The sequence below is a fragment of the Pseudomonas sp. R15(2017) genome, assembly GCF_002112685.1.
Classification (GTDB): Bacteria; Pseudomonadota; Gammaproteobacteria; order Pseudomonadales; family Pseudomonadaceae; genus Aquipseudomonas; species Aquipseudomonas glycinae.
On sequence record NZ_NEII01000004.1, the window covers coordinates 1 to 115,343 of the forward strand.

Sequence of the window (115,343 nt, forward strand, 5' to 3'; positions counted from 1 at the left end):
ACCAGGAGCGCCCGCACCTGTCCTTAAAATACAAAACGCCCGATGCGGTGCATCGGGCGTTAGGGTGAAACAGGTGTAAACCTATTTCAGGACTAGACATGGGGTTTTCGTGATTGCGCCTGACCCTGAAGAGCCCCCTCACCCTAGCCCTCCCGAAACGTCGGACCGCCCGTAGGGAGAGGGAACCGATCCGGGAATATTGAAGAGCTGCAGCGACTTGAACGCCCAGCTTTGAATCCATAATCGCCAAGATCTTTCAGGTCGATGTATGACGCCAGACATCTCGGTCAGTCCCCTCTCCCTACGGGCGGTCCGACGTTTCGGGAGGGTTAGGGTGAGGGGCTTTTTCCAGCCGGGCACCAAAGCATGGATCCACCAACGTCCAGACACAACAAAGCCCGCACAGGGCGGGCTCTGTTCTGACTCGATCCAGTCCTAGAAGCGAAACACTTCCATATCCGTACGAATCGGCGAAGCCATCGGTATTTTCGGCTGCTTCTCGGCTTCCGCCGCCGGTGCTGCCGGCTTCGGTGCCGGTTTGCGCGGCGCCTCGGCCACCGGTGGCTGATTGGCCAACGGCTTGAGCGCTACCGACAGCTGCTCCGCCAGGCGCTGCAACAGTACGCCCTGTGCCTGCACCTGCGCGGCGGTGGTGCCGGCATGCTGTTCCTGCAGATGCACGATGCGGTTGTCCCGCACCTGACCACGACGGTCGATCAGGCGCCACTGCGCGTCCAGAATCGCCGGTTGCTTGGCACCGGAATCCAGACGCGTAATGGTCAATAGCACCTGCACGTCCGGAGTGAAGCCCACGGTGGCCGGCGCCAGCACGACGCGCTGACTGTCCAGATGACCGGCAACCTGACGCAACAGCAACTGATCGATGTCCGACGAAAGGCTTCCGGCCCAGCGACCATCGGTCGAAGCTTGCAGGCTGCCGTCCGGTTGACGCTGCAACAGGGTTTCCCGTTGCAGGTAATCGGCTACGATCACAGGGCCCAGCAAAACTGCCATGCCCGCGCTTTGCGCAGGCTGGGCCGGACTTCCGCTGTCCAGCTGATACAGCGACACCGGCTGGTGAACGCTGCAACCCGCCAGGCCAAGAACGCCGGCGAGCAGGAAAATAAGGGGGCGCAGAGAAGTCATCATCCCGTCCAGGTGGCCGCCACAAGGCTGACCACAGTGAAAATACTCAATAAATATGAAGAACGCTCGGCCACGCCGGCGCTTGGAAAGGCCATATCATCCGTGAATATGCGTTCCGACTCCAGCGCCAAAGCGCCGATCTACGGGTTAAATCGTAGATCGGAGCGTCTGGGACGCCTAATTGAGGTTTTCGACGAGCAGCGCATCCACCCGCTGGAAGCCACGTGGCAGTTTGTTACCACGGCGACCACGTTCACCTTTGTAGTGTTCGAGGTCGTCGGCTTTCAGCGACAAGGTGCGTTTTCCGGCCTGCAGCACCAAGGTGGCGCCTTCCGGTAGAACGGCGATGTCCGTGACATATTCTTCGCGACTGGCCACACGCTCACCGGAAATACCGATGATCTTGTTGCCTTTGCCCTTCCCTAATTGTGGCAGATCGCTGATCTTGAAGATCAGCAGGCGACCCTCGGTCGTCACCGAGGCCAGCCAGTTGTGTTCGCGATCGGCCACCGGACGCGGCGCGATCACCTTGGCGTTGTTCGGCAGGCTCAACAGCGCCTTGCCGGCCTTGTTCTTGGCCTGCAGGTCTTCGCCTTTCACCACGAAACCGTAGCCGGCGTCGGAGGCGATGACGTACAGCGAATCCTCCTCAGGCATCAGCACACACTCGAACGTTGCGCCCGGCGGTGGCGTCAGACGGCCGGTCAACGGCTCGCCCTGACCCCGTGCCGATGGCAGGGTGTGAGTGGCCAGCGAGTAACTGCGGCCCGTGGAGTCGATGACCACGGCCGACTGGTTCGAACGCCCCGCCGCCGAAGTCTTGAAGCCGTCCCCGGCCTTGTACGACAGGCCGGTGGCGTCGATATCGTGGCCCTTGGCCGAACGGATCCAGCCTTTTTCCGACAGCACGACGGTGACTTTCTCGTTCGGCAGCAGATCGTGCTCGGTCAGCGCCTTGGCTTCGGCACGTTCAACGATTGGCGACCGACGGTCATCGCCGTAAGTTTCGGCATCTTTCAACAGTTCGCTGCGCACAAGTTTCTTCAACTTGGCTTCGCTGCTCAGCAGGGCTTGCAGCTTGGCCTGTTCCTTGAGCAGTTCGTCCTGCTCGTCGCGCAGCTTCATCTCTTCCAGTCGCGCCAACTGACGCAGACGGGTGTCGAGGATGTAGTCGGCCTGGATTTCGCTGAGGGCGAAACGCTCGATCAGCTTGGCTTTCGGGTGTTCCTCGGTACGGATGATGTGGATCACTTCATCCAGGTTGAGGTAGGCGATCAGCAAACCGTCCAACAGGTGCAGCCGGCGCTCGACCTTGTCGAGGCGAAATTGCAGGCGGCGACGCACGGTCAGCACGCGGAACTCCAGCCACTCCACCAGCAACGCACGGAGGTTTTTCAGCTGCGGCTTGCCGTCCAGACCGATGATGTTGACGTTGACCCGGTAGGTCGACTCCAGCTCGGTGCTGGCGAACAGGTGCTGCATCAGTGCTTCGTGATCGACACGGCTGTTGACCGGGATGATCACGATGCGGCATGGGTTTTCGTGGTCGGATTCGTCGCGAAGATCGGCGATCTGCGGCGCTTTCGACGGTTTGGCCTGCATCAGCGCAGCAATCTGTTCCAGCACCTTGGCCCCGGAGACCTGATGCGGCAGCGCGGTGACGATGATGTCACCGTCCTCGACGTGGTACACGGCGCGCATGCGCACCGAGCCCTTGCCGGTTTCGTACATTTTCAGCAGGTCGGCGCGTGGGGTGATGATTTCCGCTTCGGTCGGATAGTCCGGGCCCTGAATGTGCTCGCAGAGCTGTTCGACCGTAGCTTTCGGCTCATCGAGCAGGCGCACGCACGCGGTGGCGACTTCGCGCAGGTTGTGCGGCGGTACGTCGGTGGCCATACCCACGGCGATGCCGGTGGTGCCGTTGAGCAGGATGTTCGGCAAACGTGCCGGCAACACCAGAGGTTCCTGCAGGGTGCCGTCGAAGTTCGGGCCCCAGTCTGCGGTGCCCTGGCCCAGTTCGCTGAGCAGCACTTCGGAATAACGCGACAGCCGCGCTTCGGTGTAACGCATGGCGGCGAAGGACTTCGGATCGTCCGGCGCACCCCAGTTACCCTGGCCGTCCACCAGCGTGTAGCGATAGCTGAACGGCTGGGCCATCAGCACCATCGCTTCGTAACACGCCGAGTCGCCGTGCGGGTGGAACTTGCCGAGCACGTCGCCGACGGTACGCGCCGACTTCTTGTGCTTGGAATCGGCATCCAGCCCCAGCTCGCTCATGGCGTAGACGATACGCCGCTGTACCGGTTTCAGACCGTCGCCGATATGCGGCAGGGCACGGTCCATGATCACGTACATGGAGTAGTTGAGGTAGGCATTTTCGGTGAAGTCAGCCAGCGAGCGGCGTTCTACACCGTCCAGGCTGAGATCAAGGGAGTCGCTCATGCGGGCCTCATCGGTTCGTTGTCTGGCGCAGCAGCATGGTGCCACCGCGCTGGGTAAATTCAAGTTTGTTCAGGGCGCTCATGCCGAGCAGCACCTGATCGCCATGCAGGCCGGGCGCCACCAGTGCGCGGACGTCCCGCAACACGATGTCGCCCAACTGCAGGCGGTCGATACGGGTGCGATAGCCCTGGCTCAGGCCATTGGCCGTGCTCAGGGTCACACCGAAACCTTCTTCCAGCCGGAGGTTTTTCGCCACCTCGGCCGGGATTGCCACGTCGGTCGCGCCGGTGTCGAGCATGAACTCCACCGGCCGGCCGTTGATCAGGCCGCTGGCGACAAAATGTCCTTGGGCGTTGCCGATCAATTTCACTTCAATAAAACCGTTACCCTGCTGCGAAGCCACTTCCACATTGGGATTACGCTGGCGTTCTTCCCACTGGCCGAAAAACCGCGTGGCCAGAAACAGCGCCGCGCACCACGCCAGAATCATCAGCACCCGACCGGCGCGCTTGCCCGGCGGCTGGCTCACGGCTTGGCGCTCCAACCACCCTCAGGCGCAGCGAAACGCCAGATGATCGGGCGAACCTCGCCATCGGCGCGCGGGCCGAAATTGTTGTCGACGCCGATCCAAGCACCCTGAGCATCGACCACCAGCGCCTCTTCCAGCCCGAAGTTCTGCGAATAACGCCGATTGGCCTGCAACAGCTCGGCGGCATACGACCAGCAGAGCTCGACCTTGGCCGTCTGCGCATCACGGCGACATATCTGGTAGGCGTTGCGTTCCAGGGTAAACAGTTTGCCGTCGAACAATGACACGTCGGAAAAATCCCGATTGACCGGTCGGGCTTTGGGAAACTGCGGTGGTTGCATTTCCATCCCGCCTTCACTGAGCAGCACACAGCGACCGTCACAATCCCACACCGTCTGCTGGCGTTTGATCAGCAACAAACCGCGGCTTTGTCGCTCGGCAGCCAGCCACATCTGATCGCCCGCCGGATTGATCGCCAGGCCTTCGAAGATCGCATTGAATTGCAGTAGCAGGCCACTGGCCCGCGCTTCGCGCACCATCATCGGCGAGATTTTCAGCCATGACGACGGCCCCTGCGGCGGCACTTGCAGTACGGCGGCATGGCCTTCGCTGACAATGTAGCGATTGCCGGCGCTGTCGCAGGTGATCCCTTCGAAATCCAGATCACCGCCGCGAACAAACGACGCCGCCCAGGTCCGCGACTTGATGCCCCACGGCAAACCGCTGTCGGGTACTGGCGGCGGGTCGATGCGCACGGCAGTCGCCTGCCAGACGGGATCGCGAGTATCGAGACGATAAATCTGGTCATCGTCGCGATCCGAAACGGTCCACAGGTCATTGCCGCACAAGGCCAGCCCCGACAGGTTGCCGCCGCGCATGCCTTCGACCGGGTGTTCGGCGAGCACGCGCAGCTCTTGCGCAGGCTCTGCCGACACCGTCATCGAACCCAGCAGCAACGCACCCGCCAAGGTCCAGCCAAACCGCATCAGGCCAGAACCTCGGCAAGGTTGCCCTTGGATTCAAGCCAGGTCTTGCGGTCGCCGGCACGTTTCTTCGCCAGCAGCATGTCCATCATTTCCGAGGTCTCGGCGAAGTCGTCCCCGAGGGTCAACTGCACCAGGCGCCGGGTGTTCGGGTCCATGGTGGTTTCGCGCAGTTGCGGCGGGTTCATTTCACCCAGGCCTTTGAATCGGGTGACCTGCGGCTTGCCGCGTTTCTTCTCGGCGACCAGACGGTCGAGGATCCCGTCGCGCTCGGCTTCGTCGAGGGCGTAGTAGATCTCTTTGCCCAGGTCGATGCGGTACAACGGCGGCATCGCGACATAGACGTGACCGGCATCCACCAGCGGGCGGAAATGCTGGACGAACAAGGCACAGAGCAGGGTCGCGATGTGCAGGCCGTCGGAGTCGGCGTCGGCGAGGATGCAAATCTTGCCGTAGCGCAGTTGACTCATGTCCTCGGCGCCCGGATCGACACCGATAGCCACCGCGATGTTGTGCACTTCCTGGCTGGCGAGGACTTCGCTGCCGTCGACTTCCCAGGTGTTGAGGATCTTGCCGCGCAACGGCAGGATCGCCTGGTATTCCTTGTCCCGTGCCTGCTTGGCCGAGCCGCCGGCGGAATCACCTTCCACCAGGAACAGTTCGGAACGCATCGGATCCTGCCCGGCGCAATCGGCCAGTTTGCCCGGCAATGCCGGCCCTTGGGTGATGCGCTTGCGTTCGACTTTCTTGCTGGCCTTCAGGCGACGACCAGCGTTGCTGATCGCCAGCTCTGCCAGGGCCAGACCGGTTTCCGGGTTGGCGTTGAGCCACAGGCTGAACGCGTCCTTGACCACACCGGAAACGAAAGCCGCCGCTTCACGGGACGACAGGCGCTCTTTGGTCTGGCCGGAGAATTGCGGCTCCTGCATCTTCATCGACAGGACGAAAGCAATGCGCTCCCAGACGTCTTCCGGCGCCAACTTCACGCCGCGCGGCAGCAAGCTGCGGAATTCGCAGAATTCGCGCATCGCATCGAGCAGGCCCTGACGCAGACCGTTGACGTGGGTACCGCCCTGCTCCGTCGGGATCAGGTTGACATAGCTTTCAGTGACCGAAGTGCCGCCTTCCGGCAGCCACAGCAGGGCCCACTCGACCGCTTCCTTGGTGCCCGCCAGGTTGCCGCAGAACGGCGCGTCCGGCAGGCGCTCGAATTCGCTGACCGCATCCACCAGATAGGAGCGCAGGCCGTCTTCGTAGTGCCACTCGACCTTCTCGCCAGTGCCTTTGTCTTCGAAGCTGATCAGCAGCCCCGGGCACAGAACGGCCTTGGCCTTGAGCACATGCTTGAGACGGCTGATGGAGAATTTCGGCGAATCGAAGTATTTCGGGTCCGGCGCGAAGTACACGCTGGTCCCGGTATTGCGCTTGCCGACGGTGCCGATCACTTGCAGATCGGTGGCCTTGAAGCCGTCGGCGAAGGTCATTTCGTATTCGTTGCCGTCACGCTTGACCCGCACCCGCACCTGGGTCGACAAGGCGTTGACCACGGAAATACCCACCCCGTGCAGACCGCCGGAGAACTGGTAGTTCTTGTTGGAAAACTTGCCGCCCGCATGGAGCTTGGTGAGGATCAGCTCAACGCCAGACACACCCTCTTCCGGGTGGATGTCGACCGGCATGCCACGGCCGTCGTCGCAGACTTCCAGCGAGTGATCGGCATGGAGGATGACCTGGATCGATTTGGCGTGGCCGGCCAGGGCTTCGTCGACGCTGTTGTCGATGACTTCCTGGGCAAGGTGGTTCGGCCGACTGGTGTCGGTATACATGCCGGGGCGTTTGCGCACCGGGTCGAGGCCCGAGAGGACTTCGATGGCGTCGGCGTTATAGGAGCTAGCGCTGGGAGTGGCCATAGGGTCTCGTCGTCAGTGATTCAATGAAAATGGGGCAAGACTTCACAGTGCGGTGAAATCGATTGCCTGATAGGTATCGGCGCCAATCCCGGCAAAGCTGAGCAATGCCGGCAATTGTGTAACAAATCCCTGGAAACTGTGGTCGCCGCCGGCCTGAATGCGCAAGGCACAGGCCCGGTAATACTGCTGGGCGAGGCGATAATCCAGCGTTTCATCTCCGGTCTGCAACCATACCTGATATCGCTGCGGATCCTGCGGCGCCGGTACTTCCAGCTCGGCCAGGGCCGTCACGTGGTCGTGGGTGAGCTCCCAGGTTTCGTCGGTGTACAGGTTTTTCTGGGTGCCCAGGTATCCGTCGAACATCCGGTGTGGACTGACGGCCGGGTTGACCAGCAAGGCTTTCAGGCCATGGCGCTCGGCCAGGTGAGTCGCATAGTAGCCGCCGAGCGAGCTTCCCACCAGCAATGGCCGGCCGAGTTCGGCGATTGCCTGCTCCAGCTGACCGATGGCTTCGCGCGGGTGGTGATGCAGCGCCGGGACACGCAGTTGATCGCTCAAACCCAGCCGCTCCATCACCTCGACCAGCTGACAGGCCTTCTTCGAGGCCGGCGCGCTGTTGAAACCATGGATATAGAGAATCGAACCGGACATTTGAGCTCCCTGGGCGTCGGCTGAAGAAAGCGGAGTTTACAGGGAGTCAGGGGATGTTGGGCCAGCACCCGAGGAAATCAGCGCTGCCCCCGTCAATCAGTAACCGTTGGAGCCGTAATCCACCTGAAAATCAAAACCGGAGACACGCTCCACGCCGGTCTCCAGCCGCCCATCCGGCAACAAGCGCAACCAGCGATACCCCGGTGCCTGCTCGCCGACCTTGAAGTCTTCACTGCCCGGCTCGAACTGGATGCAGGTCGATGGCGAGGCGATCAGCCGTACACCGTTGCGCTCGCGGTCGATTTCCTGATGCACATGCCCCCACAGCACGGCGCGGGCCTGCGGGAAACGATCGAGCACCTCGAAAAAGGCTTCCGGATTGCGCAAGCCGATCGGCTCCATCCAGGCGCAACCGATCGACACCGGATGGTGATGGAAGCACACCAGATGATGGCGATCCGGCGCTTCGCTCAGGGAACGGGCGAGCAATTGCAGTTGGTCATCCTGCAAATACCCCGGCACCGAACCGGGCACTGCCGAATCGAGCAGGGTCACGCGCCAGTTGCCGACATCCACCACAGACTCCAGCAGTGCACTCTTCACCGTCGCCTGCGCCATGATCTGCGGTTCGTCGTGATTGCCGGGAATCCAGCGGGCCGGCGCATCGATCTGCGCCGTCATTTGGCGAAACAGCTGATAGGACTCCAGCGTACCGTCCTGGGACAGGTCGCCGCTGGCAACGATCAGGTCGATCCGCGGTTGCTGTTCGAGCACCAGATCGATGACTTTTTGCAGGCTCTCGCGGGTATTCATGCCCAGCAGCGTTCCATCCGCTTCGGCGAACAGGTGACTGTCAGAGAGTTGCACCAGCAACGCCGTGTCGGCGGTGGTCAAAGTCGATACGCTCGGCAAGGCGTTCTCCCCCGGGATCGCGGGACTGGATAGGTGCGGCAATTATGCGGGGGGACAGCACAAAGAGAAACCGGCGAACCGGACGCAGTTCACAACTTGCGCTGGTTATCGGACTGCCGCGTATTCGTGTCCGCACGCCAGACAATGACTCAGCCACTCACCCAGGAACAGATTGAGCTGGGACTTTTCATCCGGCTGATGCATGGCCGCATTCGGGTAAGGATAGACGCCGCGAAAGCGTCGCGCATGCTCGGCACTGATCACCTCGGCCATGCGCGCGTCGTGATACACCTGCACTTCCAGTTGCGGCACCGGCAGCCACGGCAGGCTGTGTTCCTGGCGCACCTGCAAGGTCGTGGTGTACGGACAGGTCTGCAGCACCTCCAGCGCCAGCACGCCGAGCATCTGGTCGCCCTGGGTCACGGCGATGCGCCGCGCTTCGGGGTCGCTGCGCATGTCCGGCAGCAGTCGCATCAGGCGCGCGTAGTTCGCCTCGCAGGCGGCTTGCAGCCCCGCGAGGTCGACACGGTAGCGATCGCGCAACTTGTTTACGACCATAGCCCCCTCACTTCGGCGCGATTGAGCGCCAGCCACTGCAAGGCGATGATGCTCGCCGCATTGGCAATCCGTCCGTCGCGTACGGCCTGCAGAGCATCTTCAAAGGCCCAGACCGTGACGCGAATATCTTCGGCTTCTTCTTCCAGCCCATGCAGGCCGCCTGCGCCTTCGGTGCTGCAACGCCCCAGATACAAATGCACGAATTCGTTGCTGCCGCCCGGCGACGGAAAGTATTTGGTCATCGGCCACAGAGCCTTGATGTCCAGCCCAGCTTCCTCCTGTGCCTCGCGGTGAGCAACTTCTTCCGGCTGTTCGTCCTTATCGATCAGGCCGGCGACCAGCTCCACCAGCCACGGGTTGTCCGTCTTGCCCAGAGCACCGACGCGAAACTGCTCGATCAGCACCACTTCATCGCGCTGCGGATCGTAGGGCAGCATGCACACGGCATCGTGGCGCACGAACACTTCACGATTGATTTCGCGGCTCATGCCACCGGCGAACAGTTCGTGGCGCAAGTGCAGACGGTCGAGCTTGTAGAAGCCCTTGTAGCACTGCTCGCGTCGCACGATATCGACGGCGCTCGGAATGGCTTTGGCAAAATCGGTCATGAGCATCCTCTTTACTGCAAATCCAACACGAGGCGCCTTCTTGCGACCTCGACTTCGCGCCATCCTAACGCGCCCGTGACGTTTGATGCAGCCCCTTTACTGTCAGCGGGATGGACGGTGGAGGCGAAACCCACTCTAATTAGCTTAGTGGCGAACTGACCGCTCCGTTGAGAGTCGAAGCGGTAACTTTTTGCCTTCCCCTGCTTCAGAAAGGACGCCCATGTCGCTTTTCAAAATCGCCTCCGTGGCCGCCATCGCCCTGACCCTGGGCGCTTGCGCCAGCCTGTTCCAGCCCAACTACCGCACGCCGCTGGAAACCACCCGCGACGCCTCGGAAACGCTGAAACCGGGTTGTTCCAACCAGGACTGCCCACTGGTCAACATCGATACGTTGCGCTTCCCGGCAGAACCGGCGTTGGACGGCATCATCGAAAAACGTCTGCTGCAAATGACCCGCACCACACCGAACGCCCCGGTGGCGCCGACGCTGGCAGCGTATCGCGAGCAGTTCCTGGCCAACGCCGGCCCGCGCAACAGCAGCTATTTGCAGGCGAAAGTACGCGAGCAGCATGACGGTCTGGTGATCATCGAAACGTCGAGCTACCTGGACACCGGCGGAGCCCACGGTACGCCGGGACGCGGTTTCATCAACTATTCGCGTCAGCAGCACAAAGTGCTGACTCTGGCGGACATGTTGCTGCCGGGTCAGGAAGAGGCGTTCTGGAAAGCGGCGCAAGTGGCGCACAACAGCTGGCTGATCAGCACCAAGCTCGATCAGGAACCGGAATTCGTGAAGAGCTGGCCGTTCGTCAAAACCCCGAACGTGGCGCTGACCTACGGCGGTGTGATCCTCAAGTACGACGTGACCACGATCGCGCCTTATGCGCTGGGCCACGTCGAACTGAAGATCCCTTACCCGCGCCTGAACGGCATTCTCAAGCCCGAGCTGTTTCCCGGCCGTAACTGAAAGCCCGGCCGAGCACCAGTTGCAGCAGCCCTGCCAGCACCAGCGCCGGCAGGGTCGCGCCGACATCCGGATACAGATTGGCCAGCAAGTGATAGGTGCTGATGCCACCCAGCCAGGCCAATAGTGCCGGCCAGCGCAACGCGGCCGACGCCACTTGGGCACTGCGTTTGCGCAGGATGAAGTGATCCACCAGCACCACGCCGAACAGCGGTGCAAACACCGAACCGATCAGCAGCAGGAAGTTCTGGTATTGCGCCAATGGCGCGAGCAAGGCGATCAAGGTGCAGATAACACCAATGACCAACGCCAGATGCTCGACTTTCAGACGCAACAGAATCCCGCTGGAAACCGCTGCCGAGTGAATGTCGGCGAAAGCGTTTTCCGACTCGTCCAGCAGAATCAGCAACAGCGGAATCCCAAGACCGGCGCCGGCCAGCGCCAACAGCAGCGCGTTGACTTCACCGCTCGGCGCGAATGCCAGGGTGTAGGCGACGCCCAGGCTCATCAGCCAGAAGTTGCCGATGAAGAAACCGATCGCCGTACCGCCGAATACGTTCTTGGCCCGCTTGCCGAAACGCGAGTAGTCGGCGATCAGCGGCAGCCATGACAGCGGCATCGCAATCGCAATGTCGAAGCCCACGGCGAGCGGCATCGAGCCATCCCCGGCCTGTGCCCACAAGGCGGCGAGGTCAGCCTTGGCAAACAGGTTCCAGGTCAGCCAGATGCACGCGGCCAGAATCAGCCAGATGCCCCATTTGCGCAGGATCTTGCGCACGAACGTCAACGGTCCGCTGACCGCGAGCAAGGTCGCCAATGCACCGAAACACAGCGTCCACAACATCGGACTGGCCCACAGCGAACCTTCGCTGAACGCACGAGTGCCGAGCAGACTGGCCGCATCACGCATGACGATGATTTCGAACGAACCCCAACCGATCAGTTGCAGCAGGTTGAGCAGCGCCGGCAGGCTCGCGCCTTTGCTGCCGAGGCTGAGTTTCAGCGCGGCCATCGACGACAGGCCGGTGTCGCTGCCGATCACGCCGACGGCGGCCAGCAACAGGACGCCGACCAGGGTGCCGAGGAAAATCGCCAGCAGCGATCCCGACAGACCCAGCCCCGGCGCCAGCAGCGCACCGGTCTGCAACACCATCAGGCCGATGCCGAGGGAGAACCATAGGGAAAACAGGTCGCGACCGCCGAATACTCGCTGATTGGCGGGCACGGCGAGGTCGGGAGAATAAGTACCGGGTTGAATGCTCAAGGGTGTTATCTCAGAGGGACATTTGTTGTTGTGCTGACCCGTTGATCGTTCCCACGCTCTGCGTGGGAACGATCGGTGCGGACGGTCCGACGCCTAGACGTGGGAACGATCAGTGCGGGATCAAACTTTCTTGTACAGCTGACTGCCTTCTTTCCTGAACCGCTCGGCCTGTTCCGCCAGGCCCTGGGCGACGTCCACGTCGACCGCGTCGATCCGCTGGTTGGCCGCGTATTCGCGGACTTCCTGAGTGATCTTCATCGAGCAGAATTTCGGCCCGCACATCGAACAGAAATGCGCGACCTTCGCCGAGTCCTTCGGCAGGGTTTCATCGTGGTACGAGCGAGCGGTGTCCGGGTCAAGGCCCAGGTTGAACTGGTCTTCCCAACGGAATTCGAAACGCGCCTTGCTCAAGGCGTTGTCGCGGATCTGCGCGCCCGGGTGCCCTTTGGCCAAATCCGCCGCATGAGCGGCAATCTTGTAGGTGATGATCCCGGTCTTCACGTCATCCTTGTTCGGCAGACCCAGGTGTTCCTTCGGCGTCACGTAGCAGAGCATGGCGCAACCGAACCAGCCGATCATCGCCGCACCGATACCGGAAGTGATGTGGTCGTAACCCGGTGCGATGTCGGTGGTCAGCGGGCCGAGGGTGTAGAACGGCGCCTCGTCGCAGCACTCCAACTGCTTGTCCATGTTCTCTTTGATCAGCTGCATCGGCACGTGGCCCGGGCCTTCGATCATGCATTGCACGTCGTGCTTCCAGGCGATCTTGGTCAGCTCGCCGAGGGTTTCCAGTTCGCCGAATTGCGCTTCGTCGTTGGCGTCGGCAATCGAGCCCGGACGCAGGCCGTCGCCCAGCGAGAAGCTGACGTCGTAGGCCTTCATGATTTCGCAGATTTCGTCGAAGTGGGTGTAGAGGAAGTTCTCTTTGTGGTGCGCCAGGCACCACTTGGCCATGATCGAACCGCCACGGGAAACGATGCCGGTCACGCGCTTGGCGGTCAGCGGCACGTAGCGCAGCAACACGCCGGCGTGGATGGTGAAGTAGTCGACGCCCTGCTCTGCCTGCTCGATCAGCGTGTCGCGGAACAGCTCCCAGGTCAGGTCCTCGGCGACGCCATTCACTTTTTCCAGCGCCTGATAAATCGGCACCGTACCGATCGGCACTGGCGAGTTACGGATGATCCACTCGCGGGTTTCGTGAATGTGCTTGCCGGTGGACAAGTCCATCACCGTGTCCGAGCCCCAGCGAATGCCCCAGGTCAGTTTCGCCACTTCTTCTTCGATGGACGAACCCAGCGCGCTGTTGCCGATGTTGCCGTTGATCTTCACCAGGAAGTTGCGACCGATGATCATCGGTTCCAGTTCGACGTGGTTGATGTTGGCCGGGATGATCGCGCGGCCGCGGGCGATTTCTTCGCGCACGAATTCAGGGGTGATTTCTTTCGGAATGCTCGCGCCGAAGCTGTGGCCGGCGTGTTGCTGGTTCAACAGGCCAGCGGCGCGGGCCTCTTGCAGCTTCATGTTTTCGCGGATGGCGACGTATTCCATCTCGGCGGTGATGATGCCTTTGCGCGCGTAGTGCATCTGGCTGACGTTGGCCCCGGCCTTGGCGCGGCGCGGGTTGTTGACGTGGGCGAAACGCAGCTTGGTCAGCTCCGCGTCGGCGAGGCGTTCCTGACCGAAATTCGAGCTCAGGCCTGGCAGACGCTCGGTGTCGCCACGGTCGTCGATCCACGCCGAACGCACGTCGCCCAGACCTTTGCGCACGTCGATCACCACGTTCGGATCGGTGTACGGGCCCGACGTGTCGTAGACGGTGACCGGCGCATTGATTTCGCCGCCAAAGTCGGTCGGGGTCACATCGAGGGTGATTTCGCGCATCGGCACGCGGATGTCCGGGCGGGAGCCCTGAACGTAGACTTTTTGCGAACGGGTGAACGGTTGGACCGACTGCTCGTCGACCTTGGCCGAGTCACTCAGGTTGATCGCGTTTTTAGATTTTGTAGTCATCACGGGCTCTCCAGACAGCATCCAGGCAGTGGATTGTCGGAGCAGAACCTGAAAGGCACGGACGCACCCAGAACGGGTGCTGTGCATCGTCGTCGAGCGTTCGATTGTCGAACAATTTCCCGGACGAAGCACAAGAGGACTCGCCGGGTGACGAGAAATCTTGTTCCCTACGCAGGCGCTAACCTGATCAGGTTCAACGGGATCCGAAATTATTCGATCTCAGCCTCATAGCAAGGCACCCCGACAAGAACCCGGCCAGTCTAGACACAACCGGCAAAGAACGCCAACACCGCGGCAAACACCATGATGAATGGCGCAATTGGCAGATTGTTGCCTGCTGCTGGCGCAACTACACTCGCTACGCCATGCTGCGCCTTGACGCTGCATGGGCCGCGCCTTACCTTTGGCGCCCGGATTATTTCCATAATATTCATGCTAGGGATCGCCTCATGCTGCGCAAACTCTCACTGGCTGTTGCCGTGTCTTGTGCGTCCACCACAACGGTCTGGGCAGCAGAAGCGCCTTTATCGACCAAGACTGATCTGGTCAGCGTCTATCAGGAAGCGGTCGACAACAACGCCGACCTGGCCGCCGCCCGCGCCCAGTACGGTGCGCAGAAAGAAGTCGTGCCCCAGGCCCGCGCCGGGTTGCTGCCGAACCTGTCCGGCGGCGCTGAAGTCGCCAACGTGCGCACGTCGATCGACCAGCCCTCGGCCATCGCCAACCGCAGCGCGCACTCCTATCAGGCGACCCTGGCGCAGCCGCTGTTCCGCGCCGACCGCTGGTTCCAGTACCAGGCCGCCAAGGACGTCAACGAGCAGGCCGCGCTGCAACTCTCGGCCACCGAGCAGAACCTGATCCTGCAAACCGCCGAAAGCTACTTCAACGTGCTGCGCAGCCAGGACAACCTGGCCTCGACCAAAGCCGAGGAAGCCGCGTTCAAGCGCCAGCTCGATCAGTCCAACGAGCGCTTCGATGTGGGCCTGTCGGACAAGACCGACGTGCTGCAATCGCAAGCCAGTTACGACACCGCACGCGCCAACCGGATCGTCGCCCAGCGTCAGGTCGATGATGCGTTCGAAGCGCTGATCACCCTGACCAACCGCCAGTACAACTCGATCCAGGGCATCGTCCACACGTTGCCGATCCTGCCGCCGGCGCCCAACGACGCCAAGGCCTGGGTCGATACCGCCGCGAAACAGAACCTCAATCTGCTGGCCAGCAACTATGCGGTCAGCTCCGCCGAACAGACCCTGAAACAGCGCAAGGCCGGCCACCTGCCGACCCTCGACGCCGTGGCCAAATACGAAAAGGGCGACAACGACGCCCTGGGTTTCTCCAACCCGAATGCGTTCGGTACGCCGTACAGTGGCAATGTCGAGCAGAGCACCGTGGGCCTGCAACTGAACATTCCGATCTACAGTGGCGGATTGACCAGCTCCCAGGTGCGCGAGTCCTACTCACGGCTGGACCAGACCGAACAGCAGCGTGAAGGCCTGCGTCGGCAAGTGGTGGAGAACACCCGCAACCTGCACCGCGCGGTGAACACCGACGTCGAGCAGGTGCAGGCGCGTCGCCAGTCGATCATCTCCAACCAGAGCGCGGTGGAAGCCACGGAAATCGGTTACCAGGTGGGGACGCGCAACATCGTCGACGTGCTCGACGCCCAGCGTCAGCTCTACACTTCGGTGCGCAACTACAACAACACCCGCTACGACTACATCCTCGACAACCTGCGCCTGAAGCAGGCAGCGGGGACGTTGAACCCGGGTGACTTGCAGGATCTGACGCGTTATCTGAAAGCCGACTACAACCCGGACAAGGATTTCCTGCCGCCGGATCTGGCCAAGGCAGCGGAAGCCCAGCTCAAGGCCCGGCCTTAAACAAAAAACGCAGCCCTGAGGCTGCGTTTTTTTATGGGCGGTCGATCAACCTTCCCAGGCCATCGAGCAAGCGCTGCAACGCGCCCTGATTGCGGCGCATCACGCTCAGCCCGGCGTCGGCCATGCGCTGTGCGTCGCGCGGCAGTTCGAACAGACGCTGCACTTCTGTCGCCAGACCTTCGGCGTCGTCAACCTCGGCCAAGGCTCCTGCGCTGCGCAGTTGCGCGGCGATGTCGAGGAAGTTGAACAGGTGCGGGCCGCTGATCACCGGTTTCGCCAGCGCTGCCGGCTCCAGCAGGTTATGCCCGCCGTTGGCTACCAGACTGCCGCCAACAAACGCGCTGTCGGCCAGGGCGTAGAGAAACAGCAACTCGCCCATGGTGTCGCCGAGCAGCACCGAAGTCTGCGCATCGACGCTCGCGCCAGTGGAACGACGCACCGTGGCAAAGCCTTCACGCTGGCACAATTCGAACACCGAATTGAAACGCTCCGGATGGCGTGGCACCAGAATCAGCAGCGCATCGGGATGGTTGGCCAGCAAACGGCGGTGGGCGTTCAGCACCACCTCGTCTTCGCCTTCATGGGTGCTGGCGGCGATCCACACCGGACGCTCCAGCGCCTGCCATTGGCCGCGCAATTCATGGGCACGTTGCAGCAGTTGCGGGTCGATGGTCAGGTCGAACTTGATCGAGCCGGTGACTTCGACTGTCTCCGGGCGCGCACCGAGATCGCGGAAGCGCTGGGCTTCGGCCTCGGTCTGCACGGCGAACAGGCTCATCTCGGCGAGCATCGGCGCGGTCAGTTTGCTGAACCGGCCATAGCCCTTGGCCGAACGCTCGGACAGCCGTCCGTTGGCCAACGCCACCGGAATCCCGCGCTTGGCGCACTGGTGGATGTGGTTCGGCCAGAGTTCGGTTTCCATGATCACCGCCAGTTTCGGCTGCACGCGATCCAGAAAACGCGCCGCCGCGCAGGGCAAATCGTAAGGCAGGTAGCAATGCTGGATGCGCGGCTCGTTGGCGAACATCGCCAGGATGCGTTCCGAACCGGTCGGCGTCATGCAAGTCACGGTGATCGGCAGCTGTGGATAACGTTGCAGCAGCGCGCGGATCATCGGCGCGGCGGCGATGCTTTCGCCCACCGACACGGCGTGAACCCAGATGCCGCCCGGTTGCAGGGCCGGCATGCCACAGGAGAAACGTTCGCCAATCCGCTTGGCATACGCCGGCGCCTTGCGCGAACGCAGCCACAGCCGAATCGCCACCAATGGCAGCCCCAGGTAAAACAGCGCGGTGTAGAGAGTTCTATTCATGGCGGCGGAGTTTATCGGCTTTTGCCGCCGATCGCCCGCAGGTGTATGGCAAATCGCTCCGCCAGCCAGCGAGCGGCCGGGCCAAGCGGTTCGTCGCGGCGCCAGACCAGTTCCACCACCAGCGCCGGCGGCGTCCATTCGCTGTCGAGTTCCACCATCAGGCCCTGATACGCCGAGTACTGCACCACGTGACGCGGCAGCCAGGCCCAGCCCAGGTCGCGCACCAGCCATTCGGCCATCACATAGAAGCTGTCAGCGCGCCACACCTGCGGACTGGCCGGTTCATTGCCGGGATAAATGCTGGTCTGGGTCGACATCAACAACTGCCGATGCTGAGCCAATTGCTGGCAGGTGACGTAAGCCTGCGATGCCAAGGGATGGTTGACGCCGCAGACCGTGACCATTTCCACACTGCCCAGCACCCGGCGCTCCAGCGCTTCAGGGATTTCATCGTGATAGAACAACAGCCCGAGATCGGCCCGGCGCTCCACCAGTTTGCGCGAGACTTCGCCCTGAGCGGCGCTGGTCAACTGGACTTCAAGACTGGGAAACTGCTCGGCCAGGGCGCCGAAACTTTCCACCAGCGCCTGATAGGGCATCGCCTCGTCCTGGGCAACCCGCAATTGCGCTTCCTGCCCGCGCATTATGGCCACGGCCCGGCCGTTCAGGCGCTCGCACTGGCGCAACACTTCCCGCGCCTCTTCCAGCAACGCCTCCCCCGCTTCGGTAAGACTCGGCTGGCGGCCGCTGCTACGCTCGAACAGACTCACGCCGAGATCGTCCTCGAGCATGGCAATCGCGCTGCTGATCGCCGACTGCGCCTTGCGCTGCTGACGTGCCACGGCGGAAAACGAGCGCTGCTCGGCAACGCCGACGAACACCCGCAACTGCTCCAGATTCCATTGCATGCTCATCAGGCCAACCCATCTTTTAAACAGATAGGTAATGACTTTACCCCATCTGGGGAGTCACTAGAATGCCGCCTCAGCAAGCAACGCTACACACGAGGACTTGAACATGAACGCCTACGTCTATCTGGCCATCGCCATCTGCGCCGAAGTGATCGCGACCGTTTCGATGAAAGCCGTCAAAGGCTTCAGCACGCCTTTGCCGCTGCTGCTGGTCATCGTCGGTTATGGCATCGCGTTCTGGATGCTGACCCTGGTGGTGCGCAGCGTGCCGGTGGGCGTGGCCTACGCGGTGTGGGCCGGCATGGGCATCGTGATGGTCAGTGTCGCGGCGCTTTTCATCTACGGGCAGAAGCTGGATATCCCGGCGATGCTCGGGATGGCGCTGATCGTGCTCGGCGTGGTGGTGATCCAGCTGTTCTCGAAAACCGCCGGCCATTGATCCTGACCTAGGCCCTTGCAGGCAATCGCGCCGGCAAGGGCTGCCCTCCCTCCATTGATCATCGACAAATTCCCTTTTCCCCGAGTCTGTATACTGCGTCCTCGTCTTGAACACTGAGGTCGTTGCATGCCATCTCCAATTTCCACCGACGTGCTGATTGTCGGCGCGGGTGTCGCCGGTCTCTGGCTGAACGCGCGCCTGCGTCGCCAGGGTTTCTCGACCGTGCTGGTGGAAAGCGCCAGCCTCGGCGGCGGGCAGAGTGTGAAGTCCCAGGGCATCATTCACGGCGGCGCCAAGTACGCGCTGCACGGTGCGTTGACCGGCGCCTCGGAAGCCATCGCCGACATGCCGCGCCGCTGGCGTGAGGCCCTGGCCGGCAACGGCGAACTGGACCTGAGCGGCGTGCGCCTGCTGTCCGAAGCCCATTACCTGTGGTCGCCGGGCACCCTCGCCGGCAACCTCACCAGTTTCTTCGCCAGCAAAGCGGTGCGTGGCCGGGTCGATCAGGTCAAGGGCGATCAACTGCCGCTGGCTTTGCAGGACAAACGCTTCAAGGGCAAGGTCTACCGCCTCGCCGAACTGGTGATCGATGTACCGAGCCTGATCCAGCGTCTGGCCGACCTGTCGGGTGACGGCCTGCTCGCCGGTCAGAACATCGAGCCGTTGCTGGAAAGCGGCGTGCTGGTTGGCCTGAAAGTCGATGGCCGTGAGATCCGTGCCCAGCGCATCGTGCTCAGCGCCGGCGCCGGCACTGCCGATCTGCTGACCGCTTTGGGCCTGACTCATCCGGCCATGCAACGCCGGCCGCTGCACATGATCATCGCCAAGGGTCCGGGCCTGAAGCCGCTGTACGCGCACTGCCTCGGTGGCGGCACCAAGCCGCGCATCACCGTGACCACCCACCCGGCTGCCGATGGTCAGTGGGTCTGGTATCTGGGTGGTGACATCGCCGAATCCGAAGGCGTGGCCCGTGAGCCGGCCGAACAGATCGCCACCGCCCAGAAAGAACTTGGCCAGTTGTTGCCATGGATCGACCTGAGCACCGTGCAATGGGCGACCCTGCGCGTCGATCGCGCCGAACCGCTGCAAACCGGCCTGACCCGCCCGGACAACGCCTTCCTCGCCGAAGACGGTCGCCTGCTGGTGGGTTGGCCAACCAAGCTCGCCCTGGCGCCGGACTTCGCTGACCGGGTGATTGCCTCCCTGGAACGCGACGGTATCCAGCCGAGCCATCCTGCTCCGCTGCCCGAGCTGCCAAAACCACCGATGGGCGTTCCCGCCTGGGAGCAATTGCTGCCATGAGCCTGCCGACCCTGCACGATCTGCATCGCCCACTGGGCAGCACCGGCCTGCTGGTTTCGCCGCTGGGCCTGGGCACCGTAAAACTCGGCCGCGACCAGGGCGTGAAATACCCCAACGGCTTCCAGATCCCCGACGATGACGCTGCGCGCATGCTGCTCAAGCAGGCGCGGGAGCTGGGCATCAACCTGATCGACACCGCCCCGGCCTATGGCCGCAGCGAAGAACGCCTCGGCCCACTGCTGCGCGGTCAGCGTCAGGACTGGGTAATCGTCAGCAAGGTCGGCGAAGAATTCGTCGACGGCCAGTCGAGCCACGACTTCAGCGCCGCTCACACCCGGATGTCGGTGGAGCGCAGTCTGCAACGTCTTGAAACCGATTTTATCGACCTGGTGCTGGTGCACTCCGATGGCAACGATCTGGTGATCCTCAACGACAGCGAAGTCTACGCAACCCTCGCGGCGCTGAAGGCCGAGGGCAAGATTCGCGGCTTCGGTTTTTCCGGCAAAACCGTCGACGGTGGCCTCAAAGCACTGGAGCAAGGCGACTGCGCGATGGTCACCTACAATCTGAACGAACAAAACGAGAAGGCGGTCATTGACTATGCTGCTGCCCACGGCAAAGCCATTCTGGTGAAGAAGGCGCTGGCCAGTGGTCATGTGTGCCTGAGTCCCGGCGTGGATCCGGTGCGCGCCAGCTTCGAGTTGCTGTTCACCCAGCCCGGCGTGGCCAGTGCCATCGTCGGGACGATCAATCCGCTGCACCTCGCCCACAACGTTGCGACCGTTGCCCAGGTCCTTCGTGGTCACTGACGCCGCCTCGCGGCCTTAAGCAGGAGCCGACATGCCGCGTACGCTCATCAGAAAGAACCCGAGCAACTTCAAGACACTGCCGCTGTTCGTCGAAGCCACGCCGGAAGGCCTGACCTACCAGAGCGTCGGCATGCCGCTGAATTTCGCCCAGACCCTGCAACGACGCAAACCGGTCAGCGTGGCCGACGCCGAGCGCTTTGCGCTGGAGCTGGCCAACCTCGGCGTCTCGGTGCGCCTGACCCTTCACTGGCAGAATCGCGATTACTGGGTGCTGGTGCGCCAGCGCCGCCAGGATCGCGGCGACGTCGTGCTCAAGCTGATTTCCGGCTACGTTCCAGCCCATGAGCTGAATATCCCGCTGCACACAGCGATTCAGGAAATCGCCGAGGAATGTCTGCTGGAAACCCCGGAAGGCTGGCTCGGCGGGCGCTTCAACGACACCTGGCTGCCGGCGCCGTACTCATCGGCGCTGCATTATCGCGAGGCCCTGCCCTTTCGCCTGACGCCGCTGTCCGGCTCGGCGCGGCCGGTGCGCTGCGCCAATCTGCAATTGCTCGAACGGCCACGGGCCTACGTGCATTTGCCGACCGCGTCACTGCAGTTGATCTACGACCTGCGGCTGGACGTACCCAAGGAGGCAAAATCCCTGAGCCTGTTCCACGTCGATGAGCGTCTGGAGGGCGATCAACTGGTGGCTCGGCTGGACCGCAAGCGCCCCGATCTCTACCTGATGCCGCTCAAGGACGGCGCGCCCTTGGCCGAGTTGTATACCCTCAAGCGCGACAAGCTCCTGCCGGCCAGCACCCGCGGACTTTATCTGGCCGAAAGCTTTGCGGCCCAGACGGGCTGGGTCGTGCGTGAAGAGCGGATTCGCTGGAAAGACTGGGTCGTGCAACAGGGCCTGCAACCGGCGAAGCCCCCTCGCGCGGGACTCAAGCAATTGAGTCTGAAGGCGCTGCGTCTGGTTGGCATCGGCAAGAAACGCGCGAGCAAATAGCCGACTAGCGCCGACGATCCATCCAGGTGCGCAAGGTCGCGAAGAAATGGAAATAACGGTTTTCACGCTTGCCCATGCCGCGCTTGGGCGAAAACGACTCTTCGGCAAAAGCGCCGGTGATTCGTACCCGAGAGGCTTGGGTCGGTAGCGTGCAGACTTTGGCGCCGGCCTGCTGTAGCGCGTACTTGAGCAAGCGCTCGGAATGCAGCTTTCTTCCCGTCGCTTTGCAGAATTGGAAAATGCGCTCGATCCGCTTGCCATAGGCGACATAGGTATCGCGCCCGCAAATGGCAAAGCGGTCGTTCAACCCGCCCCACCACTGCCAGTCCGGAATGTAGGCAGAGTGCCTCCGAGCCTCTGGATGATTGAAGACATAGGCGGGCAGCGGGTTGTGGAAGAAAATGTCCGGGCGCACGAACACGACGAAATCCGGATTGAAGGTTTCGATCATGCTGGTCACGGTGTGCAGTGAATTGAGCTGATAGATCAGGTTGCGCAGCGACGCATAGTCATCGGCCCAGGTATCGCCCTGCGCTTTGACCTGCTCGAAATCCCAACGCTCCAGCACCCCGTCAGTCGAAGTCAGGGCCCCGATCATCGATTCGAACGGCTGATAGTTGTCAGCCGCCAACTCACCTTTTTCGCCTGAGCGGAAGTTCTGTACTTCATCGATTTTGTACAAATGATAGAAGCACTGTACGTCGCTGCCCGCCGGAAACTGCGCCAGAACGTTCTGTTCAATGGAAGGGAAACAAATCTGCGAATTTCTCGGGATCCCGAAAAAAGCGACGGCAATTTTCAACACTCAACAGCACCTTTTATTTTTGGCGAAAGAGCTTTTGCCACCAGCGACGGGGTTGCAAAGGCACCACAATGACGTCCGACTGCTGCAGCCAGTCGCGCTCGTAATCCCAGGCATGCCCACCCCACAGTTTCCCCGACTCGTTGGAAAACCCCAGGGTCATGAGCTGATAGGAATAACCGGCGTGACCGCGTAACCAGTCCAATACCACCAGCGTATTGAAACCGGTAGAAGGCCCAACGTAGCGTTTGCCGCCCGGACGATCGACCGGATAGTTCCACAGGGGCGGCAGCGGGATGCGATCCCAATACATGGCCACCCGTGGCAATGGACACATCGGTGCGGCGCAGCCGACCAGCATGGTGAAACAACGCTCGCCCGCATGCTCGAACAACCGTCGCACGTCCGGGCCGTAAGGCAGACCAAAAAAATAGGCGTCCGGCGCGTTATAGCCATGCACGAAGACGTTCCAGCTTTGCTCGTTGAGCAGCGGCGCCTTGATGCAGGTGTTGAAACTGACGACGACGTCATTGGCGCTGATATTCAGCGCCTGAAAATCCGCCGCCGTGATGGCCGGGTTATTCGCGATCAGGACGACCCGGTGCGCGCGGCTCAGGCATTCGCGCAATGGCTCGGGCAACGCGCCCAGCACCGACTGGTTACCGCCGGGGAGCGCATCCAGCGCCATGTGTTCATCCTTCATTCAGACCGGCACCTTCATGCCGAAACGCAGTTTCACCCAGAACCGCGTGAATGCTGACGGCGGCTGCCATGGGCGCATCTCGCGCTGTATTTCAGTGGCGAGGGCCTGGCCGACACGGGCGAAGGAATAGCGACTTTCTGCAAAGGCCTGACCATTGCTGGCGATACGCTGCGACAGCTCCGGATCGCCCTGCAACAGTTTGATCTTTTCCACCGCCTCGTCTTCGCTGCGATAGAACACGGTGTTGTGCATGTCTTCGAAACCGAGCAACTTGTCTTCTTCGCCCTGACTCCAGGCAAGCAGCACACAACCGCAGGCCATGGCTTCGTAGTTCTTGATCATGAACTCGTTCATGCCGATGTCGGCGCTGACGAAAATCTTGATCCGATTGAGCGTTTCCAGGTACTCGGAGCCGGAGCGGGTGCGGGTCACCAGCATACCGGTACGCTGCGCCAGCGATTCGAGCAGAGCCTTGCGCTGGGCGTACTCGGTGCTCTTCAGGCTGCCGAGAAAACCGATGGGAATGTCGCGCTCGGACCCGGTGTTGCGCAGCATCTGCTCGTCATAACCCTTGGAGACGAACACCGTGTCGATGCCTTCAGCAAGCATCTTGCGTGCGACCACCGCCCCGGATACCAGCGCCCGGCAACTCGGCAGGCGCCTGTAGAGACGCGAATAAACGCCACGATATTTACTGGCGGGCATGTAGTTCTGGTAGGCGTCGTGTTCGAGAAAGACCAGCCCGGGAATGCACTTGAGCACCCGCAACTGCGGGACCAGGCGCTTGACTCTGGAGAAGATCACGACACGATCAAAGGTCTGGTAATCAACCGAGGCCAAAAAAGGCCCCAGGTTCATCTGTTGCTGTTTGCTGAGCCGATAGACGATGCATTCATCACAGTTCTGCTGCACGATGTCGTAGAGCCGGTCGAGAATGACCCGCTGTTCGTTCATCACCAGGAGCATGACTTTCATAGGTTAAATGACCACACGACGTAAGCAGGCAAGCGCAGCGGATTCAAACCTGCCAACATCAACGGAAACGGTTAGATCCCCAAGGCAAAATCCGTTCACACGCAGTACAAAACGATAAAGATCCATCTGATCAACGACTGCGGATTTTTTCGACAATCGCGGTCGTCGAACTGTTTTCCACCAGTCCCAGCACTTTCACGGTGCCGCCATAAGCCGTCACGATGTCGGCGCCGACCACCTGGTCAATCCCATAATCCCCGCCCTTGACCAGCACGTCCGGCTTGACCTCACGCAGCAGGTTTTCTGGCGTGCCTTCAGGGAAACTGATGACCCAGTCCACCGCCCCAAGCCCCGCCAGCACAGCCATGCGCCGGTCGACGCTGTTGATCGGACGGCCAGGCCCCTTGAGGCGGCTGACCGAAGCATCATCGTTGACCGCGACGATCAAACGATCGCCTTGAGCCCGCGCCTGCTCCAGGTAGGTCACATGACCGGCATGCAGGATGTCGAAGCAGCCATTGGTGAAAACGATTTTTTCGTTGTGTGCACGAGCATCGGCCACCGCGAGCAGCAACTGCTCCAGGCCCAATACACCGCGCTCGGAACCTTCTTCACGCTGAATGGCGCGACGCAGTTCCGGGGCGCTGATGGCCGCCGTACCCAACTTGCCGACCACGATGCCCGCCGCCAGGTTGGCCAGCGCTACCGCGTGCGGCAGTTCTTCGCCAGCGGCAATCGCAGCCGCCAGGGTGGAAATCACCGTGTCGCCGGCACCGGTCACGTCGAACACTTCACGGGCCCGCGCTGGCAAATGCAGCGCCGGATGATCCGGACGCAACAGGGTCATGCCGTGTTCGCCACGGGTGACCAGCAGTGCGCCGAGTTCCAGGTCATGCATCAGCGTCGCGCCCTTGGCCACCAGCTCGTGCTCATCGGCGCAACCGCCGACGATGGCTTCGAATTCGCTGAGGTTCGGGGTGATCAGGCTCGCGCCACGGTAGATCGAGAAATCCTTGCCCTTCGGGTCGGCCAGCACTGGAATGCCTTTGGCACGCGCAGCCTGGATCAGCGCCTGATGGTTTTTCAGGGCACCTTTGCCGTAGTCGGACAGCACCAGCACTTTGATGCCTTCCAGCAGGTCGTCGACCTGCGCGCCTAGGGCCAGTGCGTCGGTGGCGAACGGTTCTTCGAAGTCGATACGCAGCAATTGCTGGTGCCGGCTCATGACCCGCAGCTTGACGATGGTCGGCTGGTGCGCGATGCGCTGGAACAAGGCTCGCACGCCCGCACCCTTGAGGCTGTTGCTCAGGCTGTCGGCGGCTTCGTCGTCACCGGTCACACCGACCAGCGACGCCGGCGCGCCCAGCGCGGCAATGTTCAAGGCAACGTTGGCGGCACCGCCCGGGCGGTCTTCGATTTGCTCGACTTTAACGACAGGAACCGGCGCCTCAGGGGAAATCCGTGAGGTACCACCATGCCAGTAACGGTCGAGCATGACATCGCCGACCACCAAGACAGGGGCTTGATCGAATCGCGGCATGGACAACTTCATGGAGCAACCCACATACAAAATGAACAGGGGCGCGATATTAACACAGGGTTGGCGAAGGCTTGTGCGGCGGCTGCAACAGGATTGAAGCACTGGCCTTTTTGTGCATTTTTCAAGCAAGGAGGTCCTCAACCGACGACAGACCGCTGCAGCGAGAAAAAACGCCGGACGCATATTGCGCGCCCGGCGTTATCGAGGCCGGATCAGGCGATGTCTTCGGCCGGGGCGTCCAGACCCATGGCGTTGAGACGCGCGTAGTAGCCGTTCTGTGCCAGCAGGTCGTCGTGGGTGCCACGCTCGACGATCCGGCCTTGATCCATGACCAGAATCAGGTCGGCCTTCTCGATGGTCGACAGACGGTGAGCGATCACCAGCGTGGTGCGGCCTTTCATCACTTGATCCAGCGCCGCCTGAATGTGCCGCTCCGATTCCGTGTCGAGTGCCGAGGTCGCCTCGTCGAGAATCAGCAACGGCGCGTTCTTGAGCAAGGCACGGGCAATCGCCAGACGTTGGCGCTGACCGCCGGAAAGCAGCACGCCGTTTTCGCCGACCTGGGTGTCCAGGCCTTGGGGCAGCTGTGCAATGAAGTCCATGGCGTAGGCATCACGCGCGGCTTTCTCGATGTCTTCGCGCGGCGCCCCGGCCAGATCGCCATAGGCGATATTGTTGGCCACGGTGTCGCTGAACAGCGTGACGTGCTGGGTAACCTGGGCAATATGACGCCGCAGATTGAGCAGCTTGTATTGCTCCACTTCCACGCCATCGATCAGGATTTCGCCCTTGTCGTGGTGATAGAAGCGCGGAATCAGGTTGGCCAGGGTCGACTTGCCGCTGCCCGAACGTCCCACCAGCGCCACCATTTGTCCCGGCTCGACCGAGAAGCTGATGTCATCGAGCACCTGACGCTCGGTGCCCGGATAAGTGAAGCTCAGGTTGCGTACATCGAGGCGACCGCTGACCGAGTCGCGCTCGATCGTGCCGGTATCGACTTCAGGCTCGACGTCCAGTTGCTCGAAAATGCTTTCGGCACCGGCCACGCCCTTCTGGATGGTCGAACTGACTTCGGACAACTGGCGGATCGGCTTGGGCAGCAGGCCCGCCAGCGTGATGTAGGCCACCATGTCACCGGCCGAAGCGTCGCCGCGAAGGTACAGCACAAGGAACATCAGGATCGCCATGGCGCTGTAGATCACCAGTTGCAGCATGGGCGTGTAGATGGCCCCGGTGCGGGTCATGCGCAGCTGCTTGTCGGTATTGCCCTGACTGGCATTGAGGAAACGTTTCTCTTCGTAGGCTTCGCCGCCAAAGCTGCGCACCACTCGATAGCCCTGGATGGTTTCCGACGCCACGTGGGTCACGTCGCCCATGGCCAGCTGGATTTTCTTGCTCTGCTTGCGGAATTTCTTGCTCGCGGTGCGCACCATGACGGCAATCAGCGGCAGGATCGCGACCATCACCAGCGTCAGCTTCCAGTTCATGAACAGCAGGGAGGCGAACAGGAAGATTACTGTCATGCCCTCACGGATTACGACCTTGATCGCATCTGTTGCCGCCCCAGTGACCATCGTCACGTTGAAGGTGATACGCGAAATCAGGTGACCGGAGTTATGCTTGTCGAAATAACGGTTGGGCAGGACCAGCAAGTTGTTGAACAACTGCACCCGCAGGTCATGCACCAGGCCGAGGGAAACCTTGGCCAGAAAATAGTTGCCCAGATAGGATCCCAGGCCCTGCCACGCGGCGATCAGGATGATCAGCAGCGGTACGGCCTGCAACAGCTGCAGATCGCGCAGGTAAGGCACGCTGGGAAACAGCACTGCCTCGGGATTGGACAGGCCGTCCACAAAGTACTTGAGGATGTAGCCGAGCATCGGCTGGGTCGAGGCAAAAATCAGAAAACCGACGATGCTGATCAGGAACAGACTGATGTACGGCCGGACATAGCCGAGCAGGCGGAAGTAGATTTTCAAGCTCGAAGGGCTTGCGGCGGGACTGGAGTCGGTCATATCACGCGAAAGTCGATAAAAAGGACGCTGACTTTAGCACAGCTTCTTCAGGGTTCTGGCAATCGGCCAAAGGCTGTTATTGTTAGGCGTCTTTTTCTGCGTCAAATAGCCATCATCGAAATGGCCGATCAACTTCAGGATTGAATCTCTCAGCATGCAACTTCGCGGCTTCAGCAGTACGTCCAATCGAATTTTCGACTTCATCAGCCTGTGGATACTTCCCGCCGGCTACTTCCTGCTCTTGTGCGCGCTGTTTTTCCTGCCGGGTCGCAGTGTTCTTCACAAGCTGTTTTACGGCTTGTTCAGCATTCCGACGCTGATTGCACTGTGCCTGCGCCCGCGGGAACTCAAGGAAATGCTGCGTGAGCCGGTGATCATTGCGCTGCTGCTGTTTGCCGCCTGGGCACTGCTGAGCCTTTGCTGGGGTCCGCAGGAAGAACCGATAAGCGGTATGTTCAAGCCCCCGCTGCATACCTTGATGCTGTTCGCCGGATGTGTCCTGCTGGTTCGCTACCGCAGCGACATTCTTTCGCCATTGTTGTTCGGCGCCGCGCTGGTGGCCCTGGTCGCAACGATCAGTTTCCTGATTCCATTCGTGCTCCACTCTGATCCCGGCGAGCGCCTGATCGGTGGTGGCGCGTTCGACAACCCTTTGCTCAGCTCCCATCTGTTCGGATTTTTCTGCGCCTATTGGCTCAGCCTGAGCATGACCTGCAAGAATCGCCGGCTGTACTGGCTCAGCATTCCCGCGATGCTGATCATGTTCATGGCCGTGATCGGAACCGGCTCGCGCACCCCGCTGATGGCGCTGACCATGGCGGCATTGTGGCTGAGCCTGATTTGCTGGAACCGTCGCTCGCTGGTGCTGCTGGGGGCATTGGTGTTCGGCGGCGCAACCACGTCGGTGCTGTTCTCGAAGATGATCATCGAACGCGGTGACTCCTACCGTTTCGAAATCTGGCAGCAAGCCCTGGAAAAAATCGCCGAACACCCATGGATCGGCCACGGCTACAACGCCACACTGGCGATTGATCCGGGTGTCGGTTACAGCTTCCAGGAACCCCACAGCTTTGCGCTGGGCGTGCTTTATTACGTCGGGATCCTCGGCATGCTGCCGTGGCTGTTTTTTCAGGCCTGGGGCTTGCTGAGCAGTTGGCGCCAGCGCGTGCAGCCGCTGCTGATCATCGCCTCGACCTGGCTGGTGTTCGGCATCGGTGCCGGGCTGACCGAGGGTGGCGGGATCATTTCGCGCCCCAAGGAGCACTGGTTCCTGCTGTGGATTCCTTTGGCGCTGATTGCAGCCCTGAGCATCAATCAACGGGCCCGACGCCTTTTGACAATGCCGGTACAGAAGCTTTCGGCATCCGCTCTGCAACAGCTCGGCAACGGCGCCCAGGTCATCGAGGAAGACGGACTCGGTCCGAAGGTCCTGCGTCTGGCCGATGGCAGCTTTCTCAAGCTGTTTCGCCGCCGTCGCTGGTACACCTCGGGCAGTTTCAACCCGTATTCCGAGCGGTTTGCCGTCAACAGCGAACAGTTGCGCCGGATGGGCATTCCCACGCCCCAGGTGCTGAACCTGTATCGCCTCGACGACGGCAGCAGCGCCGTGCATTACACGCCGCTGCCGGGCCACACTCTGCGCCAGGTCTTGCAGGGCATCACCGCGCCGGCAGTGCGACAGGCGCTGGTGGAACGTTTTGGCAAATTCATGGCCGGCCTGCATGAGCAGGGCGTGTATTTCCGCTCGCTGCATCTGGGCAATGTGCTGGTGCTGGAGGATGGCGAGTTCGGGCTGATCGATCTGGCCGACCTGCGGATCTACCCTTCGCCCCTCAGCCTGTCACTGCGTCAGCGTAATCTGCGCCACATGCAACGCTACACCGTCGACCGGCGCTGGCTGTTCGAGGATCACCTCGAGGCACTGCTCCAGGGGTATGCCGTAACGGCGTCGAAATCCGCCGTAGAGAATCTGCACAGGCAAGTGCTGGCCGGCAACGCGCCGGCTCGGGTTCATTGATGATTCAGACCAGTGCGTTCAGTGCGAGCGACAACGACCTCAGTCTTTCTCCAGCGGCAAAAACAGTAACCGGCCCAGCCCGCGCCAGGTCTTCTTGTTCCAGGCCTTGAAAGGAATCTGCGCCAGCAGCTCCCGCGCCAGTTTGCGGTCGCGGCTGGCGGTCTTCAGAAACATCGAATTGAGCGACTTGTAGCGCACTTCGTCGTACAGCGGATGATCGCTGAACCGCGCGTAGGTGCGCAGGATGTTTTCGATCATGAAACGGTGGTTCTTGTAGGAGTTGGTGGCGTGCTTGCGATAGCGCGCCATGACCACGTTCAACCCATCGATGAAGTACCCGGCGCGGGTCACTTTCAGTTCGATGTACAGATCCTCCAGACGAATCGTCGGATCGAACCCGCCCACCTTGTCCAGTGCTTCGCGGCGAATCATCAGGGTCGGCGCCGGCGGGTAGGGCTTGCGCTCCAGAAACATGTCATCGAAATCCAGGCGCCGGAACGGTACGTCCCGGCGCTGACGCTTCTCCGGATAGAGATTGCCGTCGGCATCCATCAACTCGATGTTGCCGGCGCAGATGCCCACTTCCGGCTTGCCGTCCATGTAGGCGACCTGTGTCGCGATCCGGTCCGGGTACATGATGTCGTCGGAACCGAACGGCACGATCAGACTGCCCTTGGCCCGCGCGATCGCGCCATTGAGCGTATTGGTCAGGCCCTGATTCTGCTGCACCCGGAAATCGAAGCCGTGCTTTTCCTGCAAGGCCTGGATGCGCTCGACGCTATCGTCCTTCGAACCGTCATCGATCACCAGCAGCTCGATGTTCCGGTAGGTCTGATTGATGACACTGAGGATGCTTTCTTCGATGTACGGCCCGTGGTTGTAGGACGCGATGATGACGGTGACGAGGGGCTGGACACCGCTCATGGCACTTGTATCGCTCATGGCTGTTCCTTGCGGGCCTGCTCCAGGCCGGAGTCGATCAAATTCAGGTATTCCTGGCGGAAAACCTCGATGTCGTGCTGTTCCTGCAAGTAGCGGTAAGCCTGCTCGCCCTTGGCCTTGAGCTCGTCATCCGACAGCGCGAGGTAGCTGTCCAGCGCCGCGACCAGGCTCGGTACGTCCTTGGGTGTGATTGACAAGCCACCGGCACCTTCGATCAGCGGCAACATGGCCGGCACGTTCGAGGCAATCACCGGCAGGTGCCCGCTCATGCCTTCCAGCAAGGCCAGACCGAGGCCTTCGGCCAGCGACGGCATGGTCCAGATATCGAACGCGCGCACGTATTGCAGAGCATTTTCCTTGAAGCCCAGCAGGTGCGCGCGACCGCTCAGGCCCAACTGTTCGATCTCGGCCGCCAGCGGCGCCTGCAGGCGTCCGGCACCGATGATTGCCAGCTGGGTGTTCGGGTATTTGTCTTTGAGTTGGGCGAAAGCCTGTAACAGATAAGTGTGGCCCTTGACCGACACCAACCGCCCCAGTGCCCCGATCAGGAGCACATTCGGGTCGATGCCGAGCAATTCACGGGCACGCTCGCGGCTGTGCTGCAAACCCTCGGCCTGTTCGATGTCGATGGCGTTGGTGATGGCGTACGTGTTCTGGTCAGTGAAACCGCAATTGCAATCCAGCAGGTACTGCTTGACCGCTGGCGACACCCCGACGAACCGCCAGTGCCGATCGATCAGGCGCTGAGTCTGGCGACGACGGTAAAAGCGGTCGTACTCGCCGAAACCGTGGGAAATGCCGATGCACAGCGGCACCTTCAACCAGCGGTTGAGCGTCAGCATCATGTTCACCGGCTTGAAGCGGTTGCAGATCACCACGTCGAATTTCTCCCGAAGGCAGAACTTGTACAGCTGCCACATCGCCCGCAGGCGCATGCCCTTGAGGGACTTGTCGGAAAACTCGAAATACACCGAACGGTCGGCACGGCTGACCGCCTCGCCCGGTCCGGGTTTGCCGCGCAGGAAGGCGGCGGTCACTTCGTAACGGTCGGTCGGCAGCGCCTTGACGATCTGTTCGGCGAGGTCGGCGAAATCATGGGATTTGACGTTGTAATCGGGCTGCAGCTGCAGCACCTTTGCGCGTTGACTCATACCTCTCCCCGGTGCGATGCCGTCGCCCCTGTTTCGCTCTGCTTCAGTACCCAGAACAACTCCTGGCGTCTGATTGCTTTGCGGAAAAATTCGTTCTCGCCATAAACCGACGGACGCCGACCGGCCAGCAGTCGCTGAAACAACCGGCGCAGGCGACGCTTGAACGGGGCCGGTGGCTGCAGGTCATGCATCATGCCCAGCGCCATGGCCTTGTCCCGTTGCAATTGGATCGACAGCGGCAGGCACAGCGGCTGCATCGCGAGGGTCGCATCGAACGTCGGCGGCAAGGCGATGCCCTGCCCGCTGTCGCCCATCGGCCAACGGTCGTTGTCGTGCAAGTGGTTGGCGTAACCGAGCAGCGTCGGCTGCCATTCGAGGCCGCGCAAGGCTTCCAGCACCGCCTCTTGGGCGCAGATGTGATCGGGATGCGGATCCAGCGTCGGGTGCGGCATCACGATCACATCCGGACGCGCACGGGACAGCACGTCACGCAGGTCGGCCAGCAGGTTGTTCCAGGTCGGCGCGCCGTCGGCATCGCCGGGCAGGACAAACGGATTCAGCTGACGGAACATCCGCGTGTCGCTCAGATCGGCTTCGCGCGAGCCAATGGGTTGATTCGGTGCAGCCTGCATCGCCGCCAGTTGCAGGCAGAAATACCCGAGCTGCACGCAGTGTTCCTCCGGCACGCCGGCCCAGCGCGGTACGGCCAGACTGTCCCAGGCGCGCAGACGCCCCTTGAGCCGCGCCGCCTCGACCTTGTTCAGGCCCATCCGTTGATAATGTTCGGCTTCGATCTCGCCGGCGGTCAGGGTCACGATCCAGGCTTCTTTGGCCTGGCTGTACAAACCGTAGGCAGCCAGTTCGGCATCGTCGGCGTGAGGCGCGATGACCATCACCCGCTGCTGGCGGTAGTCCGGTTGTTCCAGCGCCCACAGCACCGGCTCGCCGGACACCCGGCAAAAGCGCCCGCGCAAACGCAACTGGCCTTGCGACAGGGCCTGCGCCTGGCCACTGAGGTTCAGATAACGCAGGCCGTTGACGCCGCGCTCGAACGTCTGCACATCGGGATTTGTGCCACCGGCCAGCTCGACCCGAGGATCGAAGAAGCGTCCCAGCCAGCTGCTTTTGACCTTCACGGCGAGGATCAGCGTGGCGTCGTCCACCAGCATCACACCTTCGTCGAGGCGCAACTGTTCGCCGTTCAGATGCACCTTTGGCTGCGGAGTGAACGGCGGAAAGCTGTATTGGTAATCGTCTTTCGGCGAATAGAACAGGTGATCGGCGAACCACGCCTCATGGGCAATCCAGCCAATGACCGCCAGCACCAGCGGCAGCCACCAGGCCACCAGCAAGCCAAGGGCGATCAACACGATCAGTGCGATCAGCAGGCCGATTCGTTTATTGCGCCGGTGACGCTTGAGCAGTTGCTGTTTGCGGCTCATGAGTTGACTCATACGGTGAAGACCGGCACAGGATTGCACCAGCGATCCTTGTATTCACGGTCGGCGCGACCGAAGGAAAAGCGCAGCGGCTTGTTCAGGGCACGGGCATGTTCCCAGGCAGATTGCGTATTGAGGAAACTCAGGACGCTGCCGGGGCTGAATTCGCGGGTTTCAGGGTCGACGCCGCCGTTGATGTACTCGACGCTGATCCACTCCGGGGCTTCGACGCGGTACACCAGTTGGATGGCGATCGGCGCGTCGTTGAGGAAGATCACCGAACCGATCAACAACTCGCGCAGCAGTTCGATGACTTCGGCCATGCGCCCCGCACCTGTGGCCGGGAAACCCCAGCGGCGCTGGAACAGGTCGCAGTAGACCGCCGCCAGCTCCGCACTGGAGAAGTCGCTGACCGGCCGCACCACGCCGCCCGCCTCTTCCAGCAGGCGCAGTTCACGGCGCTGGTTGTAGCGAAACTTCTTCGACAGTTCTTCGGGGGTACGAGCCATGGCCAGTTGTTCGGTCTGCAACTTGAGGCCGCTGAAGCGGTTTTCGTTGAGCGCCGACAGGTAGCGCCCGCGATGGCGCAGCGGGGCCTGGGCATCGGCGGCGGCCGGCAGGATCAGCTCGGCGTTGCCAAGATCGAACAGGCCTTTCTTGCCGTTGCGCTTGAGCACGTCCTTGGACAAGGCCAGGTCGCGGCCCCAGGTCGGGATTGCGGCTTTGATTTCGCCCTGCTGCTCCCACGCCAGATAGCGCACCGGGATGCCGGCCAGATTCGCCAGCCGCTCGACCACCATGGGATGAGTCGCGACGCTGCCGCCAAAACGCTGCCAGGCCTGTGCATAAGTTGAGGCGTCAACGGGCGACCAGCCACGTTCGCGCCAGCCTTGAAATCGGTTGAGCATCAGCCCCTCGGTGCCAGATCGGTAACTTGCGGCAAATGCCAGAACGTGTCGCGTACGGCTCGATCGGAGAAGCGCTCACGCAGGCGGTCGAACATCATCTCGGCGCACTGACGACGCTGCTGCTCGTCCATGCCGGCCAGATGTTTCAGGCCTTGGGCCAGATGCTCGGCGTCACCCAGCGGAAACAGGATCCCGACGCCTTCGACCACTTCCTTCGCCCCGCCGCACGCCGTGGCCAGCAACGGCACGCCGGCGGCCATGGCCTCCAGCAGCACCATGCCAAACGGCTCATTGTCGGAACTCAGGGCAAACACATCGAACGCCCGGAAGTAATTGCGCGCGTCCGGCACCTGGCCGAGAAACAGCACCCGATCCCCGACGCCCAGCTCACGGGCAAGTGTCTTGAGTTCATCCTCAAGCCGCCCCTCGCCGAGAATCACCAGTTGGCTATTGGCCGGCAGACCGGGCAGCGCTGCGGCAAAACCGTGCAGCAGCGTGGCCTGATCCTTGTCCGGGTGCAGACGACCGACATTGCCGACAATGAAGGCATCCGCCGACAGACCAAGGGTTTCGCGGGCTTCACGGGCGGACACCTGACTCATCTGCAACGCGGAGATATCGATGCGGTTGTAGAGGGTCTGGATGCGCGCTGCCGGCCATTTCGGCAGGCAACGGCGCATGTCGTCCCGCACCGCATCGGACACGCCGAGCAGGCTCAGACGCTTGCGGAAAATGTGCGCAAAGAGTTTGCGCGTGCCGCGTTGGTAATCGCCAAACGCGTGATGCACGCCAATCACCGGCAGCGAAGTACCGAGCAAGGCGATGTAGATCGGCTTGAAACGATGGGCGATGCAGAAACTGAAATTGCGGGAAGCGGCGATCTTGCGCAGATCGCCGATGGCGCCCAGCTTCAGGCCACGAATGGCCTTGGAGCTGTATTCCATGAACAACACTTCATCGGAGGCGCAGGCTGCGGCCACCTCGCTATCGGCGGCCCCGGTCAGAAAGACCGTGGTCACCCGATAACCGGTACCCGCGAACAGGCTGGCGTACTGCCGCGCGCAGTCCAGGAACGGCCCGTCATAGCCGTGGGAGAACTGCAGCACATGGCGTTCAGCCGAGCGTGTCATAAGCGTTTGCGCCTTCTTTGACCACCAGGATGTCTTCCATGATCAGGTATTGCAGATCCGAGCCGAAAAACATGTTCAGTGCGTCGGTCGGCGAGCAGATCATCGGTTCGCCACGGCGGTTGAGCGAGGTGTTCAGGGACACGCCGTTGCCGGTCAGCACTTCCAGCGCCTTCATCATGTCATAGTAGCGCGGGTTGTATTCGCGCTTGAGCACCTGGGCCCGGGACGTGCCGTCTTCGTGGACGACTTCCGGCACGCGGGTCTTCCACTCTTCCGCCACTTCGAAGGTGAAGGTCATGAACGGCGCCGGGTGATCGATCTTGATCATCTGTGGCGCAACGGTGTCGAGCATCGACGGGCAGAAAGGCCTCCAGCGCTCGCGGAACTTGATCTGGTGGTTGATGCGGTCAGCCACGCCAGCCACGCTCGGGCAACCGATGATCGAACGACCGCCCAGCGCGCGCGGACCGAACTCCATGCGGCCCTGGAACCAGGCCACCGGGTTGCCATCGACCATGATTTTGGCGATCTGCTCCGGCATGTTGTCAAGCTTGCGCCAGGTCGGCTTGTTCTCGTGACGGGCACATGCGGCGATCACGTCTTCGTTGCTGTACGACGGGCCGAGGTAGACGTGCTCCATCTTCTCGACCGGCACGCCACGGGCGTTGGACACATAGGCCGCTGCGCCGACTGCGGTGCCGGCATCGCCGGAGGCAGGCTGCACGAACAGTTCCTTGACGTCGTCGCGGGCGATGATTTTCTGGTTGAGCTTGACGTTCAACGCACAGCCACCGGCATAGGCCAGTTTGCCGGTTTCCTTGAGCACGTCGCCCAGGTAGTAGTCGATCATCTGCAGCGCGATTTTTTCGAACAGCGCCTGAATGCTGGCAGCGTAGTGGATGTAAGGCTCGTCGGCGATGTCGCCTTCGCGCTTCGGGCCCAGCCACTCAATCAGCTTCGGCGAGAAGTAGTAACCCTTGCCCTTCTCTTTATAGCGACGCAGGCCGATCACGTTGGCGTAGTCGGTGTTGATCACCAGCTCGCCGTTTTCGAACGAAGCCAGGCGCGAGAAATCGTATTTGCTGGCGTCGCCGTACGGCGCCATGCCCATGACCTTGAACTCGCCGTCGAGCATGTCGAAACCGAGGAACTCGGTGATCGCGCCGTAGAGGCCGCCGAGGGAGTCCGGATCGAAGAATTCCTTGATCTTGTGGATCTTGCCGTTCTCGCCATAACCGAAGAAGGTCGTGGCGTATTCGCCCTTGCCGTCGATGCCGAGGATCGCGGTTTTCTCTTTGAAACCCGAGCAGTGGTAGGCACTGGAAGCGTGGGCCAGGTGGTGTTCAACCGGCTCGATCTTGATTTTCTTCGGATCGAAACCCAGTTGCTCCAGGCACCAGACGATCTTGTTGCGATAGCGCTTGTAGCGACGGTTGCCCATCAGGATCGCGTCGAGCGCACGGTCCGGGGCGTACCAGTAACGCTTGGCGTACTGCCAGCGGGCCTTGCCGAAAATGCTGATCGGAGCGAACGGAATCGCGACCACGTCAACGTCGGACGGCTTGATGCCTGCCTGCTCCAGGCAGAACTTCGCCGATTCGTAGGGCATGCGGTTCTTTGCATGTTTATCGCGTACGAAGCGCTCTTCCTCAGCCGCCGCGACCAGCTTGCCGTCGATGTACAAGGCTGCTGAAGGATCATGGCTAAGGGCGCCGGACAGGCCAAGAATCGTCAATGCCACAGGGGTCTAGCCTCTTTAGTCTGCATTCAGGCGCGATGCGCCTTGAAAAATGATGTGCCCTCGCACCGGGCGAGAGACAGCTAAAGGGCGGGATTATAGCTTAAAAGCGCCGACAAACCTCTAGCGGAACTGGCCGGCCGGTGCGTTGACGCAACAGAGGCTTCAACTTAGACTCCCCTGCAAACGGACTGGGAGATCCCGGTCGGCGTTGATGCCTCGGTGAGATCACCGGGGCTTTTCGCTTTCTGGAAGCCGCAAAAGTTTTAAAAGCCTCATCCACGGCCTGGTCGCCAATAAACACTGATATTCCCGTCCACCGCCTGGCGATAGATCGTATACGGCAGAAAAGCCGTGTCGAACACACCGGACAGGGTCAGGTCGAGCAGGACGACCGGTACCAGAATACCGGTAGGATCAGGCGGCGCGTGCAGCAGGCAGAAATCATGGGCGAGTCCGCTGTAGATGCGCGGGATCGACTGACAGTAGGTCTTCTGTTTGCGCAGGCCGCGCGTGGCGCCGTCGTCGTCCTGCAACACCGTGACGGCGGTGCCGCAGCCGGCCAGTGCCAGGGAAAATGCGCCGATAGTGATAGCCGTTTTGATGGTCAAGATTTGCCCTCCGGGAACGTCGGGGCAAACTAACATCGGGATTTTGCGGGGGGCAGTTCATGGGTTCCGGGAAGGTCGTAGGACAAGTCACAAGGATTTGTCACTACAACCCTCACCCGGATTCAACTGCAGAAATGTCTTACACGCTGGCGAAAATAATCACTCAGTGCCCGCTAGATCCTTGGGCAAACGCTGATCAATCACCTGATACAGCGCACTGCTCTCAGGCCAGTTGCGCATGAACCGCGCACGATCCCGGGCATAGGCCGGCGCGAAGCTGCCCAGCGAGCCGTGCTGGCACATCGAATCCAGATCGATCAACGCCCAGCGGTCTTCCTGCCAGAACAGGTTATGCCCCTTGAAATCGCCATGGCTGATGCGTTCGGCGATCAGCCGTGCAAACAGTTGATCAAGCGCCTGCAACTCGCCTTCCGGCGCCTCGCCGCTTTCAACGTACGGCGCAAAGCGTTCGATGATGTCCGGCCCGGCCAGGTGTTCGGTGATCAGATAGGCCTTGCTGCGCAGCCAGAGAAATCGGGTTTCCAGCACCGCCAGCGGTTTGGGCGTGGCAATGCCGAGGAACGCCAGGCGATTGCCTTCGCGCCAGGAATGCCAGGCGCGGCTCGGGCGCCAGAAGCGTTTGAGCCAATGGGCAAAATTCTTGATGTTGTAGCGTTTGATCACCAGCGCACGCCCGGCGAACTCGACCTTGCCGACACTGGCCGCGCCGCCGGTCTTGTACAGGTGACCCTGATCGAGCAAGGCATCGGCCTGCTCCAGCACCGGCAGCATCGCGGACTCTTCCTCGCGGCGAATCGAGCGCAGAGCAAATGCACCACGCTTGACGCTGAACAGCGTGCATTCACGACCGACCTTGATCAGGTAATCCTTCAAGCGCCAGGCGCGCACCTTGTCGATCTGCTTTTGCAGGGCTTCCAGCGGCAGCGCGTGCTCGCTGTTGCTCAGCAGGTAATACACCAGCAATTCTTCGGTGAACGGCTCGAGCGACTTGGGCAACTGGGCGAAAAACACCCCGAGGTTTTCCAGCACTTTCTGCCGTGACAACGGCTGGCCGGCAGTTTCCACACGGATACCGGCGCCGTCGATCAGATAAAGTTGGCCGCCGTGGCGCAGCAGGTTGTCCAGATGCAGGTCTTCCTGCCACAGGCCTTTGCCGTGCAATTGACCGATGGCGCCAAGCGCTTCGGCCAGCACCGCCGATTGTTCGTCGGCCAGCACCGGCAGGGATTCGACCTTGCTCCAGGCATCGCCCAGACTCTCGGCGCCTTCAAGGAACTCGAACAGCAACCAGCCGCCTTCGCCATCCTTCAGACCATCAGCCAGCAGCAACGGCGTGGTCATGCCCTGGGCGGCGAGCAGCTTCACCCCTTCCAGCTCACGCTGAAAATGTCGCGCGGCCTTGTTGCCGACCAGTAACTTGGCCAGCACCGGACGCCCGCGCCACACACCGGCACCGACGTAACGCTGCCCCGGCAACACGCGCAACAGACTCAGCAATTGCAAGTCCGCTGGACCGGCCGCATCGGCGAGGGCTACCGACAGTGGCAGTTGCGGGGTTCGCCCGACACCGGTCAGCTCGGACAGCTGCATCAGCGGGTCTCCTTGTGGCTACGTCGTGCGGTCAGCCGGGCGAGCCAGCTGTCGAGCAGCGAGCTGTCGGCGGGCTGATCGAGGTAAGCCGCCAGCAACTCACGCAATTGCGCGTCGCTCCACTCCGGTGCGCGGCGTTGCAGCGGCTCCAGGTCCTTGATCCGGTCACGCATGCCGAACAATAACGGTCGGGTTTTTTCCAGGTCGATCAGTTGCGCCTGGTACTCGTCACCGTTGGCCCGCAGAAAAATGTGCTTGGGATAGAAACAGCCATGCACCTGGCGTACGCCGTGCAGATACCGAGCCAGCAGCCCGCAGGCCTTGAGGATCGCCGTTTGTTGCGTTGCACCGAGTTGCGACCAGCGCGCCAGCAGCGACTCAAGGTCGCTCCAGCCATCCAGCGCGCGAGTCAGCAGGATCGCGCGGATTTCGCCGTCGACTTTGCGCTCACCGAAAAAAGCCGCTTGCAGCGCAGGAATGCCGAGTTTGCGATATCGGCTGATATTGCGAAATTCGCGGGCAAAACTGGGTTCGCCGAACGGCGCATGCAAGGTGCGGGTCAGGTAATTGCTCTGGCGCTTGAGGTAGTAACCCTGGCCTTCCAGTTCCAGACGAAACACGCTGCTCCAGCCGCCACGGGCGGTGTTGGGTTCATCTACAGCCTCAAGCTGCTTGGCCCACAGGGCGTCAAAAGTGCCTAGACCGTGGCGCTCAAGCAGTGCACGGTCTTCTTCGGCGAGAAAATCAGTCATTCGCGTCCCTCGAAAAATCTCACCACGTGGCGAATCCGTTGCTTGTCGGCGGCATTCAGCCGGTCACGCTGGCGGTATTGCAGGTAGAAGCGCAGGCGCTGGGTGTTCGACAGGTGATACTTGGCCACCTTGTCGAGGCAGGCCAGATCCTTGGTGATCCGGTACTTGAGCCAGAAACCGCGCCAAAAATCGCCGTTCGGGCAGTCGATCAGATACAACTGCGCCTGATCGTCGATCAGCAGGTTGCGCCACTTCAGATCGTTATGGGTAAAGCGATGGTCGTGCATGACCCGGGTGTAACCAGCCAGTTGCCGGCTGACGCCATCGACCCAGGCGCGATCCTTGAGCTTGGGATCGTTGCGTTCGGCCAGTGCCGACAGGTCTTCGGTGCGCGGCAGTTCACGGGTAATCATCGCCCCGCGATCGTAGGCCATGCCGTTGCGCTCCAGGCCCCACGCCACCACCTCGGCAGTGGGAATGCCCCACTTGGCAAAGCGCTTGAGGTTCTGCCATTCCATCTTCACCCGGGGCTTGCCCAGATAACGCCGCAAGCCTTTGCCGGCGCCGACGTAGCGCTTGACGTAATAATTGACGCCATTGAGCTGCACGCGAATGACTTCGGACAAAGGATCGCGGGTCAGGCGCTCGCCCTGCAGGGCGAATACCGCTTCGAGGCTACCGAAGTGTTGTGCAAGATCACTGTATTCAGGCTCCAGATTCCAACCCGCCATCAGAGCGCATCCCCGTAACGCTGCTTGCGCGCGTAGAGCTTGTTGGCCTTGCCTTCAAGCCAGCTCAGCAACGGCGCTTCTTCGGCCAGGATCTGGCGCAGCGGTTGCTGAAAATAGCCTTTGAGAAAACGCAGCTTGTCGCGACGGGTCAGGCCGATGTCCAGCGCGGAAAAGTACAGCGCCGCCAGATCCTTGTTGCGCCAGCGCTGGGTGATCGCCGGACGGGTCTGGGCACGGTGCAGGTCGATCACCGAAAGTTTGAAATCTTCGGGAGTGACCGGTTTGTCGGTGTGCAGCAGAAAGTGGCAGATGTAGCAGTCGCGGTGGTTGACCCCGGCGCGGTGCATCATGCCGGTCATGCGCGCGACCTCGGCGATCAGCGCCCGCTTGAGTCTTGGCTGCGGCGGTTGCTTGACCCAGTCGATGCTGAAGTCTTCCAGACTGATGGTCGGTGCCAGCTCTTCGGTGACGATGAACGAATGCTGATCCGCCGGGTTGCTGCCCTTCTCGCCGTACGCAACGGCGGTCATGGTCGGCACGCCGACTTCCTGCAAGCGCTGGATGGCTTTCCATTCCTGGCCCGCGCCGAGCACCGGCAGCTTGGCGGTCAGCAGGTTCTTGAAGATCTCGCCCCAACCGATGCCCCGGTGGATCTTGACGAAAAAGCCATTGCCGTCGACTTCCGTGCGCAACGTCCGGCGGGCTTCCAGCTCGCGGTACACCTCGCCCTGCAAGCCCTCGACCTCGGCGAACGGATCGCGTCCGGCCCACAGGCTCTTGAACGGTTCAGCCAGCATCAACTTCATTTAAGCGTGCTCCGCCAGAATCACATCGGCCGCGTGCTGCGGCATGCTGTAGAGGTCGGCCGTCTCGGCGAAGGCCAGACCGTTGCGGCTCCAGGCCGCCCGTGCAGCGTCGTCGTTCAACATGTCAGTCAGGTATTGCGCCAGTTGCGCCTGATCGAACGGCTCGTCCAGCACCCGCCCGGCGTCGGCCTCGGCGATGTAATGGGCGTAACCGCAGACCGCGCTGACCAGCACCGGCAACCCGGCGACCAGCGCTTCAAGCAGCACCGTACCGGTGTTTTCGTTGTACGCCGGGTGGATCAACAGATCGGCGCCGAGCAGGAAACGCGGGATATCGCTGCGCCCCTTGAGGAACGTCACGTTGTCGCCCAGGCCCAGCGTCGCACTCTGCATCTGGAACAATTTGGGGTCATCCTGGCCGATTACAAACAGCCGGGTGCGTTTCTTCAGATCGGCAGGCAAGGCGGCCAGCGCTTTCAGGCTGCGATCGACACCCTTGGTCTTGAACCCGGAACCGATCTGCACCAGCAGCAGTTCGTCGTCCTTCAGATTGAATTCGGCGCGGAAACCGGCGCGAATCCGGTCGGCATCCGCAGGGCGTCGACGGTCCTGGGCGATGCCCGGCGGCAGCTGGTGGAAGCGTTCCAGCGGCGTGTCGTAATACTTGATGAACAACGGCTGCTGCACTTCGGAAATCATCAGCACTTCGGTCTTCGCGTCTTTGGCGAACACTGCACGCTCGTATTCGGCGAAGTGGCGGTAGCGGCCCCAGCGGCGATACAGCGAATGGCGCAGGTTCTGCGCCTTGTCTTCGAAGCAGCCGTCGGCGGCGTAGTAGACGTCCAGCCCCGGCATTTTGTTGAAGCCGATCAGGCGATCCACCGGACGCTTGGCCAGGTCCGCCTCCATCCACGCGCTGAGTTTTTCATTGCGCCGATGATTGAAGAACGCCTTGACCGGCGCCACCAGCACTTCGAAACCGGGCGGCACGTCGCCTTCCCAGATCAGGGTGTAGACGCGAATTTGATGGCCGCGCTTCTGGCATTCGAGGGCGATGCGCATGAAGTCGCGCTGCAAACCGCCGAACGGGAAATATTTGTACAGGACAAAAGCCAATTGCATCAGCGCAGCTCCTCAGCCATCAACAACGTGCTCAGTCGGCTGGCAACACGCTCGGGATTCAGACGCGTGAAGCACAGAGGCCACTCGCGTTTCAGGTCAAACTGACGGGCATCCTGCGCGGTCGGTTGATACGTACATTTCTTTTGCAGGCACGGCGCGCACGGGAAATCGCTGCCGAGGTGAATCTGCAGCTTGCCGTAGGCGCCGGTCAGGCCCGGATTGGTCGGGCCGAACAGGGAAATCGTCGGCACGTCCAGTGCTGCAGCGAGATGGCCGAGACCGGTGTCCACCGCGACGCAGGCCTGGGCACCAGCGAGCACCTTGCCGACCCCGGCCAGGTTCAGCTTCGGCAGTACTTCGGCATGTTTGAAACCGGCGGCGATGCGCTCGGCCCGGGCCTTCTCCAGCGGGTTGCCCCACGGCAACTTGATCCCGACGCCGAGGTAACCGACCCGTTCGGTCAGCTCGCGCCAGTAGGCTTCCGGCCAGTGTTTGGTGTCCCAGGTGGTGCCGTGGAGGAACACCACATAAGCATTCTTGCGCGGCAGTTCGACCAGACGCTCGACGTTGAGGCCGTAATCGCCCAGGCCTTTGGGCAAGTCATAACCCAAAGCAATCGCGAACAACTGGCGCACACGCTCGACAGCATGCTGCCCACGGGCCACCGCCAGCTTGCGGTCATAAAAGCGCGCGGCGATCGGTTCGCGGGCCGAGCCCTTGTCGAGACCGGCCACCGGGGCTTTGACGTAGCGGGTCAGCCAGGCGCTTTTCAGCAGGCCCTGAGCGTCGATCACCAGGTCATATTTGTTCGCCCGAACGGACTGCTTGAAGCGCTTCCATTCGCCGCTGGTGATGGTTTTCCAGATATTTTTGCGCCAGCGGCGGATCGCCACCGGAATCACTTTGCCTACGGCCGGGTGCCAGGTCGGAATCTCGGCGAAACCTTCTTCCACCACCCAGTCGAACTTGATCCCGGGAATCGCCCGGGCGGCGTCGGTCAGCGCCGGCAATGCGTGAATCACGTCGCCCAGCGATGAAGTCTTGATCAGCAATACCCGCAAGTTAATGAACCTCGACCACAGAGCCCTGCAAACGCTGCAAGGCATCGTTGACCGCGTCCGGCATCAGCTGGCGCAGGCAGTTGTAATGGCCGAAACGGCAGGTGCGGTCGAAGCAAGGGCTGCAATCGAGGCCCAGACGGACGATTTCCACGTGTTCGGCCAGCGGCGGGGTGAAACCCGGCGAGGTCGAACCGTAGACCGCCACCAACGGGCGATTCAATGCTGCGGCCACGTGCATCAGGCCGGAATCGTTGGAGACCACCGAATCGGCGCAGGACATCAGGTCGATGGCCTCGGCCAGCGAAGTGCCGCCGCTCAGATTCACGGACTCTTCGCGCAAGCCCGGAATCAGCCGCGCGCGGATGTCTTCGCCGACCGCGTGATCGTTCTTCGAACCGAACAGCCAGACCTGCCAGCCTTCGCGAATCCGCGCTTCGGCGACCTTGGCGTAATGCTCGGACGGCCAGCGCTTGGCTTCACCGAATTCGGCGCCGGGGCACAACACCAGCACCGGACGGTCGAGGGTCAGGCCGAACTTGGCCAATGCGGCCTCGCGGGTCACCGGGTCGATTTGCAGGCTCGGGCGCGGATAGGGTTTCGGCAGCTCGGCGTTCGGTTCAAAGGCCAGCGCCATGAAACGCTCGATCATCAGCGGATAACGTTCTTTATCCAGCGTGCGCACGTCATTGAGCAGGCCGTAGCGGAATTCGCCGCGCCAGCCGGTGCGTTTCGGGATGCCGGCGAAGAACGGCACCAGCGCCGACTTCAAGGAGTTCGGCAACAGGATCGCCTGGTCGTACTGGCCGGCCAGGGATTTGCCGATCCGCCGACGGGTCGCCAGCTCCAGTGCGCCGTGGCCGAGCGGGAAGCTCAAGGCCTTGCGCACTTCGGGCATGCGTTCGAGGATCGGCCGGCTCCACTCCGGGGCCAGCACGTCGATTTCGCACTGCGGGTGGCGCTGCTTGAGACACTGAAACAGTGTCTGCGCCATCACCATGTCACCGACCCAACTGGGCCCAACGATCAGAATATTCATGTGGTTTCCATAAACGAACCGGGGAGGCTTTACGCCTCCCCGCCTCGAGAATCAGCTTAGCCCCAGCTCACGCCAGATCCGCATCACCTGCCGCCGTTCGTCCGCGAACTGATCGCCCGGTATCACCCCGGCGTCCTTCTGCAAGGCCTGCCGGTGGGCGGCGGAACGATAGGCCTTATAGGCCTCGCGCAACAGGCTGGCGTCTTCGGCCGGCATCAGCCCTTCGTGTTCCAGCTCTTCGAGAATGCGGATATTGTCCGTCCAGCGCAGCAACGGCGGGTGGGTCTGCGACCACGCCAGGGCCGCGTATTGCACCATAAATTCAATATCGACGATACCTCCGGCGTCCTGCTTGAGGTCGAACGGCGCCGTGGCCTCGAAGGCATTCGCCCCGGTACCGGCGGCGGTGCTCTTGCTGCCGAGGTTGTCGCGCATCTTGGCGCGCATCTCGCTCACTTCCTGTTGCAGTTTTGCCAGATCCCGCGCCTTGCCCAGCACCTGGGCCCGGACATTCTCGAAGGCCTGGCCGACATCCTTGCTACCCACCAGCACCCGCGCCCGCACCAGCGCCTGATGTTCCCAGGTCCAGGCTTCATTTTCCTGATAGCGCGCAAACGCGCCGAGCGAACTGACCAGCAGGCCGGACGCCCCGGACGGACGCAGGCGCATGTCCACTTCGTACAGCTGGCCGGAGTTGGTCTGCGCCGTCAGCAAGTGAATGATCCGCTGGCCGAGCCGGGTGAAGAATTGGGTGCCATCGATCGGTTTCGGGCCATCGGTTTCGGCCTGCTGGTCACCATCATGGATGAACACCAGATCCAGATCCGAACCATGCCCCAACTCGATCCCGCCGACTTTCCCATAACCGACAATGATGAAGCCGGGATCGCACAGCGTGCCGTCAGTGCGCAGCGGCGTGCCGTACTTGGCCACGGTCTGACGCCAGGCCAGCGCCAGCACCTGCTCCAGAATCGCCTCGGCCAGCCAGGTCAGGTAATCGCTGACTTTCATCAACGGCAGGCTGCCGGCGATTTCCGACGCGGCGACGCGCAAGCGGTGCGCCAGTTTGAAATGACGCAGGGCTTCCATCTGTTGTTCGAGGTCGTCTTCCGGGATCCGGGTCAGGCGCTCGCGCAGCTCGGCAGCCAGCTCCGGTGCCAGCGGTGGCTTGAACAGCCGGCCTTCGTTGAGCAATTCATCGAGCAGCAGCGGAAAACGGGTGATCTGCTCGGCGATCCACGGGCTGGCGGCGCATAGCGTCAGCAACCGCCGCAGCGCGCCGGGGTTTTCCGTCAGCAGCACCAGATAAGCCGAACGCCGGGCCACCGCCTCGACCAGCGGCAGGACGCGCTCCAGCACCAGATCGGGATTTTCGTGTTCCACCGCCTGAGCCAGAAGGCGCGGAATAAAGGCGTCGAGACGTTCGCGCCCCAGACGCTGCATCGCCCGCAACTGCGGGCTGGCACGCAGGCTCGCCAATGCCTTCAAGGCCTTGGTCGCGTCAGCGAAACCGCCCTCCTCCAACTGGCGACAGGCGGCCTCTTCGTCCTGAGCTTCTTCCCACAGCGGCAGCCATTCACCGCCGACCACCACTTCACTCTCGGCGCCTTCGTCCTCATCGGGATCGGCGATCACTTGCGCGAAGTGCCAGGCCACCCGGCCGCGCCAGAACATCAGCTTCTCGTGGAACGCTTCCCAGTCGGCGAAACCGAGCATGAACGCAATGCGCGCCTGATCCTGAGCGCTGTCCGGGAGCATCTGGGTCTGACGGTCGGCAATCGCCTGGATCGCGTGTTCGGTGTAACGCAGGAATTCGTAACCTTCGCGCAGCTCGCTGATGACGGCAGGCGGCAGATAGCCCTGCCCTTCAAGCGTGCTCAACACCTTTAATAGAGGGCGCTGTTGCAGACTCAGGTCGCGTCCGCCGTGAATCAGTTGAAAGGCCTGGGCGATGAACTCGACTTCGCGGATACCGCCGGAGCCCAGCTTGATGTTGTCGGCCATGCCCTTGCGCCGCACTTCCTGCTGGATCAGTTGCTTCATGGTGCGCAGCGCTTCGATCGCCGAGAAGTCCAGATAACGCCGGTAAACGAACGGCCGCAGCATTTCCTGCAACTGCTCGCCTGCCACCTGATCGCCGGCCACCACCCGAGATTTGATCATCGCGTAGCGTTCCCAGTCCCGGCCCTGATCCTGGTAATACTGCTCCAGCGCATTGAAGCTCAGCACCAGCGCACCGGATGAGCCGTACGGGCGCAGGCGCATGTCGACGCGGAACACGAAACCGTCGACGGTGATCGGGTCGAGGGCCTTGATCAGGCGCTGGCCGAGACGGATGAAGAATTCCTGGTTATCCAGCGGGCGCTTCACGCCGACGGTTTCGCCGCCCTCGGGGTAGGCGAAGATCAGATCGATGTCCGAGGACAGGTTCAGCTCGACCGCGCCAAGCTTGCCCATGCCGAGGATGACCATCTGCTGCGGTTCGCCGCTGCGCCGACCGGTCGGCGTGCCGAACTGCTCGCAATGGCGGCGGTACAACCATTGATAGGCCTGATCGATGCTGGCGTCGGCCATGTCCGAAAGGTCGCGGCAGGTCTGCACCAGATCGGCCTGACGGTTAAGGTCGCGCCAGATGATCCGCACCTGATGCCGGGTGCGCTGGCGACGCAGGACGCGGCCCAGCTCATCTTCGGTCTGCGCGGTGCTCACCGCCTCTGCAATCTGCCCGCACAACTCGCCGCGGGCGAACGGCCGGTCCAGTTCGCCGGACTGTACCAGCGACAACAACATCAAAGGGTCACGAACGCTCTGTTCAATGACGAAATCGCTGGCGGCGCTGACGCGGGCGAACTGCGCCCAGCGTTCCGGCGTCCAGGACGAGAAGCCGTGATCGTCTTCCAGTTGCGCGACGGCCGCACGGAACGACTGCTCCGATCGGCTGACCAACGGCAGGAGAATGGCGGGCAGTTCGGCAAGCGCGGGCAGGGTCATGGTCTATCCTTGTTCGGCGTGTAAATGGCCGCTTGTAGTGATGATTGAAAAACCGCTACGCGAAGGACTGTCGAACAAAAGTGAGAAATAGCTGAAATTTCTTTTTCTTTGGCAGCCAGCATCAAACTTTCACCTTTTCCGGATGGCCAAAGACCAACCTTAACGATTATTCTCACAACGCAGTCGGAGGCCACAAGCCTTTCATCTGTAGTTTTACTACTCGTCTATACATTCGAAAGGCTGAAATGCCGGATGATTTGTAGTAAAACTACACGCCGCCGGAACAACCTGTCGGCAATCCAAGAATTTTAAATCGTCTGCCCACAAGGCCAGTCGCAAACTCAGGCAACCGATTCTGGAAGCCTTTCCGCCCTGGAGCAAGCCATGCAAGACCTCGATCCCGTCGAAACCCAGGAATGGCTGGACGCCCTGGAATCGGTTCTCGACAAAGAAGGCGAAGACCGTGCTCACTATCTGATGACCCGTATGGGTGAACTGGCAACCCGCAGCGGTTCGCAGCTCCCTTACGCCATCACCACGCCTTACCGCAACACGATCCCCGTTACCCACGAAGCACGCATGCCTGGCGACCTGTTCATGGAACGCCGCATTCGCTCGCTGGTACGCTGGAACGCGATGGCCATGGTAATGCGTACGAACCTGAAAGATTCTGACCTGGGTGGTCACATCTCCAGCTTCGCTTCCAGTGCGACCCTGTACGACATCGGCTTCAACTACTTCTTCCAGGCCCCGACCGACGAACACGGCGGCGACCTGATCTACTTCCAGGGCCACACCTCGCCAGGCGTATACGCCCGTGCATTCATGGAAGGCCGCATCACCGAAGACCAGATGAACAACTTCCGCCAGGAAGTCGACGGTCAGGGCCTGTCGTCCTACCCGCACCCTTGGCTGATGCCTGACTTCTGGCAGTTCCCGACCGTTTCGATGGGTCTGGGCCCGATCCAGGCGATCTACCAGGCTCGCTTCATGAAGTACCTGGAACACCGCGGCTTCATCCAGCCGGGCAAACAGAAAGTCTGGTGCTTCCTGGGCGACGGCGAGTGCGACGAGCCGGAATCCCTGGGCGCCATCTCCCTGGCCGGCCGCGAGAAGCTGGACAACCTGATCTTTGTCATCAACTGCAACCTGCAGCGCCTCGACGGCCCGGTTCGCGGCAACGGCAAGATCATCCAGGAACTCGAAGGCGTGTTCCGCGGTGCTCAGTGGAACGTGACCAAAGTCATCTGGGGCCGTTTCTGGGACCCACTGCTGGCCAAAGACGTCGACGGCATCCTGCAACGTCGCATGGACGAAGTCATCGACGGCGAGTACCAGAACTACAAAGCCAAAGACGGCGCGTTCGTTCGCGAACACTTCTTCAACACGCCTGAACTCAAGGCGATGGTTGCAGACCTGTCCGACGACGAGATCTGGAAACTCAACCGTGGCGGCCACGACCCGTACAAGGTCTACGCGGCGTACCACGAAGCGGTCAACCACAAAGAACAACCGACCGTCATCCTGGCCAAGACCATCAAGGGTTACGGTACCGGTGCGGGCGAAGCGAAGAACACCGCGCACAACACCAAGAAAGTCGACGTCGACAGCCTGAAGCTGTTCCGCGACCGCTTCGACATCCCGGTGAAAGACGAAGAGCTGGAAAACCTGCCGTTCTTCAAGCCAGAGCCAAACAGCGCCGAAGCCCGTTACCTGGCCGAGCGTCGCGCCGCACTGGGCGGTTTCGTGCCTCAGCGTCGCGCCCAGAGCTTCAGCGTACCGACTCCGGATCTGGACACCCTCAAGGCGATCCTCGACGGTTCCGGCGACCGTGAAATTTCCACCACCATGGCGTTCGTGCGGATCCTCGCGCAACTGGTCAAGGACAAGGAAATCGGCCCGCGCATCGTTCCGATCATCCCGGACGAAGCCCGTACCTTCGGCATGGAAGGCATGTTCCGTCAGCTGGGCATCTACTCGTCCGTCGGCCAGCTCTACGAGCCAGTCGATAAAGACCAGGTGATGTTCTACAAGGAAGACCAGAAAGGTCAGATCCTTGAAGAAGGCATCAACGAAGCGGGCGCCATGAGTTCCTTCATCGCCGCCGGTACTTCGTACTCCAGCCACAACCAGCCGATGCTGCCGTTCTACATCTTCTACTCGATGTTCGGCTTCCAGCGTATCGGCGATCTGGCCTGGGCTGCCGGCGACAGCCGCACCCGTGGCTTCCTGATCGGCGGCACCGCCGGCCGTACCACCCTGAACGGCGAAGGCCTGCAGCACGAAGACGGTCACAGCCACCTGCTGGCTGCCACCATCCCGAACTGCCGCACCTACGATCCGACCTACGGCTACGAGCTGGCGGTGATCATTCAGGACGGCATGAAGAAGATGACCGAAGAGCAACAGGACATCTTCTATTACATCACCGTGATGAACGAGTCCTACCAGCAGCCAGCCATGCCGGCCGGTGCCGAAGAAGGCATCAAGAAAGGCATGTACCTGCTCGAAGAAGACACCCGCGATGCGGCGCATCACGTACAGCTGATGGGCTCCGGCACCATCCTGCGTGAAGTCCGTGAAGCGGCGAAGATCCTGCGTGAAGAGTTCAACATCGGCGCCGATGTGTGGAGCGTCACCAGCTTCAACGAACTGCGTCGCGACGGCCTGGCCGTAGAGCGCAGCAACCGTCTGAAACCAGGCCAGAAGCCTAAGCGCAGCTACGTCGAAGAGTGCCTGAGCGGCCGTAAGGGTCCGGTCATCGCCTCTACCGACTACATGAAACTGTTCGCCGAGCAGATCCGTCAGTGGGTACCGTCCAAGGAATTCAAAGTCCTGGGCACCGACGGTTTCGGCCGCAGCGACAGCCGCAAGAAACTGCGTCATTTCTTCGAAGTCGACCGTCATTTCGTGGTGTTGGCAGCCCTGGAAGCACTGGCTGACCGTGGCGATATCGAACCTAAAGTCGTGGCCGAGGCCATCACCAAGTTCGGCATCGACCCGGAAAAACGCAACCCACTGGACTGCTGAGGAGAAACTCTGTGAGCGAACTCATTCGCGTACCTGACATCGGCAGCGGTGAAGGTGAAGTAATCGAACTGTTTGTGAAGGTCGGCGACCGTATCGAAGCCGACCAGAGCATCCTGACCCTGGAGTCGGACAAGGCCAGCATGGAAGTGCCGGCCCCGAAGGCCGGCGTCATCAAGAGCCTGAAAGTGAAGCTGGGCGATCGCCTGAAGGAAGGCGACGAACTGCTGGAACTGGAAGTCGAGGGCGCCGCGCAAGCGGCCCCTGCTCCGGCTGCTGCGCCTGCCGCCAAGGCCGAAGCTGCACCGGCCGCCGCGCCTGCACCGGCTGCGCCAGCCGCTGCCCCTGCTGCCGCTTCGGTTCAGCAAGTGCACGTGCCGGACATCGGTTCGTCGGGCAAGGCCCAGATCATCGAGATCCAGGTCAAGGTCGGCGACAAGGTCGAGGCTGATCAGTCGCTGATCACCCTGGAATCCGACAAGGCGAGCATGGAAATCCCGTCGCCTGCCGCTGGCGTGGTCAAGGCCATCAGCGTCAAGTTGAACGACGAAGTCGGCACCGGCGACCTGATCCTGGATCTGGAAGTGGCGGGTGCTGCGGCCCCTGCTGCTGCCGCTCCGGCCCAGGCTGCTGCGCCAGCCGCTGCCGCTGCTCCGGCGCCGGCCGCTGCACCTGCCGCACCGGTTGCCGACAGCGTTCAGGACATCCACGTTCCGGACATCGGTTCGGCCGGCAAGGCCAAGATCATCGAAGTGCTGGTCAAGGCTGGCGACAGCGTTGAAGCCGACCAGTCGCTGATCACCCTGGAGTCCGACAAGGCGAGCATGGAAATACCGTCGCCTGCCGCTGGCGTGGTGGAAAGCATTTCCATCAAGCTGGACGACGAAGTCGGCACTGGCGACCTGATCCTCAAGCTGAAAGTCAAAGGCGCCGCTCCGGCTGCTGCCCCGGCTCCAGCTGCCGCTGCTGCACCGAGCGCTCCGGCGCCAGCTGCTGCTCCGGCTGCCGCTGCACCCGCTGCCGCCGCTCCGGTTGCTGCTCCAGCCAAGCCTGGTGCGAAAGTTCACGCCGGCCCTGCCGTGCGTCAACTGGCTCGCGAATTCGGCGTCGAGCTGAGCGCTGTCGGCGCCAGCGGTCCGCACGGTCGCATCCTGAAAGAAGACGTACAGACTTACGTCAAAGCCATGATGCAGAAGGCCAAGGAAGCACCGGCCGCTGCTGCTGGCGCAACCGGTGGCGCGGGCATCCCGCCGATTCCGGTCGTCGACTTCAGCCGTTTCGGCGAAATCGAAGAAGTGCCGATGACCCGCCTGATGCAGGTCGGCGCCGCCAACCTGCACCGCAGCTGGCTGAACGTGCCGCACGTGACGCAATTCGACTCGGCGGATATCACCGAGCTGGAAGCGTTCCGCACCGCACAGAAAGCTGTCGCAGAGAAGGCCGGCGTCAAGCTGACCATCCTGCCGCTGCTGCTCAAGTCCTGCGCACACCTGCTCAAGGAACTGCCGGACTTCAACAGCTCGCTGGCACCAAGCGGCAAGGCGATCATCCGCAAGAAATACGTGAACATCGGCTTCGCCGTCGACACCCCGGATGGCCTGCTGGTACCAGTCATCAAGAACGTCGACCAGAAGAGCCTGCTGCAACTGGCCGCCGAGGCCGCTTCCCTGGCTGAAAAAGCCCGGACCAAGAAGCTCTCGTCGGACGAGATGCAAGGCGCCTGCTTCACCATTTCCAGCCTCGGCCACATTGGCGGCACCGGCTTCACGCCGATCGTCAACGCGCCGGAAGTGGCGATCCTCGGTGTTTCCAAGGCAACCATCCAGCCAGTCTGGGACGGCAAAGCCTTCCAGCCGAAACTGATGCTGCCACTGTCGCTGTCCTATGATCACCGTGTGATCAACGGCGCCGCTGCTGCACGCTTCACCAAGCGTCTGAGCGACCTGCTGGCGGACATCCGCACCATCCTGCTGTAAAGCGCTCGGCCCTCCGGCAACGGAGGGCCGAATGCGTTCCACGTTTTCGAGCGCCACACGCTCGTACCTCAACCCCGTCAGTTTGGCGGGGCTTTTTTTTGCTTGGAATAACTGTCGCCTGCACTTTTCCCACAACTTGCGCTGATATAAGCCACGACTTCAGTCCACTTCAAATTGATATTTTTCAGCGACAGGCAACTAACCTTGGCGCATCAAAGTTGCACCGACAAACGAGACAACTTTATTACCCACCAACACTTATTCGAATGGATTCGAACATGCTGAAACCTACTGTCGGCCCGATCGTTGGCCATACAACAACTAATCAGGCGCGGATCTTTATTCGCGGCGGACTGCAACAAAACACTGCCGTATTTGCCGGAATTCGTTACCGACCATTGGACTCGAAACAATGGCAGACGGGGCAGTTTGTAAAACTTGATTCAACTCGCGACATGACTGAAGTGCTGGTGCTCGATCATTTGCAAGCCGACACGGACTACGAATACCAGACCGGCTGGTTCAGCCCGATGAGTCCTGTCCATACCATCCACAGCGTGGCGGAGTTGCCGCTGCAATGGCCACGGGAAACCTATCGCCTGCGCACCCGCAGCAGCCAGCCCTTGCAGCCGCGCGCCTACATCCTCGGCTCCTGCCGTTACCTGCGCATGACCGCCGGCATCCCGGTGCTGCCGCATCCGGGCGACCGGATCTTCGCGTCCATCAGCCAGTTGATCGAGGGGGCACAACCGGCAATCAGCGCAATCATGATGTGTGGTGATCAGATCTACGCGGACGATTTGAACCTGTTGGCCCCGGATCGCGACTATGACGAGATCATTGCAAAGTATCGTGCGGCGTTTTCCCTGCCCAATATCCGCCGACTGATGTCCGGCACTTCGACTTACATGATTCTTGATGATCATGAAATAGAGGACAACTGGCCAATGAACGCCAACGAGTCCGACATAGCGCTATATCGCAATGCAATGGCGGCTTACGATATCTATCAAGCGAGTCATAGCCCGATCTGCTCAACAACAACTAATGGAACAGTTGATCCCACATCACTTGAGCACTACTGGTATCAATTCAGCGATGGCGATATCGAATGGTTCATAACGGACAGTCGAACGCGCCGCAACTTGTCGGCCGAGAACCGTCGCATCCTCGACGAAGAACAGGAACAGGCCTTGTGCAAGTGGTTGGTCGAAAGCCCGGCGCGGGTCAAGTTCGTGGTCACCAGTGTCATGTTTTACCCCGACCGCAAAATGAACGGCGATGATGCCTGGGCGGGTTTCCCCGAACAGCGCCTGCGTCTGCTGGAAATCATCCGCCTGCATCGGATCAGGAACGTCGTGTTCATTTCAGGCGACGTGCACGGCTCGTTGACCAGTCGCCTGAGCCACAGCGAAGACCCTGACTTCGAAGTGCACACCGTCGTGTCTTCACCGCTGAGCAACAGCAAACTGCTGCCCTACGCCAGCGCCGCCATCTTCATTCTCGATCAGCCATTGACGCAGACCGAGGCAGGCGAATACCGGCACGCGCTGACCAGCCAGGTCGTCAGCCAGGACAACTTCGCGCACATGGTGGTCGAGACCGGGCGGATCCAGGTCAACTATCACGACCGGGATGGCAGGCACCTGCAATCCATCGATATACCGTTGCGATGAAATCCAGCGGCACGACCGTTCCGGATGCCGGAAGGCTCTGGAACGGCACTCTCCACGCCTAATAGCATTAGTTTCCGGCTACCGCTGGAGAAATGTTCACTGCAGCCGACATATTCTTATAGCACTTGGCCTTCATGTCTCTTGTCAGTCGGTGCCGCAATGATGCAACCTTGCCGCAGGCAACAGTAAAGAGGGCGCGAGCCCGGCGCGTTCAGCAAATTTCCAAGCGAGTTCCCTTCATGAAGAGCCAACCCGATGCCGCCAGCCGTATGGTGGCCGAGGTAGTGACGCAGTTGCCTGTGCCCTCGCGGCTCGGCATGCTGCGTTTCGAGCGCTTGAATGAAGCCAGTTGGGCCATGTTGTTTCTCGATCCCAACTGTGAACGCCAGTTCGGCCAGCCCGCCGTCGAGCTCTGCGCCCTGGTCGGCTCGCCCTACGCCAGCCTGATGGAGCCCGAAGCGCGCTATCAACTGCATGATGCGATCCAGCAACAACTCAGCCAAAGCTCGCATTACCTGGTGCGCTATACCCTGCACACCGCCGCCGGCGCACTGAGCATTCTTGAGCTCGGGGAAGCCTACAAACAGCACAACCGCCACTTGCTGCGCGGTTACCTGCTGGCGGTCGACAATGTGTTCGACGAGGCACCTTCGCTGCCGTCCGTCGACCTTGAAACCCAGAATTCACGCCTGCAAATCGCCCTTGAGCTCAATCAGCGTGCCCAGCAGGAACAACTGCAGCATCTGGAACGGGTGCGCGCCCAACAGGACCTGATCCTGTTGCTGGCCCGCCAGCGCTACAGCAGCCAGAACTCCCTGCAGGAAGCGGCCGAGCTGATCACCCGCTGCGCCTGCGATATCTATGAAATCGACTGTGCCAGCCTGTGGAACCTCGAAGGCCAGAAGTTGGTGCCGATTTCGGCGTACCACCGTGCTACCCAGGAATACATCCTGCCGGACGTGATTGATGTCAGCGGCTTCCCCGATTACATGGAAGCCTTGCACGGCAGCCGCGCCATCGACGCCCACAATGCGATGCGCGACCCGCGTACCCGGGAAATGGCCGAGGCCCTGCGCCCGCGTGACGTCAACGCCATGCTCGACGCCAGCATCCGCGTCGACGGCCAGGTGGTCGGCGTGTTGTGCCTGGAGCAGACCGGTGTCACCCGCGCCTGGCAGTCCGACGAAATCGCCTTTGCCGGTGAACTGGCCGACCAGTTCGCCCAGGTCATCAACAACCACAATCGCCGCACCGCCACCAGCGCCCTGCACCTGTTCCAGCGCGCGGTCGAGCAAAGCGCCAACGCCTTCCTGCTGGTCAATTGCGACGGCGTGGTCGAGTACGTCAACCCGAGCTTCACCGCGATCACCCAGTACACCACCGAGGAAGTCCACGGCCAGCGCCTCTCGGAGCTGCCAGCCCTGGAAAACCTCAGCGAGTTGCTGTTCGACGCGCCCTCCGCGCTGGCCAAAAGCAATAGCTGGCAAGGCGAATTCAAGAGCCGCCGCAAGAACCTCGAACCCTACTGGGGCCAGTTGTCGATTTCCAAGGTCTACGGTGACAACCGTGAGCTGACGCACTACATCGGCATCTACGAAGACATCACCCAGACCAAACTGGCGCAGCAGCGCATCGAGCGCCTGGCCTACACCGACAACCTGACCAACCTCGGCAACCGGCCTGCATTTATCCGCAACCTGGATGAACGCTTCGCCCGTGACAGCGATACCCCGATCAGCCTGCTGCTGGTGGACATCGACAACTTCAAGCGGATCAACGACAGCCTCGGTCACCAGACCGGCGATAAACTGTTGATCAGCCTGGCCCGGCGCCTGCGCAACAGCCTGAGCCCGAGCGGCAGCCTGGCGCGGTTCGCCAGTAATGAATTCGCGGTGTTGCTCGACGACACTGACCTTGCCACCGGGCAGCAGATCGCCAATCAATTGCTGGCGACGCTGGATAAACCGATGTTCGTCGACAACCAGCTGATCAGCGTCACCGGCTCCGTGGGCCTGGCCTGCGCGCCGCTGCACGGCCGCGACCCGCAGACCCTGATGCGCAACGCCGGCCTTGCCCTGCACAAGGCCAAGGCCAACGGCAAACACCAGGTGCAGGTGTTCACCGAAGCGCTGAACGCCGAGGCCAGTTACAAACTGTTCGTTGAGAACAACCTGCGCCGCGCCCTGACCCAGAACGAGCTGGACGTGTTCTACCAGCCGAAGCTGTGCCTGCGCAGCGGCCGATTGCTGGGCATGGAAGCGCTGCTGCGCTGGAATCATCCGGAGCGCGGCATGATCCGCCCGGATCAGTTCATCAGCGTCGCCGAGGAAACCGGCCTGATCATCCCGATCGGCAAGTGGATCGCCCGCCAGGCCTGCCGCATGAGCAAGGCGCTGACCGCCGCCGGCATGGGCAATCTGCAAGTGGCGATCAACCTGTCGCCCAAGCAGTTTTCCGACCCGGATCTGGTGGCCTCGATCGCCAACATCCTCAAGGAAGAAGCGCTGCCGGCCAATCTGCTGGAACTGGAACTGACCGAAGGCCTGCTGCTGGAAGCCACCGAAGACACCCACTTGCAGCTCGACCAGCTCAAGCGTCTGGGCCTGACCCTGGCCATGGACGACTTCGGCACCGGTTACTCGTCGCTCAGCTACCTGAAAAAATTCCCGATCGACATCATCAAGATCGATCGCAGCTTCATCCACGAAATCCCGGACAACCAGGACGACATGGAAATCACCTCCGCCGTGATCGCCATGGCCCACAACCTGAAACTCAAGGTCGTGGCCGAAGGCATCGAGACCGCCGAGCAGCTGGCGTTCCTGCGCCGGCACCGCTGCGACGTCGGCCAGGGCTACCTGTTCGACCGGCCGATTCCGGGCGGCGAGCTGATCCAGGCGCTCAAGCGCTACCCGCGTGGCCCGCTCTCTCTGTAACCCACCGGACACTATCCGCACATTTTGCCTGGTGATTAACCGGGCATCATTGGGCACACTGTGGGTCAGCTTATAGACATCCCATCCTGACTGAGAGGAACGATCATGGTTCTGCGCTCGGAAATTCTGGTGAACAAAAACGTGCTACCGACTAAAGAACAAGCTCTGCCTGGCCGCGAAACCCCGATGGCCCTGCCTGAAAAACACTTTGTTTTCATCGAAACGCCGTTGCTTGGTCCGTTCTTTCAGGACGTCGACTTCGCAATCTTCGGGCTGGGCTGCTTCTGGGGTGCCGAGCGCCGCTTCTGGCAGCGTGAAGGCGTGGTCAGCACCGTGGTTGGTTACGCCGGCGGTTACACGCCGAACCCGACTTACGAAGAAGTCTGCTCGGGCCTGACCGGCCACGCTGAAGTGGTGCTGGTGGTGTTCGACAAGGCCAAGGTCAGCTACGAAGAGCTGCTGGCGATGTTCTGGGAATTGCACAACCCGACGCAGGGCATGCGCCAGGGCAATGACATCGGCACCCAGTACCGTTCGGTGATCTACGCGACCCATCCGGAGCAACTGGAGGCGGCGTTGAAGAGCAAGGCTGTTTATCAGGCCGAACTGTCGAAGGCGGGTCTGGGTGAAATCAGCACCGAGATTGAACAGGCGCCTACCGTTTACTTCGCCGAGGCCTATCACCAGCAGTATCTGGCGAAAAACCCGGAAGGCTATTGCGGGATTGGCGGCACTGGCGTGTGCATGCCGCCGAGTCTGGCGGGGAACTGACCGCGACCACTGATCGTTCCCACGCTCCGCGTGGGAATGCAGCCCGGGACGCTCCGCGTCCCAACAGCGGACGCAGAGCGTCCGTTGAGGCATTCCCACGCGGACGGTTCGACGCCTCGACGTTGGAACGATCATTTACGTGGGAACGATCGGTCAGTGATCAGCTTTCGGCGATCAACCAATCCATCTGCCATCCACCCTGGGTCTGCCCAAGCTTTTTGGATAACCACGGCAGCAGCTCACGCAATTCTTCCTCCAGCCCCCACGGCGGATTGGCAATCGCCAGGCCAGAGCCGTTCAGGCTGTTCGGCGTATCCAGTGGATGCACCAGCAACTCGACCCGCAGCAACTTCGGCGCACCGGTGCCGGCCAGATCCTGATAGAAACGACGCAATGCGCGCTGATCCTTCACCGGATACCAGATGGCCGCCACGGTTTGGCGCATCCGCGAGATCGCCTCTTTCAGCGACGCCGCACAACGCTGCATCTCGTCGAGCTTCTCGAACGGCGGATCGATCAGCATCACCGCTCGCTTCTCGGCCACCGGCAGCAGCGCCCGCGCCACATGCCAGCCCTCGCCCAGATGCACGGCCACACGGCGGTCGCCCTTCATGTTGTCCTTGAGCAGTACGCCGTCTTCCGGGTGCTTCTCGTTGAGCAACACACGATCCTGGGAACGAGTCAGACGCCGCGCCAACTCCGGCGAGCCCGGGTAATAACGCAACTGGCCATCCGGGTTCATCTCGTGCAGCACTTTCATGTAGTCAGCGGTCAGCGCCGGCAGATCCGGCTGATCCCACAACCGCGCGATGCCTTCCAGATACTCGCCGGTACGGTTGGCCTGATCGCCCTGCAGGTCATACAGACCGATGCCGGCGTGGCTGTCGAGATAGGCAAACGGCTGCTCCTTGCGCGACATCAGGGCGATGAGGCGGGTCAAGGTCAGGTGTTTGAACACATCGGCATGATTGCCGGCATGGAAGGCGTGACGATAATTCATGGCTGCTCCTGCGAGGGCCGTGAAGTTTACCTTTTACCGGGCGGCAAGTCAGGGGTTGGGGGCTGAGTGGGTGACAACCCTCCAAAAGCCCCTGATAAAACGGGACTGCAATGAGTGGAGTCGCCCGACCAATTTAGCGCAGCATTAGCCTGATTCCGACGACTGGTACCTTTTTAAATGGAATCACGACCTCTGCCTGTCAACTTTGACAGTATCCATCTCACCGAAAACAACACCTAATCAGGTGACAGGACCAGCGTTCGTTAACGCTTGTAATGTTTCAATCCATTGCAAAGAGGATCGTCATCAATGGCACAATCCATTACCACCACATCAGGTACTGGCACTGTTGCGAAAGTCTCAATCGGCCCAGGCCCGATCCCGGGATCTCAGGCGTTTGGTCAGGATTCCATCATCAGCGTAACCCTTGATAACGGAGGTGGAACATTTGACGCAACAACGCAAACACCGCCGTCCGTAATCGCTGGAGACAGAGTCAGGGTTACGATCACCGATGGCCCGCTGGGAAAACTCATAAGTGACGTTACAAAAATCTGAAAAAACAAATGGAGAGAGCTTGTTTGGCGCGCTCAAGCGGTACGGTGCGATAAGCCGACAAGCTCCCTCGTCTCAAGGCTATGCCTCGCCTACTAAAGCTACGAGCGTAGTCGCTTGCCAATCACATCCAACACATCACAACCATCACGCAGCGGTATCACGCAGAGCTGGGCGAAGTCGCTGAGGATGACCGAGTCGCACTCGACCGAGCCGCGCATGCACATGTTTTCCAGGACCTGGATCACCGCGCGGATGCGGTAGTTGGCGGCGTCCATCAGGATGTCGAGCGGGGCGTGGGTGTCGATGAACAGGGTGGGCATGTCGTTGCAGTTGCTGGTCAGCGCCATGAGGCGGTTGTCGGGGTGGGGGATGAAGGGTTCGTAGGGTGGATCGGGTTTCAATGTTGGCACTGGACTGACTCCTAACGTATTGGATGAAGCCGCCAACTATCACTTCCACGCATTAGGTGGCGGCTGTACGCAGGTGTGGAAGACCGGGACGTTAGGCACCCGGCGCACTCGAAAGCGCCCCGCGCACAGCCACCATAGGAGACAAACATAAACGGCGTCTGTCTGGTAAGCGCCTAACGATAAAAGGGCTTCCACGCCCTGTCACCGAATTTGCGGTGACAACCAAAAGACTATCCCCGCCCGCCCTCGCCCACCAGTTCATGAAAACCGTCGCAACTCGCAGGAAACGTCCGAAGCCTTTGCCCGGAAATTTCACTCTGACTCGTCCCGCAAGTAGTCCAGCAAAGCCGAAGCCGACGACTCGTCCGACGCCGAAACCGCAAAAAACCTGACAACCTTGCAGCGCAGGACATCGGCGGGAAACGCCTCGAACAACCCAGGTTGCTCCTCGCTCAACCACTGCAAGGCGTTGTTGATCCGGGCGTCGCCGCCGAATTGCGCCAGCAGCTTTTCCGGCACTGACCACCAAGGAAACTCCCGACCCGAGACCCGCGCCCGACCCCCGATCTCGACGGTCTGACCGTTGATCAATCCTCGTGTGAGGACCGGTAGTAGTTGCCCGGCATCCACCTCGGACGACTCAAGAATCGGCAACAAAAACCGCCCATCCCAAAACCGGAAGAACACCGCTTTCCCGTCCGGCATCAGCACCTGAGTCAAACTGCGAAAGTGCTCGACCACCGCCTCAAGCCCCGCCGAAGAAACCGCCACCCAACCCCAGTCCCGAGACTCCGTGGTCGCCACCCAATCCAGAAACTCACTGCCCGCGTCGACGATTCCCACGTAGGGCATCACCGCGTCCCACTCGGCATAGATCGTTTCCGCCCAGACCGGTTTCGGCATCTGCGCTTTCAGCGGCCAGGCCTTCAGCGGCTCCGCCGCACTGGCGCTACTGAAAATCGCGAACAACTGCTCCGACGGCTTCAGCGGCACATCCTTCAACCATTGATCAGGCTGCACAGACACCACCTTTGCAGCGCTCGCATTCTTCACAGAAAGGCGCATCACCTTTCAGGCTCATGATTTGCGCAGCAGTCAGAATCGCAGCTGGGGCTGCCGCCAGTTTTTCCGGCAACCCCGGCACCGTCGGCGTCGCACTCATCGCCGCCATCGGCGCACCACCCACCACAATCGGCACGCTGCTGAAGATCCCGCCGGGGCCGATGTTGATCCACTGCCCGCCCGCCTGAATCGTCGCGCTCGCGCCGCCGTCGATTACCACTTGCTGGCCGGCGCTGACGTGGAATTGACCACTGGCGTTGATCGCCTGATTGCTCACGCGGATGTGCCGGTCGCCGGTCACCGTGAGGTGGTCGTCCTGCTTCACCTCGGTCTGACGCTGGCCGTGGGTGATGCGCTGTTCATCGGCTTTCAGCTCGTGCTTGGCGAGACCTGTGACGACAACGCTGCGCTGGTTATCCACCTGCACCTGCTGATCGTTCAATACGTGCTGGGTCCAGTTTCGCTGGGCGCGCAGGTAGATTTCCTCGGCGCCTTTGCGATCTTCGATACGCAATTCGTTGTAGCCCCCACCGCCGGGACTACTCTGGCTGCGGAAAATACTGCGGGTCTTGTCGGCCGGCAGATCCAGCGGCACCGGCGTGGCGGCGTTCGGCAGGCAACCCATGACCAGCGGTTTGTCGGCATCGGAATCGATGAACCCCACCAGCACTTCCATGCCGACCCGCGGAATCAGCACGCTGCCATAACGGTCATGAGCCCAGCCGCTGGCAACCCGCAGCCAGCAACTGGAATGCTCGTTGAGTTCACCGTCGCGATCCCAGGCCAGTTGCACCTTGACCCGACCGTACTCGTCGCAATGGATTTCACTGTCTTGCGGGCCGGTGACCACGGCAGGCTGATAGCCAAGCATCCGCGGTTTTTCCGGGCCCATCGGCGGGCGGAAGAACACGTCCCACGGCGTGGCGAGAAAGGTATTACGGTAGCCCTGGAAGTCATCACCGTCGCTGGTCACCGATTCCTCCAGCACTTGCGGCTGTCGGCCACGGTGTTCGATAGCAGTCAGCAGCCAGAGGTCATTCAGATCCTGGCGCGGATGCTCGGTCAGTTGCAGGAAATGTCCGCTGACGAGAGCGGATTGATCGCTGCGGCCCTCGGCCTGACGGTAGTCGGCGACATGTCGTTCAAGGGTGCGCTGGGCCAGTTGCTTGCCGGTTTCGCGCTCGGTGAACTGGCCGGGAAACTGGTAATCCTCCAGCACCGGGCGCTGTTCGCTTACTGCACGGCTTTGCAGTGCCAGCCGGGGTTTGGTGAAGTCGTAATCACGCCGGGTGACCACGCTGGTGCGGGTTTCAACGCGTACGGTGAAGCGCTTGATCGCCGGTGCCGATGCGGCCATGCCGCTGCCCGGCAGGTACAGCGTCGGCTTGGTCAGACGCGGGAATACCGTCTGATCGTCGCCGAACACCAACAGATGTCCGTCCGGGCTGTGCTGAAAGTGAAAATGAATACCGACTTCGGCACACAGCCGCTGAATGAACGCCAGATCGCTTTCGGCGTACTGCACACAATATTCACGGGGCGGGTAATCGCTGCCGAGGCGAAACGTGAAGGCATCGCGCAGGATCGCGTGATCCTTGAGGATCTGCGTCACGATCTGCGGCACGCTTTGATGCTGGAAGATCCGCTGATTGATCCGATGACCCAGGTAGGCCAGACGCGGAACGAGGCTGACGTGATAGCGGGTCAGACGCTTGCCGGAATCCCCCTGCCCGACCCGATAGATCTGACCGTGGATACCGGAACCGTCTTCATCAAAACTCAGAAACGCCTGACAGTGCAGCAGGCTTTCCAGATCCAGATCCGGCCGTTCACTGACCAGCTCCAGGTCGAAGCGGAAGGGTTGGCTGATGGCTTCCTTGCCCGTGAACTCAAGGACTTTGAGGTCAAACTGGGCGCCTTCGACGGTCAACGTGAAACGCGGTTGATTGGCAGGCGCGAACATCCGATGTCTCTCTGCAGAATGAGGGCGGGCGATTCTGCATGAGGGGCAAGGGGTGCAGGACGGGTGACTGAAAAATCAGATTTTCCCTACTTGAAACTTCGATTTGGCCTTCAACAATCGACGTTTTCAACTACAGACACATCCGTCAGAAATATCGCAGAACCCTGTGGGAGCTGGCTTGCCAGCGATGAGGTCGGCACCTCCAGCATTCCGGGCGACTGACGCATCGCCATCGCTGGCAAGCCAGCTCCCGCAGGGATCGCCAGCGCTGATCAGAAATCGCAGGCAATAAAAAACGGCCCGCTTCCGGGTAGGAAACGGGCCGTTTTCTGGTGAGCCTCAGCTCATTTCCATCACTTGTTCAGATGGAAATCCTTCTCGGCCGCTTCAAAGCGCTGAACCATGCCGGCGCTCGGCTGGCCCATCAGGCTGACCAGGTAGATCGCCAGGCTGGCGAAAATGAAGCCCGGGATGATTTCGTACAGACCCAGCAATTCGAAATGCTTCCACACGATCACGGTGATCGCGCCGACCAGGATGCCGGCCAGTGCGCCGTCACGGGTCATCTTTTTCCAGATCACCGAGATCAGCACCACAGGACCGAAGGCCGCACCGAAACCGGCCCAGGCGTAGGACACCAGACCCAGCACGCGGTTTTCCGGGTTGGCAGCCAGGGCGATAGCGACCAGCGCAACCAGCAGCACCATGGCGCGACCAACCCATACCAGCTCGACTTGCGAAGCGGATTTACGCAGGAAAGCCTTGTAGAAATCTTCGGTCAGGGCGCTCGAGCACACCAGCAACTGGCAGCTCAGGGTGCTCATCACTGCCGCGAGAATAGCCGACAACAGCACGCCTGCAATCCACGGGTTGAACAGGATTTTCGCCAGTTCGATGAACACACGCTCGTGGTTTTCGGTCACTGGACCGGCCACTTCCGGGTGCGCCGAGAAATAAGCGATACCGAAGAAGCCCACGGCCACGGTGCCGCCCAGGCACAGGATCATCCAGGTCATGGAGATACGACGGGCGTTGGCGATCGACTTGACCGAATCAGCGGCCATGAAGCGCGCCAGGATATGCGGCTGGCCGAAGTAGCCCAGACCCCAACCCATCAGCGAGATGATGCCGATGAAAGTGGTGCCCTTGAGCATGTCGAAGTTGCTCGGGTCCTGCGCTTCGATGGCCAGGAACGTGGTATCCACGCCACCGGTAGCCAGCAGCACGATGATCGGCGTCAGCAGCAGTGCGAAGATCATCAGCGTGGCTTGTACGGTGTCGGTCCAGCTCACCGCGAGGAAACCGCCGACGAAGGTGTAGGCAATCGTCGCCGCAGCGCCGGCCCACAGCGCGGTCTCGTAGGACATGCCGAAGGTGCTTTCGAACAGACGGGCACCGGCCACGATGCCGGAAGCGCAGTAGATGGTGAAGAACACCAGAATCACCACTGCCGAAATGATGCGCAGCAGACCGCTCTTGTCTTCGAAACGGCTGGAGAAGTAGTCCGGCAGGGTCAGCGCGTCACCGTTGTGTTCGGTTTGAACACGCAGGCGACCGGCAACGAACAGCCAGTTCAGGTAGGCACCGACGATCAGGCCGATGGCGATCCAGCTTTCGGACAGGCCGGACATGTAGATGGCGCCCGGCAGGCCCATCAGCAACCAGCCGCTCATGTCGGAAGCACCGGCGGACAATGCCGTCACCACGCTGCCGAGGCTGCGGCCGCCAAGAATATAGTCAGAAAGGTTGTTGGTGGAGCGATAGGCCATGAAGCCGATCAGCACCATTGCTGCAATGTAGATCACGAACGTGATCAGGGTTGGATTGCTTGCGCTCATTACGTACGTGCCCTGGCTTTGTTTTTATGTAGCGGCGGCGGTTGCACCGTTTGCAGACTGACGTCTGACAGACGATTCGCACTGCCGCGCATTTATGACCAATGTTTCCCCAGGAAAGCCATTGGCCGGTGCGTCGGGTTCCCCCGGTTGCACCTTGGGCGCGAATCCTATGCAACAAAGCAAAACAGGTGCAACCAGTTTCTTGAGAATTAGTTGCACCCAGTCGGATTTATCCTACGGAAGTCGCTTTTTGCTCCCTTTTAACGCAGTGACAACGCTTTTCTAGAAGCAAAAGCACCAAGCAAGAGCAGCACTTTCGTACCAGAAATTATTTCCTGACGAGCTGCAGAATATTCCGACAAAAAAGGGTTGCACCCGGTTGCACCTGTTCCGGCTCGCGGCTAATCTTGCCGCCAGCTGTTGTCGCGCAACTGCGGCACCTATGAGGATAAAAATATGGCTACCACCACCCTTGGGGTCAAACTTGACGACCCGACCCGCGAACGCCTGAAGGCCGCCGCAACCTCGATTGATCGCACACCGCACTGGCTGATCAAGCAGGCAATTTTCAATTACCTGGAAAAACTCGAGGGTGGTGCAACCCTGACCGAGCTGAACGGTTTGTCCGCCAAGGACACCGACGACGCGGGCGAAGTCCATACCGATCACGCTCACCAATGCTTCCTCGAATTCGCTGAAAGCATCCTGCCGCAATCGGTGCTGCGCGCCTCGATCACCGCCGCTTATCGTCGCCCTGAGCCGGAAGTGGTACCGATGCTGATCGAGCAGGCTCGCCTGCCGGCACCGATGGCCGAAGCCACCAACAAACTCGCCGCGACCATCGCGGAAAAACTGCGTAACCAGAAGAGTGCCGGCGGTCGTGCAGGCATTGTTCAGGGTCTGCTGCAGGAGTTTTCCCTGTCGTCCCAGGAAGGCGTGGCGCTGATGTGCCTGGCCGAAGCGCTGCTGCGTATCCCGGACAAAGGCACTCGCGATGCGCTGATCCGCGACAAGATCAGCACCGGCAACTGGCAGCCGCACCTGGGCAACAGCCCGTCGCTGTTCGTCAACGCCGCAACCTGGGGCCTGCTGCTGACCGGCAAACTGGTCTCCACTCACAACGAAGCCGGCCTGACTTCGTCCCTGAGCCGCATCATCGGCAAGAGCGGCGAGCCGATGATCCGCAAGGGCGTCGACATGGCCATGCGCCTGATGGGCGAGCAGTTCGTCACCGGCGAAACCATCGCCGAAGCCCTGGCCAACGCGAGCAAGTTCGAAGCCAAGGGTTTCCGCTATTCCTACGACATGCTCGGTGAAGCGGCGCTGACCGAACACGACGCCCAGAAGTACCTGGCCTCGTACGAACAAGCCATTCACTCGATCGGCAAAGCGTCCCACGGCCGTGGGATTTATGAAGGTCCGGGCATCTCGATCAAGCTGTCGGCCCTGCACCCGCGTTACAGCCGTGTCCAGTACGAGCGCGTGATGGACGAGCTGTACCCGCGCCTGCTGTCGCTGACCCTGTTGGCCAAGCAATACGACATCGGCCTGAACATCGACGCCGAAGAAGCCGACCGCCTGGAGCTGTCGCTGGATCTGCTCGAGCGTCTGTGCTTCGAGCCGCAACTGACCGGCTGGAACGGCATCGGTTTCGTGATCCAGGCCTACCAGAAGCGTTGCCCGTACGTGATCGATTACGTGATCGACCTGGCTCGCCGCAGCCGTCATCGCCTGATGATCCGTCTGGTAAAAGGCGCGTACTGGGACAGCGAAATCAAGCGCGCCCAGGTCGAAGGCCTGGAAGGCTATCCGGTCTACACCCGCAAGGTGTACACCGACGTTTCCTACATCGCCTGCGCCCGCAAACTGCTGTCGGTGCCGGAAGTCATCTACCCGCAGTTCGCCACGCACAACGCCCACACCCTGTCGGCGATTTATCACATTGCCGGTCAGAACTATTATCCGGGCCAGTACGAATTCCAGTGCCTGCACGGCATGGGCGAACCTTTGTACGAGCAGGTTGTAGGCAAGGTTTCCGAAGGCAAGCTGAACCGTCCGTGCCGTGTGTACGCTCCGGTCGGCACCCACGAAACCCTGCTGGCGTACCTCGTACGTCGTCTGCTGGAAAACGGCGCCAACACCTCGTTCGTCAACCGCATCGCCGACCAGTCGATTTCGATTCAGGAACTGGTGGCCGATCCGGTTGCACAGATCGAGCAGATGGCAACCGTGGAAGGTGGTTTCGGCCTGCCGCACCCGCGCATTCCGCTGCCGCGTGATCTGTACGGTTCCGAGCGCGCCAACTCCAGCGGCATCGACATGGCCAACGAACATCGTCTGGCTTCGCTGTCCTGCGCCCTGCTGGCCACCGCGCACAACAATTGGAAAGCCGCGCCGATGCTCGGTTGCGCCTCCAGTAACGAAGCGCCGGCACCCGTGTTGAACCCGTCCGATCTGCGTGACGTGGTCGGCCACGTGCAGGAAGCCACGGTCGAAGACGTCGACAACGCAATCCAATGCGCCCTGAACGCCGCACCGATCTGGCAGGCCACCCCGCCGGCCGAACGTGCCGCGATTCTGGAACGTGCCGCTGACCTGATGGAAGGCGAGATCCAGCCGCTGATGGGCCTGCTGGCCCGCGAAGCCGGCAAGACCTTCGCCAACGCCATCGCCGAAGTCCGCGAAGCCGTCGATTTCCTGCGTTATTACGCGGTGCAGGCACGCAACGATTTCAGCAACGACGCCCACCGCCCACTGGGCCCGGTGGTGTGCATCAGCCCATGGAACTTCCCGCTGGCGATCTTCAGCGGCCAGGTTGCCGCCGCACTGGCCGCCGGTAACCCGGTGCTGGCCAAACCGGCCGAGCAGACTCCGCTGGTGGCCGCACAAGCCGTACGCTTGCTGCTCGAAGCCGGGATTCCGGAAGGCGTGCTGCAACTGCTGCCGGGTCGCGGTGAAACCGTCGGCGCCGGTCTGGTCGGCGATGAGCGCGTCAAAGGCGTGATGTTCACCGGCTCCACCGAAGTCGCGCGTCTGCTGCAGCGCAACATCGCCGGTCGCCTCGACAACCAGGGCCGTCCGATTCCGCTGATCGCCGAAACCGGCGGCCAGAACGCGATGATCGTCGACTCTTCGGCACTGACCGAACAGGTGGTGATCGACGTGGTGTCGTCGGCCTTCGACAGCGCCGGTCAGCGTTGCTCGGCCCTGCGCGTCCTTTGCTTGCAGGAAGATTCCGCTGATCGCGTCATCGAAATGCTCAAAGGTGCAATGGCTGAAAGCCGTCTCGGCAACCCGGAGCGTCTGTCCGTGGACATCGGCCCGGTGATCGACGCCGAAGCCAAGGCCGGTATCGAGAAGCACATCCAGGGCATGCGCGACAAAGGTCGCAACGTGTACCAGGTGGCCATCGCCGATACCGAGGAAGTCAAACGCGGCACCTTCGTCATGCCGACCCTGATCGAGCTGGAAAGCTTCGACGAACTGCAACGCGAGATCTTCGGCCCGGTGCTGCACGTGGTGCGCTACAAGCGTAAAGAGATCGACCAGTTGATCGCCCAGATCAACGCCTCCGGTTACGGCCTGACCCTCGGCGTGCACACCCGCATCGACGAGACCATCGCCAAGGTGATCGACAACGTCAACGCCGGTAACGTCTACGTCAACCGCAACATTGTGGGTGCCGTGGTCGGCGTCCAGCCATTCGGTGGTGAAGGCCTGTCGGGTACTGGCCCGAAAGCCGGTGGCCCGCTGTACCTGTACCGTCTGCTGTCGACGCGTCCTACCGATGCCATCGAACAATCCTTCGCTCGCGCTGATGCTGCCGTGGCGCCGGACGTTCGTCTGCGCGACGCCATGAGCAAACCGCTGACCGCTCTGAAAGCCTGGGCCGACAGCAACAAGTTCGCCGACCTGAGTACCCTGTGCGTGCAGTACGCGGCGCAGTCGCAAAGCGGTATCACCCGCGTACTGGCCGGCCCGACCGGCGAAAAGAACAGCTACGCGATCCTGCCGCGCGAGCACGTGCTGTGCCTGGCGGACATCGAAGGTGATCTGCTGACCCAACTCGCTGCGGTACTGGCGGTGGGCGGTTCGGCGGTCTGGCCGGAATCCGACACCAGCAAGGCGTTGCTCGCACGCCTGCCGAAGGAAATTCAGGCGCGGATCAAACTGGTTTCCGACTGGAACAAGGACGACGTGGTGTTCGATGCGGTTCTGCATCACGGCCATTCCGACCAGTTGCGTGCGGTCTGCCAGCAGATCGCCAAACGTGCCGGCGCCATCGTCGGGGTTCAGGGCCTGTCCCAGGGCGAGACCAACATTGCTCTGGAGCGCCTGGTGATCGAGCGTGCGTTGAGCGTCAACACCGCGGCAGCAGGCGGCAACGCCAGTCTGATGACCATCGGTTAACTCCCGCGCGATCGTTCCCACGCTCTGCGTGGGAACGCCTCAAGGGACGCTCCGCGTTCCAGCCACGCTGCCGATTTCAAGCCTGGCACCGATGGGACGCGGAGCGTCCGGGGCTGCATTCCCACGCAGAGCGTGGGAACGATCAGTACAGCAACCTGAAATGGGCGCCCTCACCGGCGCCCATTTTTTTGGCCTCTCCATCACCGTTATCAATCTTCCTGTTCAGCATTTATTCGCACGCCTAGACTCGGTCCATTCCAAAAAAAGGTAGGCCGACATGTCCGAGACGCTGCTCAGTTCCCGCAATCTGGCTTTCGAGCTGTACGAAGTCCTCGATGCCGAGGGCCTGACCCGGCGCGAGCGGTTTGCCGAGCACAACCGCGAAACCTTCGATGCCGCCATCGGCACGGCGCGCAACATCGCCGAGAAGTACTTCGCACCGCACAACCGCAAGGGCGACGAGAACGAGCCGCGCTACGAGAACGGTCAGGCAATTCTGATTCCCGAGGTGAAACCGGCGGTGGATGCGTTCCTCGAAGCCGGATTCCTCAACGCGGCGCGCAGTTTCGACGCCGGCGGCATGCAACTTCCTACACTGCTGTCCCAGGCCTGCTTCGCCCACTTCCAGTCGGCCAACGCGGCTTCAACTTCCTATCCGTTCCTGACCATGGGCGCGGCCAACCTGATCGAAAGTTTCGGCACCGAAGAACAGAAGCAACGCTTCCTGCAACCAATGATTGACGGCCGTTTCTTCGGCACCATGGCCCTGACCGAACCCCACGCCGGTTCGTCACTGTCGGATATTCGTACCCGCGCCGAGCCTGCGTCCGACGGCACTTATCGCCTCAAGGGCAACAAGATCTTCATTTCCGGCGGCGATCACCCGCTCTCGGAAAACATCGTGCACATGGTGCTGGCCAAGCTGCCGGACGCGCCGGCCGGGGTGAAGGGGATTTCGCTGTTCATCGTGCCCAAGTTTCTGGTCAACGATGACGGCAGCCTTGGCAAGCGCAACGACGTGTTGCTGGCCGGGCTGTTCCACAAGATGGGTTGGCGCGGAACGACGTCAACGGCGCTGAACTTCGGCGATAACGGTCAGTGTGTCGGTTATCTGGTGGGCAAGCCGCACCACGGTTTGAGCTACATGTTCCAGATGATGAACGAGGCGCGCATCGGCGTCGGCATGGGCGCGGTGATGCTCGGTTATGCCGGTTACCTGTATTCGCTGGAATACGCCCGCGAACGTCCGCAGGGCCGGGTGCCGGACAGCAAGGATCCGACTACGGCACCGGTGGCGATCATTCAGCACGCCGATGTCAGACGCATGCTGTTGACCCAGAAATCCTACGTTGAAGGGGCGTTTGATCTCGGTCTGTATGCGGCACGGCTGTTCGATGACACCACCACGCTGGAGACCGAAGCCGAGCGCAAACAGGCTCATGAGCTACTGGATTTGCTGACACCGATCGTCAAATCCTGGCCGTCCGAGTTCTGCCTGAAAGCCAACGAACTGGCGATCCAGATTCTCGGCGGCCACGGTTACACCCGCGAATACCCGGTGGAGCAGTACTACCGCGACAACCGCCTGAACCCGATCCACGAAGGCACTCACGGCATTCAGTCGCTGGACTTGCTGGGACGCAAACTGGCGCAGAACGGTGGCGCCGGGCTCAAGCAGCTGATTCGACTGATCGCCGACACCGCCGAGCGCGCGGTAGCGCACGAATCGTTGACCGCACTGCGTGAGCCGTTGGAGAAACTGGTGGCGCGCCTACAGAGCGTGACCATTGGTCTGCTGACCGACCTGGCTCAGGGCAAGGTCAACAGCAGCCTGGCGAACTCGGCGCTGTACCTGAAGGTATTCGGGCATGCGGTGATTGGCTGGCGCTGGCTGGAGCAGGCGATTCGCGCCGAGGAAGGGTTGGCCAAGGGCAATGCGGCGGATGCCGACTTCTATAAGGGCAAGTTGCAGGCGGCGCGCTATTTCCTGACGTGGGAAGTGCCGGGGTGCCAGCATGAGCTGGCGTTGCTGGAGGCGCGGGATGATACGTGTCTGGCAATGCAGGATGCGTGGTTTTGACCTCTTAATGATCGTTCCCACGCTCCGCGTGGGAATGCCTCCTGTGACGCTCTGCGTCACGATCTTGAGAGGACGCGGAGCGTCTGGGGCTGCATTCCCACGCAGAGCGTGGGAACGATCAATTTCAGCTCAACTTGAACCCGCCCATCTGCCGCGCCAGGTCATCCGCCAACCGCTGCAACATCTGACAATCCTCACGACAAGCCCGAACCTCCCCCGCCGTCGCCCGGGCCAGATCGGAAATACCCTGCACGTTTCGGTTGATCTCCTCGGTCACCGCCGACTGCTCCTCGGTCGCTGTCGCCACCTGATGGTTCATGTCGCTGATGCGCTCGACCTGCCCGGTAATCGCAGTCAAAGACGCCCCGGTACGCTGGCTCGATTCGACTCCGGTGCCCGTCGCGGCCTGCCCGGTTCGCATCGATGACACCGCATTCTCCGCACCCTGCTTGAGGCTGCCGATCATCTGCTGAATCTCGTCGGTAGACGCCTGAGTCCGACGCGCCAAGGTGCGCACTTCATCCGCTACCACTGCAAAACCACGCCCCATATCGCCGGCTCGAGCAGCCTCGATGGCAGCGTTCAACGCCAGCAGGTTGGTCTGCTCGGACACCCCGCGAATCACCGCCAGCACCTGATCGATCGACGCCACTTGATGCGCCAGCTCCCCCACCGCGCCCGCCGCGACGCCAATTTCATCGGACATGCTTTCTATATGGCGAATCGAGCCGCCGACCACCTCTCGCGCCTGCATCGCTTCGTCGCGGGCGGTTTGCGAGGCGAGCGCGGCGTTGCCGGCGTTCTGGGCGATCTCCTGCACGGTCAGGCCCATTTCGTGGACGGCGGTGGCGACCATGTCGGTCATTTCCTGCTGGCGGCCGGAGCGCTCGGCAGTGTTGTCCACAACCCTGGCCACCTGGCCCACGGCAACGCGCAGACGCTCGCTGGTGGTCAGCACTTCGCCGATCATCCCGCGCTGGCTGTCGAGGAAACGGTTGAAGCCCCTGGCGAGGTCGCCCAGTTCATCGGCGCGGCTGGAATCTAACCGATGAGTCAAATCTCCACCACCGCTACCGATTGCTACCAGCGCAGCTGTTACCTGACGAATCGGTCGCACCAATCCCTGGGCCAGCCAGATCACCAGCGCCAGGCAAACCAGCGCCACCACCAGGCCGATGCCGCTGCTCATCCACATCGCCCGACGGGCTTCGGCGTAGATCTGCGACTGTGGCACTTCGGCCACCAGGGTCCAGCCGAGGTCGCGCAAAGGCAGGCTGAAGGCGAGGAAATCTTCGCCGTCGCGCTGGAAGCTGCTGTTGGCGGCCACTTTGTGGCCCATGACCGCTTGTGCTGCCGAGCCACCGATCTGCTCGCTCAAGGTGCGCTTGCCGCTGAACTGTGCCTCGGGATGGACCTGGATAAGACCGTCGGAACGCACGAGATAGACCTTCCCGCGCTCGCCGAAGCTGAAGTTGTGAATCAGCTCCGACAGCTCTTTCATGCTCAGCCCAAGGCCCGCGACACCGACCACTTTGCCGGCCTGCTCGACCTTCAGGTCGATGAACAGCGCCAGCTCTCCGGTGGCCCCGTCGTTGTCGATATTCAGGGTTCGCGACTGGTTACTGTCAAGAAACGAGTAAAACCACGCATCGGCCGGCTTGTCGCGACTGAGGGTGCGATCCAGGCCTTTTTCGGTGATGTAGTGATTGGATTCGGTGCCGATGATCAGCGCAGTGAACGCCTTGTGTTCGGCGCGGATGCCTTCCAGATACTGCGCGAAGCCCGCCGTTCTGGCGGAATCTTCACCATTGGCCAGCCAGTCGCGGACCATCGTATTGCTGGCGATGTCCTTGGCGGCGGTGAGGGGTTGAACGAGGATTCGTTCGATGTCGTTGCGCGTCGCTTCGATGCTCGACGGCAGCGCCTGTTCGACCAGATAGCTTTGGGCGAGGCGGTTGACCACCAGGGTATAAATGCCAACCACGATCAGAATGCTGACCAGCAGGGCGGTGCCCATGCCGAGGATCAACTGCCATTGAATACTGCGACGCCAGAACTGCATGGAGCACCCCCAAAGAATAAGAGGCTGAAACACTGCAACAGCCGTGCCGATTGTATACAACGCAATCGACAATCTTATTCTTTGGTTGTGCGCAACCCCATCAACCCTGATTGATGGTCTTGGCGATGGTCTCGACCGTGGCGCTGACTTGCTCTTGGTAACGCTCGAGTTCCTGCTGGTGCTGCTTCTTCATTTCAATCTGCTGCGAGCACAGATTCATCGCCGCCAGCACCAGCAGGCGGTCGCCGATCAGGGTCGGGTATTTCTTCTTGGTGTCGGCCAGTGCGGCCTTGAGCATCAACGCAGCGTCCAGCAGGGTCTGTTCTTCCCCGGCCGGTGCCTTGATCGAATAGTCCTCCCCCAGGATGGAGATGACTTTTACCCCTGCTGTACCGTGGTTCATGCGCTGACAGGACCTGCGTTGACGCGATCAACCAGCGCCTGGATGCGCGCGGCGGTGGCGCCGTGCTTTTCTTCCTGTTCCATCAGGCTCAGTTGCAGGCTTTCGTTTTCATCCTTGGCCTGGGCCAGTTCCGTGGTCAGGGTCTGGTTGGTTTCCGACAGGGTCTGGTTCTGTTGCACCAGGTCGCTGACGAGCTGTTCCAATTGGCTGAGGGATGCTTCCAACATTTTGATCTTCCAGGGCTTTTTCAAAGGGCGCGTACGATAAAGAAAAGTCGTCTTTGACGCCAGGGTTAAACCGGCGCAAGGCCTTGATTTTCCTGGCGGCCGACCGTTCTTGCGAGTGTTAGAGACTGTGATCTGCCGATCTGGTTCCTGCACTTCGTCGCCCGACGCCCCATGCGACAAATACGCACACCACCTCAAGACTTTAGTCGTATGACCGATAAGTCACCCAACAGCAGTCTCAGCCCGCACGGATGCGGCCCTTCCCTGGTATCCGCCTCCATGTCCCTTCGCAATATGAACATCGCCCCCCGGGCGTTCACCGGTTTCGCCCTGATCGGCGGCCTGATGCTGATTCTCGGTGTGTTCGCCCTGAATCAGATGAGCAAGATCCGCGCAGCGGGCGAAGATATCGCCACCGCCAGCGTGCCTTCGATCAAGGCTCTCGACGAATTCACCCAGTTGACCCTGCGCCTGCGCGTGCTGTCGTATCGGTTGCTGATCAACCGAGAGCCAGACGTCCAGCAAAAAACCATTGAGCTGTTCGATTTGCGCAACCGGCAGATCGCCGACGCGCAACGCGCCTACGAGCCGCTGATCGATGGCCCGCAGGAACGCGCGGCTTACGATCAGTACGTGCAGTTGCTGGCGCAGTACCGTCAACTCGAAGACCGCATGAAGACTCTGTCGCGCAACAATCAGGTCGACGAACTGCGGCAGATGCTCAACACCGATTTGCTCGCCAATTCCGAAGCGGTGAATACCGCTCTCGCGCGTTTGCTGGAGATCAACACCCAACAGATCGCCGAGACCAATCAGGGCGCCACGGATCAGTATTCGATGTCGTTCAATCTGGTGGTGACCCTGCTGGTGATCGCCACCGGTCTGACCTTCCTGTTCGCCTGGTTGCTGACCGTCAGCATCACCAAGCCGATCGCCAAGGCTCTGGATGCAGCGGAAACCATCGCCGAAGGCAATCTGACCCAACCGATCCAAGTGGACGGCACCGACGAAGCCGGGCGCCTGCTGGCGGCCATGGCCAAGATGCAGTCGAAGCTGCGCGACACCCTGCAGCGGATTTCCGGCTCGGCCACCCAACTGGCCTCTGCCGCCGAAGAGCTGAACAGCGTCACCGACGAAAGCGCCCGGGGTCTGACCCAGCAGAACAACGAAATCGAGCAGGCTGCCACCGCGGTCAACGAGATGACTAGCGCCGTGGAAGAAGTTGCGCGCAACGCCGTCAGCACCTCGGAAGCTTCGAAGAACGCCACCACCTCCGCTGGCGACGGCCGCGATCTGGTGCAGGAAACCGTCAGTGCTATCGAACGCATGAGCGCCGACGTGCAGAGCACCGCGACCCTGATCGGCGATCTGGCCAACGAATCCCGTGACATCGGCAAGGTGCTGGACGTGATCCGTGGCTTGGCCGACCAGACCAACCTGCTGGCGCTCAACGCTGCAATTGAGGCGGCCCGCGCCGGTGAAGCCGGTCGTGGATTTGCGGTGGTCGCCGACGAAGTTCGCGCCCTGGCGCACCGCACCCAGCAGTCGACCAGCGAAATCGAGCGCATGATTGGCAGTATCCAGAGCGGCACCGAACACGCCGTGGATTCGATGCGCAACAGCACCGAGCGCGCCGAATCGACCCTGAACATCGCCCGTGGTGCCGGCCTGTCGCTGGACACGATCAACACGGCCATCGTTGAAATCAACGAGCGCAACCTGGTGATCGCCAGCGCCGCCGAAGAGCAGGCGCAGGTGGCGCGGGAAGTGGATCGCAACCTGGTGAACATCCGCGATCTGTCGGTGCAATCGGCGACCGGCGCGAATCAGACCAGTGCGGCCAGTAATGAGCTGTCGCGATTGGCGCTGGATCTGAACAATATGGTTGGGCGGTTTAGCCTCTGAGATAGAAGCCCCCTTTTGATCATTCTCACATCGAGAGGTTGATCGTTCCCACGCTCCGCGTGGGAATGCAGCCGGGACGCTCCGCGTCCCAAAAGCGGACGCAGAGCGTCCATTGAGGCATTCCCACGCGGAGCGTGGGAACGATCGCCTCCTCTGGTGCAAAAGCTTTTTGACAGCATCACATTTCAACAGGTTAGAATCGCTGGCACGCAGACTGCATGGTCAGTTTGTGCCCGTCTTTCCGCTTCTGGAGTACTGCCTTTGAATGCGACGACCATCAACAGCCTGTTCTTGATCGGCGCGTTGCTGGTAGGCGCAAGCATTCTTGTCAGCTCCCTTTCCTCCCGTCTCGGCATCCCGATTCTGGTGATCATCCTCGCGGTCGGCATGAGTGCCGGGGTCGATGGCGGCGGCATCATTTTCGATAACTACCCGACGGCCTATCTGGTCGGCAACCTCGCACTGGCAGTGATCCTGCTCGACGGTGGGTTACGCACCCGGGTGTCCAGTTTCCGCGTGGCCTTGTGGCCGGCCTTGTCGCTGGCCACGGTCGGCGTCCTTATCACCACCGGCCTCACCGGCATGGCGGCCGCGTGGCTGTTTGACCTCAACCTGATCCAAGGCCTGCTGATCGGCGCCATCGTCGGCTCCACGGACGCCGCCGCGGTGTTCTCGCTGCTCGGCGGCAAGGGCCTGAACGAGCGGGTGACCGCCAGCCTGGAAATCGAATCCGGCAGCAACGACCCGATGGCGGTGTTCCTCACCGTAACCCTGATCGACATGCTCGCCAGCGGCCAGACCGGCCTGCACTGGAGCCTGCTGACCCACCTGATCCGCGAATTCGGCATCGGTGGGGTGATCGGTCTGGGCGGTGGCTGGCTGATGCTGCAACTGGTCAACCGGATCAACCTGGCCACCGGTCTGTATCCGATTCTGGTGATCGCCGGCGGTCTTGTGGTGTTCGCCCTGACCAACGCCCTGCACGGCAGCGGCTTCCTTGCTGTGTACCTGTGCGGTCTGGTGATCGGCAACCGCCCGGTGCGCAGCCGTCACGGCATTCTGCACATGCTCGACGGCATGGCGTGGCTGGCGCAGATCGGCATGTTCCTGGTGCTGGGCCTGCTGGTCACCCCGCATGACTTGCTGCCGATCGCCCTGCCTGCGCTGGGTCTGGCGCTGTGGATGATTCTGTTCGCACGGCCGCTGTCGGTGCTGGTCGGGCTGCTGCCGTTCAAAGCCTTCCATGGCCGCGAAAAGGCGTTCATTTCCTGGGTCGGTCTGCGCGGCGCGGTGCCGATCATTCTGGCGGTGTTCCCGCTGATGGCCGGGCTGCCGAATGCGCAGCTGTACTTCAACCTCGCGTTCTTCATCGTGCTGGTGTCGCTGCTGGTGCAGGGCACGAGCCTGCCGTGGGTGGCCAAGCTGCTCAAGGTGACGGTACCGCCGGAGCCGGCGCCGATTTCCCGCGCCGCCCTCGAAGTACACGTCACCAGCGAGTGGGAACTGTTCGTCTACAAGCTCGGCGCGGAAAAATGGTGCATCGGTTCGCCCCTGCGCGAACTGAAAATGCCCGAAGGCACCCGTATCGCCGCCCTGTTTCGCGGTCAGCAACTGCTCCATCCGTCGGGTAGTACGGTGCTGGAAGTCGATGATTTGCTGTGTGTTATCGGCCATGAGCACAACCTGCCGGCCCTCGGAAAACTGTTCAGCCAGGCGCCGCAACGCGGCCTCGATCTGCGCTTCTTCGGCGACTTCGTACTCGAAGGAGATGCCCAGCTCAAAGCGGTTGCCGCCCTGTACGGCCTGCCCGCCGAAGGCATCGATCCGGACATGACCCTGGGCCACTTCATTGCCCAGAAAGTCGGCGGTGCACCGATCGTTGGCGACCAGGTGGAATGGAACAACACCCACTGGACGGTTGCGGTCATGGACGGGAACAAGATCGGCAAAGTGGGCGTCAGATTCCCCGAAGGAAGTCGCCCGGGCCCCGGGCTCTTCCTCTAAACTGCGTCCACTCTCACTTGCTTGACCGGTCTCTATGCCTACCCTGCGCTCCTTTTTCCTCGCGGCCCTGCTGGGCCTGAGTCTTTCCGTCGGCCCGCTGCAAGCCGCCGAACCACCGTCCAGCGACGCCGTGCAGGCCAGCCTGGACAAGCTCACCGACAGCAAACTGCCCGAGGCCGACAAGAAGGCCCTGCAGACGGTCCTGCAAAACACGCTGAACCAGCTCAACAACCGGCGTGACTACGAGCAGAAGCTGATCGACCTCAAGCAGCAGTTGGCCACTGCGCCGAAGCAGACCATCGAGAATTCGCGCGAACTGACCCGCCTCAAGGCCAGCGCCGTGGTACCGGTAGCGCAGCGCTTCCCCAAGGAAAACATCCAGCAGTTGGAGCAGATGCTCACCGAGCGCTCGACCCAGCAAAGCGATCTGCAAAAGGCCCTGGCCGACGCCAACAGCCTGATCATCACCGCCCAGACCCGTCCCGAACGTGCCCAGGCCGAGATTTCCAGCAGCCAGACGCGCATCCAGCAGATCAATAACATCCTCAAGACCGGCAAGGACGCCGGCAAGACCGTCAGCGCCGAGCAGCGCGACCTGCTCAACGCCGAACTGGCGGCGCTCAATGCGCTGATCCCGCTGCGCCGTCAGGAACTGGCCGGCAACAACCAATTGCAGGATCTGGGCAACAGTCAGCATGACCTGCTCTCGGAAAAGTCCGACCGTCTGGATCGCGAGATCCAGGAACTGCAAACCCTGATCAACCAGAAACGTCTGACCCTGTCGCAGGAAACCGTGACGCAGCAGTCGATCGAGGCACAGAAGTCTGGCAGCAGCGCCCTGCTCGCCACGGAAAGCGCGGCCAACCTCAAGCTCTCCGACTACCTGCTAAAAAGCACTGACCGCCTCAACGAACTCACCCAGCAGAACCTGCAGACCAAGCAGCAACTGGACAGCGTGACCCAGAGCGATTCGGCCCTCGACGAGCAGATCAACGTGCTCAAGGGCAGCCTGCTGCTGTCGAAGATTCTCTACAAGCAGAAGCAAGCGCTGCCGCGCCTCAAGGTCGACCGCGATCTGGCGGACCAGATCGCCGACATTCGCCTGTACCAGTTCGAAATCAATCAACAACGTGAACAGCTGAGCAATCCGGCGACCTACGTCGACAACCTGCTGTCCACCCAGCCGCCGGAACAAGTCACGCCACAACTGCGCAAGAGTCTGCTGGAGCTGGCCAACACCCGTGTCGATCTGCTGGAACGGCTGAGCCGCGAACTGAGCGCGATGCTCAACGAATCGATCACCCTGCAACTAAACCAGAAACAACTGCTGAGCACCGCGCAAAGCCTGCGCGCGACCCTTGACGAGCAGATGTTCTGGATTCCGAGCAACAAGCCGCTGGACACCGAATGGATGCGCGGCGTGCCGGAGCGCCTTAAGCGTCAGATCGACACGTTGCCGCTGGCCTCGAGCCTCAGTGAACTGACCGACGGCCTGACCCAGCGACCACTGTTGTTCCTGCCGCTGGCGCTGCTGATCGGCGCGCTCCTGTGGCGGCGCAAGCAACTGTATTCGCGCCTGAACAAGGTTCACCAGGACATCGGTCACTTCAAGCGTGACAGCCAGTGGCATACGCCACAGGCGATCCTGATCAATATTCTGCTGGCGATGCCGGTGGCGCTGGGCCTGGCCCTGTGCGGGCTGGCGTTGCAGATCGACGCCCGTGGGCAGAACGCCAACATGGGCGCGGCGCTGCTGCAAATGGCCCAGGCGTGGCTGGTGTTCTACACCGCTTACCGGATCCTCGCGCCGGGTGGAGTGGCCGAATTGCACTTCCGCTGGGAAAAGCCGCAGGTCGAATTCCTGCAAGGCTGGGTGCGTCGCCTCGGTCTGGTGGTCATGGCATTGGTGGCCGTGGTGGCGGTTGCCGAACTGCAACCGGCGGCGCTGGCCGACGATGTACTGGGCATGCCGGTGGTGCTGACCTGCTATGCGCTGATGGCGTGGCTGCTCAGCCGCCTGCTGATCAGCAGCCCGACCCACGAAAACGCCTCGCTGTTCCGCAAGGCTGTGGGCGTGATGTTCACCCTGCTGCCCATCGCGCTGTTCGTCGCCGTGTGCTTCGGCTACTACTACACCGCGCTGAAGCTCAGCGACCGCTTGATCAACACCCTGTACCTGCTGATGTTCTGGCTGGTGATCGAAGCGACTTTCGTCCGAGGTCTGGCGGTCGCGGCACGCCGTCTGGCCTACCAGCGCGCCCTGGCCAAACGTCAGGCCGCGAAAGAAGCCGGCGACGGCGAAGCGGTGATCGAAGAGCCAACCCTGGACATCGAGAAGGTCAACGAACAGTCTCTGCGCCTGATACGTCTGGCGCTGCTTGGCGGTTTCATCGCCGCGCTGTACTGGGTCTGGGCCGACCTGATCACCGTGTTCTCGTACCTCGACAACATCACCCTCTACGAATACACCAGCGGCACCGGCGCCAACATGAGCATGGTGCCGATCAGCATCGGCGACATGCTCGGCGCGCTGATCATCATCGGCATCACCTTTGCGCTCGCCCGCAACTTGCCGGGCCTGCTTGAAGTGTTTGTGCTATCGAAACTCAATCTGGCCCAGGGCAGTGCCTACGCGACCACCACGCTACTGTCGTACGTGATCGCCGGGGTCGGTTTCGTCTCGACCCTGTCGACCCTCGGCGTGAGCTGGGACAAGTTGCAATGGCTGGTGGCGGCACTGTCGGTCGGCCTCGGCTTCGGCATGCAGGAGATCTTCGCGAACTTTATCTCCGGCATCATGATCCTGTTCGAGCGCCCGGTGCGGATCGGCGACACCATCACCATCGGCAACCTGTCGGGCACGGTGAGCAAGATCCGCATCCGCGCCACGACCATCACCGACTTCGACCGCAAGGACATCATTGTCCCGAACAAGACGTTCATCACCGGGCAACTGATCAACTGGTCGCTGACCGACACCATCACCCGGGTGACCCTGAAACTGGGCGTCGATTACGGCTCCGATCTGGATCTGGTCAAGGAATTGCTGCTCAAGGCCGCCCGGGAAAACCCGCGCGTGCTCAAGGAGCCCGAGCCGCACGTGTACTTCCTCAACTTCGGCGAAAGCACCCTCGACCACGAATTGCGCATGCATGTGCGCGATCTCGGCGACCGCAACCCGGTGCTCGATGAGGTCAACCGCTTCATCAACCGCGAGTTCAAGAAGCAGCACATCAACATCTCGTTCCGCCAGATGGAGGTTTACCTGAAGAACCTCCACGGCCAGGAATACAAGATGGTGCCGATCGAGCCGGAAACCAAAACCATCGTGCCGGTCAGCGACGACCAGAAACCGTTGCAGGAACCGCCGCCGGCCAAACTCGACTAACCCGGCTAATCCCAGCAGAATGCTCGGACATTCTGCTGGAGCCGGTCCTTGAAAGCCCTCGACGAACTGACCTTCGACAACCGCTTCGCCCGCCTGGGCGATGCGTTCTCGGCCCACGTGCTGCCCGAACCGATCGACAATCCGCGACTGGTGGTTGCCAGCCCGGCGGCCCTGGCGCTGCTGGATCTCGACCCGGCAGTGGCCGACACCCAGGAATTTGCCGAACTGTTCGGCGGCCACAAGCTATGGGCCGATGCCGAACCACGGGCGATGGTCTATTCCGGGCATCAGTTCGGCGGTTACACCCCGCAATTGGGTGACGGTCGCGGACTGTTGCTGGGCGAGGTTTACAATGCGGCCGGCGAGCACTGGGACTTGCATCTGAAGGGCGCCGGGCAGACACCGTTCTCGCGCATGGGCGACGGCCGCGCGGTGCTGCGTTCGTCGATCCGCGAGTTTCTCGCCTCCGAAGCGCTGCATGCGCTGAACATTCCTTCGTCACGCGCCGCCTGCGTGATCGGCTCCGACACTCCCGTCTGGCGTGAGAAACAGGAGCGCGCCGCGATGGTACTGCGCCTGGCGCCGAGCCACATCCGTTTCGGCCACTTCGAATACTTCTATTACACCAAGCGTCCCGAACAGCAGAAGCTGCTCGGCGAACACGTGTTGGCGATGCATTACCCCGAATGCCTGGAACAGCCGGAACCCTATCTGGCGATGTTCCGCGAGATCGTCGAGCGCAACGCCGAACTGATCGCCAAGTGGCAGGCCTACGGCTTCTGCCACGGCGTGATGAACACCGACAACATGTCGATCCTCGGCATCACCTTCGACTTCGGTCCGTTCGCCTTCCTCGACGATTTCGACGCAAACTTCATCTGCAACCACTCCGACGACCAGGGCCGCTACTCCTTCAGCAATCAAGTGCCGGTCGGCCAGTGGAACCTCAGCGCCCTGGCCCAGGCCCTGACGCCGTTCATCAGCGTTGAAGCCCTGCGCGAAACCCTCGGCCTGTACCTGCCACTGTTCCAGGCGCACTACCTCGACCTGATGCGCCGCCGCTTCGGCTTCACCACCGCCGAGGACGACGACCAGCAACTGCTGGAGCAGTTGCTGCAACTGATGCAGAACAGCGGCGTCGATTACACGCTGTTCTTCCGTCGTCTGGGCGAAGAGTCAGCCGAACAGGCCGTCGCTCGCTTGCGCGATGACTTCGTCGATATCAAGGGTTTCGATGCCTGGGGCGAGCGCTACGTCGCCCGCGTCGCACGCGATGGCGCGACCGATCAGGAACAACGCCGTGCGCGGATGCATGCGGTGAATCCGCTGTACATCCTGCGCAACTATCTGGCGCAGAAGGCGATTGATGCTGCCGAGCAGGGTGACTATTCAGAGGTGCGCCGGTTGCACGCGGTGCTGAGCAATCCATTCGAGGAACAGCCTGGAATGGAGAGCTACGCGGAACGGCCGCCGGAGTGGGGCAAGCATCTGGAGATCAGTTGTTCGTCGTAAGCGGGAACGACTGAACCTTGATAATCGATCCGTACGGCTCCAGATCAGTCGTACGATCCCGTTTTATTCATTGAGCCGATCATGACCGACCCCCTCCTCATCCCCTGCCCCTCCTGCAACGGCCTCAACCGCATCCCCGCCGAGCGCCTCAACGATCACCCGAAGTGCGGGCGCTGCAAGTCCGAGGTGCTGTTGAACAAGCCGTTCGAGCTCAAGCAAGGCGATTACGCCAGTCAGATCAAGGGTGATCTGCCGTTGCTGGTGGACGTGTGGGCGGACTGGTGTGGGCCGTGCAAGTCGTTTGCGCCGGTGTTCGAACAGGCAGCTGCGCAGTTGGCGGGCAAGTGCCGTCTGGCCAAGCTGGACAGCGAGGCCAATCAGCAGTTGTCGGCGCAGTTGGGGATTCGTTCGATTCCGAGCCTGATTCTGTTGCGCAACGGCCGGGAAGTGGCCCGTCAGAGCGGGGCCTTCCCGTTGCCGCAGTTGATGGCCTGGCTGCGCAGCCAGGGCATCTGAAAAGGCTTCAGGCGTCTTCGAGCAGGTTGTGCAGTTCGACGAACTGCTGTGTCAGCTTGTGCCGTGGATCGAGGTGGATCAGCGGCATGCTGGCCTGATGCGATTCGCGCATGCGCACTGAACTGGCGAGGTAGACCGGCAGCACCGGCAGGCCCTCGGCGATCAGTTCGTCGAGGATCTGCTGCGGCAGGCTGGCTCGGGCCTGGAACTGGTTGACCACAATGCCTTCGACTTCCAGGCCTTCGTTGTGGTCTTCCTTCAACTCGTCGATCTCGGCGATCAGACCGTACAGGGCCTGACGCGAGAAGCTGTCGCAGTCGAAGGGAATCAGTACCCGATCGGCGGCAATCAGGGCCGAGACCGCATAGAAATTCAGCGCCGGCGGCGTATCCAGATAGATCCGGTCGTAATCTTCCGACAACTCGTCGAGCAGCTTTCGCAGCTTGTTGATCTTGTGCTTGGCCTCAAGCTTGGGCTGCAGGTCAGCCAGCTCGGCGGTGGCGGTGATGATGTGCAGGTTGTCGAACGGCGTTTCGTAGATATCCGCTTGATTCTTTTTCGAGAACGGCCCGGAAGACAGGGTCTGTTTGAAGAAGTCGGCAATGCCCATCGGAATGTCATCACCCGTGAGCCCGGTCAGATACTGAGTGGAATTGGCCTGGGCATCGAGGTCGACCAACAGCGTGCGATAACCCTCGCTGGCGCTCACCGCCGCCAGATTGCAGGCAATGCTGGATTTGCCCACGCCACCTTTCTGATTGAACACCACGCGCCGCATGACAAAACCTCCGTGTATCAAAGAATGACCGAGTGTAGTGGTGCCCGGTGCCGGTTCGCTACCTCGATGGACGCGGACTACAAAGTCAGGCGCCAATCTCCCAATGGATACGGCGTAAAGAGACCCGTTGATCGCGGATTCGCCTGACAGACAGCCACCCGACAATCTGGATAATGGCCAAGTGACAGCTCTTGCCGCGTACCAATCGGTTCATTTCGTCGTTCAAAACGTAACCAGCATTTGCTACACACTCGTCGCACCGGGATAATGCGCGCCACCCGGCGCCACGCGCCATGCCATTTCAGGCTAAATCAGCTCAGCGGCGACGTTGGCGAAACCGCGTCAACTCAGCCCGCAGGGGCGGGATAAATGTCCGTGATCAACTTCAACATCGCCCAATGGCGCGCCTGGGCTCCCGGGCTCGACAGTGTGGAAGCCTGGCAAGCCTGGAGCCGACAGCCGGTCGTGCTCGAAAGCAGCGATGCCGCACCCGATGTGTCGTTTCTGCCGGCCATGCAGCGCCGTCGTCTCAGCCGTCTGGCGCGGATGGCGTTCAGTGTCGGTTGGCCGCTGGCCGACGGTCGGGAAAATCTGCCGCTTGTGTTCGTCTCCCGGCACGGCGAAACCCCGCGTACCTTTGAAATTCTCAGTGATCTGGCCAACGAACAGCCGCTGTCGCCGACCCAGTTCAGCCTGTCGGTGCACAACGCGATCATCGGCCTGTGGTCGATCATGCGCGGCGAAACCAGCGAAATGACCGCCCTCGCCGCGGCCGGCGACGGCCTTGAGCACGGCCTGCTCGAAGCGGCGACGTTGCTGAACGAAGGGGCCCCCGCGGTGCTGCTGGTGATCACCGAGGAACAACCGCCCGAAGCCTATTCGACGTGGATCGACGACGTGCCGTTTCCCTATGCGGTCGGGCTGTTGCTCACCCCCGGTACCGACTGGCGGCTGACCCTGAACAGCGCCCCCGAAGCACGGTCAAAAACGCAGTGGCCTCATGCGCTGAATCTGCTGCGAACCCTGCTCGATCAGCAACCCCATTGCCAACATGCCTGGAAGAATCGTCTATGGACCTGGCAACGCAACCCGTGATCGAAAAAAATCGCGATGCCTATTACTGGCGTCTGCTGGCGACTGCCACCAGCTTCGCCCTGTTCGGGCTCGGTGGTCTGTGCCTGCGCCTGCTGGTATTTCCATTGCTCGGTTTCCTGCCGGGCGACGCCATTGCGCACCGCGAGCGGGCGCGCCAGACCGTCAGTCGGCTGTTCTGGTTTTTCGTCCGGTTCATGGCCCGTACCGGCGTGCTGACCTACGACATCCAGGGCGCCGAACGTCTCGGCCGTCCGGGGCAGATGATCATCGCCAACCACCCGTCGCTGATCGACGTGGTATTCCTGATCGGTCTGGTGCGCGGGGCCAATTGCGTGGTGAAGAAAAGCCTGTGGGAAAACCCCTTCACTCGCGGCCCGCTGCGCAGCACCGAATACATCAGCAACGACGGCAGCATGGACATGCTCGACGCTGCCGCTGGCGCGTTGCAGGGCGGGCAGACCCTGATCATTTTCCCTGAAGGTACCCGCACACAGCCGGGTCAGGCGCCGGCCTTTCATCGGGGGGCGGCGGCCATCGCGCTGCGCGGTGCGAGAATCGTCACCCCGGTAGTCATCAAGGTCAGTCCGACCACCCTGACCAAGGCCGAGCCCTGGTATCGCATTCCCAGTCGCCGCGTGCACTTCAGTTTTCGCGTCGGGGCCGATATAGACCCACAGACTTTCGCCGCGCAGGGCCCCGCGCCTCAGGCTTCGCGCAAGCTCAACGACTATTTGCACCAATTCTTTATCAAGGAGCTCGCCGAAGATGAGCGATCTAAACCGTGACATAAAAGAGCTGATCATCGACGCCCTGGGCCTCGAAGACATCAGCGCAGAGGACATCGGCGACGACCAGACGCTGTTTGGCGAAGGCCTGGGCCTGGATTCCGTCGACGCTCTGGAACTCGGCCTGGCGATCCAGAAAAAGTACGGCATCAAAATCGACGCCGACGCCAAGGACACCCGCAACCATTTCTCCAACGTGGCGAGCCTTGCGGCGTTCGTCACGGCAAAACAGGCAGCTTGAGACCGGACCATGCAAACTCGTGACGACATCTTCAACACCCTGCGCGATGCCCTGGTCGAGCTGTTCGAACTGGACCCGGCCCGCGTGAGCCTGGAATCCAACCTGTATCAGGATCTGGAAATCGACAGCATCGATGCCGTCGACCTGATCGATCACATCAAGCGCCAGACCGGCAAGAAAATCGCCGCCGAGGAGTTCAAGTCGGTGCGCACCGTCAGCGACGTGGTCGAGGCGGTCTACCGTCTGGTTCAACCGGCGGCATGAGCCGACTGATCGGTCTCGGCCTGCTGCTGGCGGGCCTGCTGTATCCCTTTGCGGTGTATTTCGGCATGGAGCATTTCGCGCCATGGCAGTTCGGCCTGCTGCTGGGCGGCCTGTGGCTGGCCCGCGCACTGACCGGCGAACGCAAGCCCGGCAGCCTGTGGATGGCCTTTGTGGCGATCGTGTTCTGCCTGCTGCTGGCGGTGTTCGACAGCCCTTTGCTGCTGCGTTGGTACCCGGTGCTGATCAGCGGCTTCATGCTGGTGCTGTTCAGCCTGAGCCTGAAATACGGCCCGCCGATGGTCGAGCGTCTGGCTCGCCTGCGTGAGCCGCAACTGCCGCTCAAGGCGATTCGTTACACCCGCCAGGTCACCGTGGCCTGGAGCGTGTTTTTCTTTTGCAACGGTTTGTGCGCCGCCCTGCTGACACTGTGGGCGCCGCTGAACTGGTGGATGTTGTACACCGGCCTGATCTCCTACGGATTGATCGGCCTGATGTTTGCCATTGAATGGCTGATACGACAACGGGTAAGAGGTCGCCCATGAACTGGATAAAACTTGAGCAGCTGTTGCTCAAGGCCCCGCCGGCGCGTGCTGTTACAAGCGCACCGGCACTCGATCACGCTCAACTGCGCGAACAGGCCCTGGGCCTGGCCGCCGGTCTGCAAGCACGCGGCGTGAAGCGTCTGGCGGTGCATCTGGAAGATGCCGCCGATCTGGCCGTCGCCCTGCTCGGTGCCTGGCGTGCCGGCATCAGCGTGTTGCTGCCCTCGGATCTGCAAGCACAGACCCGCCAGCGCTGGTCGAGCGACGTCGATCTGTGGCTGACCGATCAGGCCGGTGACGCCCGTCTGAGCGATCTGCAGCAACCGGCCCTGCCCGCAGCCGAACTGGATCTCGACCAGTGCCGCCTGAGCCTGTGCACCTCCGGCTCCAGCGGCGAGCCCAAGCGCATCGACAAATCCCTGCGGCAACTGGCCAACGAAGTCGAAGCCCTCGAACAGCTGTGGGGGGCGGATCTCGGCGAGGCCTGCATCCTCGGCAGCGTCGCCACCCAGCACATCTACGGCTTGCTGTTCCGCGTGCTGTGGCCGCTGTGCGCCGGGCGTCCGTTCCTGCGCAAGCAACTGGCCTTCCCGGAAGACCTGCAACGTGCCAGCCGCGAGCACCCGGCCTTCGCCTGGGTCGCCAGCCCGGCGCTGCTCAAACGCATGGGCGACAACCTCGACTGGCCAGCGCTGAGCGCCGTGCGCCGGGTGTTTTCCTCTGGCGGCGCATTGCCGGCAGACGCCGCAAAAAGCCTGCATCAACGCCTGGGACAGTGGCCGACGGAAATCCTCGGCAGCTCGGAAACCGGCGGCATCGCCTGGCGTCAGGGCGAATCGTTGTGGCAGCCATTTGCCGGCGTCGAGTTGAGCCAGGACAGCAATGACGCCCTGCTGATCGCTTCGCCTTACCTGCCCGCCGGGCATGTCGAACACACCGCCGATGCGGCAAGCATTCAGGCCGATGGTCGCTTTCAGTTGCTCGGGCGGCTCGACCGGATCGTCAAACTCGAAGAAAAACGTATTTCCCTGCCGATGCTTGAACAGGCGCTGGTGGCCCACGACTGGGTCGCCGAAGCGCGTCTGGGCGTGGTGCAGGAAAACCGCGCGTCGCTCGGCGCCCTGCTGGTGCTCAGCGAATCCGGCCTGTTTGCCCTGCGCGAACACGGTCGGCGCAGCCTGACCGAAACCCTGCGCCGTCATCTCGGCGACCACTGCGAAGCCCTGGCCCTGCCCCGCCGCTGGCGCCTGCTGCGGCAAATGCCGCTGACCTCGCAGGGCAAGTTGCCTCAAGCCGACGTCGAAGCCTTGCTGCTGGCACCACGGCCGAAAGCGCCGGAAATCCTGGAACAGGCCGAAACCGAGGGTGAATGGAACCTGCAATTGAGCGTTCCGCCGGACCTTGCCTACTTCAGCGGCCACTTCCCCAAGGCCCCGGTGCTGCCGGGCGTGGTGCAGGTCGAATGGGCGCTGAATCTGGGTCGACAACTGCTGAACCTGCCCGGCGCATTCGCCGGCATGGAAGTGCTGAAGTTCCAGCAACTGGTGCGCCCCGGCGATGAAGTCCAGTTGCACCTGCGCTTCGACCCGGAACGCGGCAAGTTGTATTTCGCCTACCGCAACGACACGGCCACCTGCTCCAGCGGGCGGATTCTGCTGGGGGCTGGCGATGCATAACCCTTGCGCCGTGATCCCGGTCTACAACCACGAAACCGCCATCGGCACGGTGGTCGACGCCCTGCTCGCCGAGGATCTGCCATGCATTCTGGTGGACGATGCCAGCAGCAAATCCTGCGCAGCGGTGCTGGACGCGCTGGCCGAACGCGAACGGGTTTATCTGGTTCGCCTCACTGCCAATCAGGGCAAGGGTGGCGCGGTGATGACCGGTCTGCGTGAAGCGGCGCGGCTGGGCTTCAGCCATGCCTTGCAGGTCGACGCCGACGGTCAGCACGACTTGCAGGATGTCGCGCGTTTCATCGAAGAATCCCGCGCTCACCCCGAGTCGCTGGTCTGCGGCTATCCGCTGTATGACGCCAGCGTGCCCAAAGGCCGTTTGTATGCGCGTTACCTGACCCACGTAATGGTGTGGATCAACACCCTATCGCTGCAGATTCGCGACTCGATGTGCGGCTTCCGGGTGTATCCGCTGGAACCGACGCTGGGCGTGATCGACTCGGCGCGGATCGGCAAGCGCATGGATTTCGACTCGGACATTCTGGTGCGCCTGGCGTGGCGCAATCAGCCGATGCGCTGGTTGCAGACCAGCGTGCACTACCCGCTGGACGGCGTGTCGCACTTTCGCCTGTTCCACGACAACGTGCTGATCTCGAGCATGCACACGCGCCTGTTCTTCGGCATGTTGCTGCGTCTGCCCGTGATCCTCTGGCGACGGTGGCGTCCATGACCGTCGAGACCGACAAGAAGCACTGGGCCGACCGCGAAGAGCGTGGCAGTTTCCTGCTGATGAAATTCACCGCACTCGCCGCCAAGGTTCTCGGCCGACGCCTGCTGAGCCCGTTGCTGTACGGCATCGTCCTGTACTTTTTTCTGTTCGGCCGAACTGCACGGTGCAGTGCCTGGCAGTATCAGCAGCGCCTCGCCGACTGGAGCGGTCGCCACGAATTGCGCCCGACCCGGTGGCGGGTGTTCCGCCAGTTCATGGCCTTCGCCGATTCGCTGCTCGACAAGCTCGACGTGTGGAACGGCAAGCTGAAGATCGAGCAGATCGAAATCATCGACCCGGCGCTGTTGCGCAATCAGTTGCGCGGCAGTCGCGGGCAAATGCTGGTGGGCGCGCATCTGGGCAACCTCGAAGTGTGCCGGGCGCTGGCGGAGCTGGGCGAAAAGGTCACCATGAACGTTCTGGTGCACACCAAGCATGCCGAGCAGTTCAATCGCCTGCTGGGCGAGGCCGGCGCGACCAACCTGCGGCTGATCCAAGTCAGCGAACTGGACCCGGTGATCATGCTGCAACTGCACGAACGGCTGGAACGCGGCGAGTGGCTGGCGATTGCCGGCGACCGCGTGCCACTGCACGGCGGGCGCAGTGTGACCGTGGACTTTCTCGGCCACCCGGCGCCGTTCCCGCAAGGGCCGTGGCTGCTGGCCGGCCTGCTGAAATGCCCGGTCAACCTGCTGATGTGCCTCAAGCAACCTGACGGCCACTATCGCCTGACTCTCGAGCCGTTCGCCGACGCTGTGGTGTGGTCACGCCGCGAGCGCGAACAGGTCATTCATCAGTGGGCCACCCGCTATGCGCAACGCCTGAGTCACTATTGCCTCGAAGCACCGTGCCAATGGTTCAACTTTTACCCATTCTGGAAAACCGATGACAACGCCAACTCCTGAGCCGGTCACCTTCGGCGAACGCCCTCTGCGCATCGAAGACGTGCTGGCCCTGGCCAACCGTCAGGCGCCCGTGCAGTTGCAGAGCGACGCGCCTTATCGCGAACGCATCGCCAAGGGTGCGCGGTTCCTCGATTCGCTGCTGGACAAGGAAGGCGTGATCTACGGCGTGACCACCGGTTACGGCGATTCCTGCGTGGTCGCAGTGCCGTTGCATCACGTCGAGGCGCTGCCGCGTCATCTCTACACGTTCCACGGTTGCGGGCTGGGCAAACTGCTCGATGCCCAGGCCACCCGCGCGGTGCTGGCGGCGCGTCTGCAGTCGCTGTGCCACGGCGTTTCCGGGGTGCGCATCGAATTGCTGGAACGCCTGCATGCCTTCCTTGAACACGACATTTTGCCGCTGATCCCCGAAGAAGGTTCGGTGGGCGCCAGCGGCGACCTGACGCCGTTGTCCTACGTCGCCGCAACCCTGTCCGGCGAGCGTGAAGTGATGTTCCGTGGCGAACGCCGCCAGGCTGCCGATGTGCATCGCGAACTGGGCTGGACACCATTGGTGCTGCGTCCGAAAGAAGCGCTGGCGCTGATGAACGGCACCGCCGTGATGACCGGTTTGGCGTGCCTGGCTTACGCCCGCGCCGATTACCTGCTGCAACTGGCGACCCGCATCACCGCACTGAACGTGGTGGCGCTGCAAGGCAATCCGGAGCACTTCGACGAGCGCCTGTTCGCCGCCAAGCCGCATCCGGGTCAGATGCAGGTGGCCGCGTGGCTGCGCAAGGATCTGGCAATCGACGCGCCGACCGCGCCGCTGCACCGCTTGCAGGATCGCTACTCGCTGCGCTGTGCACCGCACGTGCTTGGCGTATTGGCCGACAGCCTGAACTGGCTGCGCTCGTTCATCGAGACCGAACTCAACAGCGCCAACGACAACCCGATCATCGACGCCGAAGCCGAGCGCGTGCTGCACGGCGGGCACTTCTACGGCGGGCATATTGCGTTCGCCATGGACAGCCTGAAAAACCTCGTGGCCAACGTTGCCGACCTGCTCGACCGACAACTCGCACTGCTGGTGGACGAGCGTTACAACCACGGTTTGCCGAGCAACCTGTCCGGCGCCAGCGCCGACCGCGCGATGCTCAACCACGGCTTCAAGGCCGTGCAGATCGGCGCCAGTGCCTGGACTGCCGAAGCGCTGAAAAACACCATGCCGGCCAGCGTGTTCTCACGCTCCACCGAGTGCCACAACCAGGACAAGGTGAGCATGGGCACCATCGCCGCCCGCGACGCCATTCGTGTGCTGGAGCTGACCGAACAGGTCGCCGCCGCCACGCTGCTCGCGGCCAATCAGGGCGTGTGGCTGCGTAACCGCGATGAAGATGCGCGTCCACTGCCGCCATCGCTGGCCGCCATGCACGAACAACTGGCCGAGGACTTCCCGCCGGTGATCGAAGACCGCGCCCTGGAAGGCGAACTGCGCCTGTGTCTGCAACGCATCGCCGAACAACACTGGAGGCTGCATGCGTAGTGCCGGAGTGCTTCACGCCGATACGGAAATCCTCGTGCCGTTCTTTGACGTCGACACCATGCACGTCGTCTGGCACGGCCATTACGTGAAATACCTGGAAGTGGCGCGTTGCGCGTTGCTCGACAAGATCGGCCACAACTACAACCAGATGGTCGACTCGGGCTACGCCTGGCCGGTGATCGACCTGCAACTGCGCTACGTGCGCGGCGCGGTATTCGGTCAGCGGCTGAACGTGCGCGCCAGTCTGGTGGAGTGGGAAAACCGCCTGAAGATCCACTACCTGATCACTGATGCGCAGACCGGCGAACGCCTGACCCGCGCCAGCTCGGTGCAGGTCGCCGTCGAAGTGAGCAGCCGCGAGATGCAACTGGCCTCGCCGAAAGTCTTCACCGATGCCGTGGAAAGGATACTGCGATGAATGTGTTTCTGAAATCCCTCGGGTCCCTGGCGCTGCTGACGCTGTCGTCGCTGGCCAACGCCTTCGACCTGCAACAGTTGAGCGAGCAACTGGCGAAACCGGACGTGATCCACGGCCAGTTCACCCAGGAAAAACACCTGCGCGCCCTGCCCCAGCCGCTGATCAGCAAGGGCAGTTTTGTCCTCGCCAAAAACCACGGCTTGCTGTGGCTACTGAAAACCCCGCTGCAACAGGATTACCGCATCAGCGCCAAGGGCATCGCCCGGCGTGACGCCACCGGCTGGCAACTGCTGCCGAACAAGAGCGCCGGGGCCGAGCAGAACCGTTTGTTCCTCGCCGTACTGCAAGGCGACAGCAGCGGTCTGCAACGGGATTTCGAACTGGCCCTGAGCGGCGATGCGCAGCAATGGCAACTGACCCTGACTCCGCGCTCGGTGCTGCTCAAGCAGGTCTTCAACCAGATCAACATCAGCGGCGGCACCTTGGTGAACACCATCGAACTGCTGGAAACCCAGGGCGACAGCACCGTACTGCGCATGCAGGACAGCACTGCCGGCCAACCTCTGAGCGACGCGGAGCAACATGACTTTGCCGAGTGAGCGCAGGCTGCCCTGGCTGTTCCTGATCCTGCTGCTGGCCGTCGTCGCACTGGGGGCCTGGCAGTGGCGCGACGGTGCGCCGCTCTCGGCCAACCTGATGGAGCTGGTGCCCGGCACTCACCCGGACGCCCTCGAACTGCGCGCCGAACAACGCATGCAGGAACCGCTCAACCGCGACATGCTGGTGCTGGTCGGCCACACCGATCGCCAGCAAGCCGTCACCATGGCCCAGACCCTGGGCGAACAATGGCAGGCCAGCGGGCTGTTCGAAAAAGTGCAGTGGAACCTGCAAGCCGACCTGCCGGCCCTGCGCACGCAACTGCTGCAAGGGCGTCTGGCAATGCTTTCGGCGGATGACCGACAACTGCTGAGCGAACGTCCAGACGCCTTTATCCAGCAACGGGTACAGGCGCTGTTCGACCCGTTCACCGGGTTCAGTCTGGTGCCGAGCCAGGACGACTGGCTGGGCCTGACCGGGCGCATCCAGAACAGCCAGCCACAACATGGCGCGGTGCAGCTGGACATCAGCAGCGGTGCGTTGATCGCCGACGCCGACGGCAAGAGCTGGGTGCTGCTGCGCGCACGCACCACCGGCAGCGCCTTCGACATGAATCAACCGCTGCAAGTCGCCGCCCTGCTGCAACACAGCCGTGAGCAAGCAGCTCGCGCCGACGTGCAACTGTTGGCCGCCAGCGGCCTGCTGTACGCCGCCAACGGTCAGCAGCAGGCGACCCGGGAAATGACCTGGGTCGGGGGCGGCGCCACCATCGGCATCCTGTTGCTGTTGCTGCTCGCCTTCCGTCGCTGGCGGGTGCTGCTGGCGTTCATTCCGGTGCTGGTGGGCATGCTGTTCGGCGCGGTGGCCTGCGTCGCGCTGTTCGGGCACATGCATGTGATGACGCTGGTGCTCGGTTCGAGCCTGATCGGGGTGGCGGTGGATTACCCGCTGCACTACCTGTCCAAGAGCTGGAGCCTCAAGCCGTGGCACAGCTGGCCGGCGTTGCGCCTGACCCTGTCCGGGCTGACATTGAGCCTGATCACCAGCGCCATCGGTTATCTGGCGCTGGCCTGGACGCCCTTCCCGGCCCTGACCCAAATCGCCGTGTTCTCCGCCGCCGGTTTGCTCGGCGCCTACCTGTCGGCGGTGTGCCTGTTGCCGGCGCTGCTGAAAAACGTCGAACTGCGCCCGGCGCAGTGGCCGCTGCAATTGGCTGAGCGCCTGGTGCGACTACGGGAGAACCTGCTCGAACACGTCAGAACGCCGGTGTTGCTGACCCTGCTGATCGCCTTCTGCGTCGGTGGCCTGCTGCAACTGGAGAGCAGGAACGACATCCGCCAGTGGGTCGGTGCGCCGCAACGTCTGACCGATGAGGCACAGACCATCGCGCGGATTACCGGCTATCAGCCAACCAGCCAGTTCTTCCTGGTGCGCGCCGCCGATCAGCAGCAATTGCTGGAACGGCAAGCGGCCCTGAGCGAGCGCCTGGATCAACTGGTCAACCTCGACAAGTTGCAGGGTTATCTGGCGCTCAATCAACTGGTGAGCCCGCCGGCTCAGCAGCAAGAAGTGCGTGAGGCGCTCGGCAAGTTGCCGCAGTTCTGGCAGCCGTTGCTGGAGGTCGGCGTGCCGCTGGCGGCGCTGCAAACCGAGCTGCAACAGTTGCAGACCCTGCCCGCCGAAGACATCGATGCGGCGCTGGCCGGCCCGCTCGGCGAGCCCTACCGCACGCTGTGGCTGGGGCCGACCGAGGACGGCGTGGCGGCAATGGTGAGCCTGCAAGGCCTGAACAATCCGTCGCTGCTGCGGGTGCAGGCGCTGGATCTGCCCGGCGTGATGCTGGTGGATCGGCTCGGCGATCTGAACAAGGTGTTCGCCCAGACCCAGATCAGCGCCGCTGAGCTGAAACTCGCGTCCTGCGTGTTGATCGTGCTGGTGCTGATGCTGCCGTTCGGTCTTGGTGGCGCGCTGCGGATCGTCGCCCTGCCGCTGCTCGCTGCGCTGTGCAGCCTCGCCAGCCTGGGCTGGCTCGGCCAGCCGCTGACCCTGTTCAGCCTGTTCGGCCTGCTGCTGGTAGCGGCGATCAGCGTCGACTACGCGATCCTCATGCGCGAACAGGTCGGCGGCGCGGCCGTCAGTCTGCTCGGCACCTTGCTCGCCGCCGCCACCACCTGGCTGTCGTTCGGCCTGCTGGCGGTGTCGAGCACCCCGGCGGTGAGTAACTTCGGCCTGTCGGTGAGCCTCGGTCTGGCGTTCAGCTTCATGCTCGCGCCGTGGGCTGGGCGCCAGACCCATGCTGCTGCCGTCACGGAGCCTGCAGCATGATGGTGGTGATTTTCTGGCTGATGGCCCTGGCGCTGTTCTTCGTTGCTACCCGGGTTGGTCGGCATTTCGGGCTGATCCCGATCGTCAGTCAATTGCTGCTGGCCAGCTTCGGCCTGCCGCTGCTGATGTACTTCTGGATCGAACCGGGCTGGCAACTCAACGGCGCCGAACTGATCGCGCCGGGCTGGCTGAAAAACCTCTACAGCCTGAGCTTCGCCCTGCTGCTGGGGCACATCCTCAGCGACGTGATCGACCTGCGCCTGGACCGTCAGAGCGTGAAGATCGCCCTGCCGAGTTTCGCCGTGCCGTTCACCTGCGGCCTGGCGACGGCGTACTGGCTGCTGCCGACAGAACCGTGGATCAACTCGCTGGCCATCGGTCTGGTGTTCGCCATCACCGCGATCCCGGTGTTGTACCTGTACCTGCGCCACATCGACTACCCGCCCGCCGCCACCCGGCGGCTGGTGCAGACCGCGATCCTGATCGACCTGACTTGCTGGACGCTGTTCGGCCTCGCTCAGGGCAGCCTGCACCTGAGCAGTCTGTTGCTGCCGCTGGGGATGGCCTGCGTACCCGTGCTGATGCGAGTGTTCGGCATCCGCCGGCCATTAACCTACAGCCTCGGTTTCTTTGCGCTGTTGGTGTTGGCTGAACACTACAAACTCAACGCGCTGATTTTTGGCATTGGCTATCTGCTGTGCATGGCCGCGCTCAAGGTGCCACTGGTATTGCCGATCCCGGCGCACTGGATGAACCGCTTGCAGACCTGGGTGGCGATTCCGCTGATCCTGACTTTCGGCATCGTCCAGATCGACGTGCACAGCGCCCTCGCCAGTCTCGGCGCCGTGCAATGGGCGGCGCTGCTGCTGTTGCCGGTCGCCAGCAAAATCCTGGGCAACTGGCTCGGCCTCGGCTGGGCCGGCGCGTCGTTCGCAGGCGCCAGTCGCTGGCGCGAAAGCGTGCTGCTGAACATTCGCGGCTTGAGCGAAATCGTTTTTCTCAACCTGCTGTTGCAACAACAGCTCATCAGCCCGGCGCTTTACTTTGCGCTGATGCTGATGGGTCTGATCGCGACGCTGTTGCCGGCCTTCATCGGCCTGCACCGGGCGTCACTGAACCCTATTGCCGTACCCAGGAGCTCACGTGCCAATCGTTGAAATGGAATCCCGTCAGGTCGTGATCATCGGCGCCGGCCCCGCCGGCGCCATCGCCGCCGCATTGCTCAAGCGCAAGGGGCACGACGTGCTGGTGATCGAGCGTCAGCATTTCCCGAGGTTCTCCATCGGTGAAAGCCTGCTCTGCCATTGCCTGGATTTCGTCGAAGAGGCCGGCATGCTCGAGGCGGTGAATGTCGCCGGGTTCCAGCGCAAGAACGGTGCGGCGTTTGCCTGGGGCGAGCGCTACAGCGCGTTTGATTTTGCTGACACAATCACCGCCGGCAAGCCCACGACCCTGCAGGTGCAACGCGCCGACTTCGACAAGTTGCTGGCCGATCAGGCGGCGTTGCAGGGCGCGGAAATCCGCTATGGCGACGCGATTGTCAGCGTCGATTTCGAACGTCCGCGACCGCAGCTGAATGTGCGCCGCGAAGACGGCAGCGAGTACCGCGTCGAAGCCGATTTTGTCCTTGATGCCAGCGGCTACGGCCGCGTGCTGTCACGCCTGCTGGACCTCGAAGCACCGTCGAATTTCCCGGTTCGCCAAGCCGTGTTCACCCACGTCGAAGACCACATCGATCATCCCGGCTTCGACCGCGAGAAGATTCTCATCACCACCCACCCGCAGCACCGCGATATCTGGTTCTGGTCGATCCCGTTCAGCAACGGTCGCTGCTCGGTAGGCGTGGTGGCTGCCGCCGAACATTTCGCAGGTCGCGATGCCGACCTCGACGCCTGCCTGCGCGGGTTCATCGCCGAAACCCCGAGCCTGGCCAAAGTGCTGCACAACGCCGTGTGGGATACCCCGGCGCGCACTCTCGGCGGCTATGCGGCCAACGTCAAAACCCTGCACGGCCCGGGCTTTGCGCTGTTGGGTAACGCGGCGGAGTTTCTCGACCCGGTTTTCTCTTCGGGCGTGACCATCGCCATGCGTTCGGCGAGCATGGCCGCCGCTGTGCTGCACCGACAGTTGCAGGGCGAAACGGTGGACTGGCAAAGCGAATTCGCCGAGCCGCTGAAACGCGGGGTCGATACCTTCCGCTGCTACGTCGAAGGCTGGTACGCCGGCACCTTTCAGGACGTGATTTTCCACGAGCAAGGCTCCCCGGAAATCCGCCGCATGATCTGCTCGATCCTCGCCGGTTACGCCTGGGACGAACGCAACCCGTTCGTCAGTGAAGCGCGCCGTCGGCTGAAGACGATCTCCGAACTCTGTGCAAGGGACGACACATGAATTACCTGAGCGACAACTACGTCGAGGAAACCCGCTTCGGCTTCTGGTTCCTGCGCAGTCACACCTGGCAGCACCATGTGCTGCGCGTGGCGATCAACGATCTGCGCGGACTGTTCAGCGAATCGTTGCCGGCCAATCCGGTGCTGCTGGATGCCGGCTGTGGCCAGGGCAAGTCGTTCGGTCACCTGCGCCAGACTTTCGCGCCACAGCGGCTGATCGGCGTCGATGCCGATCCGCACAGCCTGGAATTGAGCGCCGCCGAGGCCGCGCGTCAGGGCTTCGACGTCGAGCTGATCGGCAGCGACTGCGCGACGCTCAATGTGCCGGACGCCAGCGTCGACCTGCTGTTCTGTCACCAAACCTTCCATCATCTGGTGGAGCAGGAAAAAGCCCTGGCCGAGTTCTATCGGGTGCTCAAGCCGGGCGGTTATCTGCTGTTCGCCGAGTCCACCGAGGCTTACATTGATACGTGGGTGATTCGCTGGCTGTTCCGGCATCCGATGCATGTGCAAAAGAGCGCGGCGCAGTACCTGGAGATGATTCGCCAGCAGGGTTTCGAGTTCGCCGAACAGAACGTTTCGTACCCGTATCTGTGGTGGAGCCGGTCGAAGGATTTCGGTCTGCTCGAACGTTTTGGTCTGCGCCAGCCCAAGCCCTTTGGCCAGCGGGAAGAAACCCTGGTCAACGTGGTGGCCCGCAAACCTTTGAACGAGGCTGTCTGATGTTGCGTGTTCTACTGCTCGCCTGCGTCCTGCTGCTCGGTGCCTGCGCCAGTCAGGCGCCGCTGCCGGCCGGCAACCCGAGCCTGCCGCTGCCGATGCAACTGCATATCGAGCGGCACCTGGCCGGACAACAGCAAGACTGGTTGCTGGTGATCCAGCGCGAAGGGCCGGGCATCCGCTGGTCGATGATGGATCCGCTGGGCATTCCCCAGGCGCGTCAGCAGTTGATCGACGGGCACTGGCAGGCCGACGGCCTGCTGCCGCCCAACCCGGAAGCCCGGGAGCTGTTCGCCGCGCTGCTGTTCGCCCTGACCCCCGCGGGCGAGCTGTCGCGCAACTACCCCGACGTGCAGCAACAGGGCGGCCGACGGTCCCTGCCGGCGCGCTGGGACATCCGTTACACCCAACCCTTGAGTTTCGAATTGAACCTGCCACAAGGCCCGCACTATCGCGTAACGCCACTCGGTGAACCGACGTCATGACCGCCTACCTCAATGCCCTCGGCGTGATCTGCGCCCTGGGGCGCGACAAGCAAACCGTGGCACGCAACCTGTTTGCCGGCGACTGCTCCGGCATGCGCCGCGAGTCCGGCTGGGTGCCGGAGCGCGAACTGCCGGTGGCCGCCGTACACGGCGATCTGGCGCCGATTCCCGAGGCGCTGGCCGACCAGCGCAGCCGCAACAATCAACTGTTGCTGGAAGCCGCGTTGCAGATTCGCGATGACATCGAGCAGGCGATCCAGACTTACGGGCGCGATCGCATCGGCGTGGTGCTCGGCACCAGCACTTCCGGTATCGACGAAGCCAGCCGTGGCCTGGCGCACTACATTCGTGACCAGCAGTTCCCGGCCGATTACGACTACCGGCAACAGGAACTCGGCGCCCCGGCGAATTTCCTCGCCGACTGGCTGCAACTGAGCGGCCCGACCTATGTGATTTCCACCGCCTGCACCTCCAGCGCACGCGCCTTGATGAGCGCCCGACGCCTGCTCGATCTGGGCCTGTGCGACGCCGTGCTGTGCGGCGGTGTCGACAGCCTGTGCAAACTGACCCTCAACGGTTTCAGTGCGCTGGAAGCGGTGTCGGACGAGCGCTGCAATCCGTTTTCCGCCAACCGCAACGGCATCAACATCGGCGAAGCGGCGGTACTGTTCGTGATGAGCAAACAGCGCGGTGCAGGGCCGGGCATCGCCCTGCTCGGCGCTGGCGCCAGCTCCGACGCGCACCATATTTCCGCACCTGAGCCGACCGGCCGAGGCGCGCTTCAATCGATGCAGAAGGCGCTCGATCAAGCCCATCTGCAAGCCGGCGACATCAGCTATCTGAACCTGCACGGCACCGCGACCCAGCACAACGACGCCATGGAAAGTCTGGCCGTTGACGCGCTGTTTGCCGACGGCGTGCCGTGTTCCTCGACCAAACCGATGACCGGCCACACCCTCGGCGCCGCCGGTGCACTGGAAGCAGCGTTCTGCTGGTTGAGCCTGAGTGCCGAAAACCCCGACCACGCCTTGCCACCGCACATCTGGGACGGCCAGGCCGATCCCGACCTGCCAGCGCTGAAGTGGGTGACTGCAAGCGAACGCCTGGCGTCCATTGCACCTCGCTACCTGATGAGCAACTCGTTTGCCTTCGGTGGCAATAACGTCAGCCTGATTATCGGAGACGCCCCATGAGCCACTGGCCGCTCGCCGAACTGCTGCCCCACGCTGGCGACATGATCCTGATCGACCGGATCCTGAGCTTTGACGACGAACAGATCCACACCACGCTCACCGTCCGACCCGGCGGCCTGTTCAGCCTGCCCGACGGCAGCCTGCCGGCCTGGGTCGGCGTCGAGTTGATGGCTCAGAGCGTCGCCGCGTTCGCCGGCTGCCATGCGCGGCAGAAAGGCAACCCGGTGGAGCTGGGCTTTCTGCTCGGCACACGCAAGTTCGAATGCAATGTCGCGGCCTTCCCGGTCGGCAGCGAACTGACCATCCATGGCCTGCGCTCGCTGGAGGACGACAACGGCATGGGCGTATTCGAATGCCATATCAACGCGCCCGGCATCGAGGCCAGCGCCCGGCTGAACGTGTTCCGCCCGCCGCAGGCGGCGGACTATCTGGAACAAACCCGCGACGAAACCAACAAGGAGTCGAACGATGACTGAATCAATACTGGTCACCGGCTCCAGCCGTGGCATCGGCCGTGCCATTGCCCTGCGCCTGGCTAGCGCCGGCCACGATATCGTCCTGCATTGCCGTAGCGGCGTGAGCGAAGCGCAAGCGGTGAAAGCCGAAGTCGAAGCCCTCGGACGCAACGCACGCATCCTGCAATTCGACGTGGCGGATCGCGAAGCCTGCAAAGCCATCCTCGAAGCGGACGTTGAAGCCCACGGCGCCTACTACGGCGTGGTGCTCAATGCCGGCCTGACCCGCGACGGCGCCTTTCCGGCCCTGAGCGACGACGACTGGGACGTGGTGCTGCGCACCAACCTCGACGGTTTCTACAACGTCCTGCACCCGGTGATGATGCCGATGATCCGCCGCCGCGCCGCTGGTCGCATCGTTTGCATCACCTCGGTGTCAGGGCTGATCGGCAACCGTGGCCAGGTCAATTACAGCGCCTCGAAGGCCGGCGTGATCGGCGCGGCAAAGGCGTTGGCGATCGAACTGGCCAAGCGCAAAATCACGGTGAATTGCGTCGCGCCCGGTCTGATCGATACCGCCATGCTCGATGAAAACGTGCCGGTGGAAGAACTGCTGAAAATGATCCCCGCACAACGCATGGGCACGCCTGAAGAGGTGGCCGGTGCGGTGAATTTCCTGATGTCGGCGGAAGCGTCGTACATCACCCGCCAGGTGCTGGCGGTCAACGGAGGCTTGTGTTGATGAAGCGCGTCGTCGTCACCGGCATGGCCGGCATTACCTCGCTGGGCAGTGACTGGGACACTATCGCCGGCAATTTCGCCGCCAACCGCAGCGGCATCCGCCGGATGGACGAGTGGGATCGCTTCAGCGAGCTCAACACGCGCCTGGCCGGGCCCATCGATGATTTCCAGGTGCCGGCGCACTGGACTCGCAAACAGCTGCGCAGCATGGGCCGTGTTTCGCGGCTGGCTGTCGGCGCGGCGGAAAAAGCGCTGGCCGATGCCGGCCTGCTTGGCGACGAGTCGATCAAGGACGGGCGCATGGGCGTGGCCTGTGGTTCGTCCACCGGCAGCACCGACGAGATCAAGGCGTTCGGCAACATGCTCCTCAACTCGGTGGCCGAAGGCCTCAACGCCAACTCCTACGTGCGGATGATGCCGCACACCACGGCGGCGAACATCAGCATCTTCTTCGGCCTCACTGGCCGCTTGATCCCGACCTCCAGCGCCTGCACCAGCGGCAGCCAGGGCATCGGTTACGCCTACGAGGCAATCAAGTTCGGCCGTCTGCCGCTGATGCTGGCCGGTGGCGCCGAAGAGCTGTGCCCGACCGAGGCCATGGTGTTCGACGCGCTGTACGCCACCAGCCTGAAAAACGATGCGCCGCACACCTCGCCACGCCCGTACGACAAGGGCCGCGACGGTCTGGTGATCGGTGAGGGCGGCGGCATGCTGGTGCTTGAAGAACTGGAACATGCCCTCGCGCGCGGTGCGCACATTCACGCCGAGATCGTCGGTTTCGGCAGCAACGCCGACGGCCAGCACACCACCCGCCCCGAGCAAGTCACCATGCGCCGGGCAATGGAACTGGCGCTGGAAGACGCAGGTCTTGCGCCGGACGTCATCGGCTACGTCAACGGCCACGGCACCGCCACCGAACAGGGCGATGTCGCCGAAACCCTGGCCACCAGCAGCTTGTTCGGTGAACGCATGCCGATCAGTTCGCAAAAGAGCTTCCTGGGCCACACCCTCGGCGCCTGCGGGGCGCTGGAATCGTGGTTCAGTATCGAGATGCTCAACCGCGACCTGTACGTGCACACGCTCAACCTCGACGAGGTCGATCCGCACTGCGGCAAGCTCGACTACCTGCGCGGCGAATTCCGCCAGATGAGCCACGAATACGTGATGAACAACAATTTCGCTTTCGGCGGGGTCAACACCTCGCTGATTTTCCGTCGCTGGCCCCAACCGAATTAATCCAGGTCAAGGAGACCTCCATGCACTTCAAGAAACTCGCTGCCACCCTGCTCATCTGCGCCATGCCGGCCGTCAGCCAGGCCCGTGACACGGCGGTCTACCTGCCGTTCGACAAGGCCGTCGCCGAAGCGACCCGCACCGGCAAGATCGACGGCAGCGTGAAGTTCTATCTGGCGGGCAACGCCCCGGCCGGCAAGGTCACCGTCGTCAGCCCCGGCGCCGTGACCAACAAGAAGACCAACGCCTTCAACAAGACCGACCAGGAAGCCTGCGAGTGGGTCGTGCAATCGGCGATCATCAGCCTGCACCAGGCCGCAAAAAACGCCGGCGCCAACGCCGTGACCAACATCGTCAGCTTCTACAAGAGCAACGAGCGCAAGGATGCGAAAACCTACGAATGCCACGCGGGCGCCATCATGGCGGGCGTAGCGTTGAAGGGCGATCTGGCGACGGTTCAGTAACGGCCGGAAACGACAAAGGGCGCCTTTCGGCGCCCTTTCACAAACAGGTTGGCTTGTCATCGCCTGTCACCTGTCTGGCTCTGCGATGGCTGGTTGCCCAGGATCCTCAGAGTCTCACAAGCCCCTTTCGGGAACGCCGGCAGTATTGCCTGAAAAGGTACTCCCGACAACGCTGGCATTTCGCTTCACCTTCGCAAGCACCATCTACACTCGCTCAAACAGACCAACGCACAATGCCTGCCAGAACCGCGAGCCCGATCGGTCAGGTATTCGCGGTTCTCTTTCACCGTCAAGGAGACAACCATGCAAGCGAAAGCCCTGATCACCGCCGCCCTTCTCGGCCTGCTGCCCGGCGCCAGCCATGCCACCAATCTGATGTACATGCCGTTCGAAACCGTTGTGTCGGATGCGATGCGCGCCGGGCGGCTGGATGGCAGTGTGAAGTTTTATCTGGTCGGCAACGGGCCTCAGGGAACTCAGCGGCTGTTGCAGCGCGGGGTGGTCAGTGACTTGAAGACCAACGGCTTCAACAAGAGCGATCACGACTCCTGCGAGTGGGTGTTGCAGTCGAATCTGATTGCGCTGCAGGCCGAGGCCAAGCGTGTCGGGGCGAATGCGGTGACCAACATCGTCAGCTACTACGACCAGCATGTGCGCAAGGATCTGAACACTTACGAATGTCGCGCCGGCATCTTTGTCACGCGAGTGGCGTTGAAAGGTGATCTGGTGCGGCTGCCCTGATCAACCGGCTTCGACCTTGCGCGTGAGCAGTTCGACAAACGCCTTGGCCATCGGTGATTTCTGGTCCTTGCGCTGCACCAGCCACACCGCCGTCACGGCCTCGGGATCGAGCAGCGGTCGATAGACCACGCCGTCGATGCGCATCCGCTGGTAGGACGCCGGCATCACCGACACGCCCAGACCGGCTGCCACCAGACCGATGATGGTCATGGCTTCGCCGGCCTCCTGGGCGAAGTGCGGACTGAAGCCCGCGTCGCGGGCCAGGCTGATCAGTTGCGAATAAAGACCGCTGCCGTAGCTGCGCGGGAAGAACACAAACGGTTCGAGGGCCAGCGCCGAGAGAAACAGCCCCTCTTCAGAGCCCTGCGCCAGCGGATGTTTGGAGCTAAGCACCGCGACCAAGGGCTCGCGCATCAGTTCGACCACGCTGAGCGAATCCGGCAAACCCAGCGGGCGCATGATGCCGACTTCGATCGATTCGTCCACCAACGCGTCGGCCACCATGGTGCTGCTCATCTCACGCAGATTCAGGTGCACAGCCGGGAAACGCTGACGGAAGGAAAATATCGCCTGGGGAATGGTCGAGTTGAACGGCGCCGATGAGGTAAAGCCGATCTTCAGCTCACCCAACTCACCAAGTTGCGCGCGGCGAGCCACGTCGGCCGCTTTATCGACTTGCGCGAGCACCAGCCGCGCTTCCTCCAGAAACAGTCGCCCGGCCTCGCTGAGCTCGACCCGACGATTGGTCCGCTCGAACAGTCGCGCGCCGACTTCCTGTTCCAGCGCCTGGATCTGCTGGCTCAGCGGTGGCTGGGAGATGCCCAGCACCTTAGCGGCGCGGCCGAAGTGCAGTTCTTCGGCGACGGCGATGAAGTAGCGCAGATGACGCAATTCCATGGGCACCCCATTAGGTCGTAAAAGCTATCAAACAGGTCGAACAATATATTGGATAGAAACATTAGCCAGCTATATGATTTTTTCATTGCCTGTCTGCCCGCGCCCTCCGAGGTCTGATGTGAAAACCGCCGTCGCTCCACTGGCCCATGAAGTCCCGCCCGCTGCGGCGGACGATGTGATGACCGAACTGCAAGAGATCTACATCGAGAAAGGCACGCCCGCGTTCATGCGCACGGTGCTCGCGCTGTTCAGCGGAGGCTTCGCCACCTTCGCCCTGCTGTACTGCGTGCAGCCGATGATGCCGCTGCTGTCCCACGAGTATTCGATCAACGCTGCGCAGAGCAGCCTGATCCTGTCGGTGGCCACCGGCATGCTGGCGTTCGGTCTGCTGATCACCGGCCCGATTTCCGATCGGGTCGGGCGCAAACCGGTGATGGTCGCCGCGCTGTTTGCTGCTGCGCTGTGCACCATCGCCAGTTCGATGATGCCGAGCTGGCATGGCGTCTTGATCATGCGCGCGCTGATCGGGCTGTCATTGAGTGGCCTGGCGGCGGTGGCGATGACGTACCTGAGCGAGGAAATCCATCCGCAGCACATCGGTCTGGCGATGGGTCTGTACATCGGCGGCAACGCGATTGGCGGGATGAGCGGGCGGTTGATCACCGGCGTACTGATCGACTTCGTCAGCTGGCACACGGCGATGATGGTGATCGGCGGCCTGGCGCTGATTGCAGCGGCGGTGTTCTGGAAAATCCTGCCCGAGTCGCGCAACTTTCGCTCCCGCTCGCTGCATCCGCGCAGCCTGCTCGACGGCTTCACCATGCACTTTCGCGATGCCGGCCTGCCGCTGCTGTTCCTCGAAGCGTTCGTGCTGATGGGCGCATTCGTCACCCTGTTCAACTACATCGGTTATCGCCTGTTGGCCGCGCCATACCACATGGATCAAGTGTTCGTGGGGCTGTTGTCGGTGGTCTACCTGTCGGGCATCTACAGCTCGGCGAAAATCGGTTCGCTGGCCGACAAACTGGGCCGCCGCAAAGTGCTGTGGGCGACCATCGCCCTGATGTTCGCCGGCCTCGCCCTGACGATGTTCACACCGCTGCCGCTGGTGATCATCGGCATGCTGATCTTCACCTTCGGCTTCTTCGGCGCTCACTCGGTGGCCAGCAGCTGGATCGGCCGCCGGGCGCTCAAGGCCAAGGGCCAGGCGTCGTCGTTGTACCTGTTCAGCTATTACGCCGGGTCGAGCATCGCGGGGACGGCCGGCGGGGGGTTCTGGCACCTGGCCGGGTGGAACGGGATCGGCCTGTTCATCGGCGCGCTGTTGCTGGTGGCGCTGTTGGTGGCGTTGAAGCTGGCGAAGCTGCCGCCGCTGGGTGGTGGCGAAAAGGTTTAGCGACAACTGCGCCCTAGCGGTAATCACGGGTCAAGGTACACTGACGGCATTCGCCTGCTTTGGTAAAGGAAGCCAGAATGCGCCTGGACCGTCTCCACATTCAGAATTTTCGTTGCTACGAAGATGCCACGTTCGACTTTCAGCCAGGGTTTAATCTGGTGGTGGGGGTTAATGGGAGCGGGAAGAGTTCGTTGTTGCAGGCGGTTGCCGTTTCGTTCATCGAACTCGGCAATGCCATGAAGCCAAGTCAGACCTCTCTAAAAAATGAAGACATTCGCTTTGTCATAGATCGTTTTGAAAACAGAAGCCGCTTTGAGCGCAAGTTCCCTTTGCTGGTACATGGCATAGGCAGTTTCTTCGGAGCTATAGACTGGGTCCTGAAACGAGATGCAGAAGACTTGCCCCATCTTGTAGATTCAGTATTCGACGCCGAGATAGACAAACTAAAACAGAAAATCAACCTGGCCATTCCGGTCGATTTGCCTGTGCTTGCTTTCTACCGCTCCAATCGCCGCTGGCAAGGGGTCGGAGTATCTGCTGAGTTCGCCGCGAAACAACGCGTCTCGCGCTTCGATGCCTACGTTAACTGGTTCGATGCAGTTGCGGATCTCAGAGAATTTGAAAGCTGGTTAATCGGCAGAACGCTGGAGCGGATGCAGAACCTTCTTGATTCCAACACCCAGTCACTTGAGTTCGACGACGAACTTTACTGGGTAAACACTGCGATCGAGCGCGCTATTCCCCACGCACAAAATTTGCGCTATGACCTCCGGCTGCAAAGCTTGTTGATCGACCTGGATGGAAAAACCATTCCCTTCAATGAGCTTAGCGATGGTCAACGCGGGATGATTGCATTGTTCGCCGATATCGCCCGACGCATGTGCATCCTCAACCCCCACATGGGCAAAGACGTCCTGAAGAACACCTCAGGCGTGGTTATCATCGACGAACTGGATATCCACCTTCACCCGGCCTGGCAACGCAGCATCGTGCCTGCATTGAGACAGGCTTTTCCCAAAGTCCAATTCATCGCCGCAAGCCACTCCCCACAAATCATCGGCAGCCTGAAACCTGAGGAAGTCATCCTGTTGCACAACGGGGATCCTACTCATCCGCGGGTCACCTACGGTCTGGATTCCAGCAGCGTGCTTGAAGAGGTAATGGGCGTTACGCAGCGCGAACCAGAGATCGAAGATCTGCTGTCCGAGCTTTTTTCCACGTTGGAAGATAACGACCTCGAAAAGGCAAAATCACAACTTGAGGCGCTGAAAAAGAAAGCCCCCGACCTACCGGAATTCGCCGGCGCCGAAGCACTGATCAGGCGCAAGGAGATTCTCGGCAAATGAAGCGAGTGCTCAAAGGAACTGAACCAGCTTCATTTACAGATTGGAAAAACTCGGCGAACGACGAGTGGAGTCCAACTTACCCAACGCTACAAAACCCGCAAAAACGGGATTTGCATAATGCCCTGCTTAAGGAGCAAGGCTTTTTCTGCTGTTATTGCGGCCGGGAAATAGATGCCTCGACCAGCCATATCGAGCACTTCAGACCTCAAGAGCATTTCGAAGAGCTGGCGTTGGAGTTTCACAACCTTCATGCCTCCTGCCTGCGAGAAACCAAGCCCGGCAATCCGTTGCACTGCGGCCATAAGAAGGGCAACTGGTTCGACGAAAACCAACACATTTCTCCCACCGACGAGAACTGTGAACAGCGCTTCCGATATCTGCGAACCGGCGAAATCCAGCCAAAAGATTCTGACGACCTTCCCGCCACAAAGATGATCGAGGTATTGGCGCTAGACATCGCCTACCTCAAAAATCGACGGCAGGACACAATCCGCCGCCTCTTCGATGATGAGTTCGTCATGCAAATCAGCGAGGAAGAGCTTGAGCGGTTGGTGACGGCGATCAGAAATACCGCGATTCCCAATCAAAAACCCTTCGACCACATCATCGCCCGCTACGCCGAACAACTCCTCGGACGCTAAACCCATCGCAAACAAAAACGCCCGGCATAAGCCGGGCGTTTTTGTTTTCTACTATTAGAGCTGAGCGCCGATTACTCGTGATACTGCGCCGACAACTCGTGCACCGCACGCAGGAAAGCGCCGGCGTGTTCCGGATCGACTTCCGGCGTGATGCCATGGCCGAGGTTGAACACGTGGCCGCTGCCCTTGCCGTAGCTGGCGAGGATGCGCCCGACTTCGGTGCGGATCGCTTCCGGCTTGGCGTAGAGCACGGTCGGGTCCATGTTGCCTTGCAGCGCGACCTTGTCGCCCACGCGGGCGCGGGCGTTGCCAATGTCGCAGGTCCAGTCCAGGCCCAGTGCGTCGGCGCCAGCGTCGGCGATGCTTTCCAGCCACAGGCCGCCGTTCTTGGTGAACAGGATCACCGGCACCTTGCGACCGTCGTGCTCGCGGATCAGGCCGCTGACGATTTTCTTCATGTAGGCCAAGGAGAACTCCTGATACGCCGCCGCCGACAGGTTGCCGCCCCAGGTATCGAAGATCTGCACCGCTTGCGCACCGGCCTGGATCTGGCCGTTCAGGTACGCGGTCACCGACTGCGCCAGTTTGTCCAACAGAAGGTGCATGGCTTGCGGGTTGTCGTAGAGCATCGCCTTGGTCTTGCGGAAGTCTTTCGACGAGCCGCCTTCGACCATGTACGTGGCGAGGGTCCACGGGCTGCCGGAGAAACCGATCAGCGGTACACGGCCGTTCAGCTCGCGGCGGATGGTGCTGACCGCGTCCATCACATAACCGAGATCTTTGTGCGGATCCGGGATCGGCAGGGCTTCGATGTCGGCCAGGGTACTGACGACTTTCTTGAAGCGCGGACCTTCACCGGTCTCGAAGTACAGGCCCTGGCCCATGGCATCGGGGATGGTGAGGATGTCGGAGAACAGGATCGCCGCGTCCAGTTGCGGATAGCGGTCCAGCGGTTGCAGCGTGACTTCGCAGGCGAATTCCGGATTCATGCACAGGCTCATGAAATCACCGGCCTGGGCGCGGCTGGCGCGGTATTCCGGCAGGTAGCGGCCGGCCTGGCGCATCATCCACACAGGGGTGACGTCTACGGGTTGCTTGAGCAGGGCGCGGAGGAAACGGTCGTTCTTCAGGGCAGTCATGTCGGCATCCGGAAAAAAAGTGCGGGCATTTTCTCAGAGCGCGACGCAAAAGGCACGGATGCAGGTCAGCCTTTTGTCTATCGGGTCAATTTGTCGCGTTTTTTTCACAGAAGATCGTTCCCACGCTCCGCGTGGTAACGCCGCCAGTGACGCTCCGCGTCACGCCTTTTGGGACGCAGAGCGTCCCGGGAGGCATTCCCACGCAGACGGTTCGACGCCTCGACGTGGGAACGATCAGAGGAAGGTTTAGACGCCCAGGTAATCCAGGATCCCTTCAGCCGCATTGCGGCCTTCGAAGATCGCCGTCACCACCAGGTCGGAACCGCGCACCATGTCGCCACCGGCGAAGATTTTCGGGTTGCTGGTCTGGTGCTTGTACTGACCCTGCTCGGGCGCAACGACGCGGCCCTGGCTGTCGGTCTGGATCTCGAACTGCTCGAACCACGGCGCCGGGCTCGGGCGGAAACCGAACGCGATGACCACGGCGTCGGCCGGGATGATCTCTTCGGAGCCCGGGATCGGCTCGGGGCTGCGACGGCCACGGGCATCCGGTTCGCCGAGACGGGTCTCGACCACCTTCACGCCTTCGACCTTGTCCTCGCCGACGATGGCGATCGGCTGGCGGTTGTAGAGGAATTTCACGCCTTCTTCCTTGGCGTTTTTCACCTCTTTGCGCGAGCCAGGCATGTTCGCTTCGTCACGACGATAGGCGCAGGTCACCGATTTGGCGCCCTGGCGGATCGACGTGCGGTTGCAGTCCATCGCCGTGTCGCCGCCACCCAGCACCACGACCTTCTTGCCCTTCATGTCGACGAAATCTTCCGGCGACTTTTCAAAGCCCAGGTTGCGGTTGACGTTGGCGATCAGGAAATCCAGCGCGTCATAAACGCCCGGCAGATCCTCACCGGCAAAACCGCCCTTCATGTAGGTGTAGGTGCCCATGCCCATGAACACGGCATCGTATTCGGCGAGCAGTTGCTCCATGGTCACGTCCTTGCCGACCTCGGTGTTGAGGCGGAATTCGATGCCCATGCCGGTGAAGACTTCGCGGCGATTGCTCAGCACGGTCTTCTCGAGCTTGAACTCGGGGATGCCGAAGGTCAGCAGACCGCCGATTTCCGGGTTCTTGTCGAACACCACCGGAGTCACGCCGCCGCGCACCAGCACGTCGGCACAACCGAGGCCCGCCGGGCCCGCGCCGATGATCGCGACACGCTTGCCGGTCGGTTTGACCTTGGACATGTCCGGGCGCCAGCCCATGGCGAACGCGGTGTCGGTGATGTACTTCTCGACCGAACCGATGGTCACCGCGCCGAAGCCGTCGTTGAGGGTGCAGGCACCCTCGCACAGACGATCCTGCGGGCACACCCGGCCGCAGACTTCCGGCAGGGTGTTGGTCTGGTGCGACAGCTCGGCGGCCTGGAGGATGTTGCCCTCGGCCACCAGCTTCAGCCAGTTCGGAATGAAGTTGTGCACCGGGCACTTCCATTCGCAATACGGGTTGCCGCAACCCAGGCAGCGGTGGGCCTGGTCGGCCGACTGCTGGGGTTTGAACGGTTCGTAGATTTCCACGAACTCTTTCTTGCGTTGACGCAACAGTTTCTTCTTCGGATCCTTGCGCCCGACATCGATGAACTGGAAGTCGTTATTCAGACGTTCAGCCATTGTTAAAACCTCATCAAACTCTTCAGGCGCATATCACTGCGGGTTGGCACGGGTGCTGGAAAGCAACGACTTCAGGTTGGCAGCCTTCGGCTTGACCAGCCAGAAACGGCGCAAGTAGTCATCGAGGTTCTCGGCGAGCTCACGACCCCACTCGCTGTCGGTTTCCGCGACGTACTCGTTCAGCACGTTCTGCAGGTGGCTGCGATAGGCTTCCATCGCTTCGCCGCTGATCCGCTGGATTTCCACCAGTTCGTGGTTGACCCGGTCAACGAAGGTGTTGTCCTGGTCGAGCACGTAGGCGAAACCGCCGGTCATGCCAGAGCCGAAGTTGTAACCGGTCTTGCCCAGTACGCAGACAAAACCACCGGTCATGTACTCACAGCAGTGATCGCCAGTGCCTTCCACAACCGTGTGGGCACCGGAGTTGCGCACGGCGAAACGCTCGCCTGCGGTGCCGGCGGCGAACAGCTTGCCGCCCGTGGCGCCGTACAGGCAGGTGTTGCCGATGATGGCGCTTTCCTGAGTCTTATAAACGCTGCCCTTCGGCGGCACGATGGTCAGCTTGCCACCGGTCATGCCTTTGCCGACGTAGTCGTTGGCGTCGCCTTCCAGGTACATGTTCAGACCGCCGGCGTTCCACACGCCGAAGCTCTGACCGGCAGTGCCCTTGAAGCGGAAGGTGATCGGCGCTTTCGCCATGCCCTGGTTGCCGTGCTTGCGCGCGATTTCGCCGGAGATCCGTGCGCCGATCGAACGGTCGCAGTTGCAGATATCCAGATCGAACTCGGCGCCGCTGAGATCGTTGATCGCCGACGTTGCCATCTCGACCATTTTCTCGGCCAGCAGGCCCTGGTCGAAGGGCGGGTTGCGCTCGACGCCGCAGAACTGAGGCTTGTCCGCCGGGATGTGATCGCTGCCCAGCAGCGGGGTCAGATCCAGGTGATGCTGCTTGGCAGTCTGCCCTTCGAGAATTTCCAGCAGATCGGTGCGGCCGATCAGCTCTTCGAGGGAACGCACGCCGAGCTTGGCCAGCCACTCACGGGTTTCTTCGGCGACGTAGGTGAAGAAGTTCACCACCATGTCGACGGTGCCGATGTAGTGATCCTTGCGCAGCTTCTCGTTCTGGGTCGCGACGCCGGTGGCGCAGTTGTTCAGGTGGCAGATGCGCAGGTATTTGCAGCCCAGCGCGATCATCGGCGCAGTACCGAAGCCGAAGCTTTCGGCGCCGAGGATGGCTGCCTTGATCACGTCGAGGCCGGTCTTCAGGCCGCCGTCGGTCTGGACCCGAACCTTGCCGCGCAGGTCGTTGCCGCGCAGGGTCTGGTGGGTTTCGGCCAGGCCGAGTTCCCACGGAGCGCCAGCGTATTTGATCGAGGTCAGAGGCGAAGCACCGGTGCCACCGTCGTAGCCGGAGATGGTGATCAAGTCCGCATAGGCCTTGGCCACACCGGCGGCGATGGTGCCGACGCCTGCTTCAGCCACGAGTTTCACCGAAACCAGCGCCTTCGGGTTGACCTGTTTCAGGTCGAAGATCAGCTGCGACAAGTCTTCGATCGAATAGATGTCGTGGTGCGGCGGTGGCGAAATCAGGGTCACGCCCGGCACTGCGTAACGCAGCTTGGCGATCAGCCCGTTCACTTTACCGCCCGGCAGTTGCCCGCCCTCGCCCGGCTTGGCGCCCTGGGCGACCTTGATCTGCAGCACTTCGGCGTTGACCAGGTATTCCGGGGTCACACCGAAACGGCCGGTCGCGACCTGTTTGATTTTCGAGCTCTTGATGGTGCCGTAGCGCGCCGGCTCTTCGCCGCCTTCGCCGGAGTTGGAACGCGCACCGAGGCGGTTCATGGCTTCGGCCAGGGCTTCGTGAGCTTCCGGCGACAAGGCGCCCAGCGAGATACCGGCGGAGTCGAAGCGCTTGAGCACCGACTCCAGCGGCTCGACTTCACTGATGTCCAGCGGCGTGTCGAGGGTCTTGACCTTGAACAGGTCGCGGATCATCGACACCGGACGGTTGTCCACCAGCGAGGTGTATTCCTTGAATTTGGCGTAGTCGCCCTGCTGCACGGCGGCTTGCAGGGTGTTGACCACGTCCGGGTTGTACGCGTGATATTCGCCACCGTGGACGAACTTCAGCAGACCGCCCTGCTGGATCGGCTTGCGCGGACTCCAGGCTTCGGTAGCCAGTGCTTTCTGCTCGGCTTCGATGTCGACGAAACGCGCACCCTTGATACGGCTCGGCACGCCCCGGAAGCTCAGCTCGCAGACTTCTTCGGACAGACCGATGGCTTCGAACAGCTGCGCACCGCGATACGACGCGATGGTCGAGATGCCCATCTTCGACAGGATCTTCAACAGACCTTTGGTGATGCCTTTGCGGTAGTTCTTGAATACCTCGTAGAGGTCGCCCAGCACTTCACCGGTTCGGATCAGGTCGCCCAGCACTTCGTACGCGAGGAACGGATAGACCGCCGAGGCGCCAAAGCCGATCAGCACGGCGAAGTGGTGCGGATCGCGGGCGGTGGCGGTTTCAACGAGGATGTTGGAGTCGCAGCGCAGGCCTTTTTCGGTCAGGCGGTGGTGCACCGCGCCGGTGGCCAACGAAGCGTGGATCGGCAGTTTGCCCGGAGCGATATGACGGTCGCTCAGAACGATCTGGGTACGACCGGCACGCACGGCTTCTTCAGCCTGATCGGCGACGTTGCGGATCGCCGCTTCGAGGCCGACGCTTTCGTCGTAGTTGAGGTCGATGATCTGCCGCTCGAAACCCGGGCGGTCGAGGTTCATCAGCGAGCGCCACTTGGCCGGGGAAATGACCGGCGAGCTGAGGATCACGCGCGAGGCGTGTTCCGGCGACTCCTGGAAGATGTTGCGCTCGGCACCGAGGCAGATTTCCAGCGACATCACGATCGCTTCACGCAGCGGGTCGATCGGCGGGTTGGTCACCTGCGCGAACTGCTGACGGAAATAGTCGTACGGCGTGCGCACGCGCTGGGACAGCACGGCCATCGGCGTGTCGTCGCCCATCGAGCCAACGGCTTCGTAGCCTTGTTCGCCAAGCGGACGCAGTACCTGATCGCGCTCTTCGAACGTGACCTGATACATCTTCATGTACTGCTTGAGCTGATCGACGTCGTAGAAAGCCGAACCGTGGTCGTTGTCTTCCATGGTCGCCTGGATGCGCAGGGCATTCTTGCGCAGCCATTGCTTGTACGGATGACGGGATTTGAGACGGTTGTCGATCGCGTCGGTGTCGAGGATCTGCCCGGTTTCGGTGTCCACGGCGAAGATCTGGCCCGGGCCGACACGGCCCTTGGCGAGCACGTCTTCAGGCTGGTAGTTCCAGACGCCGATTTCCGACGCGAGGGTGATGAAACCGTTCTTGGTGGTGACCCAGCGCGCCGGGCGCAGACCGTTACGGTCGAGCAGGCACACCGCGTAGCGACCGTCGGTCATTACCACGCCGGCCGGGCCGTCCCACGGCTCCATGTGCATCGAGTTGTACTCGTAGAACGCACGCAGATCCGGGTCCATGGTTTCGACGTTCTGCCACGCTGGCGGAATGATCATCCGCACGCCACGGAACAGGTCGATGCCGCCGGTGACCATCAGTTCGAGCATGTTGTCCATGCTCGAGGAGTCGGAACCGACACGGTTGACCAGCGGGCCGAGTTCTTCCAGATCCATCAGATCGTTGGTGAACTTGGTCCGACGGGCCTGCGCCCAGTTGCGGTTGCCGGTGATGGTGTTGATCTCGCCGTTATGGGCGAGGAAGCGGAATGGCTGGGCCAGCGGCCATTTCGGCAGGGTGTTGGTGGAGAAGCGCTGGTGGAACACGCAGATCGCGGTTTGCAGGCGCTGGTCACCCAGGTCCGGATAGAACGCGGCCAGGTCGGCCGGCATCATCAGGCCTTTATAGATGATGGTCTTGTGGGAAAAGCTGCAGATGTAGTGGTCGGTGTCGGCGGCGTTGGCCACGGACGAGCGACGACGGGCGCTGAACAGCTTGACCGCCATGTCCTGATCGCTCAGGCCTTCGCCGCCGATGTACACCTGCTCGATCTGCGGCAGGCGCTCAAGGGCCAGGCGGCCGAGGACGCTGGTATCGATCGGCACTTTGCGCCAGCCGATCAGTTGCAGGCCTTCGGCCAGGATCTCGCGGTTCATGTTCTCGCGAGCGGCTTCGGCCTTGGCCGGATCCTGATTGAAGAAGACCATGCCCACGGCATATTGCTTGGGCAGCTCGACGCTGAAGGTTTCCTGGGCAATGGCACGCAGGAACGCGTCGGGCTTTTGAATCAGCAGACCGCAACCGTCACCGGTCTTGCCGTCGGCATTAATCCCACCGCGGTGGGTCATGCAGGTCAGGGCCTCGATGGCCGTTTGCAAAAGGGTATGACTGGGCTCGCCCTGCATATGGGCTATCAGGCCGAAACCGCAGTTATCCTTGAATTCATCTGGTTGGTACAGACCTGCTTTCATAGACAC

The 115,343-nt window shown here is 61.7% G+C and carries 90 protein-coding genes, 1 pseudogene and 1 riboswitch; of the genes and pseudogenes, 45 read left to right on the forward strand and 46 right to left on the reverse strand.

Features of this window, described 5'->3' with window-relative positions:
* Positions 1-435: 435 nt before the first annotated feature.
* From CAF77_RS09770 to CAF77_RS09810, 9 genes are all read right to left on the reverse strand, one after another.
* A complete protein-coding gene (locus tag CAF77_RS09770; protein ID WP_064382913.1) occupies positions 436-1,146 on the reverse strand; it encodes a membrane integrity-associated transporter subunit PqiC in 711 nt (236 codons plus the stop codon).
* Positions 1,147-1,323: 177 nt separating this feature from the next.
* Positions 1,324-3,588 (reverse strand): DNA topoisomerase IV subunit A, encoded by a 2,265-nt coding sequence (gene parC / locus CAF77_RS09775; RefSeq protein ID WP_064382912.1) that lies wholly within the window; start codon positions 3,586-3,588, stop codon positions 1,324-1,326.
* Between the two features lie 7 nt (positions 3,589-3,595).
* Positions 3,596-4,078, reverse strand: coding sequence for a TIGR02281 family clan AA aspartic protease (locus CAF77_RS09780; protein ID WP_085654510.1), 483 nt, complete (start codon positions 4,076-4,078; stop codon positions 3,596-3,598).
* A 35-nt stretch (positions 4,079-4,113) separates the two neighbouring features.
* Positions 4,114-5,103 (reverse strand): esterase-like activity of phytase family protein, encoded by a 990-nt coding sequence (locus CAF77_RS09785; RefSeq protein WP_085654390.1) that lies wholly within the window; start codon positions 5,101-5,103, stop codon positions 4,114-4,116.
* On the reverse strand, positions 5,103-7,010 hold the full coding sequence (gene parE, locus CAF77_RS09790; RefSeq protein ID WP_064382910.1) for a DNA topoisomerase IV subunit B: 1,908 nt from the start codon (positions 7,008-7,010) through the stop codon (positions 5,103-5,105). Before parE ends, CAF77_RS09785 begins: the two co-directional genes overlap by 1 nt.
* A 42-nt stretch (positions 7,011-7,052) precedes the next feature.
* Entirely contained in the window at positions 7,053-7,661 is a 609-nt protein-coding gene (locus CAF77_RS09795; RefSeq protein ID WP_064382909.1) for a YqiA/YcfP family alpha/beta fold hydrolase, read from the reverse strand.
* Between the two features lie 96 nt (positions 7,662-7,757).
* Positions 7,758-8,573 (reverse strand): 3',5'-cyclic-AMP phosphodiesterase, encoded by an 816-nt coding sequence (cpdA, locus tag CAF77_RS09800; protein ID WP_085654391.1) that lies wholly within the window; start codon positions 8,571-8,573, stop codon positions 7,758-7,760.
* A 105-nt stretch (positions 8,574-8,678) separates the two neighbouring features.
* A complete protein-coding gene (locus tag CAF77_RS09805; RefSeq protein WP_064382907.1) occupies positions 8,679-9,131 on the reverse strand; it encodes a DUF1249 domain-containing protein in 453 nt (150 codons plus the stop codon).
* Positions 9,122-9,739 carry an NUDIX domain-containing protein gene (locus CAF77_RS09810; RefSeq protein ID WP_064382906.1) on the reverse strand — a complete coding sequence of 206 codons (618 nt, stop codon included), beginning with the start codon at positions 9,737-9,739 and terminating at the stop codon, positions 9,122-9,124. The genes CAF77_RS09805 and CAF77_RS09810 overlap by 10 nt, the downstream gene beginning before the upstream one ends.
* A 220-nt stretch (positions 9,740-9,959) precedes the next feature.
* Between CAF77_RS09810 and CAF77_RS09815 the strand changes: the two genes are divergently transcribed.
* Entirely contained in the window at positions 9,960-10,706 is a 747-nt protein-coding gene (locus CAF77_RS09815; RefSeq protein ID WP_064382905.1) for an RsiV family protein, read from the forward strand.
* On the opposite strand, the gene cytX is transcribed toward CAF77_RS09815, so the two are convergent.
* A complete protein-coding gene (cytX, locus tag CAF77_RS09820; RefSeq protein ID WP_085654392.1) occupies positions 10,675-11,967 on the reverse strand; it encodes a putative hydroxymethylpyrimidine transporter CytX in 1,293 nt (430 codons plus the stop codon). The two genes, CAF77_RS09815 and cytX, sit on opposite strands and share 32 nt — an antisense overlap.
* Before the next feature lie 120 nt (positions 11,968-12,087).
* A complete protein-coding gene (thiC, locus tag CAF77_RS09825; RefSeq protein ID WP_064382903.1) occupies positions 12,088-13,977 on the reverse strand; it encodes a phosphomethylpyrimidine synthase ThiC in 1,890 nt (629 codons plus the stop codon).
* A 147-nt stretch (positions 13,978-14,124) separates the two neighbouring features.
* A riboswitch (TPP riboswitch) is annotated at positions 14,125-14,230 on the reverse strand.
* A 196-nt stretch (positions 14,231-14,426) separates the two neighbouring features.
* On the opposite strand from thiC, the gene CAF77_RS09830 reads away from it, so the two are divergent.
* Positions 14,427-15,860: a TolC family outer membrane protein gene (locus CAF77_RS09830; RefSeq protein ID WP_011332156.1), complete on the forward strand. Its 1,434-nt coding sequence runs from the start codon at positions 14,427-14,429 to the stop codon at positions 15,858-15,860.
* A gap of 31 nt (positions 15,861-15,891) precedes the next feature.
* Here the strand turns inward: CAF77_RS09830 and waaA are convergent, their stop codons facing one another.
* Both waaA and CAF77_RS09840 read right to left on the reverse strand, forming a co-directional pair.
* Complete coding sequence (waaA, locus tag CAF77_RS09835; RefSeq protein WP_064382902.1) at positions 15,892-17,172, reverse strand: lipid IV(A) 3-deoxy-D-manno-octulosonic acid transferase; 1,281 nt, start codon at positions 17,170-17,172, stop codon at positions 15,892-15,894.
* Positions 17,173-17,183: 11 nt separating this feature from the next.
* Complete coding sequence (locus tag CAF77_RS09840; protein ID WP_085654393.1) at positions 17,184-18,086, reverse strand: LysR family transcriptional regulator; 903 nt, start codon at positions 18,084-18,086, stop codon at positions 17,184-17,186.
* Positions 18,087-18,189: 103 nt separating this feature from the next.
* On the opposite strand from CAF77_RS09840, the gene CAF77_RS09845 reads away from it, so the two are divergent.
* The 4 genes from CAF77_RS09845 (at position 18,190) to CAF77_RS09860 (ending at position 21,630) form a co-directional block, all read left to right on the forward strand.
* Complete coding sequence (locus tag CAF77_RS09845) at positions 18,190-18,522, forward strand: multidrug efflux SMR transporter (RefSeq protein ID WP_085654394.1); 333 nt, start codon at positions 18,190-18,192, stop codon at positions 18,520-18,522.
* Positions 18,523-18,648: 126 nt separating this feature from the next.
* Entirely contained in the window at positions 18,649-19,824 is a 1,176-nt protein-coding gene (locus CAF77_RS09850; RefSeq protein ID WP_064382900.1) for an FAD-binding oxidoreductase, read from the forward strand.
* Positions 19,821-20,633, forward strand: coding sequence for an aldo/keto reductase (locus tag CAF77_RS09855; protein WP_085654395.1), 813 nt, complete (start codon positions 19,821-19,823; stop codon positions 20,631-20,633). The genes CAF77_RS09850 and CAF77_RS09855 overlap by 4 nt, the downstream gene beginning before the upstream one ends.
* Positions 20,634-20,664: 31 nt before the next feature.
* Entirely contained in the window at positions 20,665-21,630 is a 966-nt protein-coding gene (locus CAF77_RS09860) for a hypothetical protein (protein ID WP_064382898.1), read from the forward strand.
* Positions 21,631-21,634: 4 nt separating this feature from the next.
* Here the strand turns inward: CAF77_RS09860 and CAF77_RS09865 are convergent, their stop codons facing one another.
* The 5 genes from CAF77_RS09865 to msbA all read right to left on the reverse strand — a co-directional run bounded on the left by CAF77_RS09865 (position 21,635) and on the right by msbA (position 27,665).
* Positions 21,635-22,435, reverse strand: a complete 801-nt coding sequence (locus CAF77_RS09865) for a hypothetical protein (RefSeq protein WP_064382897.1) — start codon at positions 22,433-22,435, stop codon at positions 21,635-21,637.
* Between the two features lie 13 nt (positions 22,436-22,448).
* Positions 22,449-23,135, reverse strand: coding sequence for a hypothetical protein (locus tag CAF77_RS09870; RefSeq protein ID WP_064382896.1), 687 nt, complete (start codon positions 23,133-23,135; stop codon positions 22,449-22,451).
* Positions 23,136-24,110 (reverse strand): glycosyltransferase, encoded by a 975-nt coding sequence (locus tag CAF77_RS09875; RefSeq protein WP_064382895.1) that lies wholly within the window; start codon positions 24,108-24,110, stop codon positions 23,136-23,138.
* A 130-nt stretch (positions 24,111-24,240) separates the two neighbouring features.
* Positions 24,241-25,662: a bifunctional D-glycero-beta-D-manno-heptose-7-phosphate kinase/D-glycero-beta-D-manno-heptose 1-phosphate adenylyltransferase HldE gene (hldE, locus tag CAF77_RS09880; RefSeq protein ID WP_064382894.1), complete on the reverse strand. Its 1,422-nt coding sequence runs from the start codon at positions 25,660-25,662 to the stop codon at positions 24,241-24,243.
* 200 nt (positions 25,663-25,862) lie between these two features.
* On the reverse strand, positions 25,863-27,665 hold the full coding sequence (gene msbA / locus CAF77_RS09885; RefSeq protein ID WP_064382893.1) for a lipid A export permease/ATP-binding protein MsbA: 1,803 nt from the start codon (positions 27,663-27,665) through the stop codon (positions 25,863-25,865).
* Between the two features lie 154 nt (positions 27,666-27,819).
* Here msbA and CAF77_RS09890 point away from each other — a divergent pair, with 154 nt between their 5' ends.
* Positions 27,820-29,682 carry a bifunctional O-antigen ligase/aminoglycoside phosphotransferase family protein gene (locus CAF77_RS09890; RefSeq protein WP_064382892.1) on the forward strand — a complete coding sequence of 621 codons (1,863 nt, stop codon included), beginning with the start codon at positions 27,820-27,822 and terminating at the stop codon, positions 29,680-29,682.
* A 39-nt stretch (positions 29,683-29,721) separates the two neighbouring features.
* Here CAF77_RS09890 and CAF77_RS09895 read toward each other — a convergent pair whose 3' ends face one another.
* From CAF77_RS09895 to glnE, 15 genes are all read right to left on the reverse strand, one after another.
* Entirely contained in the window at positions 29,722-30,606 is an 885-nt protein-coding gene (locus CAF77_RS09895; RefSeq protein ID WP_064384147.1) for a glycosyltransferase, read from the reverse strand.
* A 14-nt stretch (positions 30,607-30,620) separates the two neighbouring features.
* The gene (locus CAF77_RS09900) at positions 30,621-31,775 is read right to left on the reverse strand and encodes a glycosyltransferase family 4 protein (protein WP_085654396.1); all 1,155 of its coding nucleotides are present in this window, start codon (positions 31,773-31,775) and stop codon (positions 30,621-30,623) included.
* Positions 31,772-33,217: a PIG-L family deacetylase gene (locus CAF77_RS09905; RefSeq protein WP_085654512.1), complete on the reverse strand. Its 1,446-nt coding sequence runs from the start codon at positions 33,215-33,217 to the stop codon at positions 31,772-31,774. The genes CAF77_RS09900 and CAF77_RS09905 overlap by 4 nt, the downstream gene beginning before the upstream one ends.
* Positions 33,218-33,225: 8 nt before the next feature.
* The gene (locus CAF77_RS09910) at positions 33,226-34,122 is read right to left on the reverse strand and encodes an antimicrobial resistance protein Mig-14 (RefSeq protein ID WP_085654397.1); all 897 of its coding nucleotides are present in this window, start codon (positions 34,120-34,122) and stop codon (positions 33,226-33,228) included.
* Positions 34,122-35,252 (reverse strand): glycosyltransferase, encoded by a 1,131-nt coding sequence (locus CAF77_RS09915; protein WP_085654398.1) that lies wholly within the window; start codon positions 35,250-35,252, stop codon positions 34,122-34,124. Before CAF77_RS09915 ends, CAF77_RS09910 begins: the two co-directional genes overlap by 1 nt.
* On the reverse strand, positions 35,236-36,993 hold the full coding sequence (locus CAF77_RS09920) for a carbamoyltransferase (RefSeq protein WP_007952261.1): 1,758 nt from the start codon (positions 36,991-36,993) through the stop codon (positions 35,236-35,238). Before CAF77_RS09920 ends, CAF77_RS09915 begins: the two co-directional genes overlap by 17 nt.
* A gap of 272 nt (positions 36,994-37,265) precedes the next feature.
* Positions 37,266-37,601 (reverse strand): YceK/YidQ family lipoprotein, encoded by a 336-nt coding sequence (locus CAF77_RS09925; protein WP_064382887.1) that lies wholly within the window; start codon positions 37,599-37,601, stop codon positions 37,266-37,268.
* 159 nt (positions 37,602-37,760) lie between these two features.
* Positions 37,761-39,212 (reverse strand): lipopolysaccharide kinase InaA family protein, encoded by a 1,452-nt coding sequence (locus CAF77_RS09930; protein WP_085654399.1) that lies wholly within the window; start codon positions 39,210-39,212, stop codon positions 37,761-37,763.
* The gene (locus tag CAF77_RS09935) at positions 39,212-39,964 is read right to left on the reverse strand and encodes a lipopolysaccharide kinase InaA family protein (protein WP_085654400.1); all 753 of its coding nucleotides are present in this window, start codon (positions 39,962-39,964) and stop codon (positions 39,212-39,214) included. The genes CAF77_RS09930 and CAF77_RS09935 overlap by 1 nt, the downstream gene beginning before the upstream one ends.
* Positions 39,961-40,695, reverse strand: coding sequence for a lipopolysaccharide kinase InaA family protein (locus CAF77_RS09940; protein ID WP_064382884.1), 735 nt, complete (start codon positions 40,693-40,695; stop codon positions 39,961-39,963). The genes CAF77_RS09935 and CAF77_RS09940 overlap by 4 nt, the downstream gene beginning before the upstream one ends.
* The gene (gene rfaP, locus CAF77_RS09945; RefSeq protein WP_085654401.1) at positions 40,695-41,501 is read right to left on the reverse strand and encodes a lipopolysaccharide core heptose(I) kinase RfaP; all 807 of its coding nucleotides are present in this window, start codon (positions 41,499-41,501) and stop codon (positions 40,695-40,697) included. The genes CAF77_RS09940 and rfaP overlap by 1 nt, the downstream gene beginning before the upstream one ends.
* Positions 41,502-42,623 carry a glycosyltransferase family 4 protein gene (locus CAF77_RS09950; RefSeq protein ID WP_085654402.1) on the reverse strand — a complete coding sequence of 374 codons (1,122 nt, stop codon included), beginning with the start codon at positions 42,621-42,623 and terminating at the stop codon, positions 41,502-41,504.
* Positions 42,623-43,684: a lipopolysaccharide heptosyltransferase I gene (gene waaC, locus CAF77_RS09955; RefSeq protein WP_074689605.1), complete on the reverse strand. Its 1,062-nt coding sequence runs from the start codon at positions 43,682-43,684 to the stop codon at positions 42,623-42,625. Before waaC ends, CAF77_RS09950 begins: the two co-directional genes overlap by 1 nt.
* Before the next feature lies 1 nt (position 43,685).
* Positions 43,686-44,720 (reverse strand): lipopolysaccharide heptosyltransferase II, encoded by a 1,035-nt coding sequence (waaF, locus tag CAF77_RS09960; RefSeq protein ID WP_011332131.1) that lies wholly within the window; start codon positions 44,718-44,720, stop codon positions 43,686-43,688.
* A gap of 51 nt (positions 44,721-44,771) precedes the next feature.
* A complete protein-coding gene (glnE, locus tag CAF77_RS09965) occupies positions 44,772-47,711 on the reverse strand; it encodes a bifunctional [glutamate--ammonia ligase]-adenylyl-L-tyrosine phosphorylase/[glutamate--ammonia-ligase] adenylyltransferase (RefSeq protein ID WP_085654403.1) in 2,940 nt (979 codons plus the stop codon).
* A gap of 384 nt (positions 47,712-48,095) precedes the next feature.
* Here glnE and aceE point away from each other — a divergent pair, with 384 nt between their 5' ends.
* The 5 genes from aceE to msrA all read left to right on the forward strand — a co-directional run bounded on the left by aceE (position 48,096) and on the right by msrA (position 58,097).
* Positions 48,096-50,741 carry a pyruvate dehydrogenase (acetyl-transferring), homodimeric type gene (gene aceE / locus CAF77_RS09970; RefSeq protein WP_011332129.1) on the forward strand — a complete coding sequence of 882 codons (2,646 nt, stop codon included), beginning with the start codon at positions 48,096-48,098 and terminating at the stop codon, positions 50,739-50,741.
* An 11-nt stretch (positions 50,742-50,752) separates the two neighbouring features.
* Positions 50,753-52,714: a dihydrolipoyllysine-residue acetyltransferase gene (aceF, locus tag CAF77_RS09975; protein ID WP_085654404.1), complete on the forward strand. Its 1,962-nt coding sequence runs from the start codon at positions 50,753-50,755 to the stop codon at positions 52,712-52,714.
* Positions 52,715-52,992: 278 nt separating this feature from the next.
* Positions 52,993-54,390, forward strand: coding sequence for an alkaline phosphatase D family protein (locus CAF77_RS09980; protein ID WP_064382879.1), 1,398 nt, complete (start codon positions 52,993-52,995; stop codon positions 54,388-54,390).
* Between the two features lie 239 nt (positions 54,391-54,629).
* Positions 54,630-57,326, forward strand: coding sequence for a bifunctional diguanylate cyclase/phosphodiesterase (locus tag CAF77_RS09985; protein ID WP_064382878.1), 2,697 nt, complete (start codon positions 54,630-54,632; stop codon positions 57,324-57,326).
* Between the two features lie 105 nt (positions 57,327-57,431).
* Positions 57,432-58,097 carry a peptide-methionine (S)-S-oxide reductase MsrA gene (msrA, locus tag CAF77_RS09990; RefSeq protein ID WP_064382877.1) on the forward strand — a complete coding sequence of 222 codons (666 nt, stop codon included), beginning with the start codon at positions 57,432-57,434 and terminating at the stop codon, positions 58,095-58,097.
* 160 nt (positions 58,098-58,257) lie between these two features.
* On the opposite strand, the gene CAF77_RS09995 is transcribed toward msrA, so the two are convergent.
* From CAF77_RS09995 to putP, 5 genes are all read right to left on the reverse strand, one after another.
* The gene (locus tag CAF77_RS09995; protein WP_064382876.1) at positions 58,258-59,097 is read right to left on the reverse strand and encodes a 23S rRNA (adenine(2030)-N(6))-methyltransferase RlmJ; all 840 of its coding nucleotides are present in this window, start codon (positions 59,095-59,097) and stop codon (positions 58,258-58,260) included.
* A 656-nt stretch (positions 59,098-59,753) separates the two neighbouring features.
* A complete protein-coding gene (locus CAF77_RS10000) occupies positions 59,754-60,065 on the reverse strand; it encodes a hypothetical protein (RefSeq protein WP_064382875.1) in 312 nt (103 codons plus the stop codon).
* Between the two features lie 312 nt (positions 60,066-60,377).
* Positions 60,378-61,130, reverse strand: a complete 753-nt coding sequence (locus tag CAF77_RS10005) for a DUF4123 domain-containing protein (protein WP_139831585.1) — start codon at positions 61,128-61,130, stop codon at positions 60,378-60,380.
* The gene (locus CAF77_RS10010) at positions 61,075-63,090 is read right to left on the reverse strand and encodes a type VI secretion system tip protein VgrG (protein WP_064382873.1); all 2,016 of its coding nucleotides are present in this window, start codon (positions 63,088-63,090) and stop codon (positions 61,075-61,077) included. The genes CAF77_RS10005 and CAF77_RS10010 overlap by 56 nt, the downstream gene beginning before the upstream one ends.
* 353 nt (positions 63,091-63,443) lie before the next feature.
* Positions 63,444-64,928: a sodium/proline symporter PutP gene (gene putP, locus CAF77_RS10015; protein WP_064382872.1), complete on the reverse strand. Its 1,485-nt coding sequence runs from the start codon at positions 64,926-64,928 to the stop codon at positions 63,444-63,446.
* A gap of 456 nt (positions 64,929-65,384) precedes the next feature.
* Between putP and putA the strand changes: the two genes are divergently transcribed.
* Together putA and CAF77_RS10025 are read left to right on the forward strand one after the other, a co-directional pair.
* Positions 65,385-69,338: a trifunctional transcriptional regulator/proline dehydrogenase/L-glutamate gamma-semialdehyde dehydrogenase gene (gene putA / locus CAF77_RS10020; RefSeq protein WP_064382871.1), complete on the forward strand. Its 3,954-nt coding sequence runs from the start codon at positions 65,385-65,387 to the stop codon at positions 69,336-69,338.
* A gap of 277 nt (positions 69,339-69,615) precedes the next feature.
* On the forward strand, positions 69,616-71,418 hold the full coding sequence (locus CAF77_RS10025; RefSeq protein WP_064382870.1) for an acyl-CoA dehydrogenase: 1,803 nt from the start codon (positions 69,616-69,618) through the stop codon (positions 71,416-71,418).
* Between the two features lie 124 nt (positions 71,419-71,542).
* On the opposite strand, the gene CAF77_RS10030 is transcribed toward CAF77_RS10025, so the two are convergent.
* The 3 genes from CAF77_RS10030 to CAF77_RS10040 form a co-directional block, all read right to left on the reverse strand.
* A complete protein-coding gene (locus tag CAF77_RS10030; protein WP_064382869.1) occupies positions 71,543-73,480 on the reverse strand; it encodes a methyl-accepting chemotaxis protein in 1,938 nt (645 codons plus the stop codon).
* Between the two features lie 100 nt (positions 73,481-73,580).
* On the reverse strand, positions 73,581-73,883 hold the full coding sequence (locus CAF77_RS10035; protein WP_064382868.1) for a cell division protein ZapA: 303 nt from the start codon (positions 73,881-73,883) through the stop codon (positions 73,581-73,583).
* Complete coding sequence (locus CAF77_RS10040) at positions 73,880-74,110, reverse strand: hypothetical protein (protein ID WP_064382867.1); 231 nt, start codon at positions 74,108-74,110, stop codon at positions 73,880-73,882. Before CAF77_RS10040 ends, CAF77_RS10035 begins: the two co-directional genes overlap by 4 nt.
* A 294-nt stretch (positions 74,111-74,404) precedes the next feature.
* Between CAF77_RS10040 and CAF77_RS29685 the strand changes: the two are divergent.
* From CAF77_RS29685 to trxC, 6 genes and pseudogenes are all read left to right on the forward strand, one after another.
* Positions 74,405-75,160: pseudogene (locus tag CAF77_RS29685) on the forward strand (MCP four helix bundle domain-containing protein); the annotation flags it as partial.
* On the forward strand, positions 75,152-76,015 hold the full coding sequence (locus tag CAF77_RS29690; RefSeq protein WP_371857704.1) for a methyl-accepting chemotaxis protein: 864 nt from the start codon (positions 75,152-75,154) through the stop codon (positions 76,013-76,015). The pseudogene CAF77_RS29685 and the gene CAF77_RS29690, both read left to right, overlap by 9 nt.
* A 261-nt stretch (positions 76,016-76,276) precedes the next feature.
* Positions 76,277-78,019 (forward strand): potassium/proton antiporter, encoded by a 1,743-nt coding sequence (locus CAF77_RS10050; RefSeq protein WP_011332112.1) that lies wholly within the window; start codon positions 76,277-76,279, stop codon positions 78,017-78,019.
* A 34-nt stretch (positions 78,020-78,053) separates the two neighbouring features.
* Entirely contained in the window at positions 78,054-81,407 is a 3,354-nt protein-coding gene (mscK, locus tag CAF77_RS10055) for a mechanosensitive channel MscK (RefSeq protein ID WP_039766495.1), read from the forward strand.
* A gap of 48 nt (positions 81,408-81,455) precedes the next feature.
* On the forward strand, positions 81,456-82,919 hold the full coding sequence (gene selO / locus CAF77_RS10060; protein WP_064382865.1) for a protein adenylyltransferase SelO: 1,464 nt from the start codon (positions 81,456-81,458) through the stop codon (positions 82,917-82,919).
* Between the two features lie 81 nt (positions 82,920-83,000).
* A complete protein-coding gene (gene trxC, locus CAF77_RS10065) occupies positions 83,001-83,435 on the forward strand; it encodes a thioredoxin TrxC (protein ID WP_011332109.1) in 435 nt (144 codons plus the stop codon).
* A gap of 7 nt (positions 83,436-83,442) precedes the next feature.
* Here trxC and CAF77_RS10070 read toward each other — a convergent pair whose 3' ends face one another.
* Positions 83,443-84,213 carry a ParA family protein gene (locus CAF77_RS10070; RefSeq protein WP_064382864.1) on the reverse strand — a complete coding sequence of 257 codons (771 nt, stop codon included), beginning with the start codon at positions 84,211-84,213 and terminating at the stop codon, positions 83,443-83,445.
* A 369-nt stretch (positions 84,214-84,582) separates the two neighbouring features.
* Between CAF77_RS10070 and CAF77_RS10075 the strand changes: the two genes are divergently transcribed.
* The 22 genes from CAF77_RS10075 (at position 84,583) to CAF77_RS10180 (ending at position 103,774) form a co-directional block, all read left to right on the forward strand.
* Positions 84,583-85,308 (forward strand): beta-ketoacyl synthase chain length factor, encoded by a 726-nt coding sequence (locus CAF77_RS10075; protein WP_064382863.1) that lies wholly within the window; start codon positions 84,583-84,585, stop codon positions 85,306-85,308.
* Positions 85,284-86,093 carry a 1-acyl-sn-glycerol-3-phosphate acyltransferase gene (locus CAF77_RS10080; RefSeq protein ID WP_064382862.1) on the forward strand — a complete coding sequence of 270 codons (810 nt, stop codon included), beginning with the start codon at positions 85,284-85,286 and terminating at the stop codon, positions 86,091-86,093. Before CAF77_RS10075 ends, CAF77_RS10080 begins: the two co-directional genes overlap by 25 nt.
* A complete protein-coding gene (locus CAF77_RS10085) occupies positions 86,074-86,334 on the forward strand; it encodes a phosphopantetheine-binding protein (protein WP_007952344.1) in 261 nt (86 codons plus the stop codon). The genes CAF77_RS10080 and CAF77_RS10085 overlap by 20 nt, the downstream gene beginning before the upstream one ends.
* Before the next feature lie 9 nt (positions 86,335-86,343).
* Positions 86,344-86,598, forward strand: a complete 255-nt coding sequence (locus tag CAF77_RS10090) for an acyl carrier protein (RefSeq protein WP_007947135.1) — start codon at positions 86,344-86,346, stop codon at positions 86,596-86,598.
* The gene (locus CAF77_RS10095) at positions 86,595-87,140 is read left to right on the forward strand and encodes a hypothetical protein (protein WP_064382861.1); all 546 of its coding nucleotides are present in this window, start codon (positions 86,595-86,597) and stop codon (positions 87,138-87,140) included. Before CAF77_RS10090 ends, CAF77_RS10095 begins: the two co-directional genes overlap by 4 nt.
* Positions 87,137-88,816, forward strand: a complete 1,680-nt coding sequence (locus CAF77_RS10100; RefSeq protein WP_064382860.1) for an acyl-CoA synthetase family protein — start codon at positions 87,137-87,139, stop codon at positions 88,814-88,816. The genes CAF77_RS10095 and CAF77_RS10100 overlap by 4 nt, the downstream gene beginning before the upstream one ends.
* Entirely contained in the window at positions 88,809-89,543 is a 735-nt protein-coding gene (locus CAF77_RS10105) for a glycosyltransferase family 2 protein (protein ID WP_011332103.1), read from the forward strand. Before CAF77_RS10100 ends, CAF77_RS10105 begins: the two co-directional genes overlap by 8 nt.
* Entirely contained in the window at positions 89,540-90,487 is a 948-nt protein-coding gene (locus CAF77_RS10110; RefSeq protein ID WP_064382859.1) for a glycosyl transferase, read from the forward strand. Before CAF77_RS10105 ends, CAF77_RS10110 begins: the two co-directional genes overlap by 4 nt.
* Positions 90,468-92,012 (forward strand): histidine ammonia-lyase, encoded by a 1,545-nt coding sequence (gene hutH, locus CAF77_RS10115; RefSeq protein ID WP_064382858.1) that lies wholly within the window; start codon positions 90,468-90,470, stop codon positions 92,010-92,012. The genes CAF77_RS10110 and hutH overlap by 20 nt, the downstream gene beginning before the upstream one ends.
* Complete coding sequence (locus tag CAF77_RS10120) at positions 92,005-92,430, forward strand: thioesterase family protein (protein ID WP_064382857.1); 426 nt, start codon at positions 92,005-92,007, stop codon at positions 92,428-92,430. Before hutH ends, CAF77_RS10120 begins: the two co-directional genes overlap by 8 nt.
* Complete coding sequence (locus CAF77_RS10125) at positions 92,427-93,029, forward strand: outer membrane lipoprotein carrier protein LolA (protein ID WP_064382856.1); 603 nt, start codon at positions 92,427-92,429, stop codon at positions 93,027-93,029. Before CAF77_RS10120 ends, CAF77_RS10125 begins: the two co-directional genes overlap by 4 nt.
* Positions 93,013-95,352: an MMPL family transporter gene (locus CAF77_RS10130; protein WP_085654405.1), complete on the forward strand. Its 2,340-nt coding sequence runs from the start codon at positions 93,013-93,015 to the stop codon at positions 95,350-95,352. Before CAF77_RS10125 ends, CAF77_RS10130 begins: the two co-directional genes overlap by 17 nt.
* Positions 95,349-96,509: a sodium:proton antiporter gene (locus tag CAF77_RS10135; RefSeq protein ID WP_085654406.1), complete on the forward strand. Its 1,161-nt coding sequence runs from the start codon at positions 95,349-95,351 to the stop codon at positions 96,507-96,509. Before CAF77_RS10130 ends, CAF77_RS10135 begins: the two co-directional genes overlap by 4 nt.
* Positions 96,496-97,743: an NAD(P)/FAD-dependent oxidoreductase gene (locus CAF77_RS10140; protein ID WP_085654407.1), complete on the forward strand. Its 1,248-nt coding sequence runs from the start codon at positions 96,496-96,498 to the stop codon at positions 97,741-97,743. Before CAF77_RS10135 ends, CAF77_RS10140 begins: the two co-directional genes overlap by 14 nt.
* A complete protein-coding gene (locus tag CAF77_RS10145) occupies positions 97,740-98,465 on the forward strand; it encodes a class I SAM-dependent methyltransferase (protein WP_064382852.1) in 726 nt (241 codons plus the stop codon). Before CAF77_RS10140 ends, CAF77_RS10145 begins: the two co-directional genes overlap by 4 nt.
* Positions 98,465-98,947 (forward strand): hypothetical protein, encoded by a 483-nt coding sequence (locus CAF77_RS10150; RefSeq protein WP_085654408.1) that lies wholly within the window; start codon positions 98,465-98,467, stop codon positions 98,945-98,947. The genes CAF77_RS10145 and CAF77_RS10150 overlap by 1 nt, the downstream gene beginning before the upstream one ends.
* On the forward strand, positions 98,944-100,140 hold the full coding sequence (locus CAF77_RS10155) for a beta-ketoacyl-[acyl-carrier-protein] synthase family protein (protein ID WP_085654409.1): 1,197 nt from the start codon (positions 98,944-98,946) through the stop codon (positions 100,138-100,140). Before CAF77_RS10150 ends, CAF77_RS10155 begins: the two co-directional genes overlap by 4 nt.
* The gene (locus CAF77_RS10160; RefSeq protein WP_085654410.1) at positions 100,137-100,616 is read left to right on the forward strand and encodes a hotdog family protein; all 480 of its coding nucleotides are present in this window, start codon (positions 100,137-100,139) and stop codon (positions 100,614-100,616) included. The genes CAF77_RS10155 and CAF77_RS10160 overlap by 4 nt, the downstream gene beginning before the upstream one ends.
* Positions 100,609-101,337: a 3-ketoacyl-ACP reductase FabG2 gene (locus CAF77_RS10165; RefSeq protein WP_064382848.1), complete on the forward strand. Its 729-nt coding sequence runs from the start codon at positions 100,609-100,611 to the stop codon at positions 101,335-101,337. The genes CAF77_RS10160 and CAF77_RS10165 overlap by 8 nt, the downstream gene beginning before the upstream one ends.
* A complete protein-coding gene (locus CAF77_RS10170) occupies positions 101,337-102,572 on the forward strand; it encodes a beta-ketoacyl-ACP synthase (protein ID WP_064382847.1) in 1,236 nt (411 codons plus the stop codon). Before CAF77_RS10165 ends, CAF77_RS10170 begins: the two co-directional genes overlap by 1 nt.
* A 20-nt stretch (positions 102,573-102,592) precedes the next feature.
* Positions 102,593-103,033, forward strand: a complete 441-nt coding sequence (locus tag CAF77_RS10175; RefSeq protein WP_011332090.1) for a hypothetical protein — start codon at positions 102,593-102,595, stop codon at positions 103,031-103,033.
* Between the two features lie 303 nt (positions 103,034-103,336).
* On the forward strand, positions 103,337-103,774 hold the full coding sequence (locus CAF77_RS10180) for a hypothetical protein (RefSeq protein ID WP_064382846.1): 438 nt from the start codon (positions 103,337-103,339) through the stop codon (positions 103,772-103,774).
* On the opposite strand, the gene CAF77_RS10185 is transcribed toward CAF77_RS10180, so the two are convergent.
* The gene (locus CAF77_RS10185) at positions 103,775-104,671 is read right to left on the reverse strand and encodes a LysR family transcriptional regulator (protein WP_064382845.1); all 897 of its coding nucleotides are present in this window, start codon (positions 104,669-104,671) and stop codon (positions 103,775-103,777) included.
* Positions 104,672-104,849: 178 nt separating this feature from the next.
* On the opposite strand from CAF77_RS10185, the gene CAF77_RS10190 reads away from it, so the two are divergent.
* The 3 genes from CAF77_RS10190 (at position 104,850) to CAF77_RS10200 (ending at position 108,054) form a co-directional block, all read left to right on the forward strand.
* Positions 104,850-106,067: an MFS transporter gene (locus tag CAF77_RS10190; RefSeq protein WP_371915538.1), complete on the forward strand. Its 1,218-nt coding sequence runs from the start codon at positions 104,850-104,852 to the stop codon at positions 106,065-106,067.
* A gap of 77 nt (positions 106,068-106,144) precedes the next feature.
* Positions 106,145-107,413 carry an AAA family ATPase gene (locus tag CAF77_RS10195; protein WP_064382843.1) on the forward strand — a complete coding sequence of 423 codons (1,269 nt, stop codon included), beginning with the start codon at positions 106,145-106,147 and terminating at the stop codon, positions 107,411-107,413.
* The gene (locus CAF77_RS10200; protein WP_064382842.1) at positions 107,410-108,054 is read left to right on the forward strand and encodes a retron system putative HNH endonuclease; all 645 of its coding nucleotides are present in this window, start codon (positions 107,410-107,412) and stop codon (positions 108,052-108,054) included. The genes CAF77_RS10195 and CAF77_RS10200 overlap by 4 nt, the downstream gene beginning before the upstream one ends.
* A 71-nt stretch (positions 108,055-108,125) precedes the next feature.
* Here CAF77_RS10200 and hemE read toward each other — a convergent pair whose 3' ends face one another.
* The 3 genes from hemE to gltB form a co-directional block, all read right to left on the reverse strand.
* Entirely contained in the window at positions 108,126-109,193 is a 1,068-nt protein-coding gene (gene hemE / locus CAF77_RS10205) for a uroporphyrinogen decarboxylase (RefSeq protein WP_064382841.1), read from the reverse strand.
* Positions 109,194-109,439: 246 nt separating this feature from the next.
* Positions 109,440-110,858, reverse strand: a complete 1,419-nt coding sequence (locus CAF77_RS10210) for an FAD-dependent oxidoreductase (RefSeq protein WP_007909438.1) — start codon at positions 110,856-110,858, stop codon at positions 109,440-109,442.
* Between the two features lie 33 nt (positions 110,859-110,891).
* Positions 110,892-115,337 carry a glutamate synthase large subunit gene (gene gltB / locus CAF77_RS10215; RefSeq protein WP_085654411.1) on the reverse strand — a complete coding sequence of 1,482 codons (4,446 nt, stop codon included), beginning with the start codon at positions 115,335-115,337 and terminating at the stop codon, positions 110,892-110,894.
* Positions 115,338-115,343: the final 6 nt, after the last annotated feature.

What these genes read in the sequence shown, in the direction of transcription:
- CAF77_RS09770 (WP_064382913.1), bottom strand. Translation starts at nt 1,146, where the DNA reads ATGACTTCTCTGCGCCCCCTTATTTTCCTGCTCGCCGGCGTTCTTGGC.
- parC (WP_064382912.1), bottom strand. Translation starts at nt 3,588, where the DNA reads ATGAGCGACTCCCTTGATCTCAGCCTGGACGGTGTAGAACGCCGCTCG.
- CAF77_RS09780 (WP_085654510.1), bottom strand. Translation starts at nt 4,078, where the DNA reads ATGATTCTGGCGTGGTGCGCGGCGCTGTTTCTGGCCACGCGGTTTTTC.
- CAF77_RS09785 (WP_085654390.1), bottom strand. Translation starts at nt 5,103, where the DNA reads ATGCGGTTTGGCTGGACCTTGGCGGGTGCGTTGCTGCTGGGTTCGATG.
- parE (WP_064382910.1), bottom strand. Translation starts at nt 7,010, where the DNA reads ATGGCCACTCCCAGCGCTAGCTCCTATAACGCCGACGCCATCGAAGTC.
- CAF77_RS09795 (WP_064382909.1), bottom strand. Translation starts at nt 7,661, where the DNA reads ATGTCCGGTTCGATTCTCTATATCCATGGTTTCAACAGCGCGCCGGCC.
- CAF77_RS09805 (WP_064382907.1), bottom strand. Translation starts at nt 9,131, where the DNA reads ATGGTCGTAAACAAGTTGCGCGATCGCTACCGTGTCGACCTCGCGGGG.
- CAF77_RS09810 (WP_064382906.1), bottom strand. Translation starts at nt 9,739, where the DNA reads ATGACCGATTTTGCCAAAGCCATTCCGAGCGCCGTCGATATCGTGCGA.
- CAF77_RS09815 (WP_064382905.1), top strand. Translation starts at nt 9,960, where the DNA reads ATGTCGCTTTTCAAAATCGCCTCCGTGGCCGCCATCGCCCTGACCCTG.
- thiC (WP_064382903.1), bottom strand. Translation starts at nt 13,977, where the DNA reads ATGACTACAAAATCTAAAAACGCGATCAACCTGAGTGACTCGGCCAAG.
- CAF77_RS09830 (WP_011332156.1), top strand. Translation starts at nt 14,427, where the DNA reads ATGCTGCGCAAACTCTCACTGGCTGTTGCCGTGTCTTGTGCGTCCACC.
- waaA (WP_064382902.1), bottom strand. Translation starts at nt 17,172, where the DNA reads ATGAATAGAACTCTCTACACCGCGCTGTTTTACCTGGGGCTGCCATTG.
- CAF77_RS09840 (WP_085654393.1), bottom strand. Translation starts at nt 18,086, where the DNA reads ATGAGCATGCAATGGAATCTGGAGCAGTTGCGGGTGTTCGTCGGCGTT.
- CAF77_RS09845 (WP_085654394.1), top strand. Translation starts at nt 18,190, where the DNA reads ATGAACGCCTACGTCTATCTGGCCATCGCCATCTGCGCCGAAGTGATC.
- CAF77_RS09850 (WP_064382900.1), top strand. Translation starts at nt 18,649, where the DNA reads ATGCCATCTCCAATTTCCACCGACGTGCTGATTGTCGGCGCGGGTGTC.
- CAF77_RS09855 (WP_085654395.1), top strand. Translation starts at nt 19,821, where the DNA reads ATGAGCCTGCCGACCCTGCACGATCTGCATCGCCCACTGGGCAGCACC.
- CAF77_RS09860 (WP_064382898.1), top strand. Translation starts at nt 20,665, where the DNA reads ATGCCGCGTACGCTCATCAGAAAGAACCCGAGCAACTTCAAGACACTG.
- CAF77_RS09870 (WP_064382896.1), bottom strand. Translation starts at nt 23,135, where the DNA reads ATGAAGGATGAACACATGGCGCTGGATGCGCTCCCCGGCGGTAACCAG.
- CAF77_RS09875 (WP_064382895.1), bottom strand. Translation starts at nt 24,110, where the DNA reads ATGAAAGTCATGCTCCTGGTGATGAACGAACAGCGGGTCATTCTCGAC.
- hldE (WP_064382894.1), bottom strand. Translation starts at nt 25,662, where the DNA reads ATGAAGTTGTCCATGCCGCGATTCGATCAAGCCCCTGTCTTGGTGGTC.
- msbA (WP_064382893.1), bottom strand. Translation starts at nt 27,665, where the DNA reads ATGACCGACTCCAGTCCCGCCGCAAGCCCTTCGAGCTTGAAAATCTAC.
- CAF77_RS09890 (WP_064382892.1), top strand. Translation starts at nt 27,820, where the DNA reads ATGCAACTTCGCGGCTTCAGCAGTACGTCCAATCGAATTTTCGACTTC.
- CAF77_RS09895 (WP_064384147.1), bottom strand. Translation starts at nt 30,606, where the DNA reads ATGAGCGGTGTCCAGCCCCTCGTCACCGTCATCATCGCGTCCTACAAC.
- CAF77_RS09900 (WP_085654396.1), bottom strand. Translation starts at nt 31,775, where the DNA reads ATGAGTCAACGCGCAAAGGTGCTGCAGCTGCAGCCCGATTACAACGTC.
- CAF77_RS09905 (WP_085654512.1), bottom strand. Translation starts at nt 33,217, where the DNA reads ATGAGCCGCAAACAGCAACTGCTCAAGCGTCACCGGCGCAATAAACGA.
- CAF77_RS09910 (WP_085654397.1), bottom strand. Translation starts at nt 34,122, where the DNA reads ATGCTCAACCGATTTCAAGGCTGGCGCGAACGTGGCTGGTCGCCCGTT.
- CAF77_RS09915 (WP_085654398.1), bottom strand. Translation starts at nt 35,252, where the DNA reads ATGACACGCTCGGCTGAACGCCATGTGCTGCAGTTCTCCCACGGCTAT.
- CAF77_RS09930 (WP_085654399.1), bottom strand. Translation starts at nt 39,212, where the DNA reads ATGCAGCTGTCCGAGCTGACCGGTGTCGGGCGAACCCCGCAACTGCCA.
- CAF77_RS09935 (WP_085654400.1), bottom strand. Translation starts at nt 39,964, where the DNA reads ATGACTGATTTTCTCGCCGAAGAAGACCGTGCACTGCTTGAGCGCCAC.
- CAF77_RS09940 (WP_064382884.1), bottom strand. Translation starts at nt 40,695, where the DNA reads ATGGCGGGTTGGAATCTGGAGCCTGAATACAGTGATCTTGCACAACAC.
- rfaP (WP_085654401.1), bottom strand. Translation starts at nt 41,501, where the DNA reads ATGAAGTTGATGCTGGCTGAACCGTTCAAGAGCCTGTGGGCCGGACGC.
- CAF77_RS09950 (WP_085654402.1), bottom strand. Translation starts at nt 42,623, where the DNA reads ATGCAATTGGCTTTTGTCCTGTACAAATATTTCCCGTTCGGCGGTTTG.
- waaF (WP_011332131.1), bottom strand. Translation starts at nt 44,720, where the DNA reads ATGAATATTCTGATCGTTGGGCCCAGTTGGGTCGGTGACATGGTGATG.
- glnE (WP_085654403.1), bottom strand. Translation starts at nt 47,711, where the DNA reads ATGACCCTGCCCGCGCTTGCCGAACTGCCCGCCATTCTCCTGCCGTTG.
- aceE (WP_011332129.1), top strand. Translation starts at nt 48,096, where the DNA reads ATGCAAGACCTCGATCCCGTCGAAACCCAGGAATGGCTGGACGCCCTG.
- CAF77_RS09980 (WP_064382879.1), top strand. Translation starts at nt 52,993, where the DNA reads ATGCTGAAACCTACTGTCGGCCCGATCGTTGGCCATACAACAACTAAT.
- CAF77_RS09985 (WP_064382878.1), top strand. Translation starts at nt 54,630, where the DNA reads ATGAAGAGCCAACCCGATGCCGCCAGCCGTATGGTGGCCGAGGTAGTG.
- msrA (WP_064382877.1), top strand. Translation starts at nt 57,432, where the DNA reads ATGGTTCTGCGCTCGGAAATTCTGGTGAACAAAAACGTGCTACCGACT.
- CAF77_RS09995 (WP_064382876.1), bottom strand. Translation starts at nt 59,097, where the DNA reads ATGAATTATCGTCACGCCTTCCATGCCGGCAATCATGCCGATGTGTTC.
- CAF77_RS10005 (WP_139831585.1), bottom strand. Translation starts at nt 61,130, where the DNA reads ATGCGCCTTTCTGTGAAGAATGCGAGCGCTGCAAAGGTGGTGTCTGTG.
- CAF77_RS10010 (WP_064382873.1), bottom strand. Translation starts at nt 63,090, where the DNA reads ATGTTCGCGCCTGCCAATCAACCGCGTTTCACGTTGACCGTCGAAGGC.
- putP (WP_064382872.1), bottom strand. Translation starts at nt 64,928, where the DNA reads ATGAGCGCAAGCAATCCAACCCTGATCACGTTCGTGATCTACATTGCA.
- putA (WP_064382871.1), top strand. Translation starts at nt 65,385, where the DNA reads ATGGCTACCACCACCCTTGGGGTCAAACTTGACGACCCGACCCGCGAA.
- CAF77_RS10025 (WP_064382870.1), top strand. Translation starts at nt 69,616, where the DNA reads ATGTCCGAGACGCTGCTCAGTTCCCGCAATCTGGCTTTCGAGCTGTAC.
- CAF77_RS10030 (WP_064382869.1), bottom strand. Translation starts at nt 73,480, where the DNA reads ATGCAGTTCTGGCGTCGCAGTATTCAATGGCAGTTGATCCTCGGCATG.
- CAF77_RS10035 (WP_064382868.1), bottom strand. Translation starts at nt 73,883, where the DNA reads ATGAACCACGGTACAGCAGGGGTAAAAGTCATCTCCATCCTGGGGGAG.
- CAF77_RS10040 (WP_064382867.1), bottom strand. Translation starts at nt 74,110, where the DNA reads ATGTTGGAAGCATCCCTCAGCCAATTGGAACAGCTCGTCAGCGACCTG.
- CAF77_RS29690 (WP_371857704.1), top strand. Translation starts at nt 75,152, where the DNA reads ATGCAGTCGAAGCTGCGCGACACCCTGCAGCGGATTTCCGGCTCGGCC.
- mscK (WP_039766495.1), top strand. Translation starts at nt 78,054, where the DNA reads ATGCCTACCCTGCGCTCCTTTTTCCTCGCGGCCCTGCTGGGCCTGAGT.
- trxC (WP_011332109.1), top strand. Translation starts at nt 83,001, where the DNA reads ATGACCGACCCCCTCCTCATCCCCTGCCCCTCCTGCAACGGCCTCAAC.
- CAF77_RS10070 (WP_064382864.1), bottom strand. Translation starts at nt 84,213, where the DNA reads ATGCGGCGCGTGGTGTTCAATCAGAAAGGTGGCGTGGGCAAATCCAGC.
- CAF77_RS10075 (WP_064382863.1), top strand. Translation starts at nt 84,583, where the DNA reads ATGTCCGTGATCAACTTCAACATCGCCCAATGGCGCGCCTGGGCTCCC.
- CAF77_RS10080 (WP_064382862.1), top strand. Translation starts at nt 85,284, where the DNA reads ATGGACCTGGCAACGCAACCCGTGATCGAAAAAAATCGCGATGCCTAT.
- CAF77_RS10085 (WP_007952344.1), top strand. Translation starts at nt 86,074, where the DNA reads ATGAGCGATCTAAACCGTGACATAAAAGAGCTGATCATCGACGCCCTG.
- CAF77_RS10090 (WP_007947135.1), top strand. Translation starts at nt 86,344, where the DNA reads ATGCAAACTCGTGACGACATCTTCAACACCCTGCGCGATGCCCTGGTC.
- CAF77_RS10095 (WP_064382861.1), top strand. Translation starts at nt 86,595, where the DNA reads ATGAGCCGACTGATCGGTCTCGGCCTGCTGCTGGCGGGCCTGCTGTAT.
- CAF77_RS10100 (WP_064382860.1), top strand. Translation starts at nt 87,137, where the DNA reads ATGAACTGGATAAAACTTGAGCAGCTGTTGCTCAAGGCCCCGCCGGCG.
- CAF77_RS10105 (WP_011332103.1), top strand. Translation starts at nt 88,809, where the DNA reads ATGCATAACCCTTGCGCCGTGATCCCGGTCTACAACCACGAAACCGCC.
- CAF77_RS10110 (WP_064382859.1), top strand. Translation starts at nt 89,540, where the DNA reads ATGACCGTCGAGACCGACAAGAAGCACTGGGCCGACCGCGAAGAGCGT.
- hutH (WP_064382858.1), top strand. Translation starts at nt 90,468, where the DNA reads ATGACAACGCCAACTCCTGAGCCGGTCACCTTCGGCGAACGCCCTCTG.
- CAF77_RS10120 (WP_064382857.1), top strand. Translation starts at nt 92,005, where the DNA reads ATGCGTAGTGCCGGAGTGCTTCACGCCGATACGGAAATCCTCGTGCCG.
- CAF77_RS10125 (WP_064382856.1), top strand. Translation starts at nt 92,427, where the DNA reads ATGAATGTGTTTCTGAAATCCCTCGGGTCCCTGGCGCTGCTGACGCTG.
- CAF77_RS10130 (WP_085654405.1), top strand. Translation starts at nt 93,013, where the DNA reads ATGACTTTGCCGAGTGAGCGCAGGCTGCCCTGGCTGTTCCTGATCCTG.
- CAF77_RS10135 (WP_085654406.1), top strand. Translation starts at nt 95,349, where the DNA reads ATGATGGTGGTGATTTTCTGGCTGATGGCCCTGGCGCTGTTCTTCGTT.
- CAF77_RS10145 (WP_064382852.1), top strand. Translation starts at nt 97,740, where the DNA reads ATGAATTACCTGAGCGACAACTACGTCGAGGAAACCCGCTTCGGCTTC.
- CAF77_RS10150 (WP_085654408.1), top strand. Translation starts at nt 98,465, where the DNA reads ATGTTGCGTGTTCTACTGCTCGCCTGCGTCCTGCTGCTCGGTGCCTGC.
- CAF77_RS10155 (WP_085654409.1), top strand. Translation starts at nt 98,944, where the DNA reads ATGACCGCCTACCTCAATGCCCTCGGCGTGATCTGCGCCCTGGGGCGC.
- CAF77_RS10160 (WP_085654410.1), top strand. Translation starts at nt 100,137, where the DNA reads ATGAGCCACTGGCCGCTCGCCGAACTGCTGCCCCACGCTGGCGACATG.
- CAF77_RS10165 (WP_064382848.1), top strand. Translation starts at nt 100,609, where the DNA reads ATGACTGAATCAATACTGGTCACCGGCTCCAGCCGTGGCATCGGCCGT.
- CAF77_RS10170 (WP_064382847.1), top strand. Translation starts at nt 101,337, where the DNA reads ATGAAGCGCGTCGTCGTCACCGGCATGGCCGGCATTACCTCGCTGGGC.
- CAF77_RS10175 (WP_011332090.1), top strand. Translation starts at nt 102,593, where the DNA reads ATGCACTTCAAGAAACTCGCTGCCACCCTGCTCATCTGCGCCATGCCG.
- CAF77_RS10180 (WP_064382846.1), top strand. Translation starts at nt 103,337, where the DNA reads ATGCAAGCGAAAGCCCTGATCACCGCCGCCCTTCTCGGCCTGCTGCCC.
- CAF77_RS10185 (WP_064382845.1), bottom strand. Translation starts at nt 104,671, where the DNA reads ATGGAATTGCGTCATCTGCGCTACTTCATCGCCGTCGCCGAAGAACTG.
- CAF77_RS10190 (WP_371915538.1), top strand. Translation starts at nt 104,850, where the DNA reads ATGACCGAACTGCAAGAGATCTACATCGAGAAAGGCACGCCCGCGTTC.
- CAF77_RS10195 (WP_064382843.1), top strand. Translation starts at nt 106,145, where the DNA reads ATGCGCCTGGACCGTCTCCACATTCAGAATTTTCGTTGCTACGAAGAT.
- CAF77_RS10200 (WP_064382842.1), top strand. Translation starts at nt 107,410, where the DNA reads ATGAAGCGAGTGCTCAAAGGAACTGAACCAGCTTCATTTACAGATTGG.
- hemE (WP_064382841.1), bottom strand. Translation starts at nt 109,193, where the DNA reads ATGACTGCCCTGAAGAACGACCGTTTCCTCCGCGCCCTGCTCAAGCAA.
- CAF77_RS10210 (WP_007909438.1), bottom strand. Translation starts at nt 110,858, where the DNA reads ATGGCTGAACGTCTGAATAACGACTTCCAGTTCATCGATGTCGGGCGC.
- gltB (WP_085654411.1), bottom strand. Translation starts at nt 115,337, where the DNA reads ATGAAAGCAGGTCTGTACCAACCAGATGAATTCAAGGATAACTGCGGT.